We start from the raw sequence: 115343 nt of genomic DNA, 5'->3' as shown, positions 1-115343 counted from the left end.
AAGAGCGCTCGGTGCGCTCGACGCCGAGATAGCGCCCGATCGTGTCCTTCAGGTCGTTGACGGTGATGGCGGTGCGGAAACGGCGCAGGCTGGGCATCGGGCCGGCATCGCGCGGCACGAAGATCGACGCCTGGATGCGTTCCAGCGGCACCGACGCGCGCGACAGCGAGCCAAGCACGAAAAACACCGCATTGATCGACAGGCTCCACAACACGCCGTGGTTCAGCGGTTCGGCGACGGTGCCGAACAGGGCCTGCGGCCGCAGCGCCTCGAAGCCGAACAGCCCGTGCACGATGATTCCGGTATCGGCCGCGGCAAGCGACGGCAGGAGCAGTGTGTAGCCCCAGACGAGGATGCCGGCGACCATGCCGAGTGCCGCACCCCGGCCGTTGGCGCCGCGCCAGATCAGCCCGCCGATCAGGGCGGGGGCGAACTGGGCGATGGCCGCGAACGACATCAAGCCGATCGACGACAGGCGCGCGCTGTTGGTGCTCTCGCGGTAGTAGAGGAAGGCGATGAACAACAGGATGAAGATCGCCCCGCGCCGCACATTGAGGATCAGCGTCGACCAATCCTCGGTCTCGGAGGTCGAGGTCTTGAGCAGGCGGCGCACGAACAGCGGAATGACGAGATCGTTGGAGATCATGATCGACAGCGCCACGCTTTCGACGATCACCATCGCCGTCGCCGCCGACAGGCCGCCGATGAAAGCCGCCATCGCCAGCACATCATGGCCGCTGAACAGGGGCAGCGACAGCACATAGAGATCGCTGCTGGTTCCGGTGCCGACCAGCGACAGGCCGGCGAAGGCGATCGGCAGCACGAACAGGTTGATCGCCACGAGGTAGAGCGGGAACACCCATGTCGCGGTGCGCAGTTCGGCCTCGCCGCGGTTTTCGACGATGGTGACGTAGAACTGCCGCGGCAGCATGATGATGGCAAAGCCGCTGAGGCACGTCAGCACCAGCCAGGTGGCGAGCGAGGTGTTGTAGCTCATCGCCTGCCGGACCTGCGCGTTCTCGGCGAGCTTGTCGAACATGTCGCCCGGGCCGCCGAAGATCAGGAAGGTGACCATCAGGCCGATCGCCAGGAAGGCGGCGAGCTTGACGACGGTTTCGACCGCCACCGCCAGCACCAGCCCGTCCTGGTGTTCGGTGGCGTCGGCGTGACGGGTTCCAAACAGCACCGCGAACAGCGCCAACAGCATGGCGACGACCAGCGAGATGTCGCTGACGAAGGGATCGAACGAAGGCGGCGATCCCGTATAGTGCTCGACCATCAGGCTGACCGAACCGGATATCGCCTTCAACTGCAGCGCGATATAGGGCACCGCGCCGATGGTGGCGATCAGCGTGGCGATCGCCGCGACGGTGAAACTCTTGCCGTAGCGTGCGCCGAGGAAATCCGCGATCGAGGTGATCTTCTCGGTCTTGGCCAGCCGCACGATACGGTTGAGCAGCGGGAAGCCGAAGACGAAGACGAGCACCGGGCCCGTATAGATGCCGAGGAATTCGAGGCCGCGTTCGGAAGAGAGACCGACCGAGCCGAAGAAAGTCCAGGATGTGCAGTAGATCGCGAGGCTGAGCGCATAGATGAAAGGCCGCCCCCGGCTCGGCTCGGAGATGGCCGAGCGGCGGTCGCCGAGGCTGGCGATGGCAAACAGCAGCGTCACATAGGCGACCGCGATGATGACGATGAACAAGCCCTGCACGCTTGGACTTTCCTCCTCTGCCGTCTTTCTATCCGGCTTGCCCGGACGCAACCACAGCTTGGCGTCCGAGTCCATTGCAGAGCTGTGCAGGACGGCTATCAGGGCGGCGCGTCGGTGTCGTTATGGTGAAGATCGCCGCTGAGCGCCGTGGAAAATACGGCCAATGACGACCTCCTCCAAACCCTTGCGATAGAGGATGATGTGCTTGCCGTGGACGAACTGATGGGTCCTGCCTTCATAGAGCCGGCCCATACTCGGATAGTCGCCGAGCAACTCAAACACCGCGTCGAGTTCGCGCAGTTACTTTTCGGCCTGAGTGTGGCCGAAGTTTTCGAAGGTGTGTCGGTAAATGTCTTTCAGATCGCGTTCGGCGCGATGCGTTATCCTATGGCGCATGCGGGAGTTCGGCACGCGCTTCCCGAATAATGTCGTCGATCGACTTTTCGCTGACCGGGCTCTCAAAACCTTCGTTGATCGCCGCCTGAATCGCTTTCCGCTTCTCGTCGGGCGAAAGCGCGTCAAACCAAGCGCGCTGCTCCTTTGTTGGAGCCGCCCACGGATAAACATCAATGCTGATGGTTTCGAGCATGTTCATGAGAACATTATAGGCGAAAACGCCTATAATTTCCAGAAATTCAATGCTGGCTTTGCCGTGCCGTCAATGCGGGAAACCTTGCAAAGAGCGATTGATCGCTCGCGTCAACAACCAGGGGCCCATGCCGTGCTCGGCGGCAATCTGGTCCAGCGTGGTCGTTTTGCAGTGATTCGGCGGCATCTGTGTCGATTTGCATCGCGGGGATATGAAATTTCACGCCCTTGTACGCAACGCGTCAAATTCGGCAGAGCTGCCGCCCAAAGTGCCGTAAGGTAAGGAGAAAGCGGTTGTTTTCTCCCTTTTACCCATGTTGCGTCAGGAGGTTTTTGTTATGTTGCCTCAGGTCGATGCCGCAAGGACGGAAACGGCAGCTCGGCCAGTCACGACAAGGAGGGTCGAATGCTGAAAGAATTCGAGGAATTTATTTCCAAGGGCAATGTGATGGACCTTGCGGTCGGCGTCATCATCGGCGCGGCCTTCGGCAAGATCGTCGATTCCCTTGTTAACGATATCATCATGCCGATCGTCGGCGCGATTTTCGGCGGCTTGGACTTCAACAATTATTTCCTTGGCCTCTCCTCGGCCGTCAACGCCACCTCGCTGGCCGACGCCAAGAAGCAAGGCGCGGTCTTTGCCTACGGCAGCTTCATCACTGTCGCGTTGAACTTCCTCATCCTCGCTTTCATCATTTTCCTGATGGTCAAGGCGGTGAACAACATGCGCAAGCGGCTTGAGCGCGAGAAGCCCGCTGCACCGGCCGCTCCGCCGCCAGCCGACGTCGCGCTGCTCACCGAAATTCGCGATCTGCTCGCCAGGCGCTGACCACGGGCAGCATTTGCTGGACCAAAACCCCGGTCGTTGGCGGCCGGGGTTTTCTGTTTTCGCATCTGGTAAGGACCGCTGACGAAAACCGCAGACCAAAAACGGATCCGCCCATGACCCTGATCGACAGCTTGCGCACCGAGGCCCGTGCGGCACCCGAAAGTGGCATTGTCGCCGTCGTCAATTACGGCCGCCTGCGCGAAGGCATGATTCCGCTCTGGGCCGGCGAAGGCGACCTGCCGACGCCAGCCTTCATCACCGATGCCGCGTCGAAGGCGCTGGCCGGCGGCGAGACATTCTACACCTGGCAAAGGGGCATCCCCGATCTCAGGCAGGCACTCTCCCGTTACTATGCCAGGCATTTCGGCAAGAATTTCCCGGAGGAAGAATTCATCGTCACCGGCTCCGGCATGCATGCCATCCAGCTGGCGCTCGACGCGCTCGCCGGCGCCGGCGACGAGGTGGTCTACCTGTCGCCGGCCTGGCCGAATTTCGATGCCGCAGCAGGGATAGCGGGAGCCGTTCCAGTCGCGGTCACGCTCGATCATTCCGGCAATGGCTGGTCCTGCGACGTCGAGAAGATCGCCGCTTCGATCACGCCGCGCACAAAGGCGCTGTTCATCAACACGCCGTCGAATCCGACCGGCTGGACCGCCGATCACGAGACCTTGCAGGCGATCCTCGCTCTGGCGCGCGCGAAAAACCTCTGGATCATCGCCGACGAGATCTATTCACTGTTCCACTATGGCCACGGCCGCGCGCCGTCCTTCCTCGACATAGCGTCGGCGGAAGACCGTATCCTGTACGTCAACTCCTTTTCCAAGAACTGGGCGATGACCGGCTGGCGCGTCGGCTGGATCAAGACGCATCCGAGCTTGCAGCAGGTGTTCGAGAACCTGATCCAGTATTCGAGCTCCGGCGTCGCCCAGTTCATGCAGCGCGGTGCGGTCGCCGCCCTTGACGAGGGCGACGCCTTCGTCGCCGAACAGGTGGAGCGGGCGCGCAAGGCGCGCGACCTTGTCTGCGGCATCCTCGGCGCCACCGGCCGCGCTGGGTTTACGGTGCCGCAGGGCGCGTTCTATCTGTTTTTCACCGTCGAGGGCATCACCGATTCACGAACCGCTGCCTTCGACATCGTTGACAAGGCCAATGTCGGCCTGGCGCCAGGCACCGCTTTCGGCCCCGGCGGCGAGGCGTTTTTGCGGCTGTGCTTCCACCGCCGTCTCGACCAGATCGAGGAAGCGGCACACCGGCTGGCGAAGTGGATGAAGAATGCCTGAGCCGCTGACGAAGCCCGAATTGAAATCGCTCCGGCGAGCCAGATGGCCGCCGGAGTAGAGTTCCAAACGGCATCAGCCGCCTGACTTGGGCACCAGCAATGGAATGATGCGGTCGCTCTTGGCCACCGAAGGCCGACCTGCCGAACCATAGGGGATGCCGAGCGCATCCCAGGTCTCGACCAGCGCATCCTGCAATTCGGCGATCAGCGCATCGGAATGGAACGGCGTCGGCGTGATGCGCAGCCGCTCGGTCCCGCGCGGCACGGTCGGGTAGTTGATCGGCTGGATGTAGATGCCGTGCACGCCGAGCAGGCGGTCGCTGGCCATCTTGCAGGCCTCGGGATCGCCGACCAGCAGCGGCACGATGTGCGTCGGCGAATCCATCACCGGCAGGCCGGCGGCCGACAGGATGTGCTTGGTTCGGCTCGCCTGCTGCTGCTGGGCGTCACGCTCGGCCTGCGAGCGCTTGAGATGGCGGATCGACGCGGTCGCGGCGGCAGCGATCGCCGGCGGCAGTGCCGTGGTGAAGATGAAGCCCGGCGCATAGGAGCGCACGGCGTCGATCACAGCGCTGGTGCCGGTGATGTAGCCGCCCAGCGTGCCGAATGCCTTGGCCAGCGTGCCTTCGATGATGTCGATGCGGTCGGCCAGGCCTTCGCGCTCGGTGATGCCGCCGCCGCGCGGCCCGTACATACCAACGGCATGGACCTCGTCGATATAGGTCATGGCGTTGTAGCGCTCGGCGAGTTCGACGATCTCTTTGATCGGCGCGATGTCGCCATCCATCGAATAGACGCTTTCGAAGACGATGAGCTTGGCGCGTTCGCGCCCCGCCGCCTGCAAAAGGCTTTCCAGATGCGCCACGTCATTGTGGCGGAAGATCTTCTTTTCGGCGCCGGAACGCCGCACGCCTTCGATCATCGAGGCGTGGTTCAATTCGTCCGAGATGATCAGGCAGTTGGGCAAAAGCTTCGCGATGGTCGAGATCGAGGCCTCGTTGGAGACGAAACCGGAGGTGAAGACCAGTGCCGCTTCCTTGTCGTGCAGATCGGCAAGCTCCACCTCAAGCTCTACCAGCGGGTTCGAGGTGCCGGAAATGTTGCGGGTGCCGCCGGCGCCCGAACCCATCTTGCCAGCGGTATTCTGGAACGCGGCGATGACGTCGGGATGCTGGCCCATGCCGAGATAGTCGTTGGAGCACCAGACGGTGATTTCCTCGGCACGGCCATTGGAACGCCAGATGGCGCGCGGGAACTTGCCCGCGATCCGCTCGAGGTCGGCGAAAACGCGGTAGCGACGCTCGGCATGGAGCTGGTCGATCGCTTCCTCGAAAAACCGCTGATAGTTCATGTCGCCTTCCCAATTTTTGCGCGGGATCATAATCATTGGCCTGTTGGTCGTCCACCTGGCCTTTTTGGTCAAAATGCCACGCCCCGGACCTGTTCCTAACGACCGCGGATCGTGGCCTATTCCCTTGATGTGGATGAACTTTGTTTCAGGACAATGCCACTGGCCGGCAATGCCGGTTACCAGGGGTTCCAATGGCCATGCGGCGGGCTTTCCAGTAGAGCGGGGTTGAGACAGTTTCCGATAAATCTTGGATAAGCGAGGACGCGGATGACAGTTTTGGTGACAGGCGGCGCCGGTTACATCGGCAGCCATATGGTCTGGGAGCTGCTGGATGCCGGCGAAAGCGTGGTCGTTCTCGACCGTCTTTCCACCGGTTTCGAATGGGCGGTGGCGCCGGAGGCCAAGCTGGTCGTCGGCGATGTCGCCGACAAGGAATTGGTCGGCGCGGTCATCAGGGAGAACAAGGTCGACGCGATCATTCATTTCGCCGGCTCGATCGTGGTTCCGGAATCGGTCGCCGACCCGCTCAGCTATTATGAGAACAACACCTCGAAGACGCGCACGCTGATCGAAACCGCGGTGCGCGAAGGCGTGCCCAACTTCATCTTTTCCTCGACCGCCGCCGTCTATGGCGGCGCCGGGCTGGAGCCGGTGCGCGAGGACGCCCGCCTGGCGCCGGAATCGCCCTATGGCCTGTCCAAGCTGATGAGTGAGTGGATGCTGCGCGACGCGTCGATCGCGCATGGCCTGCGCTATACCGCGCTGCGCTACTTCAACGTCGCCGGCGCCGACCCGAAGGGCCGCACCGGCCAGTCGACGCCGGGCGCAACCCATCTGATCAAGGTCGCCTGCGAGACGGCACTCGGCAAGCGGCCGTTCATGCAGGTGTTCGGCACCGATTATCCGACGCCGGACGGCACCTGCATGCGCGACTACATCCATGTCAGCGACCTGGCGGCGGCGCATCGCCTGGCCTTGCAGCGGCTGCGCGCCGGGGGACAGAGCCTCGTCGCCAATTGCGGCTACAGCCATGGCTATTCGGTGCTGGAGGTCATCGACAGCGTGCGCCGCGCCTTTGGCCATGATTTCGAGGTGAAGATGGGTGATCGCCGCCCTGGCGACGCCGCGGCGGTTGTCGCCAATTCGGATCTCGCCCGCGCCGAGCTCGGCTGGACCCCGCAACGCGACGATCTCGACCAGATCGTCGCCGATGCGCTCGCCTGGGAGCGCATCCTGACCGGCAAGAACTCCGCGCGCGGCTGAGCCGGGTTCTCCCAAGGGCTCGCAAGCCGGGCAGTGAAGCGCTATTGAAGGCGTTCGCGGCAAGGCGCGGAGGCGCCGCGCCGCGAGGAGCTTTTTGGGGGATGGCATGAAAATAACGGTGCTCGGGGCCGGTGTCGTCGGTACGGCGGCCGCCTATTATCTGGCCAGCGACGGCCATGAGGTGACGGTGATCGAGCGCCATCCGGCGGCGGCACAAGGCACCAGCCAGTCCAATGCCGGCCTGGTGTCACCGGGTGACGCCACCGCCTGGGCCTCGCCGGCGGCTTTGAAGACCTTCCTGCGCGGGCTCTACAACCATGATCTCGGCATCAAGGTCAGGTTGCGCCTCGATCCCTATTTCCTCGCCTGGAGCCTGCGTTTCCTGCGCCAGTGCACGGTGGCGCGCCTGCGCGCCAACACCGACATCAAGCTCAGGCTCGCGCTCTATTCGCGCGACTGCATCAATGCGCTTTCGGAAGCGACCGGCATCCATTACGACGAGCGCAAGAAGGGCATTCTCTATTTCTTCCGCTCGCAAAAGAGCCTCGACACCGGCACCGACAATTACCGTTATCTTGCCAAGCACGGCCTGCCGATCGAAATCGTCGGCCGCGACCGGCTGGTCGAGCTGGAACCGGGCCTTGCCGGCGTCAAGGACAAGATTGCCGGCGGCGTCTATTCGCCAACCGACCAGACCGGAGATTCCAAGCAGTTTGTCGACAGGCTGGCCGCCTATGCGGCCGAGAAGCTCGGCGTCGAATTCCTGTTCGGCACGACAGTCGAAGGCCTCGACATCGAGGGCGACCGGGTGCGCGCGGTGATGACTTCGGCCGGCCCGGTCGCCGGCGATGCGGTTGTCATCTCGATGGGGCCGGAAAGCGGCCTGCTCGGGCGCCGTTACGGCATCGACCTGCCTGTCTATCCGGTAAAAGGCTATACCGCGACGATTCCCCTGGAGGACGAAAGCAAGGGACCGACCATGGGCGGCGCCGACGAGGACCGGCTGATCGGCTATTCAAGGCTGGGCAACCGCTTGCGGATGTCCTCGACGGCCGAATTCACCGGCTTCGACCGCACTTTCAAGCCCGCCGATTTCAAGACGATCATCAGCACCGGCAAGGATCTTTTCCCGGGTGCCTTCGACGAGAAGAGGGCTGTGTTCTGGGCGGGTCTGCGCCCGATGATGCCCAACTCGGTGCCGGTCATCGGCCAGGCGCGCTACAAGAATCTCTATCTCGACACCGGCCACGGCCATGTCGGCTGGACCATGGCCTGCGGTTCGGGAAAATTCCTCGCCGACCTCGTTTCGGGCCGCAAGCCGGAGATCGACCCGCAGGGGCTGGTTTACGGGGGCTAGGATGTCGGGACCGCAAGTCGCCATCGACCTTGGCCGCATCGAGCGCAACGCGCGCACCATCGTCGAGCGCTGCGCGCTCTCGGGCATAAAAGTGTTCGGCGTCACCAAGGGCAGTTGCGGCATGCCGCAAGTGGCACGCGCCATGCTGCGCGGCGGCGTCGCCGGCATCGCCGAATCGCGTTTCGAGAACATCCGCCGGCTGCGCGACAGCGGCATCAACGCACCGATCATGCTGCTGCGCAGCCCGCCGATGGCGCGGGTCGAGGAGGTGGTGCGCACCGTCGACATCAGCCTGCAATCGGAACTCGCCACCATCCGCGAAATTTCGCGCATCGCCGAGCGCATGGGCCGCGTCCACGACATCATGCTGATGATCGATCTCGGCGATCTCCGCGAAGGCATCTGGCCGAACGACCTGATCCCCACGGTTGAGCAGATCCTGCAGTTCAAGGGCGTGCGCATCGCCGGCATCGGCACCAATCTCGGCTGCTTCGGCGCCATCATGCCGACGCCGGAAAATCTTGGGCAGCTCGTCGCCCATGCCTACAAGACCGAGCGCCTGTCCGGCAAAAGCCTCGACGTGATTTCCGGCGGCGCCTCGTCGTCGCTGCCGCTGCTGCTCGAAGGCAGGCTGCCGGCCGGCATCAACAATCTGCGCGTCGGCGAGGCGATCCTGCAAGGTGGCGTCGAGACCTTCCGCGATGTGCCATGGGCCGAGCTTGAGCCCGATGCCTGCCGGCTGACCAGCGACATCATCGAGGTCAAGCTCAAGCCGTCACGGCCGATCGGCCAATCGGGCTACGACGCCTTCGGCAACCAGCCGGTCTTCCCCGACGAGGGCGACAGGCTGCGCGCCATCGCCAATATCGGCCGCGAGGACGTGCTGGTCGAGGGGCTGACGCCGATCGCCAGGGGGATCCGGGTGCTGGGCGCCTCCAGCGACCATCTGCTTTTGGATGTCGCCGATGCCGACCCGCCGCTGGCCGTCGGCGACCGCGTCGCCTTCCGCATGAGCTATGGCGCCATGCTTTTGGCAATGACCTCGGAATATGTCGAGAAGGCCCCGATGCACGACGTCGAGGATTTTTCCGGCCGCAAGATGGTGCAGATCACGGCCGAACCTGGAGCCGCCGGCATCCTGGCCCGGGAAGGCACCGGCGCGCGGCTGGAGGCGATGAATTTCGACGTCGTCGAATTGGCCGATATCGAGCGGCCGCCATCGGGACTGGTCCGGCTGACCGCCGGCGCCGATCGTCGCGTCGCGCACAAGGCGCTGACCGCGACGGCGCGAGCCACGCATTCCTTCGGCCTGATCTGGATCGATTCCATCGCCGCCCTGATGCCCGAGGACGAGGACGGCATCGACCTGCCGGAAGGTTCGGTCCTGGCGCGCACCCTCGGCCTCGACCACAAGGCGGGCGCGCTGCAGCCGCAGCTGTCGCCGGAGAATGTCGTCATCGTCGGCTTGCGCCACGCCGATCCGGCCGAGGCGCGGGTGCTGAAGGATTCGCGCGTCTCCGCCTTCACCATGACCGACATCGACGCCATGGGCATGCGCGACCTGATGCATGAAGCGATCCGTATCGCCACATCAGGCACGCAAGGCTTTCATGTCAGCTATTCGCCGACCGCGACCGAATTCGCCGGCTGGGCTGCGGGCTCCGGTGGGCTGACCGTGCGCGAAACACATCAGGCGATGGAGGCGATCGCGCTCTCCGGCGGCTTGCTGTCGATGGATGTTTCGGGCCTGACGGCGGATCTGGAGCCGCGGATCGGCACCGACGCGGTCAACTTCGTCATGTCTGCCTTCGGCAAACGGATTCTCTGATCAGCCCTGCACTTCCACTGCCGCCCGCCATGCGCTGACGTAGTCGACCCAGGCTGGGTCTATAGGCCGTTCTATTCTTTCGCCCTTGCCGTGCGTCGCCGGCCGATCGCATGCCAGCAGCGCCGCGCCGATGCTGGTGCCGGTGGCGGCCTCGGACGCAACCACGGCGCGCGCCGTGGCTGCCGCCAGCATGCCGACAAAGAGCCGGTTGCGGGCAAAGGGGCCTTCGACCGTGGTCGGGCCGTCGGCACCGATCAAGTCGAGGCAGGTCGCCGTCATCAGGGCCAGATAGAATGAGATGGCGGCAAAGCGCTGGCCTTTGTTGATGCCGTCGGCGTCGAGCCATGCCGCGGCATGGTGCGGGAACGGCCCCGAGCCTTGCTGGGTCGACGGCAGCAGCAGCGTCTTTCGCGCCAGCACAGCGCCGACATCATCCTCGGTCCACGGCTCCGGCTGATCCTTTGTCAGCACCGAAAACTCGCGGCCGCCCATGAAGCGCGCCGAGGGAACGGGATCGCCGAGCGCGTTGACATTGACCAGCGTGTCGCGCGCGGCATCCAGCGCAATCTGTTTGCCGCCGACCGCCATCGATACCACCCAGGTGCCGGTCGAGACGACGGAGAAAGGCGGTTTGTCGGAGAGAAGATGCGGCAGCAGCGAGGCGTTGGAATCATGCAGGCCGCAGAACACCGGCGTGTGCGGATCCAGTCCGGTTCGCACAGCAACGGTGGGCAGGATCGGGCCGAGGCGATCGCTGGCCGGCCGCACCGGCGCCATCAGGCTTCGCCACTCCAGCCTGTCGACCAGGGATGAAAAATCCGCTGTCCACGGGTTCCACAGGTCGGTGTGGCAGCCGAGCGAGGTGACCTCGTTGGCGGCGATGCCGGTCAGGCGCAAGGCCCAGTATTGCGGGTACATCAGCAGCGCCGCGGCCCTGGCGAATTCCGCCGGGAAGCTCTTCTGCTGCCAGAAGAATTGAGCACCGAGATTGAGGCCGAGCGGCAGGCGCGGCGTGCCGGTCTCGGCAAAAGGCGGGCGGATCGCGTCGTAATCCTCGGCCATCCCGTCGGGGCCGTCGAACTCATAGTCGAGCACCGGCAGCACCAGTTCACCCGCCGCGTCGACCAGCACGCCCGTCGCGCCATGGGTGGTGATCGAAATGGCGTCGATGCGCTGTTCGCGGTTGAGGCCGGCAAGGCTTTCGAGGATGAATGCCCACAGTGCCTCGACATCGTGATGTGGGTAAGGCGCCTGCCGCACCGGCGCATTCGCCATGCGGCGCAGCGCCACCTCGCTCAACGTCGCGAGGTCGACCAGCGCCACCTTGGCGTTGGTCTTGCCGATGTCGATGACGGCGATGTGGCGCATCGCACTCATGCCATGTGGAACATTGTTTCCAGCTTCACGGCCACCGGCTCGTTGTCCGGCCTGGTTTCCATGATGTCGGCCATGTGGGCCCACCAGCGCTGCATCACCGACTGCCCGGGCAATTCGTCCATGCGGTGGTCGTCTTGCCGCCACAGCACACCGAACAGGATATTGGTCTCCTCGTCGAGATGGATGGAATAATCGGAGACGCCGGCCTGCTTCAGCAGCGCGACCAGCGACGGCCAGATCTCGTCATGGCGCTTCTTGTACTCTGCCTTCATGCCGGGCTTCAGCTTCATCTTGAACGCGTATTTCTCGGCCATCAACGCCCTCCGCGCAGCCGCCGCCAGACGATCGGCAAGGCGATGACGATGATCAGCAGCAGGCCGATGAAGATCGACATGACGATGCCCGGCACATTGAGCAGGCCGAGCCCGAAGGTCACCAGCCCCATGATGAAGGCGGCGAGCACGACGCCCAGAATGCTGCCGGCGCCACCGAGGATGCTGACGCCGCCGAGCACCACCATGGTGATGACTTCGAGTTCATAACCCTGCGCGATCGAGGGCCGCGTCGAACCGAGGCGCGAGGTGATCAGCACCGAGGCGATGCCCGACATCAGCCCGGTCAGGCAAAACAGGATGAACTTGGTGCGGCCGACGCGCACGCCGGAAAATTGCGCAGCGACCGGATTGTTGCCGATGGCGAAGACGCGTCGGCCGAAACTCGTGCGGTGCAAGAGGAACCAGTAGACGACAGCCGCGATCAGGAACAGCACCAGCTCGAACGACACCACCCACCAGACATAGCCCTGGCCGAAGAAGGCGAAGCTTGAGGGATAGCCTTTGTAGGCCTGGTCGCCGAGGATGATGAAGGCGATGCCGCGAAACAGGCTCATCGTGCCGATGGTGACGACGATCGAGGGCAGGCCGAGCCTTGTCACCAGCAGACCGTTGAAGGCGCCGCAGCCGAGCCCGACAACGATGCCGATTGCCACCAGCACTGGCGTGCCGGCGCCGGCCTGCACCGCCATGCCCATCATGGTCGACGCCAGCGCAATGATGGCGGCCACCGACAGATCGATCTCGCCCGAGATGATCAGCAGCGCCATGGCGAAGGCGATCAGGCCCTTCTCGGTGAAATTGAAGGTCAGATCGGACAGCGAGTACGGATCGAGGAAATAGGGCGAGGCGAAGCTGTTGATGGCGAAGATGGCGACGGCCACCACGACCAGCAGCGCTTCCCAGGAAAAGATCGCCGAACGCAGCGGCTTGTCGAGCCGGTCGGGAATGTGGCGCGGGGCAGGGATGTCGGTCACGCCTCCACCTTTCTGAGGATGATGCGGCCTTGCTGGCGCTCGCCGCGCGCATTGAGCACGACGGCCAGAATGATTGCGCTGCCCGAAATCGCCATCTGCCAGAAGGGTGAGATGTTGATGACCGGCAGCGCGTTGGAGATGATGCCGAGGAACAGCGCCCCTAATACCGCGCCGCCGACCGAGCCGATGCCGCCGGCGATCGAGATGCCGCCGATGACGCAGGCGGCGATGATGTTGAGCTCATAGCCATTGGCGACCTCGACCGAGGCGATCACGTAGCGCGAGATCCAGAGATAGCCTGACAGGCCGCCAATCATGCCGGAGATGCAGAAGACGATGAATTTCGTCCGGCCGACATCGATGCCGGCATAGACCGACGCCATCGGGTTGACGCCGATCGCGTAGATCGAGCGGCCGAGCGCGGTGCGTGTCATCACAACGAAGAACAGCGCAATGACCAGGATGGCGATCCACGACAGCACCGGAATGCCGAGGAAGGCCGCGCGCTGGAAGCCGATGAACTCCGGGCTCATCTTGTCGGCATTGACCCAGGCACCGCCGGACAGGACGAAGGTGGCGCCGCGATAGATGGTCAGCGTGCCCAAAGTCACCACGATCGAGGGGATGTTCAGCCGCCAGACCAAAAGGCCGTTGATGGCGCCGAGCACCAGGCCGACCAGTAGTGCGATGACGATCAGCAGCGGGATCGGGATTGCCGGATGCGCGGCGTTCAGCATCGCCACCACCATGCCGGTGAAGCAGAGGTTGGACGCCATCGACAGGTCGATCGACCGGGTCAGGATGACCACCATCTGGCCAAGCGCCAGGATCATCAGGATCGAGGTGTCGTTGAACACCTGGCGCAGATTGGCCGGATCGGCGAAGGCCGGAAAACGCGTCGAGATCAGCCCGATCAAGACGATGATGGCAGCAGCCAGCCAGATTTCGCGGTATTTGAGGAAAGCCTTCATGCCGCGATCCCTGCTGCCGTCCGAACCAGCGTCTCGGCGTCCAGCTCCTTGTTGTCGTAGACCGCCGCGACAAGCCCCTCGCGCATGACCACGACACGGTCGGACATGCCGAGGATTTCGGGCAGCTCGGACGACACCATGATCACCGACAGGCCTTGCGCCACCAACTCGGCCATGAAGCCGTGCACGGCGGCCTTCGAGCCGATGTCGATGCCCTTAGTCGGCTCGTCCAGGATGATCACCTTGGGCGACGTCGCCAGCCATTTGGCGATGACGATCTTCTGCTGGTTGCCGCCCGACAGTGTGCCGACATCCTGGCTGAGCGAGGAGGCCCTGAGGTCGAGTCGCTCGGTGTAGGAGCGGGCCAGATCGAACTCCTCCGACAGCCGCAGCAGGCCGGACTTCGACGTGCGCTTGAGCGAAGGCAGCGAGACGTTCTGGAAGATCGGCAGGCCGATCACCACGCCTTGCTTGCCGCGTTCTTCCGGTACGTAGACGATGCCGGCATCGATCGAATCCGCAGCCGATTTCGGCGCGATCGTCTTGCCTTCCAGCGTGATCGTGCCGGCTGAGGTGCGGGTGATGCCCGATATCGCCTGCATCACCTCGCTGCGGCCGGCGCCGACAAGGCCGTAAAAGCCGAGGATCTCGCCCTTGTGCAGTTCGAAGCCGATATCGTTGAATTCGGTCGGATGCGACAGGCCGGAAACGGAGAGCACCGGTGCGCCGATCTCGGCCTTGCGCTGCGGGAAGATGTGATCGACCGCGCGGCCGACCATCAGGCGCACGATCTGGCTCTGGCCGGCATCCTTGATCAGGCCTTCGCCGACCATCTCGCCATCGCGGAACACCGTGTAGCGGTCGGCGATACGGTAGATCTCGTCGAACTTGTGGCTGATGAACAGGATCGCCTTGCCATCGCTCTTGAGGAATTCGATCAGCAAAAAGAGCTCCTCGATCTCCTTCATGGAAAGCGCCGCGGTCGGCTCGTCCATGATGACGATCTGCGCGTCGATCGACATGGCACGCGCAACCGCGACCAGATGCTTGTTGGCGATGCCGAGGTCCTTCAGCCGCGCGTCGGCGTCGATATGGCCGGCATGCATGGTGTCCAGCACTTCGCGCGCATTCTTGCGCATCGTGTGCCAGTCGATGGTGCCGAAACGCGTGCGTGGCGCGTGGCCGAGAAAGATGTTTTCGGCCACGCTCAGATCGTCGAACAGCACGGTTTCCTGGTGGATGGCGGTGACGCCATGGCCGAAGGCGGCATGCGCGCTGGGCAGGGTGACGGCCTGGCCGTCTATGCTGATCGTGCCCCCGTCGGGCTGGTAGATGCCGGTCATGATCTTGACCAGCGTCGACTTGCCGGCGCCGTTCTCGCCGATCAGCGCTGTCACCTGGCCCGGATAGAGCGACAGGCTGACATTGTGCAACGCGCGCACGCCGGGAAAGCTCTTGGAGATGCCGGACAGCGTCAAGCGTGGAGCCGGGGCCGGAGGCCGCTCCTTCACCGCGCCGTGTTGGGCTGTCGTGTCCATAGTCGTATCAAGCCCTGAAACAAGGTTCGTTTAAAGCCGCGGCGGGACGTGAGCCCCGCCGCGTCAGCTCTAGAGAACTCCAGATCAATAGATCTTGGAGAATTTTTCGATGTTCGACTTGTCGAACTGGAAGGGCGGAGCCATTGCAGCCGAGTTGGTGTCGTCGAGCGTGACCTTGCCGACGCGGCCGATCGACAGCGTGGCGCCGGGCTTGGCCTCTTCCTTCTTCACCGCCAGATCATGGGCGAGGTAGACGGCCGAGTAGCCGAGGTCGATCGGGTTCCACAGGGCAACCGCCTGGCTGGAACCGTTGTCGATGAACTTCTTGAACTCGGACGGCAGTGCGAGACCGGTGACATTGACCTTGCCGATCAGGTTCTCGTCGGTGACGACCTGGGCGGCGGCAACGACGCCGACGGTGGTCGGCGCGATGATCGCCTTCAGGTTCGGATAGGACTTCAACAGGCCCTTGGCTTCGTCGGTGCTCTTGGCCGAATCGTCATCGCCGTAGACGGTGGCGACGAGTTTGATCTTGGGGAACTTCTCCGGCAGGATCTTCTTGGCCGCGTCGATCCAGGCGTTCTGGTTGGTCGCGGTCGAGGAGGCCGACAGGATGGCGACCTCGCCGCCTTCCGGCAGGTGGTCGGCGGCGAGCTTGATGATGGTCTCGCCGATCAGGCCGGTGTCGGACGGGTTGAGGTGAAGCTGGCGACCTTCCTTGGCGACGCCCGAATCCCACGAGATGACGGTGATGCCGCGTTCCATGGCCTTCTTCAGCACCGGCACCAGAGCGTCGGCGTCATTGGCCGAAATGGCGATGGCGTTGACCTTCTGCGCGATCAGCGAATTGACCACTTCGATCTGCGCTTCGGCGGTCGCCTTGGTCGGGCCGGTGTAGATGATGTCGACATCGCCGAGTTCCTTGGCCGCCTCTTCGGCGCCCTTGTTGGCGGCATCGAAGAAGCCGTTGCCGAGCGACTTCACCACCAGCGCGATCTTGACGTTTTCGGCGTAGGCGGCATTCACGAACATGGCGGCTGAGAATGCAGCCGTCACCATCAATTTCTTCAAGAAGCTCATCGAATTTCCTCCCTTGAGCGTTGCATTCCATCGCCGCTGCGAGCGCGAGTTGGCCTCAGGCCTGCAGTGAAGATTCTTCCTTGTTGGTTGCGGATGTGCGGGCGACGATCAGCGTCACGCCGGCGGTCTCCAGCATCTTGGCTTCACGATCCTCGATGCCGTCATCGGTGATGACGGTGGCGATGCGCGACAGGCCGCACAGGATGAGGCTGGAGCGTTTGCGGAATTTCGAGGAATCGACCAGCACCACCAACTCGTCGGCCTGGTCGATCAGCTTCTGCTCCGCCTGGATCAAGAGCGGATCGCCCTCCATCAGGCCGAGCGGCCCCAGACCCTGCGCACCCATGAACATGCGGCGCGCATAGAAATTGCGCGTCACGTCGTTGTCGAAGGGCGACAGGATGATGTTCTGCTCGCGATAAATGGTGCCGCCCGACAGCATCACCGTATTCTTGGAGTGCTTGAGCAAATGCTCGGCGATGGGGAACGAATTGGTGAAGATCGGCATGCGGCGGCCGGTCAGGAAATGCACCATCTGGAAGGTGGTGGTGCCGCCATTGATGATGATCGGTTCGCCGTCGTTGCACAGCTCGACTGCTTCACGCGCAATCGCCCGCTTCTGCGAGGCGTTGATGGTTTCGTTGACGGAAAAGGGCCGGCCGGCCAGCCCGATGAACTGCGGCGGCGAGATTGCCTCGGCGCCGCCGCGCACGCGGCGCAGGCGCTTCTGGACGTGGAGAGCCGCGATATCGCGCCGGATCGTCGCCTCGGAGGACTCCGTCAGGTCGACCATCTCCTGCACCGTCACCACAGGCTTTTCCTGGACGGCGGACAGAATGATCCTGTGGCGCTCTTTTTCGTGCATGGTTCCTCCCTGCCCGGGCATCTAGGCACCCAAAACGCGCAGTGTCAATCATTTCCGATCATATAATTTCATTGTGCAGTGCAATATGATCGATATTGATCGTTTGTGATTGACAAGCCGACCGCTTCCGTGGAAATTCGGGGCCAAATGGCCGCGCCTTTTGCGTGCCTTCGGGAGGATTTCTTATGCTCGACAAGCGCACCGGCGCGCGCCTCGCCAATCTGTGGGACGAGGCCAAGGCTCACGCCATGAGCGGGCCGGAACTTCTGGTCTACCGTTCGAACACACTTGGTTCCGACAAGCGGGTCACCAACTATGGCGGCGGCAACACGTCGTCGAAGATCTGGCAGAAAGACCCGCTCACCGGCGAGGATGTCGAAGTGCTGTGGGTCAAGGGATCGGGCGGCGACAGCGCCTCGATCAAGCTGGACGGCTTTGCCACGCTCTACATGGACAAGCTGCGCGCGCTCAAAGGCCTCTATCGCGGCGTCGAGCACGAAGACGAGATGGTCGGCTTCCTGCCGCACTGCACCTTCAACCTCAATCCGCGTGCGGCTTCGATCGACACGCCGCTGCATGCCTACGTGCCGAAGCCCTTTGTCGACCACATGCATCCCGATGCCATCATCGCCATTGCCGCGGCGAAGGATTCGAAGGCGCTGACGAAAGAAATCTTCGGCGAGGCCATCGGCTGGCTGCCGTGGAAGCGCCCTGGCTTCGAACTTGGCCTGTGGCTGGAGAAATTCTGCCTCGAACACCCAGCCGCCAAGGGCGTCATCCTGGAAAGCCACGGCCTGTTCACCTGGGGCGACACCCCCAGGGAATGCTACGAGATGACGATCTCGGTGATCAACCAGGCGATCGAATGGTTCGAGCGCCGCTCCGAGGGTGTCGCTATCTTCGGCGGTGAAGCGGTCAAGTCGCTCGACGCCACTGAGCGCCGTGCCATCGCGGCCAAACTGATGCCGAGGATTCGCGGCCTGATCTCGGAAAGGAGCCACAAAGCAGGCCATTTCGACGATTCCACTGCTGTGCTCGAATTCGTCAACTCCAGGGATCTGCGCCCGCTGGCGGCACTCGGCACCTCATGCCCCGACCATTTCCTGCGCACCAAGATCCGCCCGCTGGTCATCGAATTCGATCCGGCAAAGCCCGATGTCGATGCCGTCATCGCGCGTCTTGCCGACGACATCGCCGAATATCGCGTTGGCTACCAGGCCTATTACGACAGCTGCAAGCATCCGGACTCGCCCGCCATCCGCGATCCCAATGCCGTCGTCTACCTGATGCCCGGCGTCGGCATGTTCACCTTCGCCGGCGACAAGGCGACGGCGCGCATCTCGGGCGAATTCTATGTCAACGCCATCAACGTCATGCGCGGCGCCTCCACCGTGTCGTCTTATGTCGGCCTGCCTGCACAGGAAGCCTTCGACATCGAGTACTGGCTGCTCGAAGACCTGAAGCTGCAGCGTATGCCGAAGCCGAAGTCGCTTGCCGGCCAGATCGCCCTGGTCACGGGTGGCGCCGGCGGCATCGGCCGCGCCACGGCCAACCGCCTGCTGCGCGAAGGCGCCTGCGTGGTGCTGGCCGACATCGACGAGACAGCACTGGCCAGCGCCAATGACGAACTGGCGAAAGTCTACGGCAGGGACTTCGTGCGGCCGGTGCTGATCAATGTCACCTCGGAGGAGCAGGTCATTTCGGGCTTTGCCGAGACAGCGGTCGAGTTCGGCGGCATCGACATTCTGGTATCGAATGCAGGGCTGGCCTCCTCGGCGCCGATCGAGGAGACGACGCTGGCGCTGTGGAACAAGAACATGGACATCCTGTCGACCGGTTATTTCCTGGTCTCGCGGGAAGCGTTCCGGCTGTTCCGCGCGCAGAAGATTGGCGGCAACGTCGTCTTCGTCGCCTCCAAGAACGGCCTTGCCGCATCGCCGAACGCCGCCGCCTATTGCACCGCCAAGGCTGCCGAGATCCATCTCGCCCGCTGCCTGGCGCTGGAGGGCGCGGAGGCGCAGATCAGGGTCAATGTCGTCAACCCGGACGCGGTGCTGCGCGGCTCGAAGATCTGGACCGGCGAGTGGAAGGAACAGCGCGCCGCCGCCTACAAGATGTCGACCGACGATCTGGAGGAGCACTATCGCTCGCGTTCGATGCTGAAGCGCTCGGTCTTCCCGGAAGACATCGCAGAGGCGATCTATTTCCTGGCGTCCGACATGTCGGCCAAGTCGACCGGCAACATCATCAATGTCGACGCGGGCAACGCCCAGTCGTTCACGCGCTGAGCGGAGGGGACGATGGAACACATCATCTCCGCCGACCTCGTCGACAAGGACAACGCCGCGCGCAAGGCAAACCTCGAGCGCGACTACGCCTCGCTCGGCGAGCGGCTCGACCGTCGCGGCATCGCCATCGACGCTATCAGAGACAAGGTCGAGAAATTCGCGGTGGCGATCCCGTCCTGGGGCGTCGGCACCGGCGGCACGCGCTTTGCCCGCTTTCCCGGTGCCGGCGAGCCACGCGATATTTTCGACAAGATCGAGGATTGCGCCGTCATCCAGCAATTGACGCAGGCGACGCCGACCGTTTCCCTGCACATTCCGTGGGACAAGGCCGATCCGAACCGGCTGAAGCAAGCGGCCTCGCGCTTTGGCCTCGGCTTCGACGCCATGAACTCCAACACCTTTTCCGACGCCAAGGACCAGAAGCTCTCCTACAAATTCGGCTCGCTGTCGCATGCCGACGCCGGCACGCGCCGGCAAGCGGTCGAGCACAATCTCGAATGCATCGAGATCGGCAAGACGCTCGGCTCCAAGGCGCTGACGGTGTGGATCGGCGACGGTTCGAACTTTCCCGGCCAGGTCAATTTCGCCAAGGCATTCGAGCGCTATCTCGACGCCATGAAAGAGGTCTACGCCGGACTGCCCGCCGACTGGAAGCTGTTCAGCGAGCACAAGATGTACGAGCCGGCCTTCTATTCCACCGTCGTGCAGGACTGGGGCACCAACTACATGATCGCGCAGGAGCTGGGCGACAAGGCGTTCTGTCTCGTCGACCTCGGCCACCATGCCCCAAACGTCAACATCGAGATGATCGTGTCGCGGCTGATCCAGTTCAAAAAACTCGGCGGCTTCCACTTCAACGATTCGAAATATGGCGACGACGATCTCGATGCCGGTTCGATCGATCCTTACCGGCTGTTTCTCGTCTTCAACGAACTGGTCGACGCCGAACTTTCCGGCGCCGAGGGGTTCGACCCGGCCCACATGCTCGACCAGAGCCACAACGTCACCGACCCGATCGAAAGCCTGATGCTATCGGCGGTCGAGGTGCAGCGCGCCTATGCGCAGGCGCTGCTGGTCGACCGCAAGGCGTTGGAAGATTTTCAGGATAGCAATGACGCGCTGATGGCGACGCAGACGCTGAAAGCGGCCTACCGCACCGATGTCGAGCCGATCCTCGCCATGGCGCGGCTGAAGACCGGCGGCGCCATCGACCCGGTCGCCGCCTATCGAGCGGCGGGTTACCGCGCCAAGGTTGCAGCGGAACGCCCTGCAGTCGCTGGCGGTTCGGGCGGCATTGTCTGAGGCCGAGCCGGCCCCCTCATCCGGCCGCTTTGCGGCCACCGCCCTCCGGGCGTTCGTTGTTCGAAAAGCCAAGCAGTTGGCTTTTCGCCCGCTGCGCGGACCACGCCTCACCCCCGCAGGGAGAAGAGACTGGCGTCAGCGCTGACACCTCCTCTCCCCTCGGGGAGAGGTCGGATTGCCCCGAATTGCCCTTCGCAATTCGGTTGGCAATCCGGGTGAGGGGGCTCTTTCTCGTGCTCCCTTAATTGTTAGTGGACTCGATCCGTCCAACACGGTCTTCTAGGCATCCCCCCGCCCGGAGAACCGCCATGCCTCTCAACCGTCGGACACTGATCGCCGCCAGTCTTTCCATCACCTTTGTCCTGGCGCCGTTGACGAGTGTCTTCGCCGCCTCGCCGGCGCCGGCCAAGGGCGAGCACGGCATGGTGGTGACGGCCCAGCATCTGGCGTCCGAAGTCGGCGTCGAGGTGTTGAAGAAGGGCGGCAATGCTGTCGACGCGGCGGTTGCCGTCGGCTATGCGCTCGCCGTCGTCTACCCCAATGCCGGCAATATCGGCGGCGGCGGCTTCATGACCATCCGCTTCAAGGACGGCAAATCGACCTTTCTCGATTTCCGCGAGCGGGCGCCGCTGGCGGCGACAAAAACCATGTATCTCGACAAGGACGGCAACCCGGTGAAGGGCGCCAGCCTCGACGGCTATCTCGCCGTCGGCGTACCGGGCTCTGTGGCTGGCTTCGAGATGGCCCGTGAAAAATACGGCAAATTGTCCCGCCAGGATCTGATGGCGCCGGCAATCGGCTACGCCAAGGACGGGTTCATCCTCAATCAGGGCGACGCTGCCTCGTTTGCCGGCAGTGCCGACAGGCTGGCGAAGGACCCCGCGGCCGCCGCCATATTCCTGAAATCCGACGGCAAGCCCTATGGCATCGGCGAGCGGCTGGTCCAGCCCGACCTCGCCGCCTCGCTCGCCGCCATTTCCGAAAAGGGTACGGATGCCTTCTATAAAGGCGCCATCGCTGACGCCATCATCAAGGCGAGCGGCGCCAAGGGCGGCATTCTCGCCAAGCCGGATTTCGAGCAATATGCGGTGCGTGAGCTCAAGCCCGTGACCTGTACCTATCGTGGCTACGAGATCACCTCTTCGCCGCCGCCCAGCTCCGGCGGCGTCATCATCTGTGAAATCCTCAACGTGCTGGAGGGCTATCCGCTGTCCTATCTCGGCGCCGGTTCGGCCGAGACCGTGCATGTCATGGTCGAGGCCATGCGCCATGCCTATGTCGACCGCAATTCGGCACTTGGCGATCCCGATTTCGTTGACAATCCAGTCTCGAAGCTGCTCGACAAAGGCTACGCCAAGGACATCCGCGGCAAGATCGACCCGTTCCGCGCCGGCGTGTCGCAGGATCTGATGCCGAAGGGCTTTGGCGAGAGCAAGGAGACGACGCATTATTCGATCATCGACGATGCAGGCAATGCGGTCGCGGTCACCTACACGTTGAACGGTTCCTTTGGAGCCGGCGTCGTCGCCGACGGCACCGGCATCCTGCTCAACAACGAAATGGACGATTTCACCCAGAAACCCGGCGTGCCCAACCTCTATGGCCTGGTCCAGGGCGAGGCCAACGCCATCCAGCCGAAGAAGACGCCGCTGTCGTCGATGAGCCCGACCGTGGTCGCCAAGGACGGCAAGCCGTTCATGGTCATCGGCAGCCCCGGTGGTTCGCGCATCATCACCATCACGCTGGAAGCGATCGTCAATGTCATCGACCACGGCATGAACATCCAGGAGGCGATCGACGCGCCGCGCATCCACCATCAATGGCTGCCCGACAAGGTGTATGTCGAGCCGTTCGGCCTGTCGCCGGACACAGAAAAGCTGCTGGCCGGCATGGGATATCACCTCGATCTCGCCGACCAGACCTGGGGTCAGGCCGCCGGCATCCTGGTCGGCGGCAAGAGCCTGGCGGAAATCGAGAAAGGCGGCGGCGCGCGCTACAACGGCGCCATCGACAGCCGCGCGGCCTCTGGCGAGGCGCTCGGATACTGACAGCTCGGAGGAAAAGCTTGGAGCAGCGTGGCGATTCGGGTTGATCGCCCGCTGCTCAAGTGGATCGGCTCACACCGACTTGACCGTCACAAGACCAGCGTGAGGGTGGACGCAACCAGCATCAAGGCGGCAATGCCGACGAACAGCGCATAGATGCGCGGCCGGTCGAGCAGCAGCGCATTTCCGGAGATCCAGGCGGATGTGGCGCCGCCAAGCGCGAAGAGGAAGCCGTTGCGGTGCCCGAAGACCATCGATGCGGCCATCAGGCCGCCGATGATCAGCGCACCGAACACGATGATCACGGCAACGGCATATCTCTCGAAATCATTGCCGCTTCCCATGCTCGGGCCGATTGCGTTCAAGGTTGGCAGGTCGTCCGGATCGAAAGGGTTCGTCGACCCGTATTCGTCTTGACCGGCAGGCTCTCGCATCATTCGTTCTCCGTATAGCGGCAACAAATCATCAAGCCTTGCCGAGTGCAACCCGATCACGCTGCCTTGATGCGTTCGACCGGTCCTTGACGTCTTCAGGTGGCGGCTTGCTGCCGGCTTTTGGTTCTTGGCCGTCTTTGGTCTCTCAGGCAATCCAGGAAACGGCTGCCCAAAGGCGACCGTAGCTCCCTCTATCATGGAATGCATTCGTGGAGGAAAAATGATGCGGGGCGCGGATTGGGCTTCGCAAACCGTGATTCGGACGGTGACGTCGCACAGGGTTGTTGTACGGGCGAATCGCCTTGCGGCCAGTGGGCGTCTGCGCTTGGCATGCGGTTGCGTGAAAGTTGACTGGGCAGGCATCTTAAATGTTGACTAGTAAACTCATGTTTCATAGTCACCGGGCAGTGGTCACTGGAGACCAACCCCCGAAAAGCAGGGCCGGCCGCATTGCAGAGAGACCAAGAGCCCCAGTCGAGAGCCGCGCCCGATCATTTGCGCAGCCGAATGACCCGGCGCCAGGCGCTCGGGCTTTTTACGCTGCCGTTCGCCGGCATGGGGTCCTCCACGGCTGAAGCCCGTCCGTTGCGCATCGTCTGCCTGGATGACGGGTTGACCGAGACCTTGCTCATGCTCGGTGTCAGCCCGGTCGCCATTGCCGATCGGGAGGTCTGGGAGAAATGGGTGGTCGAGCCGCGGCTGCCGCCCGACATTGCCGATCTCGGCACGTTGCTCGAGCCCAATCTCGAATTCCTGCAGCAGCTCAGGCCCGACATCATCCTGTCCATGCCGTATCTCGACGGCATCAAGCCGCTGCTCGAACGCGTGGCTCCAGTGACGACGATCGGGCTCTATACCGAGGCCGGGCAACCCTATCGGCGCGCGCTCGAGGCGACGCGCCAGCTCGCCGGGCTTGTCGGCAAGGAAAGCGAAGGCGAGGCGCTGATCGCGGCGACAGACGCGTATCTTTTGGAGGTTCGCCAGCAACTGGCGCCGCTTTCGGCACGGCCGATCTATGTCGTCAGCTTCCTGGACCTCCGCAATGTGCGCGTCTACGGCGCAAAGAGCCTGTTTCAGGAGGTGTTCGACCGCATCGGGCTCAGCAACGCGTGGACGGCCGAGACCAACTATTGGGGGTTTTCGACCGTCGGCATCGACGGGCTGGCGACATCCAGCGATGCGCGCCTCGCCTATCTCGAACCCTTGCCTGAGGGCGCCGGCGGCACGCTGACCGAAAGTCCGGTCTGGAATGCCATGCCCTTCGTGCGCAACCGCTCGATCATGCGCCTTCCTGCCGTCCTGATGTTTGGCGCGCTTCCATCCGCGAGCCGTTTTGCTCGGGTCCTGGCATCGGCGATGACCGCGGAGGCCGCCCATGGCTGAGGATGCTGCCATTGCCCAAAGGGGGAAGCCTGCGTCGGCCGGCCGGGCCCCCGTGTGGAGCTTTTCCAGCAATCAGCCGGTAGGCGCGATCCTCCTTTGCGCGGTGCTGCTCGCGGCTGCGGCAGCGGCAACCGTCTCGAACCTCACCGTGCAACTGCCATCGGCGCTCTGGCTCCAATCGCTCGCCGCTCCCGACATCGCTGACATGCGGCAGGTGCTCGTCCACTATGCCTTCCTGCCCCGTCTTGCGATCAGCCTTTTGTGCGGTGCGGCGCTCGGGCTTGCCGGAACTGTCCTGCAGCGGGTTCTGCGCAACCCGCTCGCCTCGCCTGAAACCGTTGGCGTCTCGGCCGGCGCCTATCTGGCGCTGGCACTGGCGACGCTTCTGTCACCGTCCCTGCTTGCCTTCGGCCGCGAATGGGTGGCGCTGGCCGGCGCATTTATGGCCCTTGCCGCCGTCATCGCTCTGTCCTGGCACAAGGGCCTGTCGCCGCTTTCGGTGGTGCTGGCGGGGCTTGTGGTCAGCCTCTATGCCGGCGCCATCGGTGCCGCTCTCATCGTGCTGCGGCACGAATGGCTGGCCAGCCTGTTCATCTGGGGCGCCGGTTCGCTCGGCCAGCAGGATTGGTCGACGACGCTGTGGCTTTTGCCCCGCATCGGCACTGCTGCGCTTGCGATCTTCTTCATGGTGCGGCCCCTGACCCTGCTTGGCCTCGACGATGAAGGCGCGCGCAGCCTTGGCGTGCCGCTCGGCGCCTATCGCTTCGCCGGACTGGCGGCCGCCGTCGCGCTGATCGCGTTTGTCGTTGCCGCTGTCGGCGTCATCGGCTTCGTCGGCCTGGCCGCGGCGACGCTCGCGCGCATCGGCGGTGGCCGGCGGCTTGGCCAACAACTGGTGATGGCGCCGCTGATCGGCGGCGCGTTGCTGTGGGCCGCCGATCAAGGCGTGCAGATCGCCACCGGGCCGCAAGGCGACCTGCTGCCGACCGGAGCGATCACAGCACTTCTCGGTGCGCCGCTGCTGCTCTGGCTGCTGCCGCGCCTTGCGCTTGGCTCGGAAGCCCCGACCTTGATGGCCGTGCGCCTGCCGCGCGCAAGCCGGCCCGGCCTTGTTCTCATGGCACTCGGCCTGGCTCTGCTTCTGCTGCTCGGGCTGGCCCTGCTCCATGAACCGGGTCCGCATGGCTGGACCTTCGCCTTCGGCGACGAGCTGCAGCCTTTGCTGTCGTGGCGGTGGCCTCGCGTGCTTGCCGCGCTGAGTGCCGGGGCGATGCTGGCGCTTGCCGGGCTGATGATGCAGCGGCTGACCGGCAATCCGATGGCCAGCCCCGAAGTGCTGGGCATCAGTGCCGGTGCCGCCCTTGGCATGATGGTGGCGCTGTTTGCGCTCGTCGATGCCGGGCGCCCGGTTCAGACGGCGGCGGCAACGATCGGGGCCTTCGCCGCTTTGCTGGTGACGCTGGCGATCGGCCGTCGTGCCGCCTATGCGCCGGAGCGGCTGCTGCTTGCCGGCGTTGCCCTGACGGCCTTGTTCGACGCGCTGATCCTGGTGCTCACCGCGACCGGCGATCCTCGCGCCATGCTGCTGCTCAACTGGCTGACCGGTTCGACCTATGGCGTCGATGTCGGTGACGCCCTGCTGACCGGTGGTATCGCGGTCTGCCTCTTCGCGCTCGCGCCTTTCTTCATGCGCTGGCTCGACATCCTGCCGCTCGGCTCCGCCGCCGTTCAGGGCCTTGGCATCAACCTGAAGAGGGCGAGGCTTCTCGTGCTGCTGGCCGTCGCGGCACTCACCGCGGCTTCGACGCTGATCGTCGGTCCGCTGACCTTCATCGGCCTTATGGCGCCGCATCTTGCTCGTCGCCTTGGCCTTTCCCGTGCGCTGCCGCAGGCCATTGGCGCGGTGCTCGCCGGCGCGCTGATCATGGTCGCCGCCGACTGGGTGGGCCGGATCGCCATCTTCCCGCGCCAGATCCCGGCCGGTCTCGTCGCCACGTTGATCGGCGGCCCGGTGCTGATGTGGCTGCTGCGCCGCCGCTGACCGTTTTGCCTGGAGATATCCATGTCCAAGATATCCATGTCCAACGCGACGCCAGCCCTGATCGCCAACACGGCGGTCCACGATCTTGTTCCGGCGCAGGGCGGCGCGCCCTGGCGGATATTCCTGCATGTGCCGTCCGGGCCGGTGCCCGAGGCCGGCTGGCCGGTCCTCTACATGACCGACGGCAACGCCGTCATCGGCACGGCGGTCGACGCCATGCGCGCGCAGGCCTTCTATCCCACGGGCACCAATGTCGGCTGGGGCGTCATCGTCGCCATCGGCTATCCCGTCGACGGCGCCTATGATCCGCTGCGCCGCTCATGGGATCTCGGCCCGCCGCCAGGCAAGACCTACCCGCCCTTCCACGAAGGCACGTCCGAAGTCCGGACCGGTGGGGCAGGGAAATTCCTTGCTTTCATCGAGGATGAGCTGAAGCCGTGGGTCGCCAGCCGGGTCACGGTCGATGCCAGCCGCCAGGCGCTTTACGGCCATTCTTTCGGTGGCCTGTTTGCGCTCTACGCCCTGTTCACGCGGCCTTCTTCCTTTCAGACCTGGATCGCGGCGAGCCCCGCCATCTATTGGGAAGAGCGTGCCATCGACCGCTTTCTCGAAGCCTTCGAGGCCGCCATTCCCGATGGTTTGGCGGCGACCATGATCCTGTCGGCCGGCGAGTACGAGACCGAGAAGCTGGCGCCGTTCCAGATTGGCGCCGAGGACGAGGAAAAGCGCCTGAAGCAGAAAAAGGTGACACGCACCGACGCATTCGCGCGGGCAATGGCGCAGCGTCTTGACGCTCTCCCGGGCGTGCGCGCCAGTTTCGAACTGCATGCCGGCGAGAACCACATGTCGATCCTGCCGGTCACCGTCAATCGCGCGGTGCAGGCGGCGTTTGCGGTGAGGAGGGACACCGCCCTTTGCTGAACGCCGCAGCAAGACGGTCGGCGCTGTCATTCCTGTGAAGGGGAGGCGCTCAATCGGCGGTAGGAGACGCCGCCGAAGTTTGCCGTCACAAAATCCGTGACGGACATCTTGCGCTTGCCTCCGTCGCTGCAGGCGTAAACCGGCCAACCGGCATCGCTGCATTCGCTGGCAGCGCAGATGCGCGCCAGGCAGTTGCCGATAGTCAGCCGGAAGCCGCCCTTGCCGGCAAAGCCTTGCAACAGGCTGCCGTCCGCCGAGCGCCATGTCCGCGCACGGAATTCCGCCCGCAAAAGCAGTGGTTCGAGAGGGACCGCAAGGTTGTTTTCGCCGGCACGCCCTGCGAACTGCAGACGGAAGCGCGCCATTGCGGTCGCGTATGCAGTCACAAGATCGGCTTGGCGAAAATAGGCGGTTGCCAGGCTTGGGCGGTCAAGCAGATGAGACGTCCACTCGCCTGCCCCTACCGGCCTCACCAAGGCAACAAAGGCAAGAAAGGCGAAGCAAGCTCGTGACATTTCCAGCAGCCATATCTGTCTCGGCGTGCCGGTTTGCCCCCCGGTTGCCCTCCCATAACATCTCGCCAATCGGCGCCCGGCGCAAGCCGCTTGCTAAGGCAGTTCAGAAGGCCGCCGAGCAAGGGATCCTGGAGCCGAAGACGGTGACCCGCATCGACGAACCTGTGCGGGCGATCGCGAGAGGGTGGCGGTGTTTGCGGCAAGGGATCTTGACCAGCCCAGGGTTTCCTAGCCGATGCGAGCCGGCGGCAGCTCGAACAAAGTGGCGCCGTTCTCCCGGCCGCGCTCGACATAGCCGATGACGCCGAACCATCTTGCGACATCCGGCCCCTGGAGCCAACTGCGCGAATGGATGGCGAGGTTGCCGGCGAGCGCCTGGATATGCCTGATATGCCGCTTGCAGAAACGGACGGTCGTGGCCCGGAAGAAGTCCTCCCGTGCGGCGAACAGCGTGTCGGCGGCGTCGCTGTTCTCATGCCAGGCGATGATCGCCACGGCCTTGTCACCCTCGACAAGCGCGTGCGCGCGGCCCTCCTTCAAATTCATCATAAGGTTGTCGTAGGCGATCTTGCTGTCCTTGCCGGCAGCGACGTATTCGTCCGACATCCGCTTGGACAGACCGCGAAAGACATCCTCCAGATCCCCAAGCGTTGCTGCGCGTGCTCTCATTTCACCTCCTGCAGCCCCAACGGGCAGTTTGCCCTAGGGTTGAGGGGTGGCCAAGCAAATTAAATCGGCCGGCGGGCTAACGTGCGCAAAGTGATTCCACTTGGCGATGCAGGCGGCGACGCGACGGGGGTGCCCAGAACGGACCACGGGAAAATGGTGCCCAGAGGCGGAATCCAAGCAGAGAAAATAGCACTTGGTTTCTCAATTGCATAGTTATGAAGCAGCAGCAGCGCTGACCAACAAAAATACCAACAAAATATTTCTGTGGATTGGTTCGGTTCCCGAACATTGCCTTTCGGTCCGACGCCGCCGCACCCTAGATGCAGTCGAGCATCGCAGCGACTTATCACCTATCCATCGACAATCAAGTCACATGTATTTGCCATGCGATGTTTGCAACTTGGACAGAGTGTCCCCTGCGGACAAAATTCCTGAACGACTGCTTCGCCCTCATCGCAGCCATTAAAGTGAGTTTTGGTCACCTGGACGCGGACACTTAGACCAAATTCGGCAATGGAGGGCTCTTACCTGGGATGTCGAAGTGCCTAACGCCTCACTCGAGCCGTACTTTCCCTGACGGTCAACCTGATCGCCAACTCGCATTGCGATGGTGATGTGATCGGCAGCAATTCGGCCCATGTCGCGTGCCGCACTGGACTCTGTTGCTGGGCCACAGACCCGATCGACACTCGGAGTATGACCGTTTTCTGTTCGACTACCATCAAATCACGGGCGAACTGCCAACCGCATGCTCGAACTGTTTGAACGCCACGGTCGCGTGACCAATCGTTTCTCGGTGCTAAGCACGGACGATCATAATCAGATACACGCGGCGTTTTCGCCCGAGGACCTGATGGGGTCGAATTCATCCTGCGGGGCAAGGACGGGCCGATCGCAAAGGCTTTCACCGGGCGCGCACGCGCGCGGAGGAGGGCGTCCGGCAAAGATGCCGCAATCGCCGTGCCGGAGGGCTGTCCCACGACTATCGCCTGTGTTTCTGGCTCTCTGGCAAATATGCGGCAGGGACGTTTACAACTGGTGACGCCGGTAACGAACGCTGGCCTCTCGGGTACCGAATAATGTCTCAACGTGTCTTCAGCACGCCCGACGAGTTCCGGGAGGGTCTCGATGGCATCGTCGACGAATATGCTCGAAAACCCGCCTCCCAACCGGCCAATTCGCTTCCGCGGAGACCTGCAACACGAGGCGGGGGACCACTGCTTCCATCTCCGCTCACGGAACATTCAGCATCGAGTGCTCGACGGGGTGGTTCCGATTTCCATTGTCATCTAATCGCGAGCGGGAACTGTACAGCCTCGGAGCTGATTATGGGGGTCACGGATGCAGCGAGCGTCCTTGCCATCGCCGACCTGCTCGATCAGCTATACGCGGCTGGGGTGATCGAAGAGGATCTCGACGACATTTCGCTTGGCAGAACGGGATGACGGGCGCGGGCCGCAGGCCGCGAGCTTTTTTGTCGCAACGCCACTGCCCTGCGTTCCACTCCGATAAAGCGGGCTATCGCGGCCGGTCCTCGACGAAATCGTGGTGCTCGCCGACGGCTTCGCCAATGACAATGGCGCCAAGCTTACCGGACCCCTCTATGCCGTGGGTTGGCATTGAAGTCATTGGCAAGCCAAGCCGGCGTGGCGTTTCCCCTCGCAGATCATCTGGTCGCACCGTCCGTTGCGCTGTCACGTCATGGTTATCGTGCGCGATGCCGTCCGGCGACAGGGGCAGACTATCTGCCAGGCCTTGCCGCGGGCTTCCAATTGTAGATCGTCGCTTCGGAGATCCCATGCTTGCGAGCCGGTCCAGCATGTCCGATCTATCCACATTACGAATGTAACCCGTTTCGACGTTGACCCTTCAGAACTTTGGATCTTCATTGCAGGACACGCTCCAATCGGCGCATTCGATGTTGAACGAAGGTCCATTTGCCGCTGGCAAAACTTACATCATCTAACTCGGGCTCAGTCAAAGTGGAAACAGCGTTCGGCTAAGCCGGAAACCGTCACATTTGATTCAACAATTCTTCGGTCAAAGGAGCAGCCATGGCTACCGTGAAAGTCGATATCGATAACTTCCAGTCGGAAGTTCTGGAATCCGCAGCACCCGTCGTCGTCGATTTCTGGGCCGAATGGTGCGATCCCTGCAAGATGATTGCTCCGAGCCTCGAGGAAATCTCCGTCGAGATGGAAGGCAAGATCAAGATCGCCAAGCTTAACATCGATGAAAACCCGGAACTCGCCGCCCAATTGGGCGTGCGCTCCATTCCGACGCTTGCGATCTTCAAAGGCGGCGAAGTGGCCGATTTCTCGGTCGGCGCCAAACCGAAGACAGCTCTTTTGAACTGGATTTCGAACGCTGCCTGATCGAGGTCGCTCAAATGAAGAAACCGTAGATCCGCCCCGTGGGTTCATAGTGATTTATTGGCATTTGTACAGGGCTCAGCCCTTTGTGCTTCCGCTTTATGCCGGAACGAACGAGTGGCGAGGAAGCTTTTCACTGGGGCGTTGTCGAGGCAGTTGCCGTTGCGTGAATGCCGCAGCTTTCACGCATGCCGTTGCAGGTTCGCGTGACCGCACTCAACCAATGACGCCCTGTTGTTGACAGGCTTAGGCGATGCGTCTTGCTGGATCGGAGAGGGAATATGGGCAGTACCGGAGAGTTGGTCGGACAAGCAGGGCGTCCTGATAGCGAAGAAGGCCCGCACCGCGTCTCCGACGCAATGTCGGACCAGCAGAAGACGCGCGAAGAGACGCTTGCCAGCGCCGGCGCGGTGGTTGCCCGCGACGGCAATCTCGACGGATTTTCGGATTCAGAGTTGGCCAATTTGGTGAACGGCTTCAGCAGATGGCCGGACCAGCAGGAGACGCGCGAAGCGACGCTTGCCATCGCAGGCGCGGTGGTTGCCCGCGACGGCAATCTCGACGGATTCTCTGATCCAGAGTTGGCCAATCTGGTGAACGGCTTCAGCAGATGGCCGGACCAGCAGGAGACGCGCGAAGCGACGCTTGCCATCGCCGGCGCGGTGGTTGCCCGCGACGGCAATCTCGACGGATTCTCTGATTCAGAATTGGCCAATCTGGTGAACGGTTTCGGCAAGTGGCCGGAAGAAGAAAAAGCACGCAAGGCGATCGTTGCCATCGCCAGCGAGCTCGGTTCCAAGGGCCGTCGCTTCAGTGCTTTCGGCACGCCCGCACTAGTCAGGATCGCCAATGGCCTGTCGCGGGGTATCGAGGCGGGAGAGACCGCCGGCGAGGTCGCCGAACCGGCCTTGCTGAAGGACCGGCTGCATCAGCTGGCGCACTACCTGCAATATGCCGAGGATCGGCTCCAGCAGGCCGATGTCCATGCCGTCGCGGGTATATTCAAGGCGTTGGGCAAGGCGCAGTTGTTGGATGATCTGGGTATGCTGGCACAGCCGGGGCTGGACAGGCTCGAGGTGTTACGTGCCGCTCCCGGGTTTAAGCTCGACAACAACCTCGAGACGATGGGCAATCTTTGCAGCTCCCTGCTGCCACTAGCTCGCAGCCCGAAGCCGGCGTTGCGCTGGCACCGCAAGTCGACGCTGAACCTGCTCAACGCCATCCAGCCGGTGGTGGAACACAAGATAGATGCCTATCTCGCAGCAGGCCAGGCCGAGCGTACCAGCGGCGCCAATGCAAGCCGCCGCCCGGCGCTTTCGATCCATCAGGTGCTCAAGACCCGGGCGGTGCTGGAGACGCTCTACCGGCGGCCCTATGTCGACGGCGACGAGCTCGCCTTGCGGGCCAGGCAGGAAGAGCTGCATGGCAAGACTAGGCAGATACTGAAGAGCGCCCGCACCCTCATCGACGCCGACCTTTCCTACAAGAGCTGGAACGTGATCGCCTCTATCGAGGCGAAGGAACCGCTCGAAGCGCTCGACACCTTCATGGCGCAGAACGCATCGATGATCCAGGCCCAGCATGCAGCCGCCAGCTTCGATGTTCATCGGGTGCTTCAGGCCATGGACCAAGAGCCGAGACCGCCGCAAGGCGATGCCGGACTAATGCGGCTGCCGGTGGTCGACATGCAAGGCCAGCCGCTGGCCAGCGAAGCCGAGTTGCGCTATTCCATTTTCCATCGCTTGACCTCGGGCGCGGTGAACGTGGTGGCGGTGCAGCTAAAGGGAACTCCGACTGGCGCCATGTTGACACGCACGGTGGCCGTGGAGGGCGTGCCCTACCGCATGGACCTGTTCGGCGGCAGCAAACTGAAGCCGCCGCAAAGGAGCCTTAACCAGCTTGCCTCTGACCTGCCCTTCACGGCCGCAGAGGCCCCAAGCGGCAAGCTTTTGGCGATCCCCTATGCCGAGACGGCTCCGGGTACGGCCTTTGAGCAGCTGTCGCGGGCCTGGGCGCCGTTCAAGGAAGCCTATTACTATACCCAGCGCCGCGGATTTGCCGCGCCGCCGGGCATCCCCGACGTTGGCCCGCATGATTATGCGCTGGAAGGGTGCTTCAAGCTGTCCCTTCTGCCCGACCGCCCCGCAGGCGCGGTGCATCCCTTCCGGTTCGAGGGGCGAGACGGCGAGATCGCCTTGCGGCCGCATGACGGCTGCGGCTTCATCAGGGCGTCGCTGGCCGAGCGCATGCCGTCCGTTGCCCGGGCTCGCCACGACGCTCCCGAGCGGATGCCTGCCTTTGCCGATAAAAGGCAATCGGCGGTACCGCCCACGGCGCTGCAACATTATCCGCGCAGCGTCGAGGTGGCACAGGAGACCCGCGAGAAGGCTCTGGCGTGGCTCGAAACCCATCAAAGCCTCACCACCGAGGAGCTGTTTCGGACGGTCACGGGCGGGCATATCGAGGGTTCGAACGCTATCGCCGTGCCGTCCAGTGACGAATGCCTGTATGTGCCGACGGGCAAGAGCAAGACCTTGACCCGTGACGCTGGCGTACTTGTCGGACGCTCCCCCTATGACAAGCCCAACCTGCGCCCGTTCGCCGCCGACCGGGTCAGGTCGGCGCGCGATGGCGACCGCACCGCGGCGTTCCTGGATCGGTGCGTGGCCTTCCAATACAGCTTCAACGTCGCGCACAGATCGGGGGCTAGGCTTGCCGCCGACGATCCGACCTTCTTTGCCAAAGGCGTCTTGATCGTTGTGCCCGACGAAATGTGGCCGGCGGACTTCGCCGACCGCGGGATGGTGATGTCTGCCGAGGACGTAAAGTGCCATTCGCGCTGGCTGGAGGAAAAGGACCGGGTTAAGACCGACACCGCGCTCGAGTGCGTCGGCATCCTGCAGGCGACGGAGGTGTTCGCGCCCGGCTCTTTGGTTGCGGTTCCGACCGTCCAACAAAAAATGCTCGACGGCGATTTTGATGGCGATGCCGTCATCATCATCGGCGACCAGCCTCGCCTTTACGAGCATGTGCGCCAGTTCGACGCGCAGCTGCAGGCGCGCGGCATCGCCTCGATGAAGCCGCCGAAGTCGCACACGCCGGCCATTGAGAAAGGCGGCTACCAGTTCAGCCGGTCCAAGCAGATCCTGTCGGCCACCGGGCTGGTGCTGGAGACCTACAGCTGCCTGCAGCGCAACGTGCTGGCGCAGCCGCTGGAGGCGCAACGCTGGTTTGCTGAGCGTGCCATCTTCGGCACCTACGAGGGCATTCATCAAGAGCTCAAGGCCGACATCCGTGCATTGTTGCAGGAAGATCGGCCGAATGGCCAGACCCTCCATGAGCTGATCGCCAGGGCGGGGGAAGACAGCAAGACCGCCCGGCATCCGGTGGCCTGCGAACTGGCCGCGTTGCTAGTGGCCGAGCTCCAGGACTGGAACCTGCAGCTCAATAGCGAGCCGGCTCATGAGCAGTCGGACGTCAAGCAGAAGTTTGCGCGATCCGTGGCCTCAACCGGCGCGAAGCCTGCCGTCAGCGCCGAGGCCGCCGCGCTCTTCCCGAAACTCAGCGAATCCTATCCGGCAACCGCTGATGCCAGGAAACGCGTCGACTTCCTGCTCAACCGCTATCAGGCGCGCATTGATCCGCGGCCCGACGGCTACAACCCGGTCGATCTGCATGAAAGCGCGATCAATCTGTTGAGCGTCGGCATCAAGGTCGGCACGGACGCCTACAAGTCCGAAACCGGTGCGCGAGTGTTCATGCAAAAAACCACCGAATTGCAGCGGCTCATAGAGCAGAGGCCGGGCTTCAAGTCGGCGCCCTATGTCAAGTCGCAGGCGGCAAAGCTCCAACAGGGCCGGTTCGACGTCGATGGCAGCCTGGCGGATCTGAAGGACAACCCCACGCTGGCGGCGTCGGTCATGGAGGCCTCGATCAGACTCGCCGTCGAAAACCGAATACTGCCCAGCGCCTTAGCAATTCCGGCCTACGACGACCCCGCCAGCAGGATAGCGCCGAACAGCGAACAGGCCCTGGAGCGCGCCAGGCTCGAAGCCGCCCTCGCCCAAGCGCAAGAAAGCGCGATTACCGAAACTGTGCATGCGGTTGCCGAGCTTTTGCGGCAGGACGGCATCGAGGTGCAGGTGCCGCATCTTGATCAACGGTCGCGTGGGCAGATCGGGACAGCCAACGAGTTGACCGGCCAGGGCGTGAGCGCGGCGCCGGATGCCCAACTGGTCACCAGTGCAGTGCGCCATGTCTTTGAGATCCCGGACGAGGCTTTTACGCGCGCCTTCAGGAAGGCGGCACTGGCCTTCGAGGAGCGTGACTGCAGCGAGGTCGAGACCACCAACTGGTTCATCAGGATGGACACGCAGGGGTTACGCGGCGTTCACACGGCGTTCAGAACCGCACAGAACTATCGCTTCGAGGTCGAGTTCCATACGCCGGCCAGTTACCGGGCCGAGCTCGCGCAGCGCGCGCAGAGCGAATGCGAGCTGGTCCCCATTCCCCGTGGTGCCTGGGACATATTACACTGGGGCTCGTCAGGAGAAAGCAGGTCGAGGGCGGCAGGGACCTCCAGGTCGCCCACCGTCGCAAGACAACAGAGTGCGGTCATTCTCTCGCCGCATGCCGGCAAGATCGTCGCGGCCCTCGGTACGAGGCCGGTCGTGCTCGTCGGCATGCCGGCGAGCGGCAAGTCGAGCATCGGCCCCCGCCTTGCCAGGGAGCTGGGGGTGGAGTTTGTCGACATCGATAAACTTATCATCAAAGGGCACGGCGATATTAAGGATATATTCGAGCGCCGTGGCGAGCCCTACTTCAGGGAGCTGGAGACTAGAGAGCTCGCCGAGCAGTTGAAGAAAGGCCCCATGGTCATCGCAACCGGCGGCGGCGGCTTTGTCAAGCAGCCCAATCGAGACCTGATCCGCGAGAAGGCGGTGTCAATCTGGCTCAACACCGACCTGGATGAGATCGGCAGGCGCCTCCACCTGCAGCAGCGCTCCACGGGCGACACCGGCCGGCCGCTGCTGCAAGGCCCCGACATCAAGCAGCAGCTCGAAAACATGTTAGAAAAGCGCGGGCCAGACTACCAACAGGCCGATATCAAGGTGGTCCCGACCTTTAGAAAAGACAAGAAGAACGCCGGCATTTGCGTGGAGGCGCTCCACGATTTTCTGTGCAGCAGGGAGAGAGAAGCCGCCCTGACGCCCGCTGCCGAGATGTCACATGTCTCCGGTGCTTCCGGCACAGTCGTGGAAACCATCCAGGCGCCGGCGGCACCAATGAGTCAAGGTGAACTGCCGCCTCTCGACACCCTCACCGCCGACCCGCAGCCTTTGCTGGCCGGCAATAACGCACGAGCGGATTTAGCATCTTCCATGAGAAGCAGAGAACGCTCAAGTCGATGACAACAAGCTTTAGGCGACAACGATCAGGTCCTTTCGCAGGTTTGGTGCAGGGGGCGGGTTCGCGCCGAATGCTAACAAAAGTGGGAATCGCATGCATAAAGTCGTCAGAAGCCTCTGGCCGAGTCGATCTGGTCCTAGATGACACAGGAGATTCGTTGACCGCCCAATGGCCCGCCCTTCACAGCAGTGATGCGGCAGCAGGGCTTCGTTCGCGGTCTGGCAAGGTCTCGAGATGACAGGCTGCTTGTGCTTGGGATCGAGGTCATGGCCGAGGGCGTGGAGACAGAGGCAGACCGACAAATTCTGCACAGCTTGGCTGCAGAACCGCTCAGGGCTTCCTGTCCCTATGCCCCAATCACTTGAATTTGCAGTAAAAGAGTACGCGAAAGAGTTGTGACCGGTACCAGCTGTTGCTGACTGCATCAAGAAGAGCGTCAAAGGACGAGATGGGTGCTGGAAATGGACATGAGGTAATAGGCGGTATCAAGCGGCCAGTACGACGATGTAGCTGTGGTTCCGCGAAGTTGTGCAAAAAAAGGGCGGCATCGCTGCCGCCCTTTCCGTATTGCGCAGGTAGCGTGGATTAGAAATCCATGCCGCCCATGCCGCCCATGCCGCCCATGCCGCCGCCGCCCATGCCGCCAGGCATGCCGCCGCCAGCCGACTCCTTCTTGGGAGCCTCCGCGATCATGGCTTCGGTGGTGACCAGCAGGCCGGCGACCGAGGCCGCGTCCTGAAGAGCCGTACGGACAACCTTGACCGGATCGACGATACCCATGGCGATCATGTCGCCATATTCGCCCGTCTGGGCGTTGTAGCCGAAGGTCGCGCCCTTGTTCTCAAGGATCTTGCCGGCAACGATCGAGGCTTCCGCACCGGCGTTGGCCGCGATCTGGCGGGCCGGAGCCTGCAGCGCGCGACGAACGATGTTGATGCCGGCGGCCTGGTCGGAGTTGACGCCGACAGCGTTGATGCTCAGCGAAGCGCGCAGCAGCGCGACGCCACCACCAGCAACGATGCCTTCTTCGACGGCCGCGCGGGTCGCGTTGAGGGCGTCATCGACGCGGTCCTTCTTTTCCTTGACTTCGACTTCCGTCGCACCGCCGACGCGGATCACCGCAACGCCGCCGGCGAGCTTCGCCAGACGTTCCTGCAGCTTCTCCTTGTCGTAGTCCGAAGTGGTCTCTTCGATCTGCTGCTTGATCTGGGCAACGCGGCCCTGGATCTCGGCCTTCTTGCCGGCGCCGTCGACGATGGTGGTGTTCTCCTTGGAGATCGACACCTTCTTGGCGCGGCCGAGCATGTTGAGGCCGACGTTCTCGAGCTTGATGCCGAGGTCTTCCGAGATGACCTGGCCACCGGTGAGGATGGCGATGTCTTCCAGCATGGCCTTGCGGCGATCACCAAAGCCCGGCGCCTTGACGGCAGCGATCTTCAGGCCGCCACGCAGCTTGTTGACGACCAGCGTGGCCAGGGCCTCGCCTTCGACGTCTTCCGAGATGATGAGCAGCGGCTTGGAGGTCTGCACGACGGCTTCGAGAACCGGCAGCATGGCCTGCAGGTTGGAGAGCTTCTTCTCGTGGAGCAGGATGTAGACGTCCTCGAGCTCGGCAACCATCTTGTCGGCGTTGGTGACGAAGTAGGGCGAGAGATAGCCGCGGTCGAACTGCATGCCTTCGACGACTTCGAGTTCGGTCTCGGCGGTCTTGGCTTCTTCAACCGTGATGACGCCTTCGTTGCCGACCTTCTGCATCGCTTCCGCGATCATCTTGCCGACCGACTCGTCGCCATTACCGGCGATCGTGCCGACCTGAGCAACTTCCTCGGAGGTCTTGATCTTCTTGGCGTTCTTGATCAGCGTCGCGACGACTTCGGTCACAGCCAGATCGATGCCGCGCTTCAGGTCCATCGGGTTCATGCCGGCGGCAACGGCCTTGTGGCCTTCCTGGACGATCGACTGCGCCAGAACCGTCGCGGTCGTGGTGCCGTCGCCGGCGATGTCGTTGGTCTTCGAAGCGACTTCGCGGACCATCTGCGCGCCCATGTTCTCGAACTTGTCTTCAAGCTCGATTTCCTTGGCGACGGTGACGCCGTCCTTGGTGATGCGCGGGGCGCCGAACGACTTGTCGATGACGACGTTGCGGCCCTTCGGGCCGAGCGTGACCTTCACCGCGTCGGCGAGGATGTTGACGCCGCGCAGCATGCGTTCGCGGGCATCACGGGAGAATTTGACGAGCTTCACAGCCATTTTTTTGCTCCTGGGCAATTCGGCCTAAATTCAGATTGGATGTGATGAAAGGCGACGGCGGTCAGCCGATGATGCCCATCACGTCGGATTCCTTCATGATCAGAAGGTCTTCGCCATTGAGCTTGACTTCGGTGCCCGACCACTTGCCGAACAGGATGCGGTCGCCAGCCTTGACGTCCAGCGGGACCAGCTTGCCGGTTTCGTCACGAGCACCGGAGCCGACAGCGATGATCTCGCCTTCCTGCGGCTTTTCCTTTGCCGTATCCGGGATGATGATCCCGCCCGCGGTCTTGGATTCGGATTCGACCCGCCGAACGACCACGCGGTCATGAAGCGGGCGGAACTTCGACTTTGCCATTTTTTCTTCCTCGGTGAGAGCGGTGAGAAACACCGTCCGGCCACGCCGGACAAACTGCAAAGCCCGGCTTTGCCGGACCGTTGTTAGCACTCACCGCGAGCGAGTGCTAACAACGGGAGGATTAAGGGGTAAGCCGGAGATAGTCAAGACGAAAGGGCAGGCGCATGAGCAAAATCTTGATCCAAAGCTCTCAGGCAAGGCGACCACTTTGAACACTCCTGCTGACTTCGTCATTTGGCATTCTCGGCAGCGCGTTTCGACAATTTATGTTCGCCTACCATTCCCAGCGGCTTTGGAGTGCTAAGAGCCTGTGAATTTCTTTGAAGATCCGTTGCAACGCCTGCGCGCTGCGGGGAGTGCTGATCAGGCAGCGAGACTTGCGAACTTCTTGTGCCAGGAGGCATTCGGATTGAAGGCCGTATCTCGCTTGTGGTTTGCTCAAACCCAGGACGCAGGGGTTGCTGCCGCTTACTTACATTTTGTCGGCCAGCCCGCTACGGCTGTCGCCGCATCACCGCACCTGCACACGGGTGCGCCTCGCGAGGAAGTTCATTCGGGAACAAACCCACTCGGAGTGCTGGTAGTCGGCAAGTGGTTTTGTTGCTGCCAAGCTCATCAGGTGCGCTCAATCCGCCGCGGCACCCCCCGTCTCACAATGGACTATGGCGCGTTTGATCCACACCAGAGCCGCCCCGGTAGGATCGGCTCCGTCGGTCAGACCAGACGGTGGCTGACTTTTCTAAACTCCAACCAATCAGGGGCGCCTCTAAACTCCAACCAATCAGGGGCGCCAGGAACAGGTCTGGGAGTGGGTCGCGAGTGACATCCGTACGCGAGGCAGCGCGCCTCCTCCAAGGGTGAAGATGCTCGCAGCCGAACTTGATCTGCCACATGCCGGCTTTGAAGTTCGTCGAAGCGAGAATAACCGTTGCTGGCGAAGTGACCCTGCATTACACCTGTGTAGCTTGGCATAGGTTGGGGACAGATTGTCTAAATAGTCCTGCGGGGCCGAGGGCCGACTTCCTCGAACCCGTCCGAGTAGAAATCGACGTGCGTTTCCATTTTGGTTGCGCGGGTGCTCCAACCTCAAGTCGCTTCCAACCACGAGCGCGGCTTTCCCGCACAGCGACCTCGAGCAGACAAGGGGCAATCATTGGAGCGCATCTCGGGTCGAACATACAGCTCCGAAATCTGGCCGGACTTGCCTCCTGCATAGATCGCCGTGCACTCATTCAGTACGACTATGCCGGCCGGCTCGCCACATTCATTTCGTTGGCAAGCACTGTCGCCGCGCTTTGTTTGACGAAGTCGGGCGTGGGCGCTTTCCCGCCAGAGAGTTCATCGAGTAGCGCGTGAATGAAACGGGCGCCCGTTTCTGCGTCCAATAAGTTGGCCCGTCCAGTAGATACGGAAGGCATGGTTTCTCCCCCTCCTAGGGGGCGGCGTCCCGATTCGTGCTGCCAATCGCAAGGTGCGCTGGCAAAAAATGGAACTGCGAATCCGGCTATGATGGAGGGCTGCTCTCCTGTATGCAAGCCATTCTTGGGATTTGCAAAAACCGTCGCCCGCTCGTCCAAGCCAGGGATCTCTACACCATCTGACCGCGCGCGAAGCAAGATTCTGCTTAGCTGCTAGCGAGGACCGAGCTTGCGGACCCCACAGACCCCATGGTCAGCGTCGGGCGATTTCCCCAATCAGCCGAACATATTCGCCTTCTGGTTGCCCATAGATACCAGCTGCTTGGGCAACGAGGCCTTGGCGGTCTCGAATGACGATTTCACCTCGTCGCGAACGGATGAGGCCACGGCCCTCGAGCACTTGGAGCCCAACGGTGACCCCCGGCCGCCTTACGCCGAGCATAACAGACAAAAACTCGTGAGTGATCGTAATGCGTTTGTCGTGCATCCGGTCGTCACACATCAACAGCCATCGCGCCAGACGCTCTTCAAGGCTCGCTCGTGCGTTCATTAGGGCCGTATACGTAGCCTGAATGTGGAGATAGTGGACATAGCGCAAAAGGAAGGGATGCAACGTAGGGCTGTCCACTAGAGCCGCCTTGAATGGCTGAACTCCGATTCGCACTGCATTGCCTGCCAATTGCACGTAACAATCGTGCGCGGCATAGTCGGCACCCATCACCAGCGCGGGACCAGTCATTCCCTCTAAGCCAATGAGGCCAACTTCGGCATCCTTGCCGTCCGGAGTCATCGCGACAACAGAGCCGATGCCTTCCTCAAGGAAGTAAACGGCCTCTATCCTTGAACCGGCAGTCTCCAACGGCATTCTCAGATCAAGGGCACGTCGCTCAAAATGCGGCTCCAAACGCGCGAGGTCATCCGCGCTAAGCCGTCGCAGCAATTCATTTTTGTAGGAAGCATTCACTGGATTGGTCATGGCTCAATCCCACTTGGGGCAAGAGCATTCCAATCTCCTTGCCGTCCGCGCCCGTAAAAACGTGCAGACGATCTCGTGACAATACGCCCCTTGGTACGACAATGACAGCGGAATGCGAATCGATGCACGGCGAGCCCCCGCCGCGTGATTACAAAAGACGCGAAAAGTATGTCAGAGTGGGAAACGTACCAAACTCAGCTTTGTACGAAACCGACATTCTGAGGTCCCAGCTCTTTCCCGTTACCTGTCGTCCTAGCGCGCCGATTCCCTTGAGCTTCGTGAGAATCGCACGAACTCCTGATTTAGAGCCGGCGCGCTTTCAAATCGTAACTGTTCACTGAGAACGACACCTCGCGCTCGGGGATGCCGCTAGATGTAACCGCTCCCCAATGCCGCAGCGCGTCCGGTCGGCCGCGGTGGGGGGCGGAGGATTTTTGTTGTCCTTCGCCGATCGCTCGGATCTACGATTGCTCGGAAAGTTGCGTCGGCGGGACGTCAGCAACACTCAGCGTGTCCGATCGAAATGCCCTAGTGGCGGCTGTCGGATTTATTCTGTACGGGGACACGTTTGAGGATCGACTGATGTCAGCCCGGGGCCGTCTGGTCCAATGTCGCGCGGATAGCGCCGATTCCCAACTCGTCGATGATCATGTTGTGGTGACTGGCCGTCACCACATCCTGCAGGATGGGCGGCCGTTCGGACTTGCCTTTGTTCGAGCTCAGGTTCCGCTGATGACGGAGCATGAGGTACTTTGGCGAATTCTCCCGGCCAATCTACATTCGCGCTGCCGCGAGACTGTTGTGCAGGCTCGGCCTCAATGTGCCGCACCGCACTTCCGTGGTTATCGGGCGTCCGCGACGCATGGGCACGGTCCGAGATCACGAGTGCTGTAGGCACTGGCTAGCATGCCGCGCCCGGCTGTGAACGAGGCGACATGACATTGCCGTGTATACGCAGGTGCGCGCGCCGGGGTCGCTTGCTTTTAGCGAACTTGCATGGCTGTATGGTTTATGAAAATGGCCGGGGGGCTATATGACCATATACCTGTTTCTCAATAGTGTCGCTGCATTCGGCTTGGTTATCCCACTCTATTTTATTCAGCGCGAACCGACCATTCTCGAGACTTTACGGCCAGGCAGGGGGTCGCCTGGGACCGAAAATTAGCTGCGGTGATTCAGGCGGATTTCGGTTGAGGAAAACAGTGCGGCCTGTCGTCGCCGGGTGGAGGGGAGCGTGGCGATGGGCTTAAGCAGATTTGAGAGACCAGTCGTCGTTCAGGTCAACCGTAACAGCTCTGAACGCATCGTGCTTGAGGTGAATGACGCGGCAACTATTTTGATGCGGGATCTTCGTTCTCAGACCAAGAAGCGGAATGCAGCGATGGATGCCTGTCTGCACGTGTTGCGTGGTGAGGCTCATCCGCCAACTGCAAGGCGGGCATTCGTTGCGGCCGCGCTCGAGGCGAAGATTCTACGCGGCGATTAGACCAGCGCGAAGGTCGGCCGGATATCCATTCAGGTTCAATCCTCCTCCCGATCGAAGCATAGAATGGGAAGTCCCTCTGCGTGATCATGGCGCGACCAAGCAGGGTGGCGCGGAGCATGCCTCCGGTGATCTAGGTTTAACAGCTTCCAACGCCCGCAGACTTGGCTCAGCTATTGAACAGAAATGCCGCCTGGAACTCCCGAAGGGCGCCTCGAGCGGTGCAGAGGGTTCATTTGAGGATCACCTGGACGCATGGTGGACACCCTCGCGCCCGACACCGCCTGCTTCATACCACCAACGGAGTTGCTTTGAAGCATTCGCTCGGTGTTGATCCCAACTTCCCTTGTTCCAAAGCTTCCGCCACAGGACAGATACGGTTCTTGGGCGGCAACCCCGTAAATCGTGCAATTTGGCGTGACGCACGACCTGCTCCCCATCCTCGAAGCGAATGACGGGAGCTGAGCGGCCTTGAATTTCTCTTCCTGAGCCACTGTCATGTCACTGGCTATCTGTGGAAGAAAGTACCGTCCCTGCTTAAGCGGCGAACGATAGACGGGCAAGGCGGGTCGCGAACTGATCCAGGGCAGGGTGATCCACCGCCACCCCAGATAAGTAGACGGCCAGACTGCTGCTAGGAAGTCGAACGCTGGACACGCGTGGCCACCGACGGAGCGTCACGCGCCTTCGTGCGCCTTCTTCGGATGGATCCTGATGTCAGCCTGCTGGCGCGGGCCCCGGACGGTCTGATCGCCGTCTTCAACCTCGAAAACGGAGAGCAGTCGTGGCAATCCCTCCTTACACAGCCCCTTCGCGCAATGCCTATGATATCGTGATCATTGGTGGCGCGGTAGTCGGCTCGCCGATGGCGTATTGGCTGAGCCAGGATTTTTCTGAGTACAGTCACAACCAAAGAGGCTCGTGACGGTACTTTTTTGCCCTTTAAGGCACTGGAAAAAGGGATTTCCTGCTGCCGAGCCTTGAAATTGTACTGACGGTACTTTTTCAGGAGACCATTGGGCTGCTGACGGACGCCGCCCTTAAAGCGCTGAAAGCAAAAGAAAAGGGCGCACGTCGTCGGTAGCGGCTGACGCCGGCAGCGCGGCGACGAAGAGTTTCATCTGCGAGACCGCGTTGATCGGATCGGCGTCGGAGAATTGCGTCCCGTCGGTCGAAAAGCTGATGTCCTTGAAGTGCCAGTAGCGATGCATGTTCTTGTCGGCATAGCCGATGTTCTGCCCCGTTGGCGTGTCGTCGTCCTTGGTGTAGCCGTGGGCAGGGTCTTTGATGTCATCAGCCCAAACCGCCGCATGAACGAAAGCATACTGCGCCTTCTTGTCGTCCGGCACGCCGGCGACCCAGCTCTGATAGTCGGGGTTCAGTTTGATCGGGGCACCGGCCTTGGCCTTCGCCTGTGCGCTCAGCTTTGATTAGGCCACGGCGGCGATCTGCATGGGGCCGCCGTCCCACCAGGCCAAGGCGGGAGCCGATGATAGGATCAATGAAAGAACGGAACCAAAGACGAGCGCGCCACGCATGTATTCCTCCCCAGAGCCAACATCGCTGAGACGACACGGCAATGACGACAATGGTGCCTTCACGGAAGGCCGAAACCTCTTCTGGATTCGACAGCAAGAGACAAATAGCGCATGATCCTTCTTGGGTTGGGGAATTCATTCATGCATGTGCACGAATTTTCGTGCGTGTTGTCCGTGGTACTTATCTCGGGCTGCGCAGCCGACTATTTGAACAATTACGATTTCGGTGACGCTCGCCGCTGGCGATGCGTACCACGCCAACATGCTTTTGCAGACGGTCGATCCATTCAATCCCAACAGCAACAACACCCATATCGAGGGCGACGGCGTACGCGCCGCAGCAATCGTCAACAGGTATCGAGGCGTGGCCGCAACTGCCGCAGCTGTGCCATCTGGCGGTGCTGATTTGGACTGCGCAGGCGGCAAGGGAAACAATCCGGTCGCACCCCATGGGGTGAAAATCACCAACGGTGATCCTAACGGACTAGATCGCGATCGCGACGGCATCGGGTGCGAGTGAAAGCGGCCAGGACGGTGGAACGATCTCGCTACGACAATCGGTCCGACAAGTGGCTGAAACGCACCGGAGCCAAGCAATATCGCCCGCGCCGGTGGGCTGGCATGCCTTTGCGAGTGATCTACGTGACGGTAGCCGCGGCTTCGGCTTTGGTGGCGCAGTTCTTCATGCAACACAGCGGCTCATTGCCCGAGGTCACCTACTGAATCTGACCAAGCCGGCTCCAGCGCCGATTGCCGGTGTCGCCTCCATCATCGATGGCGACACGATCGAGATCCATGGGCAGCGTGTCCGCTTCAATGGCATCGACGCGCCCGAGAGCCGGCAATACTGCGACGACGCCAAGGGATTCGAATATCCATGCGGGCGCCGTTCCGCCGAAGCGCTGGACGGCTTCCTAGCAGCCTCGAGGCCGGTCAAGTGTACGTTCGGGACTTGGTCGCTACGGCCGGTTTGTTGGTGACTGCAGGCGCGCCGACGGTCGAGCGTCGCCGCCTGGATGCTCGAGCACGGCCAAGCGCTCGATTGGCCAAAATACAGCGATGGCGCCTATGCAAAACAACAGACCAAAGCGAAGGCGTCGAAGACCGGTCTTTGGGTCGGAACGCTTCTGCCGCCATGGGACTGGCGGGCGCAGCATGGCGACGATGCGCAAGCGCCGCCGGCACCGCTTTTGCGATTGGCAACGGCAACTCCGGCTGCAATATCAAAGGCAACATATCAGCAAACGGCGGCGCATCTATCACGTGCCTGGACAGAAGTACTACAACGTCACCAAAATCACCGAAGCCAAAGGCGAAAGATGGTTCTGTTCAGAAGCGGAGGCCATGACAGCGGGCTGGCGGCGATCGAAGCGCTGATCGGTTTGCGGAAGCATATTCCGTTCGTTTGACTGATTTGGTTGGCGTCTCGACGGAACGGCGGAAACGTCTATGTTGCAGACCTATTTGTGGACTGCACTCGCTGACGCATATGATTGCCGCTTGTTTGATGGGCGGCACCGCTGTCTATGCAAGTTCGCCCTCGCGACCGAATACACTCAATCCGTAAAGCCTTGGTGCATCACCTGTTGATAATTGCTCCAAAAACGAGTCGCTGGAGTGCCTACCGCAAAAAAATGTTACGATGGGACAAATCACGAACAAGGAGATGAAAATGTCTGAATTTGCAGCGGGTGATGTTGTTCAACTGAAATCCGGGGGTCCTCAAATGACTGTTGAGCAAGTAGGCAAGACGAGCATGACGGACGAGGACGGCGTGTGGTGCGTGTGGTTTGAAAAAATCGGAAACAAGCAAGTCGTTCAAAGAGAAACTTTTCCGCCCGTGGCGCTGAAAAAATACGAACGCCCCGCCACCGGATCGATTGCGGTGCACAGAGCCTAACCATGATCCGCGCAGCGTTTATCGGAATCAACAAACATCTTGATCCGCTTGCGCGGGAACTGAGCGGCGCTGTGGGTGATGCTTCGACTATGTGCGCGGTGCTGTCGGATTCTATTGACCGGTTTCAGCCAACGCTTATCACTGACCACGACGCGACTTATGCGAGGGTTTCGGCCATCTTTGACGATGTGCTCGACGGTGCATCAGAAGATGACGTCGTCATCCTGTTTTTTGCCGGCCACGGCACGCAAGACCACCGATTAGTTTTAACGGATACGCGCTCTGACGACGTTCCGGGAACGACAATAGACATGACGGAGATTGCCGCGAAGTTTCGGACTTCGCGAGCGCGCGCTGTCCTGCTTTTGCTAGATTGCTGCTTTAGCGGTGGCGCGCCGGCACGCGTTCTGGATGTCGGATACATTCCGCGCGCAGCGGGGATGCCGCTCGCCGAAGTTGGTGGACAGGGCCGTATTCTTTTCGCTGCATGCAATCCAAACGAGGAGGCCCTCGAAGACCCCCAAACACGCCACGGTCTTTTTACGAAGGCGATTTTGGATTGCATACTGGAGAGTGATGGGCCGGTGAGCGTGGTTGCGATGGTGGACCGCGTTGTGCAAATGGTCCGCGCCAACGCAGCCCGATTCGGTTACGAACAGACTCCGGTGATGTTCGGTCATGTCGAAGGAGAGCTAACCCTGCCGAAAGGTATGCGCGGTAAATGCTACCGCGCGCTCTATCCCGAAAGGGGCACGGTCACTGTTTCAGGTCCAATTGGGGAGCTTTCGGCCTACGGAATTCCTCAGAATGCGCTGAACGCTTGGAGCGATCGTTTCCCCGCCGGTCTGAATTCATTGCAGATCGCCACTGTGAATAGCCATGGCGTGCTCGATGGAAAATCTCTTCTCGTCGTAGCGCCGACAAGTGCCGGCAAAACGTTTGTCGGCGAGATGGCAGCACTGAAAGCAATCGGCGAGGGAAAGAAGGCGGTTTTCCTCCTCCCTTACAAAGCGCTGGTCAATGAAAAATTCGAAGATTTCTCTGCGCTCTATGGCGACCTTTTGAATCTGCGCATCGCCCGATGCAGCGGCGATTGGCAAGATCAGGTTGGCGACGTTCTAAGGGGCAAGTACGACATAGCCTTCTTCACTTATGAGAAGTTTTTGGCTCTGTCAGTTTCCTCTCCGCACATCCTTCACCAAATCGGTCTGGTGGTGATTGACGAAGGACAGTTTATCACAGAGCCGGGTCGTGGGATGGTTGTGGAGCTAATCCTCACCAATCTTTTGAGCGCACGCGAGCGGGGGATTGCACCTCAGTTGGTGACCCTGAGTGCGGTAATCGGCGACACAAACAACTTTGAGCGCTGGCTTGATTGTGAACTTCTCCTTACGACCGAGCGTCCGGTTCCCTTGACAGAAGGTGTCATTGATCGGAGCGGCGTGTGGAAGTTGCAGCGTCCTAATGGTGAGGTGGAGGTCGCGCAGTTGTTCGCACGCTGCGAGATACGGCAGCGCCGGGATAAGCCATCTTCCCAAGACGTTCTCGTACCGCTGGTTCGGCATCTCGCCGGTCAGGGCGAAAAGGTCATCGTCTTTCGTAACGCGAGAGGACCATCCGCCGGTTGCGCGGAATATCTCGCGGCCGAGTTGGGTTTGCCGCCAGCACAAACAATCGCGGACATGCTGCCGGGAATGGATCGTTCGGATATGTCCGAACGCCTTCGCCGCGCGCTCAACGGCGGCGTTGCCTTTCACAACGGTGATCTTAATCGCGAAGAACGCATGATCGTGGAGAGAGGCTTTCGCGACCCAAACGGTGGGATTCAGGTTTTGGTGGCGACAAGCACCGTAGCTGCCGGCGTAAACACGCCGGCTTCGACCGTCATCGTGGCGGAAACGGAATTTCGCGGAGTGGAGCCGCAGCCTTACACTGTCGCTCAGTATAAGAACATGGCGGGCCGTGCAGGTCGCCTGGGCTACGAGACAGAAGGCAAAGCCATAGTTCTCGCCGACACCGGCATGGAGCGAGAGAATCTCTTCCGGCGCTACGTTCAGGGACGTCCCGAACGCATCCAGTCTTCCTTCGACGAAAGAAGCCCGGGCACGTGGGTCGTTAGACTTCTGGCGCAGGTAAAGGATATTCCAAGCAATGCAGTTGTCGATCTGGTGGCAAACACCTATGGAGGATTTCTTGCCTCGCTGAGAGATCCCGCCTGGCGCGGCAGCATGTCAACCCGGCTCCTCAATTTGATGACGAGGATGCAGCACGATGGGTTGATTGATGAGCGCGATGGAAGGCTGAGGCTAACGCCTCTAGGGCGCGCCTGCGGCGAGTCACCCCTCAGCTTGGAATCCAGTATGCAGGCTGTTGAGCTGCTACGCCAATTGCCGCCGGATTCGATAGGACTAGAGACGGTTCTCGTTTTATTGGAAGCGCTGCCCGAACGCGATGAAGACTACACGCCTCAAACAAGACGCGGTGAGCCGCAACGGCAGCAACAAGTTTCGCAACGCTTTGGCCAACATGTGGCGCGTGCCCTATGGCATCGTGCGGAAAGCGATGTGAAATATTACGGTCGCTGCAAACGTGCGCTCATCGTTTCGGACTGGATCGAAGGCGTTACAATCACGGATATTGAGACTGGCTACACCACCAATCCGTTTTCGCCCATTCGTCATGGCGACATAAGGGGTTTTGCTGACGGTACCCGCTTCCTGTTGGACTCGGTGCTCCGAATAGCTGCGATCGTTCTTGGTCGAGCTGATGATCCCGATGAGGTGAGTACTTTGCTTAAACGCCTTGACCTTGGAATACCCGGCGCAGCCTTCTCCTTGACTGAATTACCTATCGTCTTAGCGCGCGGCGAAATCCTCGAGTTGTGGAAAAACGGATATGGAAGTCGAGAGCAAGTCGAACATGCAACCGAAGCCGAACTCGTATCCTTGTTGAACGCGAGAGGGAATATGTTGTACGCCGCATTGCACGAGGAACTTGCTATCACTGGGTCCTGAACAGCCTTCGTATGGCTGCGGTCGATAGGAAGGCAGGGGTTGCGATGGCTTTTTCACGCCCGCTCCAACCTCATTTGGCCAACAGATCGCGATGCGGCAACATGGCATGTAATGATCATCACAAGACCGATGACCGTGCCCAGATTTTGCCCTGAGGAAGAGAACGCGACCACTCCCCTCAGATAGAAATGACCAAGCCCTGCTCGCCTTGGGCAGGAAACACGCAGTGGTAATTGAAGCGGCGCATTGTCTCGGGGTCGTTCCAGATCGTGGTGTTCTCTTGCGCATAATTGAAATAGAGAACCTTTTGACGCACCGGGTCATTCACAAGGATTCTTGCGATAGTTTCGGGATCGGGGTGGTTGTGGCGCGAGCCATCCGTCGAAAAGGCGAATGCCGTGCAATCGAGAATCCTAAGAATCTCTGGCGAGGTATTGGCCTTGCTGCCGTGATGGGAGACTTTGAAGCAAGCGAGGGGATAGGGTTCGGCCTCGCTCGCTCCGAGCTCCCGCAAAGCGCGCTCCATGATGCCCGGATGGGCATCGGCGCCCAAAAGGACGCGGCGACCGCCGAACTCGGCAATGAAGGCGATGCTGCTGCGATTAGGCGCGGCGGTGTCTTCCTTGAAGCGTTTGGAGGCGAGTTGCTCGACGTCCAGCCCGGACAAGGGCTCGCGGCCTGAGCCAGGTTCGCCCATTCCGTGGTCAGGGTCGAATGGGCGGAGTCCATTGGCTTCAAGTTCGTCCATCCAACGCGGGATCAGCGCGGCAAGATCTGCATCGTTGGGCGAGAGTAGGCGAATCGCGAGCCCGGCGAAGCTAATTTCGCCACTTGCCTCCGGGCTCCCACGTGAGGCTATGCGGCTGGCGAAGCGGGAGTTCCATTTCCAATTGAACTTATCGATGCCGGACGAAAGCTTTTCGCCCTGCTCGGCGTTGAGTGGCTCGGTTTCGAGACCCGCTGTAATGCGGTCACGCGCTTCGACAAGCTGATGGTAGGCATTGAACCACACCTCTTTGGGATTGAACGGCGCCGCCGCCTCGCGCACCAAAGGCATGGCTCCTTCGATGTGATCGGCATCGATGTGGCTGATTACGAAGAGTTCGCAGTTGCTCATCTCCTTTAGCGCAGGCCGGGCAGTGCCGTAGTCCTTTGTGCGGCCGAGATCGACCAGGGCGTGATACGAATGGTCCTCATCGCCCCAGGCGAGGACAAGCGCATCGCCCTCAGACGCCGGATTCATGGTGAGTGTGAACATTGAGCTACCTCATGGAGTAAGCTTGACCACTGTGAAGGCCTGTTGCGGATCGACGCGAGCCGCGACCCGCCGGACCAGCCCTCGCTCCTCTGAAGACTCCTCCTGCGACCCAGGAACCGATTCAAGACCGCGGGCCAGCCAGTCGCAGGTGAGCGAGAAAAATGGCACGCCGCGGCTGAACCCTTGTTCGAGCAATTCGGAGATACGATCGAAGTCGGGCGACCTCTCGGTCATCAGGCGACGCGCCAGGATAATAGGCCCGTCGGGGATTTGCGGAAACCGGTTGGTGATGTTCTCGAGCCATTGCCGTGGCACAAGCTCCGATGCTCCGGCTCCCACTGCGATTAGAGCACCCGCCACGGCCGCAAGCGGGTTGGTCATCTTGCTGCGGACGGCCTCGCGGACCTCTCCTTGCATGACCTTGAGAACCTCGGAGCCACGCTCGAAGTCGCGCGAAGCGAGGAACGCCAGCAGGCCGGACCATCGGTATGACTCGACGATGCCCGACGTCGCGGCTCGCCCTTCTGCTGGAGCGGCGGCGACGATTAGGTGAGCGGACCATTCGTTTGGGTCGCTCGGCCGGCCCAACTGCGGCAGAAAGGCCGCTTCGATGCGGGTACCGAATCCAAGGACGGCCCAGAGCGGCCCGCTGCGCTGCGTGTAGGCGTCCTCGAAGACCAGAGGATTGTGCTCGGGCACATCAAAGCGAAGAAAGTCCCGATCGCCCGCTGCCTCCCGCAAGGCGGGTGTTCGCGGGCCTGCCGCACCTAGGCGGGCTGCGTCGCGCGGCTTGGCCATTACCCCGACGAGTTCGGAGAACGAGGGGGCCGGCATTGAACGGGCGACACTGGTGACCGTCGGTCCCCTAGGGTTGAGAGGCTGCTGTGGAAATCGAGGTGCGCTGACCGCGTCTGGCCCCTGGGATATTGAGGTGCTGGCAAGAAGCGCGCCGGCTAAGGTCGCATACCCCAGCCATTCATGCAGGGAAGGGCCGCTGACAATCAGGCTATGGACACTCGCGCCTTGCTCGGCTTGGAGTTCCCTGCTGACGCTCGTCCCGTCGGGAAGCGTAATGACGGCGCTGTAGGCACCCGGCTCGACGTCAAGGCGCAGCTTTTCGCGAGTGCCGCCGACTACTGGTTTCAGTGGACCGGGGTTGTTGCCGTCGCGCCGCGACAATGCGACGACGAAGCCGGCCCCTACCTCCGCTGCGGCAGTAAACTCAAAAACCAATTCGGCGCCGGGGCCGCGACGCGGGACTGGCGAGGCGGTTTCGACGGTCGGTACCGCTCCGATTTCGACGAATGCCACGGGAGCGCGAGGGGTAAGTATCTCTGACCCAAGAGCCTTGCCGTCCCGATCAATTGAAATCGTCACTGTCTTCAGTTCTTCGAGGTCAAACTCCGCGAAGAAGGGCGCGGCCTCGCCCGCAGTTTTCGTAGACACGACCTCCCGATGGTCTGAGATGACGGTGCGACAGCGTGGCCATCGGGCTCGATCGGAAAGACTGACATAGGTTTTCACCCGATCAAGGCCGCCAGGATAGGTGATCGCAAAGCTTCCAGCGGCTCGGCCCGCCGGCGTCTGCAACGACCCGTCTGGTCGAGCAAAGAGCCTTAGAAACTGAGTGAGCCGGTCAACGAGAATGCCGGGTCGAACCGGCCAGCGTGCCCCCGACACGTCGGCCGCGGCACCGTTGAGCGCTCGGAGCAAACTGTCGGTGAAGACAGTTGTCTTATCGCGCCGACCGTCGGCCTCCTCATAGAGGCTAGTTGAGCAGAGCGCCCATTGGTGGCGCGTTCCACCGTGGTCGTCCCGCGCTCGTGAAAGCGAGATCAGCTTGGTGCCGAACTCCTCTTCGGCAGGCAGCCCCAACGAGGTCTTCAAACGGCAGCAATCGAACAATAACAGCTGCGACGTCGGCACAGCGTTCTCGAGCGCTGTAATGAACTGCTCGATCTCGGTCATTCCGGCGGTCTGCTCAAGCGGGTCTGTGTCGTAGTCTTCAAGTAAGAAGGCTGTCCTCCGACCGAAGCTCTCGCCGTGGCTTGAAAGGAACAGCACCATCACGTTGTCCTTGTGCGTATTGGCCCGCTTGACCCAGTCCTTCACTGCAGCCTTCACCTCGGCAAACGTCGCTCGTGGCACGGTTACGCTTGCATATTGGGCGCCAGCCTGCCCAGGGGGCGTTTCAGAGAGGGCCAGTGCAAGGCTCCCGAGCGGCCGCTCCGGGTTGGTGAATCCGGCCTTCTGATCGAGAAACCAGTCGGCGATAGCGCGTGCCGAGATCGGCGGTGAAGTAACCGGCTTCAGCTTCTTGCTCTGAAACGCGCCGACGCCAATGATCATCACATGGGTCGCGGGCCGTCGGTCGAAAGCGGTATCCACAAAGACGAGACCCTTGTCGCGTTCAGCGTTGTCGTCGCTACTCATCAGTCCCCCAGTTCCATTTTGGTCCGGACGCGCCGGCACGAACTATCAGTCTCAGGCGGCTGGCGTTTGCCCCTTCACCAACACAACCTGATCAAGGTCTATCCCCGATCGTGACAACGACTCGAGCAAGGAGGCGTCGTCCAGCAGCAAGGCGTCCTTGAGGCCAAGTCTGGCCTGCTGCAAAGCCATCCCCGCCGGCTGTCCCTCAGCGATCGCTGCATAAAAACGCACTGCGAATACCCTGGCGCCAATATCCCCGACTTCACCACGCATTCCGATAATAACAGGGACCGTTTCGAGCAGCGCTTCGGCGCCGACGAGACTGTCGCACGCATTGAGGACAACGAGAATCGGTGGCGTTGTCGTTGCCGCCAGCAGATCGGCAATCCACTGCAGCGGTATCGGTCGTGCTTGAGTACTGTGGACAAGCCCGTCGTCAAATAGCAAGGCGCCCTCGGCGGCATGACCCGAAAAATGGATAACATGCGGACGTCGTTCGTTTGTCCCATCGATCAGATCGGCGAACGTCGCTGCCGGAAGATGCTCGAGATCGATGAGATCGCGATGCAGCGCACTCTTGAGTGCCTTGAGAACGTCCCGCACCTCACGGTCGGTCTGGAGCCAGCGGCCCTCCTCGACGACTGACCCGTCGTCGCGCTGGTAGATGCGTTCGGTCGCTTCGGGATTGGCTGTGACGTAGAGGACTCGGAGCCGTTCGGGTTTGGGCTCGGGGATACGCGCGAGATGCGGGGCCGACTGCAGGAGCCCGTGAACCTGACGCGCGTGAGTGAGTTCCTCACGTCGGCGCTTCTTGTCGGCGCGCTCGCGTTCCTTGCGCAGGTCTTCTTCCGCGCTAGCGATCGCTGCCTGCTTCCTCGCTTGGTCCTTGGCGTTGCGACCGATTTTCTCGGCGACCGCGGCAGCCTTCTTACCGGTTTCGGTGGCCTTGTGGTCGAGTGACACAGCCGAGCGGAGATAGGAATTGATCGACGACGCATTGCGGGACCGCGCCGCCGACTGACGCTTCGAACCGGCATCTTTCCGCGCCAAAGCAACTGTTGCCTCGTGCCCGGCGAGTTCCTTCCGAAGCCGCCCTTCCGATTGCTTAAGCCGAGCGAGTTCGCTGCGCAGGCTATCGATGCGCGACATTGTCTACTCCGAAATCAGAATGGGTGCGGTCGAGCCAAGAGCAAGGGCTGGCCGGGGGCAATCAAACCGTGGCGCCTGAAACATCGGACCTAGGCCTCCTCGCTTCCCTGGCTCGCGTTTCTGAGGACAAAGTTCAAGTAATTCCGCTCAGAAGGCGGCAGAGTTGGCTGGTTCATGCAATTCTCCATCACTGCTCTTGAACTGGAAGCTAAACCGTATGAACTTGCCTACCAATTGTCGACCCACGAGGCGACGTATGGTCGATCAAGGCGACGGGGTATTCTGCTGAAAGTTCGTGGCGACCGAACAGCGTTCGAGCGGGCCGCGGCATTGGCGCTAGGAAGCGCAGCTCCGCCGAGAAGATCCCAGCGATCCCATCGGCAGGTGGTGGCGGCAGCGGATCGCAAGAGACGTCGGCTCGAATCGGTTCAGGCGAACACAGCTCGCTTTAAGGTTAAGCTCGCGCCTCACGACGGGTACATTGCTCGGCATGCGCTGCATTGGGGATTAGCGTGGCTAAGACGGAAATCGACGCGAACGGAAGTGGGCTAAAAAGCCTTATTGGCTCGCTCAAGGCCAGGGCGAAGCGTACCGCTGGACACTACCGTAAGGAAGACACGGGTATCACGCCCGAAGAATGGCCCAGGGACGCGGAGGTCGAGCTGATTGAAAGCCTTGTGCGGGAGAAGGCCAGACGGGTGACCGGAGGGGATTCCAGCCAGCAGTGGAAGGGGTGCCGTGAGTTCGCGCAGGCGATCAGAGATTCGCGCAACCCAACTGTCTCGCGTGAACATTTCGGGACGGAGGAAGCGCAGCGTCGCTACGAACGCGCAGAAGCCGATTTCTTCGATGGTATCGCGCTCTGGGCCGACAGTACAATGGACTATGTGACCTATCTGAGCGCACTAGCTGTCGAGACGGCTACGAAGCTCCGGATACTCTTTCTAGCGGCCAATCCCTCGGACAGAACTCGGTTGCGGCTCGACAGGGAATTGCGGGACATTCGAGAAGAGCTGGCAACGGCAGGATACCGCGAGCGGTTTGACCTCCAAGCACGCGGAGCAGTCCGTGCCAAGGACATGGTGCGGGCACTGCTTGAGCTCGAACCGGCCTATGTGCACTTCTCCGGCCACGGTACTGCTGATGGTGCAATCTGTGTGGAAGCATCCGATGGCACGAGCCACGAAATCGACCCCGACGCGTTGGCCGCGCTGTTCGCGGCGGCGGGCGAGAAAGTCCGGTGTGTCCTGCTCAACGCTTGCTTTTCTGAAAACCAGGCTCTTGCGATTGCCCGGCATGTCCCCTTCGTCATCGGCATGCGCACGACAATCAGTGACGAGGCGGCGATCGCGTTCGCCACCGGTTTCTACCGAGCACTTGGTGCCGGAAAGGGCGTCCCGGTCGCATTCGAATTGGGGATTGTCGAATTGAAACTGTTTGGCATCGCGGAGCACGAAACGCCTGTTATCGTGCAGTGTCCTTAGCCGGGTGTTCGCTTCTACAAGCCGCTTGAGCTCCCACTTGCGCAACACGATTTGAATGACCTCCGACCGCCCACTTTCATCTCTGCAGCAATGCTGATGAGCGCATCCTCAGTTGCGAGGCGCTTTCTAGCTCTTCAGCAAAGGATTTGCGCGTCACTGTCGGGTTTGGAGCCGTTCTCTGCGCAGTTTTGCTCTCTCCAACTCAGCGGCGATGAAGGGTGTAGCGTGTCTATCGCGCGCCTAGTGTTCTCACGCATCTCGAGGACGGTCGCGGCGCAGCGACAGTCAATGGCGGCTTTCAGTCAACCGCAGCGGCGGGCTTTTGGCCCAACCGAACTGTTGCCAGCGCAAAGCAATACGCGAAAGTCGCATCCTGTCAGGATTGCGGAAACCAAGAGGAAGCGCAAGCTTCGGGATATCGAACCTCGTTCATCCGTCCAACGTTGCTAAAGTGGCTTACGTCGGCCTTCGGCGCATCGGGAGGCGTCGGATGCTCACCCCTGAGGTATGGCGGGCAACGAACCTGACCGGTCAGTTCTTCCATTGAACGTTATTGATGCATCCGCGGCGGGTTTCAGACACTGGACCTGTCGCCATTTTCCTACGAGCGATTTCGTGCAACGAACCGTTCCTCGATGAGGCTGTGATCTAGACCATTCAGGCCGCCGGATACTCTTGCGATGACGCCAACTACGACGTTGAAATGATCGGTCGCATGTCACCCCGGCGGCTCAGGAAGGAGACGGCACGCTAGCCTGTGTGCCCACGTGACCTTATGTGGTGATCGACGCCAGCCAAGGAACAGCTCCATGGATGTGCGACCCGATGATTGTCGCAGCCGCGCTCAACGCCGGCGATGCAGGAACCTTGGCTGCGGCTCGGTCAGCCCTCGAATTGACTTGTCTTGGTCAAAAGCAACCCATCGCACCAAACGTGGTCTACGCAGCCCCACTCACAGGCGGCAGCAGCATCCGGAAAAAAACCACGTCCATTGAGATTTGCACTCGTGTTGCAGAGCAGCGAAATGCCCGTGAGTTTCTCGTACTCTATGAGAAGTTCTGCAAATTGGGTGTTCGGAAGCTCTTGAAACCGTCTGAAGTCGCGCAGTTCCGTCGAGATGGACGACCGCCGGGATTATTTCTTTCCACTCTGAACGGGTTCGGTGGTCGAACAGCATGTAAGGATCCGGCGTGCCGGGGTCAAACATGTCAGGTGCACGATCCTCCAAGCATATTGGCGCTACCGGCCGGAAGTGCTCTCGCACTTTGATCTTGTTGAGATGGTCCTTCATTTCCGGCGAAGTCGCAGCCGCCAGAATGCTTCTGCCTCCCAAGGCACGCGGACCAAGCTCTGCGCGGCCTGCAAGGAACACCACAGGCTTGTTGTCGGCGAGCAAACGGGCAAGATCTTTCAGACTGAAAGCAGCAGATTGCCAACCGGGGGGAATCTTGCCACGGCCCACATTCGGCCCGCTGTAGACTGACCAGTCTGACATCGAGAATTACGGCTTGGGGGGTACTGCCGCGCGATGTCGGCAATGCCCCCCCCCGTGTCCGCCGTTAGCACACGAAACCCGTAACCCGTCAGATATTCCGCGAGCATGGCGGACAGCCGCCTGTCTTCATCGACGATGAGGACCTGGTCCGCCATGCTCGTTTGTCCGCTCCGTTCGAACCTGTGCTCGTACAGAGCTTATCCGCGATCTTCGAGATCCCCGAAATCGTCGAGCAACTGCTCAAGCTGCTCGGCCGTCAACACCTCGGTGGCATCCAGCAGATCGGTCGTCAGCGCGCGCAAAGCCTCGCCGGCCCACTCGACAATCTCGGCGCGCACCTCCTCCACTGCGTCGGGATCGAGGGTTGACGCGCTGAGCAGCTCGGCGAGATCATTGTGCGCCTGGATTAAGCCCTGCTTGATGAGGCGAATATGGTTATGGACCTGGTCGGTGATCGCCGCCAACTCTTCTTCCTGCTCGGGCGTGATGTCAAGATCAACGAGCTTGGACCCTAAGTCATGCGCGCAGTAGCCCGTCCCATGGCGGAGGCCGGTCTGCATGTGCATGTCGGGTCCGCCGTGGCCGCCGCCGACGTCGAAGCGCTGCACGCCTCCGTAACCCTGGCTGAGCGCGCCAGAGACGCCGACGCTGGCAAGCGTGACGACCGCAATGCCGCCGATTGCGATGCGCTTGCCCCAGTTCTTCGACTTCGGAGTGCGGGAGAAATGTTGACGAAGTTTCTGCCACGCAGAGGGTTCAGTTTGGGGCATGAACATATTCCTTTGAATGTTGGTCGAGTGGAATGCCTGGATCAGTAGAACCGGCATTTGCAGCAGATAGGTTTGTGCCAGTTAGAAGGCAAGAGAATATAAGTATATTTCTAAATATATCCGACTATTTTTGCGCGAAACGATGCAATCGGGCATGTCGCCTACAGTTGAAGAGGCATAAGAGCCTATTGATAAGATAGTCTGACTTATTGTTCAACTTCTGGATTGATGTGATAGCGTCAGGAGCCGCGGCGACTCCACGTACCCCTTATGACTGCTGGGCCTGAGGGTGGCCCGTCATCCGATAAGCAACGGCCGAGGGTTAAGCCAGCTGGCCGGCGCAGTGCCTCATGCACAAGAGGCGGGCCATATGTGGATATTCACAAGGAGCGGATTTCGATCGCGGTGGCAGCGAGCTGACGCGGCGGATCGCTGGAATATTTCGGCGAGATTCCCAATGACACTGATGCCATCAAAAAGCTCTGCAACCGTCTGGGCATTCCGGCAAGCCGCTAGCGTTTGGCTAGGAGACCGGCGCGTGCGGTTATGGCCGTTATCGCCAACTCACAAGCCTGAGTCATCGCTGCGACGTGGTGGCGTCATCGCTGATTCCGAGGCGGCCGGCGATCGGGTGAAGATAAACCGTCGGGATGCCACCATGCTCGCCCGCCGCAATCGGGCCGGAGAGTTGACCCCCGTCTGGGTGCCCATAACGATCACGAAGCCATTCGCGACCTGATCGCCTGTGTAGCCCCGTCGTGCGACAGATATTGACGCGAGCGCATGAACGTCTTCGCGATTTCTGCTGCGTCACGGGCATAAGCAAGAGCGTGGGGCGGCCTGGCGAATGGCTTGCTGCCGATTGCTTTTGACATTGGCCTTCGAACATCCCGCTCAGCAGGTCGGATTCAGGACTACGTCGATGCCGTCATGATGCGGAACGGCGCCTGCAGCAGGTCCAGTAACAGATACTCAGCCGATCCCGGAATGAACCGGCGCTCGGTGGGTGATGCCTGCAGGCAATACGCGGTATCGCGTCAGCCAATGCCGTGGTGCTGGTTGCGGAAGTCGGCGACTTCACCCGCTTCTTCAATCCACGCCGGCTCATGGCCTACTTCGGCCTGGTCCCGGCGAGCAATCGAGTGGCGAGACCGTCTGGCGCGGGCCGCATCGCAACGGCCGGCAACACCCATGCCCGGCGCGCGCTGGTCGAGGGCGCCTGAGCTTACAGGATCAGACCGCATCGGCCGGCGCAAGGTCGACCCGATCGAAGCGCTGCCACACGTCGTTCGCGATCGGGTCGTTCCAGACGCGCCGGCGCGTCCAGGCAAAAATGCGGCCCGTCAGGGCGTCAAGTCCGCCTCTTGCACCTGATATCCGCAGTCCAAGTGCCTCGATCGCCGATCGAGTGGCGGGCCAATTTCTACGCCAAAGGCCGTTGTCAGCAATCATGACGGTGGAAGGAATCTAGCGCTTGGTGCCCGCGTCTGGTGTCGACGATGATTTTGATCGCGCACTCGATCTTCTTTAGGACTAATTTGCGCATGTACATGAAGCCAGTTCCCGCTGCGGCGAAGGTCGTGGCGCATGCTGCGCGAATGCCTCGCCGGCATGGCATCGTTCGTCCCGGCCGAAGACGAGCCCACGTCGACCCCGGAGCGGATCGCCGAGGAAATCGTGCGGCGCGTGTTTGCGGAAATGTCAGCGCTGCCCAGAATTGCCTTGGCTATCGGACGTGCAATAATGACGAGTGGAGCGTAGAGGATTACCCGCAATCGCGCGCCCCATGAACACCTCGGCTGGCCACTTGGATCAGATTCTCCACAATGGAAGGGCGGAAGGTGACGGGGGCAGGCACTGCAGGCAGCGAACGACGTGATGCTAAGTACGCGGACATTTGTTCACTAATATACCATGGGAAGTGAATAGAGGCGGCGCTCTGGCAAAGTGAGGCTGCGACACGCACTGACTTCATAGGAGACGCAGCGGCTTTGCTTTCGCACTGGAGCGCTGCGGTGAGCGAGCCTGTCGAGAATGGCGGCGGCCCCTGATATTTAGCTCGGCGATGATGCCATCTGGCAACAGGCGGTGATCAGGGTGGTTTGCGTCGATAGCGTTTCTCGACGATTTCGAACAGATGGAAGTGCTGCTCCTCAATGAGGGAGTGCGTTCCGAAGTCGTCGAGGATGAGGAGCCGCACGCGCGTGAGCTTGTAGATGAGGCGGCGGCAGCGGCCATCAATGCGGGCGAACGCAAATCCCTCGGAGAGCCGTAAAACGCGCAGGTAGAGCACGGAATGATCGAGCCGTGCCGCCTGACGGTCGAAGGCGCAGGCCAGCCATGACTTTCGATCCCGGTCTGGCCGGCGACGACCAGGTTCTGGTGCGCCTTAAGCGAAACTTAACGAAACAAGAACGATACCGATGGCATGGCGAAGCTCGCTGAGGCCAGCTTCAAAGCGGCCGCTTTGGCTCACCGTTTGATGTGGCGGCGAGGTTCAAATGTCCCCGTGGGGCAAAAATGTCACTTGCGCGCACGAGGATCAGCCCCATCTAACCGGCTCCCCCGGGTTGTAAGGGCAGATCGGGCGGGCGAGGGACACCAGGAGTGGGGCTGCAGCCCAAGCTTCTTTGAATAGCAGAAACCATTCTCCCAGGAGAAGGCATGTATAGGCAGCACGAAGATACACCAGGATGGGATCGGTCCAAGGCCAATCGACTCTATAAAGCATTGAAGAAACTTATCGTCGATTTTAAGGTGCCCCCCGATACGCGACTCGACCCACGTCTAATCAGCGTTACCCTGAAAACGAGCGTTACCCCGTTACGCGAGGCATTGATTCAGATCGAAACCGAAAAGTACATCGTCGGATCTCCTCGCAATGGCTACTACACAAGAAAGCTGGATACAAAGCAATTATCAGATGAGTATGGTGTTGCCAACGCAATACTTCAGGGTGTTTTCAGGGAAGGCCCAGATGAGCATTCCAAGCCGTGGTCGACGCTTCCTACGATCCCCAGCTCTAACGACTGTATTTTGTTTGGGGAGTTCCTCGAGGTATTTTATGAGAAGATCGCAGAGGGTGGAAACAATGGAAAAATGCTGGATCTCGTTCATGAGTTCAACATCCGAACGAGATATGTACGTCTTTTGGATTTGCAACGGCCGGAGCGTCTATCATGTATTATAACTGATATGAGACAGCTTGTAGAGCTTCTTGACAAGCAAGACAAAAATGGGGCGATCGCAAATATTGGTCGGCAATTCAGTGCGACAATTGAAACCGTCCCCGAGCTTGTGCTGGAGGGTAATCTTCGTGCCGGGGATACGAAAGAGAGCTGGTTGAAGACATTGCAGTCGAATTTCGACGAGAGCTGACCGGCGGTTTCCACTGAGATGTGGCTCTGGCTCACTTTTGCTGCTGTTGCTGCCGGCGCTTTTGCGGATTCCCCGGAGGATTAACTAATGCAACATCGACTTGCCCGCGCGAGCCTCGCGCCTGACGGATTGGCGCGGTGATTGATGTGAAGGTTATAGCGAACACCGCTCAAAAGCTTCGATCGCGCCAATTTTCGGGAATTTTTCCAGACGGGGGCCAGCCGGAGCGTTCAAAGTAGATATGTGCGTCGGCCCGCTGGCCCGCTCCTCGTCGTACGGACGAGCACACGCTGGTGCTGCTGCGGGGGCTTGCACCGCATACCCGACGCCGTCATCGCCGGCATTCTCAACAAACAAGGCCGCCGAACGGCGTACGGCACCGCTTCGGCGCGCCACGCCGAGGCTCGCCGGCGCACGCCCCCTCGTCTGGCGACAGACGTCACGGTCTCGCCCGAAAGGAAACTCTCCTCAGCGCTTCGGACAGGACCTTGGCCCAATCGACCGCGTGGTCCCCGGCCATGGGGTTCGCTACCTGCCCGGCATCGTGGATGCGCGCCCCAGGCCTTCATGGCTATTACCCATCCGGTTATGCCTGGGGAGCAGGGAGGATTTGCTCCACAGGTCAATAGCTAGGGCGATCGTCTCAGAAGCGACGCACATCCGGAAATGGTAGCACCTCCGCCTGTTGGCGGGGCTGTTTGAATTCTTCGAAGGCGACCGCCTCAATTATAGCGTCCAAGGCTTCACGCCCCGTCTGGCTCATCGGGTCATCACCACCAAGATAGTGGTACGCCCGATCTAAATGCACCCGGGCCGCGGAAAAATCGCTCTTCATTTAACCTCTCAGTAGCCGCCGCGTCAGCCCTCTACGAGGTCAGTGTCGCGCAACGGTGAACATACATAGGACAATTTGATTTAAACTTGACACAATCAGGAGGAGTAGCATGCTCGGACGATGACATTTTGCCAGAACTGTGCCGCAGTGAGAGCTGGCCTCGCAAGCCGCTGAGCAAGGATGTGGTCCCGAGGGACGGGAGGTGCTGCGCTCCCTCGGCACACACGGTGAGCTCGCTGGGTAGGGGTCGAGAGCTGTAATCCGTCGGTGGTCAGCACACCACTCGAAAGCGGGGCTTACGATTGGGGCACCTGATCCTAAACGGGCCGGGACTTCGGCGACCTGGTACTTCGCGGCAGCGGAAACCGGCTTGATTGGCCGTGGGGGCTGGGCGGAACAGATTTCGAGGAGCTCTGCGATAGCGTAGACAATGCGAAGGCTCGAGAACGTTTTAAAAAGCTCCCACACCGGGCCAGCGTAGCGTCTAACCCGTGTACTTCTGTGTGGTCGCCGTGCCGAGCCGCTCTGACGATCCCCAGGCAGGGCTCCGGCAAGATGCCACCGAGGACGCTGTACCATGCATCGGCGCCCGCGATCAGGGCCGCCGTGACGTTCCAGTCGCCGCTGTAGCCGATTGAGAATTCTTTCGGCAATATTTCTTTCTGGTACGCAAGTTGGCCTTCGATAGCATCGCCCCGGTCCGCTGAGTTTTTCATAGCGAGGATCTCAGGCAGCTGTCCCAGACGCGGATGAGTGCTGGCGTGAAGCGAAAATGCGTGTTTGCAGGATCGTCGTAGATCACGATCGGAAGGCCACTTTCGCGCGCCACTGTCGTAAAAATGCTCGAAAACCTCGTCCTCAGTGAGCGGACTGTAGGACAAAGCGGCGAAAATCCCGCGGCTGCGCCGAGGGCCTTCGCATCACTTGCATATTTTACCGCTTCATCGGTGCGCAAAGCGCCCACGTTCGCCTGCTTGAGATCGGTGATCAAATCGGCGCCCTGTGCAGCAAAGGTGGATTCCATCGGCCTGCTCGGCAGCACCGGCACTTACATGTATCTGTCACGCGAGGAACGCCGTCGGGCTTTTCCGAGGCGCTGGACGAAACGGGTGGACGAGTCCCGCTCGCGGTTTACGCCAAGCGATAGTGACGGCAGCGACGGCGTCTTCAAGTCCTACCCACAGGCGCATGAGGTCGTCGCCGACTGCTTCAGGCAAATGCGCGTCCTTGCAGATTAACTTGCGCGAGCGGGTCAGGCTTGCCGGATGATAAATGAGACGGTCAGCATCGCCAAGGCTGACTGCCCTGGTGATCAACGTGAGACCGTCCATCATACGGCGCGCGCCCTCGAACCCCGTTTGGAGAGCCAACATGCCTGAGCCGTTCGACATCTGTCTGCGCGCGATCTCATGGTCGGGATGAGAGCGGAGAAACGGATAGCTAACCCAAGCCACAGCCCGGTGCGTCGAGCGCCTGGGCGACCGCGAGCCCAGAGGCACTGTGACGCTCCATACGCAGCGTGAGTGTCTTCAGCCCGCGCAAGATCAGGAACGCGGACATGGGCGAGAGCGCTGCCCGGGTCGGATAGCGCAGGCCAGTTTCGCGCAACAGGTGCAATGTCTTCGCATCGCCGAGTATGACACCGCCCCGCGCATCGCCATGTCCGTTGATGTACTTGGTCAGCGAATGGATCACGATGTCAGCTCCGAGTTCCAGCGGACGCTGGAGGGCGGGCGAGGCGAAGGTGCTGTCGACCGCGACCTTCACGCCGCGAGAGTGGGCGTGTTTGGCAATGGCAGCGATGTCGAGGATACGGCTCAACGGGTTGATCGGCGTCTCGAAGAAAACGAGCCGAGTCCTTTTCGGTGATGGCCCCCTTGAGATTACTGGGATTTGACAGGTCGAGGGCAACGACCTTAGTCAAAATGCGGCAGGCCCTGTTCGACCATGGCGAGTGCATTGGCATAAACGGTGTTGTGGACGATGAGTTCGTCACCTTGCGAAAGCAGCGAAAGGATCAGCGTGCCGAAGGCCGCCATCCCCGAGGCGAGTACCAGCCCAGCATCGGCTCCTTCGAGATTGGCGAGCCGCTTTTCGAGGACCCCAGTCGTCGGGTTGTATTCGCGTGCGTAGAAGTCTTCCGCCAAGGGCTGCGGCGGCTTCGTTTGCTGCCACGCCTTCAAATCTAGGTCGATGTAAGAAACACAGGCGTCTGAACGGAATTGGAAAAGCCGGCCGGATCGTAGCCGTGATGGATGACCCGGGTGGCAAATGCGAGGTCGACCTCGTTCCGGAATGGCATTGATATTGCCTCGTTTTCAAGCGGATCTTCGGCGCTGGCCATCGGCTTTAGCCCTCTTGATTTCGGGGACAATGCCGTCACACTAACTCAGATGGAACGTTCAGTTGGCGATGAAAGAAATGGTCCAGCCTTCTCCTGCCGCTTCGACAGCTCGCCCTCAAGGTCTGGGCGCGCGCCAGATCTGCGAAGCTCTTCGCGAGCAGATCCTGGGCGGCATCTATGAAACGGGCAGCCAACTGCCGTCGTCCCGGGGCCTCGCAAATGAACTCGGTGTGTCGCGAACCACGGTGACGGTGGCATATGACCAGCTGGTCGCCGAGGGTTTCATTGAGGTCATCCAAGGCGCAAGACCTCGCGTTGCAGCTTCGCTAGTCGGGAGTAAAGCGACCAGCGCGGTGCCGAAACGGACTGGCCCGATTCACCTTTCCAGTTACGGCGAGCGACTGCGCGCCAGTCCGCCACGGTCCGACTACCTCCCCAACCGTCTCAAGGTCGATTTCCGCTACGGCGACCTCGCACCATCTGATTTCCCTGCACTGACGTGGAAGCGCGCGATGAACGCGGCGATGTCACAAAGTACCGGAAGGCTGGCCTATCACGATCCACGCGGCTCGCATCGCTTGCGCCAGGCGTTGCAGGGATATTTGTGGCGCGCCCGAACGCTTAGCTGCCGGGTCGAGCAGATCCTCGTCGTGAGTGGATCACAACAGTGCCTGGACCTTTGCGCGCGTCTGCTGCTGGATCCTGCTGACAGCTTCGTGATCGAGGATCCCTGCTATAGAATGGCGCGCCTGGTCTTTGCCAGCACAGGAGCCACTCCAGTGGCCGTCGCCGTCGATAGCGAGGGCATGAAGACGGAGCTGCTGCAGGAAATTCCGGCGCGGCTGGCCTATGTCACCCCGTCGCACCAGTTCCCGCTCGGCGGCGTCTTGTCGATTTCGCGGCGCTATCAGCTTCTCGAATGGGCTCGGCGCAACGACGCCTATATCATCGAGGACGATTACGATGGCGAGTACCGGTACGACATTCGTCCGGTGCCCCCGTTGCACAAGCTGGAAGACCGCAGTTCCGTGATCTATGTTGGGACGATCTCCAAGACACTGTCGCCGATGCTGCGCATCGGCTACCTGGTGGTTCCGGCCGAGTTGCAAGATGTCTTTGCGACGGCCAAGCAGCTTCTCGACAGGCATTCTCCGGTTGCCGAACAGGAGGCCCTGGCCTCACTTATCGAGAGCGGTGGTTATGAAAGCCATGTGCGACGCGTCCGCCGTCTCAACGGCGAGCGTCGAGAGGCGCTGCTTGCCGTCCTTCAACGCGCGTTCGCAGACAGTATTGTCATCGAGGGTGCTGATGCAGGGCTGCATGTCGTCGTCTGGTTCAAGGATCTTTCTCGCTCGCTGGAGGACATCCTGGTTGAAGAGGCGCGGCGGGTCGGGGTGGGCATCCATCCGATTTCATCACTATACATTCGAGATGAAGGCCGTGCTGACCGGATTGGACTGGTGATGGGCTATTCCGCCCTGACCATTCGGCAGATCGAGAATGGCGTTCGGCTCCTTACTGGCGCTGTTCAACGGGTAAAAAGCCTTGCGAGCACTCGGCAACATCCTCAATAACCGGCCTGACGGTGCACAGGCCTGGCTCGTGACCCCAGAGTCACGCCGGCAGCGATCGCAGACTGGATCAGCAAGACTTGCCATGACTGGCCCTGTCGCCCAGTCAGGGTCCAGGGCAGTACTCTGACCCTGCGACCTGGCGAAGAGAGTTCTCGACGAGACTCCTACATCCAGTGGAAGCAAGGCGCCGTGCGGCCGGCTTAAAGGAGAAAGCGTTGATGGATTTTCCGCTGATCGACGAGGAAATGGCAGAGATCGCACCTGACTTTCGCGCTATCAGCATTCTTGTTGATGCACAGGACAGTGCGCGAGGCGTCATGGCTCGAGACGTGTTGGGAGAGGCTTGCGATTTCGTCCGAGCGGGAGGACCCGCCTGGGGAGAAGCGCACTTAGCCAATTGGGCGGAGGCATACGTCCGATTCGGAGCAAAACCAAACCGGACGCCGTGCTCGGCGCACGCATTGAAAAAACGGGTGGAGAGGGACGGCCGCATCCCATCGATAAATCCTGTCGTTGACCTCTACAATGCAGTGAGCCTGCGTTTCGCAATACCCGTCGGCGGCGAAAATTTCGATGCATACGTCGGTAAACCACGGCTGACAATTGCGGAAGGAACGGAGTGCTTCCACACTGTTTTGAATGGCGAAGCGGTCGTCGAACAGCCTTCCAAGGGGGAGGTCATCTGGCGCGACGATCTGGCAGTTACATGTCGCCGCTGGAACTGGCGGCAGGGCACGCGCACCCGGTTGGAGACGGTGGGCGGCCGCATGTGGTTTATTTTGGAAAGCTTAGCAGCGATGCCGGAGGGAGCGCTCGAGGACGCAGCTAAGATGCTCGTGAGCGGTCTGAGAGAGCTTGCACCAGGGTGTAAGGTTTACGAACAGGAAATCACCACCGCAAAAGCCTCGGTCGCCAGTTCCGCCAGGCGGGTCGGTTGAGGAACGTGCCATCCCTGTCATCGCGGCTGAGCTGGCCTGCATGCGCGGCCTGATAGGCAGGCCGGCAGCACGGAAGCCTATCAGAGATGTCGATCGAGAGGCGTATGCTCACCCGTCGGGGGAGCTCTCCGCCTCCTTCGAAGGCTAACTTCCCGAGCAGATCGGTACGCAGCCATATCTGCGGGTCGCGAGCTTGCCGCCGACACCGCCAGCGGCTCGGCGGCACATGCTGTGTCCTAATTAATTTTGCCAACCCGGGAGGACGGCGCCAGCTCGGCGTCACACAGGTCCTGCTGGGCTACGCAAGCTGGACACACGGCCCTCTACGACTGTTGGGCCACTAAGATAGTTGGCCCGATGATCTGGGCTCGCCAGGTCACTTCACCAACTGGACGACTTCATTTGTAATTAACTGGCTGTTTCCTGAGGGTCAGATTGCCGGTATCCCGACCTGCAGCGCACACACGGAGTTCCCCCGATGTACACCCCTCCCGCCTTCCGCGATGATGATATGGATTTCCTGCGGGCGAGCGTCCGCGCATCTCCTCTGGCGAACTTCGTCACCGCGACGGCCGAGGGACTCTTCGCCTCGCCGCTGCCCCTCTTGCTTGATGAAAGCGAGGGCGAGCACGGCGTGATCTACGGCCATCTCGCCAAGGCCAATCCACAGTGCCGTGTTCCCCCGCTGGGCGACGGTCTGGCCATCTTCATGGGGCCGGAAGCTTACGTGACCCCGGCGTGGTATGCGACCAAACAGGAAACCGGGAAGGTTGTGCCTACCTGGAATTACGTCACCGTCCACGCCTATGGCCCGGTCGAGTTCTTCGAGGACACCGGGAGGCTGCTGGAGGCCGTGAATCGCCTGACCGACCACCAAGAGGGTGAGCGCGTCTCGCCCTGGGCGGTGTCGGATGCGCCGTCGGATTTCGTGCAGGCCCAACTCCGCGGAATTGTGGGTCTGCGCATGTCGATCACGAGGATCGAGGGCAAGCGCAAGATGAGCCAGAATCGGAACGCGGCCGACCGTGCCGGAGTGGCTGCGGGCCTCGCAGCGAGCGAGCGGGCATCTGACCGTGAGGTCGCCTCCTTCATCCCTTAGCAACATAAACTTCGTTGGTATCGACCACCATGACAAATTTGACGCAACTCGCCCCACGCCTTGCCGCGGCTTTTGTGCTGGCGATAACGCCTGGTGCTCGGCGACTCTATGTTGTCGCCCGCAGTCTCGCCGGCGGTCGCCCCGATTGCGTTCAATACGCTCGCCGACGCGTTGGCCTTGTGCCCAGAGCCATTAAAGGCCGCACAGCAGCGCGTCCTGGATTGAATCAGAGCCTGAGGGAGAGGTCGGGGAGGCCCTATGATTGCACTGGCCGTCCACCTCGCTACGGCGGAGCAGCCGGCCACATCAGTTTGGCTCCGGAGCGGTTCAGCATCCTTGCGGCCTGGTACTCACTCTGCAGAAGCGGCTGGGTAGGCTGGATCCATCTTCGGTCATTTCGCTTAGCAGATGAATGTCTCAAGAGGCGCGGTGGTACCCGTTGCGTGAAAGTCGGCTCACAATGATAGACAATCCTATGAATAGAGAGCGGGTGACTTCGACCGGCTCGCCTCCCTATGCCGAACATTTCGGCCTTGAAAATCGAGAAACGGCCAGTGAGCCGCGAATGGCGGCCGCCTTGATGAAAGAACGCCACTCCGTGCGCCTGGCGCCGCTTCGGTTTGCGCTCGACCATATGGCGACACCTGGGCTTGACGTCATGACGTTCCTCGCACTCGCCCGCGATCTCGGTCTGACCGACGTGCAAGTCCGGACTAATCCTTGCAGCAAGGCTGTTGTGCGCGGCAAGCCGTCGGCGGATATCCGGGCTGCCGCTGCCGAAGCGGGAGTCACGATTATCTCAGTCAACGCCTTGCAGCGATTCGACGAGTGGACTCCCGCCCGCAAAGCCGAGGCCAGCAAGCTCGCCGATTATGCGGCCGCCTGCGGCGCCCAGGCGCTCATGCTGGTGCCGGTGAACGACGGTTCGCGGTCCGCCAATGCCGAGCGCCAAGGCAATCTCCGCGTCGCCTTAAAGGCGCTAAAGCCAATACTTCAGTCGCGGGGTCTCGTTGGGTATATCGAGCCGCTTGGGTTCCAGACCTCCTCACTTCGGTCGAAAAAAGAAGCGGCTAGCGCCATTGCCTCGGTTGATGGCCAGTCCGCCTTCCGGCTTGTCCACGATACATTCCACCACACGCTTGCCAGCGAGACGTCCTTCTTCTGCGACTTGACCGGTCTCGTGCACATTTCGAGCATAAACGATCCAACCTTCTGGATTCGCCCGGATCGCATCCTGGGCGGCTCGGACAATTGCAGCCAAATCCGGACGCTACTCGATGGCGGCTATTCGGGCCCCTTCTCCTTTGAGCTTGTGGAGGAGGTCCATGCGTTAAATGACTTTGCAGGCGCATTTGCCGCCAGCATCGATCTCATCCGACGCGGGCTTCTCAGGCGAGTTCCGGTTTGAGGCGCGGAGGCAATTGAGCGGAGAAGTCATTGGAGATCGCTCCTGTGCCCTGATCATGCAGGTGCTTTGCGGGTCGCCATTGTTTCAAGACTGGCCATGGACCGCCTTGGGCGGCCCTGCCAAGTAGATGGGTCGGCAAGGCGAAACCTTGGATCTGGTGCTGAGGGGGCGGGCTATCGAAACTTTTGTGTTAGACCATGTCTGATTGAGGGGCGAACATTAGCGTAGCCCGATCTAAGTCAAGCGAGCTTGCGCCCAGCCGATTTGGGGTTTCTTCAGCACTGCCTCGCAACGTCCGGGGTTCAGCTCAAAGACATCGATCGTGTGTCGTTCCACGCTGCCGAAGCGAATGTAACCCCCGCTCGATAAAGGCCTCGAGCCCGACGCTTCAATCCCTTTCACGCCAACCCCCCCCTACGCCGCTCGCTCACTGCCGCGCTGTTGAGCGCGCGCTCGCGAGCGGCTTCTCCCGTCGAGTTACACCGTCCCGGCACGTGACCCGCAGAACTGACAGACAGATTGGATCGGCTCTTGAGCAGTTCCTTTCAGTTCGTACCCCTGCCGTCGATGCACAATCAAAGACACGATAGATAGTTTTTGCATGCTGCGGACTCCGCCACCTGGTCGATATCGAGAGATGGCATAGTGCCTACTTGCTTCTAGGTACTCGCAGGAATCGTTATGGTCCGCGGTGTACGTCACCAACAGGTCTTGCTCGGGCGGTCGGATGCATATAGCTCGACTGCAGAAGAATCGGCCGGACCTTCACCCGTCGCCTGCCGCGACTTCCAGCGCAATTCGTTTTCAACAAGGAACTACCTATGAGGCGGCAGCCCCCGGCATTCACGGTCGAGATAAGACAGAAGCGCAGTTCTCAAAAGCGAAGTGGTTCCATCTGGAGCGGTGTCGATCTTACCGCAGCAACGGCCGAGACAAGAAGAGAACTCGAGGAGATGGATCTGCCAAATCATCGACTTGTTGACTCAAGCGTCGTAGCGCTTGATGCTGAACACAGGCACAAACCGCGAGCGGAGCATCTCATGGCAAATTCCCTGGACGCTGAACCAGTAACAACTACAACCCAACCGGCAGCCAAAGTGGAGATGCCTGAAAAGAAGAAGGCCAAACGGTCGCCGAAGGCGAAGGCTGAGCCTAGGCCAGCTGCTCGGAAGAATGCCAGCGCGGCGTCTAAGGCGGAGGAAGCACCAGCAGCGACGACCGGACGTAAGACCTACTCTGAAAAGGAGCGCGCCGAGATGCTCGCCCTCATACAAAAGTCTATCAGTGGCGGCGCCACCCACAAGAGCGCCGTAAAGCAGGCCGGCATCTCGGAACAGACCTACTATCAATGGAAGAAAGCTACGCCGCCGGCGCCGGTTGGTGACGATCTGAAGGACCTCGTCGCGCTTGAGGAAGAAAACAAGCGACTGAAGAGCCTGCTCGCGGAACGCCTGCGCAAGGAGAACGCGGAACTGAAGAGGAAGCTCGGGCTTTAGTAATCCTGAATCGCGGATCGGAGCGCCAGAATTCTTGTCCGACGCCCGCTATCCGAGAGGTCGTAGTTTACGCGTCTGCGCTTCCCAAGGACCTGAACGCAAGTCGAAGAGCATTTGCGTCAGGCACTGCCCACCGTATTGCGGGGCAAACAAGCAAAAGGCCGCCCGTTGTTCCGGGCGGCCTTTGCCATTCAAATCATGCAGCGTGCCTATTCGGCGGCTTTCGGGAAGGCGATCGCTGGTTCCGGACCGGCATCCGCTTTTTGCGCATCCGACGAGATCTCACCCTTGCCGCGCCGGTACAGCCGGCTGAACAAGCCGCGCCGTGCGCCCGGCTTGATCTTGGCGCGGGTGAACACCATCAGCATCGAGGGTGTCACCACCAGCGTCAGCACCGTCGCGAAGGACAGGCCGAAGACGATCGCCGAGGACAGCGAAATCCACCATTGCGTCGACGGCGCGTTGATCGTCGTCTCGTGGTGGAAGATTTCCAGCCCAAGGCCAAAGGCGATCGGCAGCACGCCGAGAATGGCCGATACCGCCGTCAGCACCACCGGGCGCGCGCGCTCGCGGCAGGTCTGCAGCACGGCCTCCATCTTGTCCCAGCCCTCTTCGCGCAGCCGGTCATAGGTGTCGATCAGCACGATGTTGTTGTTCACCACCACGCCGGCCAGAGCGATGACGCCGATGCCCGACATGACGATGCCGAACGTCTCGCCTGTTATCAGCAGTCCGAGGAACACGCCGATCGTCGCCATGACCACGCAGGACAGCACCAGCCAGACGCTGGTGAATTTGTTGAACTGCATCAGCAGCACCAGGAAGATCAGGAAGATCGCCGCCCCGAAGGCCTTGCCAAGGAAGGCGCTGGCCTCGGCGCTGTCTTCGTTCGAGCCGGCCAGCTTCCAACGTATGCCGCTGCCGAGATCCATCCCGGAGACGGCCTTGGTGACCTCCGCCTGCACGGCCGCGACCTGGGCGCCTGCGGCAACGTTTGCCTGGACGACCACCGTGCGCGCGCCGTCGATACGGTTGAGGATACCGACCGTCGGCTCCGGCTTGCGCACGACGAAATTCGAGATCGGCACCGAGCCTTGCGAGGTCTGCACCCTGAGCTCGTCGAGCGTCGACAGCGTGCGCCGGTCTTCCGGCAGACGCAGCCTGATGTCGACGGCGTCGTCGGCGCCGGCAGGCCGGTATTCCGAAAGCTTCAGCCCGTTGGTCACCAGTTGCACCACTGTGCCGACAGCGGTTGGGCTGATGCCATATTGCGCTGCCTTGGCACGGTCGACCTCGAGCGCCCAGTCGACGCCGGGCGGCGGGAGGCCGTCGGAAATGTCGATGACGCCAGGCACCTTGCCGATGCGTGCCGCAACCGCGCGCGCTTTGTCGTCGAGCCCCTTGGGGTCGACGGCCGAAAGCCTGATCTGGATCGGCTTGCCCGTCTGCGGGCCGGCTTCCGGAACGCGAACCTCGACGTCGACGCCTGGAATGCCGGCCATGACGCCACGCAAATCGTTCAGGATATCGTTGGCCGATTTGCGCTCGCGCCAGTCGATGAATTCATACTGGATGACGCCGACGACGTCCTCGGACACATCCTGGCCGCCGCCCTGCGTCTTGCCGACACGGGTATAGACAGACTTCACGCCCGGCCAGCCGAGCAGCCGGTTTTCCGCCGTCTTGGTGGCCGCGTCCATTTCGGCAAGCGAAAGATTGCCGCGGGCGTGGACATAGAGCAGGCCGTAGTCAGGCTCGACATTCGGGAAGAATTCGACGCCGGCGCCGAATTTCGAATAGGCGTAGCCCACGCCAAACAACAGCGCCACGGTGAGGACAAGCACGGTGATGGGATAATGCACCGCCTGCTTGACCACGGCCATGTACCAGCCGTCGCGATTGTCGTCGGGGTGATGGGCGGGCGCCTTGGCGAATATGGCGCCCAGCGTCGGTGCGAAGACCAGCGCATAGAGCATCGAGGCCGAGAGCGTCACGATCAGCGTGATCGGCATATATTTCATGAAGTCGCCGATGATGCCCGGCCAGAACAACAGCGGTGAGAAGGCGGCAATGCGCGTCATCGTCGCCGCGATGACCGGGCCAGCCATGCGCTTGGCGGCAAGCGCGAACGCTTGCTCCTTCGGCATGCCCTCGCTCATGCGTCGCTCGGCGAACTCGGTGACGATGATGGCATCGTCGACCAGCATGCCGACAGCCAGGATGAGGCTGAACAGCACGATCATGTTGATCGTGTAGCCCATCATCGCCAGCAACAGGATGCCGATCAGGAAGGATGAGGGGATGGCCAATCCGATCAGCAGCGAGGCACGACCCGACAGCGCGTAGAGGATGACGATGAACACCAGGATGACGGCGATCATGACGTGGTTCTGCAGATCGCCGAGCAACTGGTTGACGAAGACCGACTTGTCCTGCGTGTAGGTGACGTTCATGCCTTGCGGCATCGTCTTGACGTAGGCGTCGGACACCTCCCTGACCTTGGCGAGCGTGTCGATCAGATTGGCGCCGATGCGCTTCTTGACTTCGATGGCGATGGCCGGCTTGCCATTGAGGCGCGTGATCGTCGTGGCATCGGCGAAGGTCGAGCGGATCGTCGCGATGTCCTTGGCCTGCACCACGGCATTGGGGCCGGCGACCACGGGCAAGGCCGCCACGTCCTCGGGCGTCTCGATCAGTGACGGCACCTTGACGGCGTATTTGCCTTCCGAGCCTTCGATATTGCCGGCGGCGACCAGACTGTTGGAGGCACCGACAGCGCCGATCAGCTGATCGAGTTGCAACCCGTAGGACGACAGTTTCATCGGATCGATGACGACTTCGACAAGATCGTCGCGCGAACCCTGCAACGAGCCCTCCAGGACGCCTGGCACTTCCTCGATACGGTCGCGCAGTTCGCGCGCGGCGGCGGTCAGCACGCGTTCGGGCAATTCGCCCGACAGGGTGACGACGAGGACGGGGAATTCGGAGATGTTGACTTCGGTAACGACCGGCTCTTCGGCCGCCTGCGGCAGGTCGGCCTTGCCGTCCTGGACCTTGGAGCGCGTGTCCTGCAAGGCCGTCGCCAGATTTGTCTGCGGCTGGAACTCGACCAGCACATAGCCGCCGCCCTGGAAGGCGGCCGAGCGCATTTCCTTGAGGCCTTTCAGGCTCTTCAGCTTGCTTTCCATCGGCCGCAGCAGAAGGCGCTCCGAATCCTCCGGCGAAATGCCCTGATAGATCAGGCTGATATACATCATCGGAATCGGAACGTCGGGCTCGGCTTCCTTCGGCGTCGACTGATAGGCGACCCAGCCGGCGAGCAGAAGGAAGACGAGGACCGAAATGGTCAGGCGGGCATTGTTGATTGCGAGTCTGACGATATCCATGGCTAACGCCTGTTCTTGAATTTCACGAGCTGCGTCGCAGCCAAGTGTCCCCGCCCGGGGTCTGTCCGCCGTACCCCATGCTACTGCGTGCCGGCGGTCGCTTCGCCCAGCAGTTTCTGGATGGTTGCCTGGTCGGCTTCGACCGGCTTGACCTCATCGCCTTCCTTCACCAGTTCCTGGCCGGCAACGATGATGCGCGCATCGGCAGGGATGCCGCCAAGCACCAAGCCGGTCGGCGTGTCGTCGACGAGGTCGATGGGGAAGAACGCAACCTTGTTGTCCTTGCCGACGGCACGGATGCCGAGGTCGCCCTTGTCGCCGAGCGTCACCACCGAGCGCGGCAGCAGCACCGCATCGGTCGGCAGCGCGCTGAGTGCGATTTCCGCCGTCATGCCGGCCGGCACGGAGCCGTCGGCATTGGGGACGGCAACCTCGACGCGGAAGGTGCGGGTCGCCGAAGAGGCGTCGCGGCTGATGTAGCGCACGGTGCCTTCGACGGTCTGGCCGCTGACCAGCCGTATGGTGGCCTTGTCCCCGAGTTTCAGGTAGCCGAGATCGCGCTCGCTGACTTCGCCGCGGGCAATCACCGGATCGAGCTTGAGGATGGTTGCCACCTCGCCGCCCTGCATGATGGAACTGCCAAGTTCCACCGGCACCCGGTCGATAACGCCGTCGAAGGGCGCCTTCACCTCGTTGCGGTCAAGTTCGGCCTGTGCCGTTTCCAGTTGCGACTGCGCCGAGGTCAGGTTCGAGCGCGCGGTGTCGAGCTGCAGCTTCGGCAGATTGCCGGTCTTCATCAGCCGCAAGGCTGCGTCCAACTCGGCCTGGCGCTGCACCACCAACTGCTTTGCATTGTCGACCATCGAGATCTTTTCTTCCGCCGCAAGCATCAGCACCAGATCCCCCGTCTTGACGTGATCGCCTTGCTTGACAGGCAGCTTGTCGATGACACCGGCGACGCGCGTCGCCAGCACCGCCCGCTTGTCGGCTTCGGTCAGCCCGGAAATGCGGATGGCGCGTGCATAGGTCTTGCGTGGCGGCGTCACCACCGCAACGGTGCGCAGCGGTGCCTTCGGCTCGGCTTCAGCCGTCTTCGGCTTGGCCGCGTCCGGCGCCTTGGCCTGTTCGGCTTCGGCTGCCTTGGCTTTGTTGGCGGCTACGCTGCCGACCGACGAAAACTCGCCTGTCGCCATCCACGCCGCGAAACCAATGAGCACAACAATGGCTGCAAGCTTGTGAAACCTGATGTTGGGCATCGTCATTTTTCCACCGCGGGTTCACCTCTGTATGAGGCAAGCGGTCCTCGTTGATGCCGGAGAAGCCAACCCAGGGAAGCGACCACGATCAGATGGCACAGAAGCTAGGCTGCGACCGTGAACCGAGAACGGCGCCAGTCAGAGAGTCCCCGCTTCAAAGAACCGGGCGTAAGGTCCATCCGCGAAGTGGAGCTGCAACTCATCAAAATTCTGCACGGTCTGGTCTAGCGCTCGCGTTTCCTGGCGCTGAAGGTTGGCTGGATCAGATAGCTCGATGGTCGGCGCGCCCAGGAAATCCCAAACCTTTCCTAAGCAAGCAGCGGGCTCGTGAAGGAGGCTCTCGTATTCCACTACGAGCAGCTGGCTCGACGTGAAGGAGTGCTCAATGCGCGCGTGGAAATCGTCCGCGGCTTTGAAGTAAGCCTCACAGTCAGCGATTGACAATCGGACGCGCGGTGGCCGAGCGGCGTCCGAACTGAATTTCAGCCATTGCCCGCTTTGTCTTGCCTGTGCAAAGGACCGTAGCGATTCTAATATATTTCGAGTTACGAGAATGACTTTGAGGGCTGGCCAACGAGTCAGTTCGGCAAAAAAAGCTGGGCGTTCGCGAAATTGGGGTTCATTGATCTTGCAGCCGACATGCGTCACTTTCTTGTAGTCTGGCGTGGGATAGCGCAAGTAGGCTTGTTCGAGGAGCTCACGATCGGTGCGTAGCAGGCGATCCTTCCCGGGCCAATTGGCATCATACTCATTGAGCAGCTCACCGTTGCTTAGTACCGTCGGATGCTCGTTTAGCAATTCCTCGAGATAGTGTGTGCCAGTCCTTGGCATCGCAAGGATCACAAAAGGCTGAGGCGTAGGCGTGGGGTGAGTCATTGCTATGTGTTTCCAGCTAGTAGCGGTCGCGAGGGTTTAGGGCAGACCAGGGCACAACAAGCTCGGCTGCTATGTCTTGAACTGGACTCAATCCTCTCGTGCCGGTCGCAGCAGCATCAACGCATCAGACGTCGACGAAACAGCGCAGCAGAGAGGAAAAACGGCAATACGGCGTACATACAAAGTGCGCCGATATGCAGCCCGACGTTGTCTGCCAAATGGCCGAGCATTACCGGACGGATCAGGTCGATAGAGTTCGCCAGCGGGGAGAAGGCCGCGACGCGCTGAAAGGCGCCTGGCAGTTGGCCGACTGGAAAGACCGCACCAGACAGGAACAGCATGGGTGTGATGACGAGCGTCTGATAGAATATAAAATAGTGGTAGCTGGGCGCGAGCGCGATGACGACCATTGCGAGGCTGGCAAAGGCAAAGCCGGTGAGAGCGACCACCGGCAGCACATAGGGCACGGACGTCCACGCCGCATAGCCCAGCGTAGCAGCAACAATGGTAATTGCCGTGCCTGCGAGAAAGGCCTTGGTGGCTGCCCACGCCAATTCACCGAGAACGATGTCGCCCAGCGTGAGTTGTGTATGCAGGATTGCTTCCCAGGTGCCCAGGTCGCGCATGCGACTGAAAACCGCGTATATTGTTTCGAAGGTCGATGCGGTCATCGCGCCTGTCGCGACCATCCCGGCTGCCAAGAAGGCAATATACGAGGCGCCTTCAACCTGACCCACCATTAGGCCAAGACCAGTACCGAGCCCGAAAAGGTAAATTAAAGGATCGGCGAGAGTACCGAGAAGAGACGCAAATGCGACCTTCTTCCACGCCAGATAGTTGCGGCGCCACACCGCAATCCAGTTCCACGCGTTGGCGGGCAGTGCCGCCGCAAGATCTTCACGCATCATTCACTTCTCCATCTCGCGTCCGGTTAGCCGCAAGAAGACGTCCTCCAGACTTGGTGGGCGCTCCAGAATCCGCAGACCTGCGCGCCCGCGAAGCTGGCCACGCACCTGCTCTGGATCGGGCGCATAGCAAAAGAGTGTCTCGCCGCTTACCTCAATGCGCTGAACGTACGGCTTGATTAGCGAAGTCAGCTCCTGCGGATTGCCGCCAAAGATCTCGATCACATTGCATCCAATATGTTCGTCTATCAACGCATGAGGGCTGCCCTCGGCAATCTTGCGTCCCCGCTCCAGTACACACAGCCGATCGCATAGCCGCTCAGCCTCTTCCATGAAGTGGGTGGTCAAAATGATTGTCTTTCCGCTCGCCAGCAGAAAACGGAGCCGCTCCCAGATCAGGTGGCGGGCGTGCGGGTCGAGGCCGGTAGTTGGCTCGTCCATTATAAGAAGTTGTGGGTCGTTGATCAGCGCGCGTGCCAACGTTAGACGCCGCTTCATGCCGCCTGACAGCTGGCCGACACGTGAGTCCGCCTTGCTCTCAAGGCGGGCAAACTCGAGGAGAGATGGAACGACCTCTTGAATCTTCCGTGTGCTCATGCCGAAGTATCGCCCGAACACCACCAGGTTCTCGCGGACCGTGAATTCCAGGTCCAGGTTGTCGAACTGCGGAACGACACCTATGCCCTTGCGGGCCAAGCGACTTCGAGCCGGCACCGGCACCCCGAGCACCGTGATCTTACCGGAGTCAGGCCGGGTCATGCCGAGGAGCATGCGGGCAATGGTGCTCTTGCCTGCACCGTTCGGCCCCAGCAGGCCGAAGCACTCTCCCGTCCCCACAGTGAAGGACAACCCTTTCACAACGAGTTTGCTGCCAAATGACTTGGTTACCTGGTCAAGGTCGATTGCTACATTGGACATACGTCTATCTCAGGCTGAAAACAGGCCAATCGGCCGGCCGGCAGCTTACTTTCGAGGTTCTGGTCCAGAGCAGCTGGTACCTGTGCTGGTCCTTGAGGAATGAGAGAAAGCGATTGTAGCAGCCGCGCAAAAAAGGGTCGAAGGCTACAGTCGCTTTCGGCTGGTTCTCGGTCTGATCGTTGATGTATGCCTAAGCTCACGACGTATTCTCTACCCAAGTGCTCAGTCGGAGCTGTGAAGAACGCCAGGCTCAACCAGCTGTGCAGAATCGCGCGAACGATCAGTACGATTCGAGCCGGCAATTCCCGGACTGCCTGTACCATTTGCCCTGGTGATCGGGTTTGCGACGATGATCGGCTTCTTGCTCCCATGGGGCTGGATGGCATTTTTGCGCGACAGCCAATCACTGTTGCTCAAGGTGCACAACGCATAAGCTTTCAAGGGAAGTAGGAGAAAGATGTTGATGAACGTGTGCAGAGAAAAGCCGAAGAACCGGACTTGGCGTGCACGCAAAGCTATCACGGTGCATCGAATGATCGTCATGCCGGCAATGATGATTGCCGTTGGCCAAGGCACCGTATTTGCCAATGCGAGCTCTGCGAGCCCGGCGAGTACAGCGACCGCGAGCAACAATGGACCGAGATTCTGTCCAATCACGTCCAACGTGAGGTAGCGATCGAGGCCCGGCAACAGGCGCAGTGCCAGCAGCGTGTCGCGGAAAGTGCTTCGTGCCCAGCGTAGTTGTTGGCGCAGATAGGGTCCCATCTTGTCCGGAACGACTGTCGCCGCGATGGCGTCCGGAACGTACTCGGTCCGAAAGCCTGCTTTCAGCATCAGGATGGTAAGATGGCGGTCCTCGCCGAAGTCGCTAGGTTTGCCCCTAAACAGCTGAGTTTCGTATTGATCCAGCAGCGACATCAGACAAGAGCGGCGGTACATTGCACAGGGGCCGCAACAGCACATGACCGCACCAAAGCGGGCCTGCGCTGCCCGTTCCTCGTTGCAAGCGAGCCAGTACTCCATGTCAATTAACCGGGTCAACCAAGTGTCGCTCCGGTTGGATGCCGTCAGCTGGCCCATGGCGGCGCCGATCGCTGGATCCCGCATCCTTGCGGTAAGTTTCGCGATCACGTCGGGCTCGAGAGTCGTGTCAGAGTCGACGCTGAGCACGAAATCTCCAGACGAACCACGGATCGCGGCGATCTGTGCTTTACGTTTGCCGACGTTGTGGGGGAGCTGAATAAAGGTGAATCTGGGGTCGTCTACGTAGGCGTGATGCACCGGCATGAGGGCGTTGCGATTTCCAGAACCGTCATCAACCACATAGACGTGCAGCTTTCCGGCGTATTCCTGGTTTGCAACCGAAGCCAGACAGGCCGAAAGTGTGCGCGGCTCCTCGTTGTAGCAGGGGATAATGACATCCACGCTCGGCCAAAGGTCGAAGGCGAGCAAGTCGTCCGAGCTTGAGGCAACGTGTCCCGGCTGCGCATAAACCGCTTGCATGCCTTTATAAACGGTCGAGAGCAGCGCGTAACACGAAACGGCGACGGTACTGGCTGTGGTAAGCGGGTCCATAGGATCTCGTTTGTTCAATGATGTTGAGGAAGGGGTCGGACTGTGAATCCGCGGTCGTGCAGCGCTGGGATCAGGCGGGACAGCGCCATAACGGTCTGGTCGCGTGGATTCCTTCGAGAGCAGTCACACCCGTCGTGAAGGAGCACAATCGCGCCCGGGCGGACCCCGGCGAGAACTGCATCGACAATCAAGTCCGCGCCGGGGCGAGACCAGTCTCGCGGATCGACTGACCAATGCAGGGGTGCCAATCCAGTGCTCGCCGAGACTTTGAGAGCTTCTTCGGTCCAGCTCCCATAGGGCGCACGAAAGTACCGCAGCGCAGCTTGGGGGCACGCCATCCTGATGGCGCTGTTCGCCTCAACTATTTCACGTTCAACTTCGCCGGGTTCGCATCTGGACAGGTCGCGATGAGTCATCGTGTGATTGGCCACTTCATGCCCATCCGCAATAATTCGCCGGACAAGCTCCGGCCGGTCTACAGCCGCGTCACCGATCAGGAAGAATGTCGCCGGTGTCCGGTGTTGCGCCAGCACGTCGAGGACCTCCGGTGTCCAAACGGGATCGGGACCGTCGTCAAACGTGAGATAGACGCTGCGCTCTTGGGTGCCGTCTGCGCAGTGACTGGACATTTCACATATGCGGTCCAGATGTTTCATAGCTCCGGACCGTTCCGCTCGATGAAGGTGCCGGACGGCCACTCGTCAATCGACCGCCCAATCGGCGAGACAAAGAGGAGATCGTCCTCCAAGCGCGTGGGCGGCAGGTCGGGATGCATGTCTGCCAGGGTCGAGCGGATGCGAACGTCCGGCACAATCTTCCCAAGCCCCACCTTGCAGAGCCTCTGGATGTGATTTCGCATTTCGTGCCGAACCTGGCCGAAAGCGAATGGAACGCCCATCTGCTGCAGCGCCGGATACAGACTGCGCAGGGACAAGCTGATGCCGAGGCCCTCAAGATCCCTACGCACCCCGTACAATCCGAGTTCGGCCACCAGCACGTCGATTTCGCCAACTTTGATGAACCGGCGCAGTAGACCGAGATGTGCCGCTACACCGTGCGTGTCCCTACCAATTGCGCGGAACTCTGGCCTCGCGCCGAACCAACTGCGGCCGCCTTCGAATCGCATTGCGGAGAAGGTGCCAGTCCCTCCATAGGTTTTGTGCAAGAAGTCTGACAGCTCGACATGCTCATGCAGTTGCAACTCGTTTTCCCAACACAACCTCCACTGCACTTCAGAGCGCATGGAAAGACCTCTGTCCGTTCCTGTTTTCCTGAGGTAAGCGCCTAATGACGGGGAGCTTGTCGCGTCGAGCCGGCGCGATATGGCTTTCGCAGGTCACCGGTGAACTTTAGCCGCACTGGACATGCGATCCGGTCGACACCGGAAGGCGTACGCCAGAAATGCTGTCCGGCACCCACGCAAGCATCAAGTTCCTTTAGGGCTTGCTTACATCTCTTGTGAGGTCCCTATGCGACGTTCAGCAAAACTGGTAAAATCGTTTGTTTCGATGAAAGGTATCCACTCTATGGATAGCCGCACGCATGCGTTTCAAGGGGCTTGATCTCAACCTTCTCGTTGTGCTGGACGCATTGCTGGCCGAGCGCACTCTCTCGGCGGCGGCACGCCGCATAAACCTAAGCCAGCCGGCCATGAGTGCGGCTGTCGCCCGGCTGCGCGACTTTTTCGGTGATGAACTGTTCAGTATGAACGGTCGAGAGCGCATCCTGACCGCACGAGCGATTGCACTTGCCCCCGCAGTCCGCGACGCTCTCCTGCGTATCCAGTCCTCGATTATTTCTTCGGATCCGTTTGACCCGGCTCGATCCGATCGACGCTTTAGGATCATTATTTCCGATTTCGCCACGCTCGTTTTTTTTGAAAAAGTCGTGGAGCGTGTCGCTCGTGAAGCCCCCGCCGTCACGTTCGAATTGCTGCCACTCGATGACTACCCAGACGAGCTCCTCCGGCGCGGCGACATCGACTTTGTAATTCTTCCGAATATGTTCATGTCGGGCGCGTTTCCAAGCGTGGCGCTTTTCGATGAGAAGCTGGTATGCGTGGGCTGTGCCGCCAACAAGCAGCTGCCACGGCAGCTTACATTTGAGAGATACCTGTCGATGAGGCACGTCTGCGTCAGGTTCGGACGTTGGCGCAAGCCCTCTATCGAGGAACTGTTCTTGCTCGAGCACGGCCTAAAAAGACGTGTCGAAGTCGAGGTGCAGGGCTTCAGCATGGTGCCGCCAATGGTGTCCGGCACAGCTCGTATTTCGTCCGTGCCCTTCCGGCTGGTTAAGCACTTCGAAAGAACGTTCCCCCTTAAGGTCGTCGAACTTCCACTGCCGCTTCCCGTTTTCACCGAAGCCGTCCAATGGCTGGCCAACCACAACGGTGATCCAGCCAGCATCTGGATGCGGGAGATAATGGTGCAGGAAGCATCCCGACTTGCTACTCCTGCGAATCCACGCGAGGCCCCCAGCGCTCCTGGATTTGTGTCGGCCGTTACCGCCCACACTCATGTTGCCTGAGGCGACAGATCGTCAGCTGATCGGCAGGTGTTGCGCTTGCAGACTGTGAGACGCCCGGAGCGAGGAGCGGAGCTCGAAGTGCATGTCTCTGGTCGGTACCTCATCCGGTTCGCATCTTGGCTGGCCTTGGTCTGAGGCCCATCGTGGGTTATGCCAGGGTTGCGGTCGATGCTCGCTTCGAAGCTCTGGTTGGAGTTGTCCTGCCATACGCTTGGGTGCAGAAGAAGTTCTCGATCAGATGACGCTTCCAGATCGAGAGGCGGCGGCAAGGCGCGCCTCGGATCGTGCTGGATTGCGATCCTGGCGCCGCGCTCGTTCAGATCGGCAATGATGGTGTTGATGTTGAACCCCGTGTCGGCGATCGGATCGCCGAAGGCGACGCCCTCGATGCGCGGGCGAAACCCCGTATCGAAGCGGCCTCCTGACGGGGGACGAAGCACACAAGTGCCGAGCGGATCGGTGAGCGCAAGGATCTTGGTCGCCATGACGACCCTGGAAAGGCCTGCGCCTGGCTTTGAGACCCCTGTTGCGCTTCCGCGGCACGCGTATCAAACTCATCGCACGGCCATGGGTGCAGCCGTGGCCGGGCTGCGGGATGAACCGTTTACGACAAGCGCCGCGGACGTTTGATCCGCATGCAGCAGCACATGCCCTGCAAACCCCGGCGGTGAGACCTGTCGCGCGATGCCTACGACAAGGTAGGCTCCGGTTACCCGTGCTCAGATCATGGCCATGCCGCCATTGACGTGGACGGTCTGGCCGCTGACGTAGGCTGCTTCATCGGAGGCGAGGTAGGCAACCGCGGACGCGACTTCAGCGCTGGTGCCCATCCGCCGGGTCGGGATCGCCGCCATAATCGCCTCTTTCTGCTTGTCGTTGAGCTTGTCGGTCATGGCCGATTCGATGAAGCCCGGGGCGACGCAGTTGACGGTGATGTTGCGGGTGGCGATCTCCTGCGCCAGAGACTTGGAGAAACCGATCATGCCGGCCTTGGAAGCTGAGTAGTTGGTCTGGCCCGAATTACCGGTGATACCCGAAACTGAAGTGATGTTGATGATGCGGCCGTGGCGGCGGCGCATCATCGGGTGGGTCAGTTCCCGGGTCAGCCGGAAAACGGCGGTCAGGTTGACCTCGAGCACTGAGTCCCAATCGGCGTCCGACATGCGCACGAACAGGCCGTCCTTGGTGATGCCGGCATTGTTGACCAGGATGTCAACCCCTTCGAGATCGGCCTCCGTCTTCTGGCCAAGCGCCTTGACCTCGTCGCGGTTCGACAGGTTGGCCGGAAACAGCTTGACCCGGTCGCCCAGTTCGTTGGCCAGCGTCTCCAGCTTTTCGATGCGCGTACCATGCAGGCCGACAATGGCGCCCTGCGCATGCAGTATCCTGGCTATCGCCTCGCCGATGCCTCCCGATGCCCCGGTGACGAGCGCCTTGCGGCCCTTCAATTCGAACATATCTTGTCCTCTTCTCTTCAGGCCGGCGAATTCGGTTTCGCCTGCCGGAAGTCTCGGCTCGATGGATGGCTTCCTGGGCGCTCCCGATCCGCGGCGACGTAATATTTTATCCAGCCAAACGGCCTTGGTGAGTTCACGCACCAATTGGGTTGCGGCGGCATCGGCCGCACGACCAGACGCGGCTCGACCGATCTGACCACCTGGAGCTGACTGGTGGACACTGGGAGAGCGTTCAGACTGTCTAGCAAGGCTCGCGGAAGGACTTTGCGGCGACATGGACGCTCACTATACGTGCTTGAACGCTAGAACTGCGTTCGTGCCCCCCATGGCAAACGCGTTGCTCATGGCCACACGCACCTTACGCTCGCGCGGCACGTTGGGCGTGACATCGAGATCGCAATCGGGGTCTGGCTCGCGATAGTTGGCGGTCGGAGGTACCACGCCCTCCTGAATCGCCATCACACAGGCGATCATTTCAATCGCGCTGGCTGCACCTAGGCAGTGACCGTGGGTGGATTTGGTGGAAGAGACGGACATCGAATGAGCATGCTCACCGAAGACTCGCTTGATCGCCGCCGTTTCGATTTGATCGTTGGCCTTGGTGCCGGTGCCGTGCGCGTTCAGGTACTCGACGTCCTCTGGATTCAGTTTCGCATCGGCAAGGCAGGCGCGCATCGCGCCTTCCGGCCCGTGAACTGCCGGCGCGGCGATGTGGGAGGCATCGGCAGACAGACCGATGCCCGCGACCTCGGCAAGAATCTTTGCACCCCGGGCGGTAGCATGCTCATAGCTTTCCAGTACGGCCATGCCCGCACCTTCGCCCAGCACCACTCCCTTCCGGTCCGCGGAGAAGGGCCGGCAAGTGTCCGGAGCGAGCACGCGCATGGCTTCCCATGCCTTCATCATCATGTACACGAACGCCGCGTCGCTGCCTCCCGCAAGCATCACGTCGGCCCGGCCATACTTGATCTGGTCTACGGCCGAGGCAATCGCATGATTGCCCGATGCACAGGCGGTGGTGACGGCGAAGACCGGCCCGCGAAGGCCGAGGCTCATGCTGACCTGGCACGCAGCCGCGCTCGGCATCGCCTTTACTCCCGAGAACAGTTCAACGCGGGACGCTCCCCCCAAAAGGACGTCGCGGTAGCCTTTCTCGGTCGCATCGAAGCCGCCGAAGCCGGCACCCACTATTGCGCCAAAGCGATGGGCATTGCCTTCATCGCAGGAGAGTCCGGACTGTCGCATGGCTTCGCGTGCTGCAAGCACGGCAAGCAGGCTGAAACGTCCCATGGAGAGCAGCTGCCGAGGCTCAATGTCGTGCTCAGGCAGCGTCTTGATCTCGGCGCCGATCGCGCCCTCCAGTCCGTGAAGCTGTGCATTGACAATGGGACCGATGGCCGATCGGCCCTCGCGCATGCCTTTCCAGATGGACCCGACATCGGTGCCCAGCCCGCACAGCCCGCCCAGTCCAGTGATGACGACCCGGCGATCCATTCAAGCCGCCTTGTTGAGCAAGCCGCGGATGGCTTCCACCATGTCCCCGACAGTTTGGAGATCAGACCACGCATCGGCCGAGTTCATCTCGATCTTGATGCCGTACGCCTGCTCGAGATCCCAGAGCACGTCCGCCAACCCCAGTGAATCGATCCCGAGCGCAGTCACTTCGTTCGCAGTGGTTATTTCGCCGACGGATGCTGCAGTCGTTCCCTCGGCGTTCTCCGATTCGATGCGCTTCCTGATTATCTCAATGACTTCCGTTATAAGTTGATCAGACATTTGTCTCTTTCCATTTCAGCTTGTTTTTACGTGGCGCGACATAACTCCTTGAGCCGCGCGCATCGGGGAACCAGCCATCAAACTTCTGCAACTGAAGAAGCTTAACGCCCATGGAGCCGGATAAGTCCGGCTGGCCTGCGGCGCAGGCCGCGATGGCGAAGAATCTTGCTGGGAGGCCGTAGCCACTCGGGACGGATATGCAGCCCCGAAGCTTCACAGCTCCGGACCGTTGCGGTCGATCAGCGTGCCGGAGGGCCATTCGTCCATGGAGCGTCCAATTGGCGATACCAACACGAGTACGTCATCCAGGCGCGTGGACGGCAGGTCGTGATGCACATTTGCGCGGCTCGAACGGACCCGGACGCCTGGCACAATGGTGGCTATGCCCTCTCTGCAGTACCTCTCAACATGGTTACGCATGGCGTGCCGAACCGTGCCGAAAGCGAAGGGAACCCCCATCTGCTGCAGGACGGGATATACGGCGCGCATAGAAAAGCTGATTCCGAGCTTCTCAAGATCCTGACGAACGCCATACAGGCCCAACTCAGCCACAAGAACATCGACGTCGCCAACCTTGATGAAGCGGCGCAGTATTCCGATGTGTGCCGCTACGCCCTCAGGGTCGCTGGCAATAAGGCGGAGTTCGGGTCTTGCGCCGGCCCAACTGCGGCCACCTTCGAATGGCTTTGCGCCGAAGACCCCGTTTCGTCCATAGATCTTTCGGAAGAAATCGGAGAGCTCGACATGGTCGGCCACTTGCAAGCTATTTTCCCAGCATAACCTCCACTGCACGGCAGAGCGCATGGAAGAATTTCTCCTTTCGGGTTGTCCTTAAGACGCTCATCACGGCATAGAGGCAGCGGTGATCGGTGCGTCAGGTGTTTGTCCATGCGAGATTTCAGCACAATGATAAAATCCTTTGTTTCGATGGAAGGTATCCACTCTATGGATAGCCGCAGAAATGCGTTTCAGGGGGCTTGATCTCAATCTTCTCGTCGTGCTGGACGCATTGCTGGCCGAGCGCAATCTCTCGGCGGCGGCACGCCGGATCAATCTCAGTCAGCCGGCGATGAGTGCGGCCGTCGCCCGACTGCGCGATTTTTTCGGCGATGAACTGTTCAGCATGAACGGCCGCGAACGTATTCTGACGTCACGTGCGGCAGCACTTGGCCCCGCAGTTCGCGACGCTCTGCTGCACATCCAGCGTACGATTATTTCTTCCGATCCGTTTGACCCGGCTCGATCCGATCGTCGCTTCAGGATCACTATTTCCGATTTCGCCACGCTCGTTTTTTTTGAGAAAGTCGTGGAGCGTGTTGCCCGGGAAGCCCCCGCCGTCAGTTTCGAATTGCTGCCTGTCAACGATAGCCCCGATGAGCTCCTCGGGCGCGGCGACGTCGATTTTGTAGTTCTTCCAGATTTGTTCACGTCGAGCGCGCATTCGAGCGTGGCCTTGTTCGACGAGAGGCTCGTATGCGTCGGCTGTCCCACGAACAGGCAGCTGAGACGGCAACTTACATTCGAGAGATACCTGTCGATGAGGCACGTCTCGGTCAGGTTCGGACGTTCGCTGATGCCGTCCGTCGAGGAATGGTTCTTACTCGAGCATGGTCTTAAAAGACGTGTCGAGGTGGCCGTGCAGGGCTTCAGCATGATCCCACCCATGGTGTCCGGCACGGCTCGTATTGCGACCATGCCCTTCCGGCTGGTTAAGCACTTCGAAAAAACCTTCCCCCTTCAGATTGTGGAACTTCCGCTGCCGCTTCCTGCTTTCACCGAAGCGGTCCAATGGCCAGCACTCCATAATACCGATCCGGCAAGCGTCTGGATGCGCGAGGTAATGATGCAGGAGGCAGCTCGCATGGCTGTTCCGCTGTGACAACACGCGAGGCTTTACACGTCCATTTCGCTTTCTACCTCTTCGACCAACTGCTTTCGCGTCGACAGCACGCGCTGGATGAAATCAATACTGGCGGCAAGCGCGCCAGCGAGCTCGTCAATCGTGCACACTTCCTCTACCAGTTCGAACGAGAAGGGTCCCGCATAGCCATGGTCAAGCAGCGCCTGGATCTGACTGGCATTGTCAGAACCTCCAAGAAGGCGATCCGGGCAAATCCAGAACATCGGGTCGTTCACGCCTGAAATGTGCGCCAGTCCGGTAAGCTCGCCAAACAAGGAGGCCTCGCCGGCGAGCGTGTGGTGGAACGTATCGTGCATCAGGCGAAACACGGTCTGGCCGTCAACCGCGGCAATCGCCTCGACCGCTTCCTTCTTTGATCGGAGCGAGCAGGTTCGAAAGCCCAGCGGCTCAATCAGGCCGACAAGGCCGCGCGATTGGAGGACCGGCTTGAGCGCGTTTAGAGCGAGGCGGAGACAGTCATGGCGCTCGCCAGCGCTGGCGCGCGAGCCGTGGTTGACTGGCACCAGCACGACCGTCTTGGCCCCGCACGCCGCAGCGTAGTCGGCCAGCTTGCTCGCCTCCGCCCGGCGGATGGCAGTCCAGTCGTCGAAGCGCTGCAAAGCGTTCATCGAAATTATCGTGACGCCGGCTTCGGTAGCGGCCGAGCGGACCTCAGCAGCCGGAATGGCGCGTGCAACAGGATTGCTGAAACGATGGTCACGGATTTGAACATCGGTCAGGCCCTGATCACGCGCAATTGCGAAAATTGCACTGACGTCGACAGAAGGCGCCGCCATGTCTTCCAGCGCAAAGCGGGGAGATACCTGGCGCATGGGCTTGGCTTTTCCTTCAAAAAGTGCGGCGCCAGTCTTGTCTGGCTTCTCCGCGCGCCCCACCGCAGGCGGATGCACAAAGCTGATTGGAGCAGGCTAGTCAATCGAGCGATTCTTGCATTTATGATAGAAAATTGGCACGCACTGATAGAATCACATCATTCAGATATTCTCCGGCACATAGATATCGAACGGCAGAAATGTCTGGCCCGATGTCTCCGCCGTGCCGTTCTTGAGGGCGCGGTCCATCAGCAGCATCAGCTCCTGGCAAAGTCGGCGCAGTGGCGTGGCGAGCGCCATCGTGACGATGTCATCCGCGAGAGCCGCCCGTGACTCCGGCGTGATTTCATTCACGATCACGACGAGATCCTGACCGTTGCACTCGTCCCGGAGCGCGGAGATGGCACCCTCCATGCCACCGCCGGCCACGTAGAACCCGACGAGCTCAGGTTCCCGCTGCATAAGATGCAGTAGCGCCTCGTAAGTGATCTGTCGTTTCTCAAAGTTCAAGAGCGTATCGAGCACCTCGAATGCTGGCTCGTTCTCACGGAAATAGGAGCGGAAGCCGCTTTCCCGCAGCTCATGACTCTGGAAACGGTGGCTGCCGACAAACACCGCCACTTTGCCAGGCCGTTTAGCGGCTTTGGAGAACATCCAAGCTGCCGTGCGCCCGACCCTGTGGTTGTTGAGACCTACGTAGCCCTCGCGCGCGCCAGCGGCGAAGTCAGAAAGCAGCGAGAAAACCGGGATGCCTTTTGCCTTGAGCTCCTCGACTGCCGCCGTGATCTTAGGGTGGTCTGGCGCCACCATGCCGATCGCGTGACAGCGCCTACCAAGATTCCTGAGGCTAGCCGCCAGCTCCCCGGGCGAATGCGAAGGCGCGAATTCGATAACCGGAGTGCCATGGAAGGTCTCGGCCGAAGTAACCGCTGCTTCGACCTCGCGCGCGAAATCTTGGTAGAAATGCTGGGCCGGCTTTCTCAGGATGAAGCCTAGCCGGTACTGCGGCAGGTCCCGTTGCAAGCGCTGTTTGATGAGACCCGCCGCATGATAGCCGATCGCGTGGGCGGCTTCATTGACCAGCCGCGCGGTCCGCTCCCGCACCGGAAGACGATCGTTCAGGACGCGATCGACCGTTGCTACGCTCACTCCGGCTTCGCGGGCGAGATCGGCAATTGTGGGGCGCTTGGCCGTCGCGCCAATTCTGATCGGCTGTCCCTGTGTCATCGGCCCGGTCCCGGCGACGGTTCCGGGCGGCAACGTGAAGATTTCGACATGCTCCACGATCGGCAACCTATCCAATGAACAGCGCTCAAGGAGCAACCGAGCATTCGTCGCTCTCGGTTTCGTTTGCGTAAGGCATCCATGTTTCTTGATTCACCGCATTGGCGCTTCTGATCTTGTGTCTCGCGACGCGCTGTTTAGAGCCGCGAGCCGATTGTTTCGTGCTGATGACAGCGCGGCGACTTGATTGGTCGCGCTGCAGCAATCTTGCTGGGGCGGGGTGGCCGGTTTAGTCTCTCGGCAAGCTCCCGCAGAAGGCGGCTTTCATGCGCGCTTCGTCCAATTCGCCTTCCCAGCGGGCGACGACGAGCGCAGCCACCGCGTTACCCACTACATTCGTCAGCGCTCGGCATTCGGACATGAAGCGGTCCACACCAAGGATCAGAGCCATCCCAGCAACGGGAACAGTTGGTATTACGGAAAGCGTGGCGGCCAACGTGACGAAGCCAGCCCCCGTAATACCTGCGGCACCCTTCGAGGAAAGCATCGCGACGACCAACAGGAGAATCTGATCGGCAACCGACAAATGCGTGTTCGTTGCCTGGGCGATGAAGAGGGCGGCAAGCGTCATATAGATATTGGTACCGTCCAGATTGAAGGAATATCCCGTCGGGATGACGAGACCCACGACGGAACGCTTGGCGCCTGCCTTCTCCATTTTCTCCATGAGCGAGGGCAGCGCAGCCTCCGAGGAGGACGTTGCCAGGACCAGCAGCAGCTCTTCCTTGATGTATCGCACGAGAGAAAAGATTGAGAAACCGTTGTATCGGCACACCGCGCCAAGAATCCCGAACACGAAGACGAATGCGGTGAAATAGAACGTCGCGACCAGCATGGCGAGGTTGGCCACTGAACCGATGCCATATTTGCCGATTGTGAAGGCCATGGCGCCGAAAGCGCCGACGGGCGCGGCCTGCATCAGGATGCCGACCAGCTTGAACACCGGCGCGAGTAGCGCTTGAAGCAAGGAAAGCACAGGCTTGCCGGTGTCTCCGGCCATCGCCAGAGCGCTGCCGAACAGAATCGAGAAGAACAGGACCTGCAGGATGTTGCCTTCGGCGAAGGCACCAACGATAGTTGACGGGATGATGTTCATGAGGAAGCCGGTCACCGACTGATCGTGGACCTTGGCCACATAGCCCTGCACGGCCTGGCCATCGAGCGAGGCCGGATCGATATCGAGGCCAGAGCCGGGTTGAACGACATTGGCGACAATGAGACCGACGATCAATGCGAGGCTCGAGAAGGTGAGGAAATAGATCATCGCCTTGCCGGCGACCCGGCCGACCTTCTTGAGATCGTTCATGCCCGCAATGCCGGTCGTTACGGTTAGAAAGATCACAGGTGCGATAATCATCTTCACGAGCTTGATGAAAGCATCGCCCAGCGGCTTCAGAGCCTCTCCGGTGCCCGGATACAAATAGCCGACTGCGACACCGAGGGCGATGGCGGTAAGCACCTGCACGTACAGTTGGGCGTAGAAGGCCTTGCGGGCTGGGGGACCGGCGCTTCGAATCGGTGGAGCCAACAGCTTTTCTCTCCCTGACCGGATCGGGGTGGGCCTCCTCCCTTCCCGCGCTTCTCCATCGCGGCGCTCCGGTCGAGCGCTGCTGTCGTTTCGGCTGCAAGCGTCGTGCCAAGTGGAAATCCCGCGCCCAATCGTGCATGTTCAGACGCTCGGTCACCCGGTGTCCCCGAGGTTTGTGCGGGTTTCCGCACTGGCTGCCTGATCCTGGGCGAAATCCCGCACTTAGGCTCGGCATTGTGCCGCGTCGAAGCAATACGGTCCGGTAGAAGAAAGAGGATTGACAGGGCGCCGTGCAGTAATTGCTTTGCCTGGCAGAGCGGCCGCCGGTTGTGTCTCTGGCGCCCCGATGTCCCCGCTTCCTTGTCGTATTTGCGACCGACCGCCACCGGAGTGGAGGATCACCTACACGAGCGTGCTCTGGCCGCGCTCCCGCCGAAGCAGAGCGTCTCGAAGGGGCCGTCGACAGACCGATTGATCCCGCGGGTCCTGGCGCAACCGTGTGATTGAGGAGATGCTTTGCAGCACGAACACTGAAGCCCGCACGACGACAACTTCGCGCCATGGCACGCGCCAGCCTGCTCTCGTGGGAATGGCATCAAATAGCGAGGAATGAACGATTGTCGCGGTCACTCAGCGAGCCGGAACCAGGAGGACGTCGGCAGCGATTGCCGGCGATAGAAGCGCGCAAATGCGTCGGCTCGCTCAGCGCGCCAGGCACCCTCGAGACGCCGGGGCAAACATCTTTGCCGTTCCCATCGATCTCCTAGAATCTGAATGATGGATTCTATCATAGCCTCTCTCATCCTTTCAGAAATGCAAGGAAGTTCGGTTGATTGGCCACATCGTTCCGAGCAGCTGTTGACTGCCCATCTCGTTCCGAGCAGCAGTGGTGGCCACCGGAAGAGCCTGTAGAGCGCCCCGATTCACTAAGGATAGTCCAGCTATGCATCGAGCATCGCCTCCCGCATTTTTCGTGCCTGCCTTTCATCGGACCCTGACCGAAGCCAAAAACCGAGACCTACTTTTCGTCTTATGCCTCCTGCGGAACTCCGGCGTGCTGCCGCCAACCCCGCGTCACGATTGTTTCTATCGACGTCCCAAGCACTCGTGGCTCCGACGCGCGAGCAAGTGCGCCAATCTGCGGCGGCCTACGGGGCGAAGAAACTCATGCCGGTCCCGGCCAACGGTGGCTGGGGCGCCGATGCCATTTGACCAGGGCCTCTACGCCCGGCGACGTCGCAGGCCCACATGGCGCGGCGTTGCTGTCGCGGCCCGGAATGGAGGATGACATGCTAAATCATGACAACAATCGCCAATCTGAAGAAAGTGCTGAGCAGACGCCGTCATGCTGCCCATCGCTTCACGACGCCAAAATGGAATCCGCTACTCTGCCGTCACGTGAGAGCGAGCTTGCCGGCGTAGTGGAAATATTTACTACAGCACTTGCCGCCCCCTCCGCGCTCGATGTCACGTTGACAAAGGTCGTAGATATTCTGCGATCGTTTCTGCCGATGCGGCACGGCATCATCTCTCTCTTAAACAGTCATGGCGAACTGGAAATCTTCGGCGCCGGCTCGAGCGAGAGCCGCCGTGTGCCGCGGAACGCGATCGACCACATTATGAGGGCGGGCACGCCCCTGGTCACCGAGAACATCGCCTTTCATTCGGCTTTCACCGCCGCCGACACGGACGTGCTCGGGGTCTCCAACAACGCAGCAGTGTCCTTCATCGGCGTTCCCATTCGCGTCGATGCGGATGTCGTGGGCACACTGACCATCGACCACGTACTGGGCGAAGACCCAAGAGCTTGGCTCGATCACAACCTCTATCTGCTCAACCAAATCGCTAATTTGGTAGGTCAGACAGTCAAGTTTCGTCGCTCCCTAGGGGGCGGTCGCCAGCAACCCATGGCCCAGCACGACTTGCAGCCAAAGCAGAACCAACCGGCGCGGCAGCGTAACAAGATTCACATCGAGGGGATGATTGGCGACAGTTTGCCGTTTCGCGATCTGATTGAGAATATCCAGGTCGTAGCCAAGCTCAAGATTGCGGTTCTGTTGCGAGGCGAGTCGGGTACCGGGAAGGAGAAGGTCGCCAAGGCCCTCCATGATTTGTCGCCGCGCGCCAAACGCCCCTTCATCAAGGTCAATTGCGCTGCGCTATCCGAGACAGTCCTGGAATCCGAATTGTTCGGTCACGAGAAGGGCGCATTCACAAGCGCGTTCAACTCGCGCAAGGGGCGCTTTGAGCTCGCCGACAAAGGGACGCTGTTCCTGGACGAGATCGGCGAGATCTCGCCATCGTTCCAGGCAAAGCTCTTGCGTGTGCTGCAGGAGCAGGAGTTCGAGCGCGTCGGCGGCAACCAGACCGTCAAAGTCGATGTTCGGATCATCGCTGCCACGAACAAGAACCTGGAAGAGGCAGTTGCCAGAAATGAGTTCCGGGAGGACCTCTATTACCGCATCAATGTGTTTACGGTGCGGGTGCCGGCGCTGCGCGAAAGGCGCAGTGATATTCCGCTCCTCGCAGCCGAGTTTCTCAAAAATTTCAATGATGAGAACGGCGTTACGATGACCCTCGATCCCGGTGCGGTTGAAGTGCTGATGAACTGTGATTTTCCCGGCAACATTCGCGAGCTCCAGAACTGCGTGTATCGGACAGCCGTTCTGGCGATGGGGGCATCGATAGGGAGAGGCGACTTTGCATGCTGCCAAGGCCAATGCTTCGCAGCGGCGCTGCATAAGGTCAGATCCGTCAGCCTGGCGCTGCAATCGCGTCCGATGTTGCCGGCGCCAGGGGGTGCGGCCATAACGCCGGCTGCTGCCGGTACGTCTCCCTCCGTCGCAGTCCCGCCTGAGACTACAGGGGAGCCGCCACTCAGCAGGATAGCTCACTTGAACGGTACGAGAACGACCGGTGCTGAAGCTGTCATCGCGGCCATGGAAAGATGTGGCTGGGTCCAGGCAAAGGCGGCACGCCTGCTTGGACTGACGCCGCGCCAGATTGGCTACACGCTGAGGAAATACGGCATTGAGATCAAACGTCTGTGAAGAATCAACCGAACCAGATGAAGCCTTGGTGCTTTGGCGCCTTGAGACGAGCGATGTGGGGTCCCCGCGTCGCCATTTCGATTCGATCGACCCAGGCAAGAACATGGGGCCATGACGCTTTGCTACCTAGCAATGAGATTGGCGGGCAGGAGGCCAATTTCAAGCTGTTTCGACCTGGTTGGCCCCAACGACAGGTGGCCGTTATGTAAAGCAAAATAGAACGAGGAACCGGTGACCGGTGCTACCACCCGATATGAGCTCTGTGCGCTCGCTATCCTTTTTGGTGTAGAACACGTCCATGCTAAAGACTCCTGTAAATTGCGGGCCCGCCTTTAAATTGCGGGCCCGCCTTTTCGCAGGAGCCCACGATGTCTTTTGAAAGGAAAATCTGGAAGGGCGTGCCGACCAAGATCGAAGAGAACCCTTGGCAGGCCGCACACCTTATTGACGAGGACTTGTACGATGGATCGGTGATCGCAGAGCAATGGATCGTTGCAGCGGCCGACTGGCGGTTTGGGCCTGAACAGGTTCGGTGCGTCGGAGCCGGGTCCCAGGCGCCCGGTAGCGGGAGCATCCCGGCGAAGTAGTTCATCTCGACATCAAGAGCTGGGCCGGCCTTGGCCTCGTCGGACATCGCATCACCGGCGGCAAACGGGCGTAGTCAATCGCCTCCTCGGCATCGGCGGGATTCGTCCATGTCTGGATCGACAATGCTCCGTGTGTGTCCGCTTTCGTCCAGGTCATGTCCGACAAGCGCAAGGTGTCCGCGGTCCTCAGAAGCCGCTGGTGTGGTTTGCCCGCTCTTGCTGATTCACGCCTGATGTTGGTCATTCATCTGACGACGTTGCTTGCGCCGGCAAGGGAAAGGTCTCGTCAATGCCAAACACAGGGTACGCACGAAGGGTGACCCTCACAGCTGCGATGTCCGACGAGTCACGCGAACTCCTGATCCAGGCGAAGACCCGACCACTGTCTACAGAGTGATTGAAGCAACGCCTCGGGGCCTTAACTGAAAGATTCCTCCAGCTGGCGGCGCAAGAACAATAGCGCCACGACTGAGACCGGTACGCCGGCGAACTGGATGGCCGACGTCGCCAGCAGCGCGATCGCTACTAGCGGCGCCGGCGCTGGGCCGCCGAACCCGTTGATGATCAAGCGGATCAGGGCTGCCTCGCGCGGCTTGTGCCGCGTTGGTTTGTACCCCATCAGACTCCCTTCATCCTATTGTCACGGCCGGCAGCTGCGACGATAACTAGCCCGAAATCTTGAACCTCCTGCCGACCCACGACAGCCACTTGGCCCGCCTGGGGTGGCGCGGGGAAGGGCAGGGCGCTCCGTGCATCAGGGACACGACCGGGAGCCCGGAGTGCGAATCGAACTTGCAGGCGATCTCTACAGCCTGCTGTGAGGTCCCGCCGGATTCGAGAATGGCCTCCGCGTAATGGGAGCCGCTGCCGACAACAAAATAGGGGCTTTCGAGCATGCCGGTCAGTGTCCAGGCGCCAGACGCCACTTGAGCGCGCCCGTCGGGATGAACGACCAGCAGACCGACGTTGGAGCCTTTTACACCCTCTGGCGTGTTGTGAACGTCAGCGCCAGCGGCGTACCAGTCCAGAATGGCCTCACCGGCGCCAACCTGGGGAGTCGTTGCGCCAATCAGGCGTCCATCCGGAAGACGGCGGATTTTGAGCTTGGAGCCGATTGACCCCAGGCCGGCGCCGTAGGCACGGCTGTCGGCGGCCATTACGCCGTGTTTGTAGGCGATCGTCGTCACAGCCACGTCCCCTCGTCAACCTTGCTCATGGCCGCGTCGGCCGAGCGTACGATCTCGACAGTGTCGACGCCGGCAGCGACCGTTTTCGCGGTTAGTTCCTGGGGCTGGAGCCCTCGATTCTTGACGACTGCCCTGGCCTCGGTCACGCATTGGTTGGCGATCTTGTGGATCTCCCGGTCCAATTGTGCGGTATCCATCTTTACTCCTGCTAACGGTTTCGAATTCCTTGCTATTTCGGTAACGGTCACGCAATCCTCGTGCCAAGGAGAGCGCCGACAACAGCAAAATGCCGGGCGTGCAGGTCACTTGTCGATTGCGCAGTCGTCGCCGGCTGGCGCGTGTGCAGGTTCACGTGGTTTTCGTCTCTGGGGTGCTATCTGAGTTGGCCCTTGCTGGCGGAGGCCAGAGCGCCGTGGCCACGTTGCGCGAGGGGATGTGCCGTGCCCCGAAGGTCTCGTATTCGTAGCGCTGAGGTATCATCGAGCTCACAGCGGTTTCCGGTGAGATAGGCGTCGGGATCGGCCAGAAAAGCGAGCGCCTGCTTGCGCGAGATCGTCAGCTCGCGCCCAGCATTTAGATGGAGACGCCGGCGAGACGGAGCGATCGCATCTGCGGCACTCGAGAGGAAAAAGGCGAGCGGATAGCGCAATTGGTGCTCCTGCCATGGTCGGGAACGCCCCGCCCTTAACGAAAGGCCGGTAGTCGGACCGCATTCGCCGATGCTGCACAACACGTGCCGTCTGCTGGATTGACGCGATCTTGCGAAGGAGTGCTCGAACTATGCCCGAAAATGAGTTCTCACGCTGACGCCCGCAGACTTGCCGGCCTCATCCCGGTGAGACGTAGCCTGCCGTCGCCGAACTTGGAAAAGGCGGGCTGGCCTCGATATTGGCTGACGGCTGTGTCGAGTGTCCAGCAGGCAGAACCTAGAAACTGGCGATGAACACGGCGAAGACGGCCAGCTTCGGCAATGATGGTTGAGCGACGCGGCTACTGGAACGCGACTGGGGCGAACGTAGACTGGTCGCGGGTTCGTCGATTACGCTCCCACAAACAGCGGGGAGGTGCCTTGCACCAGACGGCTGGGCGCCGGGTCCGCGGGATCAATGGCTGCCGAACCGACTCTAGGCCGAATGGCCTCCAGCGGTCTCGTGCTCAATCGCGTCCCACTCGCTGCCCCACTTTTCCGGTATCCGAGTACGATAGCGGTCTATGATCGCCATCCGACACGGAGTGTCGGATTGTCGGGTCCGCGACAAACCTCTTCGTTCAGGCACTTTCTTGTCTAGGGCTTAGGCTAACCGCTGGAAACGAATGTCGGGTCGATGGGTGAGTTGATACGATTTTTGCGAGCCTTGGTGTGGAGCAGGAAGAGGTGGGATCTTGGAAGCGTGGACCGTCGATGCCACACGCTCGGCGCGCGGCAGCCGGTTTGCCTCGACCAGAGCCACACGCTGTTGCGGGACAGTATGCTACCGAGGAAAAACCTGAAGTGACCGCAGATCAAACATCATCCGCTGGACAGTTGCCCACCCGTCGGGGCTTATGGCCCTGCGTCAGGTCTACAGCGTTTCTTCAACGCTTGGAGGCAGATGGTTGCCGCCGTTTTCTGGATCGGTCTCGTTCGCACGGCTTCTTGTCCAGGGCTTGCTGGAGGCGAGGCAGCGTTCGTCTGATTGGAAACGGATTAGGGTTATCCCGCTCATCATACGGCCGTCACGCGGTTGGCTTCCTTGAGTGCGAGTGGTTTTCTCTGCCCGCTTCATCCGCGGCGTTCGCCGACGCGCCTAAAGCGGATACTGCCGGCGATGCTTGCATCAGGTACGAGAGGCGGCTTTTACGGTCGCATCAGCTTCCTCTTTGGGAATGTCGTCGAAGGATGAGTAGTTCAGATCGTACAGTTTGGAATAGAGCCCGCCCATAGCCATCAGTTTGTCGTGGTTGCCGGTCTCGATAACCTGGCCGTTCTGAAGTACGATGATCCGATCGGCATAGCGGATTGTGGCGAGCCGGTGAGCGATGACGAGGCCAGTGCGGCCTTCCAGGAGTTTTCTCAGAGCCTTCTGGATCAACATTTCCGTGTAGCTGTCTATGTTGGCGGTGGCCTCGTCAAGAACCAGGATCTTGGCGTCGGCAACAAGAGCGCGGGCGAAACTGACAAGCTGACGCTGGCCGAGAGAAAGGTTGCCGCCGCGTTCGCCGAGCTGGGTTTCATACCCGTTGGGAAGGCTCGTGATGAAGTCGTGGGCTCCGACCACCTTAGCGGCCTCGATCACCCTGTCGCGCGTGGCCTCGGTCTTGTGATAGCGGATGTTCTCGAAGACTGTCCCGGTGAACAGGAACGGTTCCTGCAGTACCATGGCGATCTGGAGGCCGAGGGATTCCTGGGTGAGGTCGCGCACATCGCGTCCGCCGACCAGCACCTGGCCTTGCTGAACATCATAGAAGCGGTGGACGAGGGCCATTGCGCTCGATTTACCAGAGCCGGTCGGCCCGACCAAGGCGACGGTCTCGCCGGGATTGACCTCGAAAGATACGTTGCTCAGCACCGGATGGTTGGGATCGTAGCCGAACGTAACGTTCCTGAACTCAACCGAGCAGTCCATTTCCGCCGAAAGTACCCGCGCGTCGCGTTTGTCCTGCACCTCGATCTGGACGTCCAGCACCTCGGTCAGGCGCTTGCCGGAGGCCATCGCTCTCTGCATGACCGAATATTGCAGGGTAAGTGAACGAATTGGGTCAAAGAAGCGTTGGATATAGAATATGTAGGCAACCAACGCTCCTACTTCGATGGGACCATTCATGGAGCCGCCGACCACAATTACGACAGCCATGGCGAGGCCTGTGAGGCCATCCACGATCGGCACCATTATCTGTGTATACCTGGCAGCGATCAGGTGGGTTGTGAGGTCAGCATGTGCCTTGTCGTCATACAATGCGAAGTTTACCTGCTGGCGGTCCATGGACTGAACGGTGCGCACGCCGTGAATGGCTTCGGCCAACGCGCCGTTAACAACTGAATTGGTGTCTTGTGCAGCAGTGAAGGCGTCGCGAGCACGCGGCAGCCAGACGATGCGGATAACCAACAGGACCGGCAAGACAGAGAGCGTCAGAAGGCCGAGCCTGAAGTTGACGCACAGCATAACGACAATGATGCCGAAGAGAAGCGTTATGTCGCCTACAGAGTAGATTGAGCTTTCGAGGAATTCCTGGATAGAGTTGACGTCGCCTTGGAGGCGGGACATCAGGCGTCCGATCTCGGTCTTGTCCATGAAGGAGAGCGATACCATCTGCAGATGCGCAAACATGGCGCGGCGGATGTCGAAGAGGACGTTTCCGGCCATTTTCCCGATCACGGCTTCCTGTGCGTAAGCGGCGCCGAAATTAACCAGAATGGCGAGCGCAAACGCGCCGGCGGCCTCAAGCAGTGCGGAGCGATCAACGCCTGCCGGGGTTATGGCCTCGTTGATCGCGTAGCGGATGATCAGCGGGATGAGAAGCTGCGTGCCAGTGAAAATCAGTAATGCGGCGACGGAGACGGCTGCCGTGGCCTGGTAGGGACGAACGAAGGCCCAGATGCGCCGAACGATCTTTTGGTCAAAGGCCCGGCCGAACATCTCCTCCTCGGCGCGATGGGAACCGACGACCGCGCGCGGGGGACGTCTGCCGCCGTCATTGGGTTCGATTTCGATTTCGCTGGCGTGCTCCTGGGCCATCAGGGCGCGCCCCTATACTTCGTCACAATGTCATCTCCCGGGCGCAACTGCAGATCATGAAGGGCCTTGTAGCGTCCTTGCTTGGCCAAAAGCTCTTGATGGGTACCACGTTCCACGATCTTGCCGTTGTCGACAAACAGGATCCGGTCGGCGTGCTTGAGCGAACTTAGCCGGTGGGCGATGATGATCGTCACCCTATCCTTGGCGAAACGCCGTATCGCCACGCGAATGCGCTGTTCGGTGGCGGCGTCGATCGCGGCCGTTGAGTCGTCGAAAATGACGACTGATGGACGCAACATCATGGTGCGAGCTATGGTGAGGCGCTGCCGCTGACCCCCTGACAGAGAAGTGCCCCGTTCGCCGACGACCGTCTTGTAACCTGCGGGGAGGCCCAGGATGTAGTTGTGCAACTGGGCGGATTCGCTAGCGCGCTCGATCCGCTGTTCCTTTGCCCAAGGGTCGCCATAAGCGATGTTGTTCTCGATCGTGGTAGTGAACAGGAATGCATCCTGCTGTACGACAGCGACCGCCTTGCGAAGCGTGGCGAGGGTGACCCCACGGATGTCCTGCCCGTCAAGCATGATGGCGCCCCCAGTGACGTCGTAAAAGCGGGGGATCAGGTGAGCGATTGTCGATTTGCCCGAACCCGGCGGACCCACGATCGCGATCGTCTCGCCCCTACGGGCACAAAAAGTGACATTCTCAAGAACGGCCCGGTTTCCGGTGCCGGGATATGCAAACGAGACATTGTCGAAGCGCAGAGTGCCTTCACCGATCTCAAGTGGTCGGGCGGTGGGAACATCCCTGATCGTATTGTCCTGATCGAGCAGACCGAAGAGGCGCGAACCGCAAGTATAAGCGCGGGCGAAGCCGTTGACCATCAGGCCAATCTGCCGGACGGGCATTTGCAGGATCGTCATGAAGGCCAGGAACATGGTGAGCGTCCCAACGCTGATCTGGCCGACGATGACCTTGTTGCAACCGATCCAGAGGACCAACCCCATGGCGAGAAAGAAGGCCAGGGTCATCGCCGACGTATTTGGCACGTACACGTCAACCTGCTGGTGAGCGACTTCGAGCGCGTTTTTCGACGCGCGGTCGAACTTTGCCATCTCGTAGGCCTGTGCCGAAAAGGCCCGGACAACGCGGATACCCGCCAGATTTTCCTCCATCACACGGCCGAGGACGGAAAGCCGCTCCTGCAGGTTGAGCCAGATGGCGCGTAGCTTGACCTGCGTGATCGACGATCGCCAGGCTACGAAAGGCACGAAGCTCAGCGCGATGAAACCGAGCAGCGTGTCGGTTGAGATCATCCTGTAGCCGCCGATCCCGATCAGCATGGTGAGCAGAAGCAAGCGAACCAGGGCGGTGGAAAAATACATCCGCACACCATCGAGATCGAGGATGCCGAGGGTGATCAGGTCGCCTGAATGCACCCGGTCGTGAAAGGAAAAGCTGAGGCGCTGGACCTTGTCGTAAAAAGCCAGCCGCAGTTCGTACGCGACGTGATGTCCGACGGCCTCGGCAAAATAGTTTTGCGCCATCGTGAAAAGGCCGCGTAGCGTACTCGCGGCGAGCAGCAGGAGAGCCGGAACCCACAGCGCTTGTTCTGCAGCCGCCCCCGTGGCACCGCCCCCGAGGACTACCTTGGTCTGGTCGATAGCGTCGCCGAGAAGCTGGGGAATGAGCACCTGCAGGATTACGGCTGCGATAGTCGACCCGATCGCAAGCGCGGCTTGGCCCGGATGCCTCAGATTCATGCGCGTGATGCGCAGCAGCGTGCTCAAGCCCCGGCCCCACCCGGCCGCTTTCACATGCGCGGACGATTTGAGAGAGGTCGTGCCAACAGCATCACTGCTCACGGTGTGTCCCTAACTTAACTTAGCGCCTTCAAAAACAAGCCATCGACTCACACCAACGAAGTCCTCAAGTTGACCAGGGCATTGGCTCAAGTCGTTGACCCGGCGAGTTGCGCCACGGCATCGCTGTCTGGCATGTCAATCACCGTGATCCCGCTTGCCCCAAGGAAACGCGCTTCGTTTCTGGTCAGCGTTTTCCCGTCCATTATCGCGTAACGTGGGCCTTCTGAGCGCTTCATGATCTGCCTGGCGTAAGTGCGCAGCATCTGATCGTTGAAGCGGCAGCCGAGGAATAAAAAGCCCCGGTCGGTGCGCCGTTCCTTGACCACGTCAGGGATAGGGGTCTGGATGTCGATCTCGGTCAGGGCTTCGACATAGTCGGAATCGGCTATGAGGAAATTTGCGGCCGGCCTGATACTGCCATGAGGCGCGTAGAGAACCGTCCTTGTCGCTGCTCCGGGCTCGAGCTCCGTCCCGAACAAGTCGTAGGTTCTGGTCCAAATGTCGCGAGTTTCGTTCGCCCGGGTGACGCCTTGTATCTCGGCGACGTCGGTTCGGCCGGCCTCAGCCAGCGCCGCCCTCATGGCGCCTTCGTACCAGCTGTCGACGATGAGGGAGAGCGGGAGCTTTGCGAGCCAGTTGTGGAGGAGCGTCGGCGCCGTCGGCCCCGCGAATATATCTGCCATCCAGGCTTGAAGTGTGCGGCGATGCCGGCGCTGCTCGATGAATTGCGCGACCGACCACATGTTGGTGCGGATCTTCGAGGGAGCTGTGGCCCGGGTGTTGAGTGCGGCGGCGACGGCCTCCGGGGTGCACGGTACAGGCGGCTCCGCTGAGCTTAGCCGCAGCAGACCCGGACCGAGATACGGGATCACGTGATCGGAAATGAGCGCTTGTCTGGCCAGCTCAAGCAGCTTTCGGGCAAAACTGTCGCGGACGACGAAGAGGTGGCCCGAGGTCGGGATCGTGTTCATGCTCGTTTCCTCTCCACGCCTCCTGATTGAGGCGAAACGTCAGTCGTCGTCCGAAAGCTTTCTTGCCTCGACGGTGATCGGCAGACGCGTATTCGGGGGAAGATCGGGTAGGAGAAGGCGCCAGCCGTTCCTGAGCGTTACGACCCCACCCCACAAATCTTGGTTCTCGAACTTGATAATCGCCTCTTCGAGATCTTTTTTGGGGACGTACGCGGACAATCCGGCATCGGTCCTGCGGATCATAACTTTCATCAGGCCGTCCCTTGCTTCGCGTTTTCTTCGGCCCTACCGGCAAGGTCGGCCCTGTCGAGGCTCATCAATTCGCGCGCTCGCATGCCAACGACCGTGCCACGGTCGATCCATTCGACGGCATAGATGAAGAACTGCTGTAGAAAGGTGCCGATGTCGCGCACATAACCCTCTTCACCCTTGCGCACGAGATTTTCGCCGATCTCCCTGCCAGGATAGGTGCCGTCATTCTTTATGTGACGAGTGGCGCGGACCCGCTCTCCCGGCCTGAATTGGGGAGGCCTGCGGATTTCGACCTCCTGTTCGCGTGCGAGCCGCATGGCGGTTCCTTGTTTGTTTGAGGCCAGAGTTGTTGATGGGGCGCGCAGGCTTTCCCGGAAGCAGCCCTATGCCGGGTCAGGCGGGAACGCAGGTCTTCGGCACCGGGCATACCGAGGCACATTGTTGCGTGTCGAATTCTCCCTGGCATTCTGTGCACTTCTGCGGCTCGACCACGTAGCTCTCGCCTTTGAACTTGATCGCACCGGACGGGCATTCGAATTCGCAGGCGCCGCATTGCGTGCATTGGGATGCGATGATCTTGAAAGCCATTTTGACTCCTGTTCGAGTGGAATGAGACGGCTCAGGCGTTCGCCGCGAGTGCCGGGACGCCGGACTCGGCGGCGTAAATCGCGCCGATTGCCGTTTCGATATAGTCATGGCCATAAGCGTCGGTTGCTCGGATACCGGCGTCCGCCAACTTATCCTTGGGGCAGTTTCCAATCTTGGCGCAAAGCACGATGTCTACGCCTTCCAGCGCGGCGATGACGCACTCGAGAGTGTCGTTCTCGCCCCACCCGCCGAGGCAATACTGCTCAACCTTGCGGTGCCCGACAAAGTTGATACCTATCGGCGAGGCTTCATACACCTGGAATTCCTTGGCATGGCCGAAGTGTTCGTTGACGCGGCCGCCGCCCCTAGTCGCCACCGCGACGACCAGGGACTTGCCGGAGCCGGCTGCCTTGACCATTCCAATCGCTTCGCTCCTGGCCGCCAGGTGATCACGGCGCTCGTCCGCGACCAGCTCCCGATAGGCTTCGCGCTTGCCGGCATCATAGGTGAGCTCGCCAGGAATCTGGTCGATCGTGAATTCCTGGCCACGATCCTCGCCGAGCAGGCCGACGGCATCTGCCCGGCACTGCCGGCAGTGGCGCATCAGCTTGGCGCCGCCTTGAAGAAGATCCTGAAGAGCCGTCATCTCCATTGCATTTGGGCCGCGCTGCCCGGTCAGTCCGTAGTACGTGCCGTGAGCCGGGTCTGAAATCAGGGGCATGACGTTGTGCAGGAACGCGCCGCGCTGCTTGACCTGCTTGTTCACCTCAACCAGGTGCTGGTCGTTCACCCCGGGGATCATCACTGAATTGATTTTGGTGAGGATGCCGCGCGCGCTCAGCATCTCCAAGCTCAGCATCTGTCGCTCGTGCAGGATCCTGGCGGCTTCGATGCCGACGTAGCGGCGGTGGTCGTAAAAGATCCAGGGATAGATCTTTGCTCCGACTTCCGGATCGACCATGTTGATGGTGATCGTCACGTGATCGACATTCATGTCGGCAAGCTCGGCGACATGGTCCGGCAGCGCGAGCCCATTGGTAGAGATGCAAAGCTTGATGTCGGGGATTTCCCTGACGACGCGTTCGAACGTCGCCTTTGTCTTCTCCCAGTCGTAGCAGGCATCGCCCGGTCCGGCGATGCCCAGCACGGAAAGCTGCGGCACTTCGTTGGCGACCGCGATAACCTTGCGTACCGCCTGGTCGGGCGTCAGCTTTTCCGAGACAACCCCAGGCCGGCTTTCGTTGGAGCAGTCATATTTGCGATTGCAATAGTTGCATTGGACATTGCACGCAGGCGCGACAGCGACGTGCATGCGCGCGAAATAGTGATGCGCCTCTTCAGAAAAGCACGGATGATCCTTGATCTTGTCCCAGACAGCCGGATCCAGATCGTCCGGTCTTGTCGACGACCCGCAGGAGGTAGATACGCAGCCACCCGAATTCGCGCTCGCCAGCAACTGGTCGGAGAGCTTCGTCTCGGTCAGGCTCTCAACCGAAATTGCCGGTGCGGACATCGAACGGCTCCGTTGCGGGTTAACGTCGCAGTTCAAAGCGCAAGCGCAATGCCAACTCAAAAGGCGGCACTATGATCGGCAATTGGCTTTCGCGTCGGATATCATGAGGCTGCTCCGACATAAATTTGTCGGACCTCGGACAGCGGCAGCCGCATAAGGTGAGGAAGGCGACTACGGCCGGACATCATTGAGAGACAGAAATCGCGTGTCGATCCCTTCACCCGTGAGCGCCTCGGCACAACGTTCTCGACCGGTCTCCGGCGAAGATGTCGATCTCGGCGACTGTGAACTCATCGGCGGTGAAGGTGTCGCCGCATACTGTGTCGGCATGGTTCCAGCTGGGAGATGCGTGCCTCCCCTTTACTCTCGTCCAGACGCCCGCCTGGGCTCCTCATGATCGCGATCAAAAGCGTGATCATCGTCAGAGACCCGAGCAGCTTGGCCTTGGCACGGACAGTTCCCGCGCACCTGGCGCAGGGGTATGGTCTTGTTCTCGACATCGTGAGAACGCTGGAATTTCTTCATCTCGATGTCATGTCGGCGCAAAGCGTATCTGACCTGCCGCGTTCGTTAACCCGGTCCGGCGGTATGTGAGCCCTGGAAACACTCAGGAGTTGTGGTCCAATGCTCCTCCCAAGTAGCATTCATTCAATTCTGGAAGCACACTGTTCACCCGCCCCCTTTGCGAGGATGGCGCCAGAAGCGGTTGGCGCTTGTGGTAACTTCAGGAGTACACACGTGCCCTATGCAAACGCGGATCATCCGAACTTGAAGAGGACACCGAAGCCACCGCGCGGATAGTTCCATTCGATCTCGCCGCTGGCCTCGCACAAGATGCGGCAGGTGCCGCACTCCATGCAGCCATCAGCGGTGATTTCAACCTGACCTTTGTCGTTCGACTCATAGCATTTCGCTGGACAGACGTGGGTCAGCGCGACCAGATTCGCGCTTGGTTGCTCGTGCGGTCGCACCTTTATATGCGGACGGCCGGAGTCCACCAGATAGCGGTTCTGGTAAAGCTTGTCCTCTACACGCAAGTTCGTCACTGGGTTTGTCATGTGGTCAGTGCCTCACCGCCACGCCAATGCCAGGCGGATAGCGTCCCTGACCAGACCCAACCGCGATCGCGCCTTGATGAAGGCTGCGGTAGTAGCCCTTTCCTTCTCGATCTTTGGCGTGCCGTCGACCCGCATGAAGTTCTGCGCGGCTTTCGACATTAGCCGCGGGTAGGTCGTGAAGAAATTAGCGGCGTTATTATGGAGTAAGGCTGGCATGTCTTTGTATTTCCGCAGGTCCTTCACCACGAAGGATTCGTCCAGCATCGTCTTGTAAAGGGCGAGGTTCCGTTTGGTCATAGGATCGTTGCGTCTCTTGACTTGGATGATAGCTTCAGCCGCAATGCGACCGGAGGTCATGGCGAGGTTCGAACCCTCGCGGTGAATGGCGTTGTTCAATTGCGCAGCATCGCCAACAACGACCCAACCGTCGCCAAAGAGCTGCGGAATTGCCTTGTAGCCACCTTCAGGAATGAGATGCGCCGCGTATTCCTTCACCTCCGAGCCGGCGATCAGCGGCCGGATCGAAGGATGGTTTTTTAGCGCCTCCAGGAGGGCGTAAGGGCTCTCCATCTTCGCGGTGAAATCCGAGACGAGGCAGCCGATGCCCAGTGAGATCGATTCCTTGTTGGTGTAGAGGAACCCGAGCCCGGCCATGTCGTGGGATATCGTGCCGACTGCCTCGATCACGCAGCCTTCACTCCCTTTGACGCCGAACCGCTGCTCAATGACCTCTTCGGGCAAGAAATGCATTTCCTTGACGGCCAGCGCCACGGCTTCGGGCGTCAGCATCTTGCGCAGGCCGCCTCGCGTGCCAAGCAGCCCGCAGACACCTTCTGCAAGAACAACGACGTCCGCGTAGATCGCTCCGCCAGCCCGATCTGTCCGCACCCCGATCACCTTGCCCTTGTTGTCACGCACGAGTTCCGTCACGGTCGTCTCGCACAGAAGCGTCGCGCCGGCCTGGCGCACCCTGCGCGAAAACCACTTGTCGAACTGGGCACGGATGATGGTATAGCGATTGGGGCTCACCTCGTTGAAGTCCTCCGACCGATAGTGAATCCCGGTGTGGGAGGTCTCGTCCATGACCCATAGCCGCTGTTCGACCAGATGCCGCTCCAGAGGTGCATCATCGCGGAAATCCGGGATGATCTTCTCCAGCATGTTCGCGTACATGATGGCGCCCTGAACATTCTTGGAGCCCGGATATTCACCTCGCTCCAACTGGAGTACCTTCAAGCCGTCGCTTGCCATCGTGTAAGCAGCTGCGTTCCCGGACATGCCGGCTCCGATGACAATCGCGTCGAATTCTTCGTTGATCATCTCGATCTCCCTTAGCTCGCAAGCTTGTCGCGGCTGTGCGGTGACAGCCGCCGGGTGAAGGCCTCGGTGAGCGCGGGGAGGAAGCGGACCGCATCGGTGACGATCCCGAGGTGAGCGAAATCGAAAATCGGAGCGTTCGGGTCGGTGTTGATGGCCACGATGAGATCGGCTGCCTCAACCCCAACGCGGTGCTGGATCGCGCCAGAAATACCAGCCGCTATGTAAAGCTTCGGCCGGATTGTCTTGCCAGTCTGGCCGATCTGCCGATCCGCCGGCATCCAGCCCTTTTGGACCAGCGGCCGCGAACAGCCAAATTCGGCGCCAATCGCTCGCGCGAGACTCTTCACAAGCTGCAGGTTCTCCGCCCCGCCGAGGCCGAGCCCTCCCGCAACCACCACATCGGCATAGGCGAGATTGGCTGTGCCTGACTGGCTATCCGGCAGGAAGCCGAGGATTTTGGTGACGATCTCATCCTCGGCCAGTGAAAGCTTGTGCGCGATGACGCGCCCGATCGCTCTGTCCGCCCGCTGCGGCATGGGCATGACCCTCGGTCGCACCGTCGCCATCTGCGGCCTGTAGTTCAGCGTGTATATCGTGCATAGCAACGAACCCCCGAAAGTCGGACGGGTCGCGGCAAGCGAACCGTCGGCATCCACATCGAGTTCGGTGCAGTCGGCCGTGAGCCCTGTTAGCAAGGTCGTCGCGACGGACCCGGCGAGATCCCTGCCGAGCGTGGTCGCTCCGAGAAGCAGAATCTCGGGTTTGTAAGTATCAACCAGATCGGTCATCGCCTTGGTGAAAGGCTCATTCCGATAGTCGGCGAGCAGCGGCGACTCGACGAAGTAGACAAGGTCGGCGCCATAGGCGAAGGCTTCGGCGACCGCGTTCTGGGTGGCTTCTTCCGGCGGTCCGAGCACAACGCCACAGAGCTGGACGCCAAGTTTGTCTGCCAGCTTGCGGCCCTCACCAAGCAATTCGAAGGACACGGAGTGGACCTGGCCGCGTTCAAGCTCGATGAAAACCCAAACGTGCCGATAGGCCCTGAAACGCTCGGGCAGTTCCTTCGTCATCCCGGCACGGCCGGCGGGCGGGCGGGGAGTGTCTGGGTTCGCGCTCGACATATGGTCTGCTCCTTGCCGTCAGGCGCCGTCGAAGGCGAGTTCCGGTTCCAGTGCCGGCTGGCGGGTGAAAATTGCAACAATCAGTTCGTCGGCGAGGTCGCGCAGCGTCTTCTCGGCCGTGTCAATTTGCGCTGCCTTTTCCGACCGCGCCGTAGGGGCGAAAACGCGTCTGACGACCGTCGGCGAGCCACGCAAGCCGCACTTGGTGAGGTCCTCAATGCCCGCCTCGGCCGCACTCCATTTCACAACCTGCCTCCGCGCAGCGCTCAATGCGTCTTCGATCGAGCCCCGACGCATCTCGTTGGTGCCTTCCAGCATGGTGATGAGGCAAGGCAGCTTGCTCTTCAGCGTCTGCGTCCCGCCCTCGCAACGACGCTCCACCGTGATCTCGCGCGCAGCAAGATCGATGGTAGCGATTCTCGCGACATAGGTGAGTTGGCTGAGATCGAGACGCTTGGCGATGCCGGGCCCGACTTGCGCGGTGTCGCCGTCGATCGTCTGCTTGCCCGTGAAGACCACGTCCGGCGTGCCGAAGGTTTCGCCGATCTTCGCGATTGCCTGGGAGAGAGCAAGTGATGTCGCCAGTGTGTCGGAACCGGCAAAATAGCGGTCGGTCAAAAGCACCGCGCGATCGGCGCCGTAGCCAAGCGCTTTGCGCAGGGAGTCCTCTGCCATGGGCGGACCCATGGTGAGCACGGTGACCTCGCCGCCATAAGCGTCGCGTAGCCTGAGAGCTTCTTCGAGGGCGAATAGGTCATAGGGGTTGATGATGGTCGGCACACCCTGGCGCATGATGGTGTTCGTCACCGGATGGACCCGTATCTGTGCCGAGTCCGGCACCTGCTTAATGCTGACGACGATGTGCATTGGCGTTTCTCTACGCTGTTATCCGGCGGGCTGGCGGTGCGAGTTCTTGGCTGCATCATTCGTGCCAAGTGCTTTGCGGCCCTGTTCCCCTTCGGGCTGCTCACTACGGATGGCGCCGTTGCGATCCCGAACTTGTCGACTTCTTGACATTGTCGCGTCGCGTCTATGTCGCGATCATTCCCTGCCGAACGGCTTCAGGACGGGATCGAAAGGAACGAAGGCGCGGCGTGTCGTGCAAGCTTTATCCGGATCGTGATCTTTGAGCACCTTGAAGACCCGGTGCGTGAGCGGCGAGGAAACCGCGAAGTCCCCGTAAGCCCGTTCCAGCAGGGCGCGCACGCGCGCGGCGATCACCTGGTCGGGCAGACCGGAGAAATCTTCCTCAGCAAGATATTGTCCCACACGCTTCATGATATGGAGCCGTGAAACGTCGAGCACCTTCGGATCATAGGAGACGCCAAGGACAGAGAAGAACTCCTCCGCGGCCGACACTCCTTTCAGTCGCGTAACGATATCGGTGACATCGATGGGACGGCCGTCAGCGGAACAGGTCATTACATTCTCCCTTGTCGGAAAACTGTTGGGTCAAATACGAAAAACTCTGATCTACAGCCGCGAAAATCCGCAGTTTGATGCACGAGGTGGGCTGAGCCAGCGAGGCAATCGGTTGGTCGCAAGGCTGGGCACCCCGGTGCCCGGGCGTGGCGAACAGGCGCCATGCGCAGCGCCGAGCAGTGCGAGATGGGCTCGATTATTGCCGCATTGGCTCTCGATCTGCCCGGGCTCCGACCTGAATGGGACCGAGGTCTTGTTGCTGGCATCTATGAGGAGATCGGCCAGACGCGGCCGGATCATGCGCCTTGATCTCCGGAGGGTTTTGGAGGTCACAGCCCCGACGATCGGCTTGGTGGCGGCTGTCGGTCGGCGTGACGCCTGCGCGACCTTGGCTGCCAGGGCAGGCAATGCGGTCAGGTCGATGCCAGCATCTGCGTGCTGGAGGACAGCTAACGCGGCGGCCACCTCTTCCAGCGCGGCATTGCCCGCGCGCTCGCTGAGTCCAAGGACGGTGGCCGAGGCATGGCGCGCGCCGGCGCGGATCGCCGCCAGCTGGGCGACAAGCTCGAAGGTCGAAAAGGGGTCGAGAACGCCGGCTGTGCCAGCCAGCCTCACGCGCCTTGCGCCGGCGCGCGCCGCCATCATGATAACGCGCCCGAGATGATCCCGGTCGGCCCGTGAAGCATCCTCGCAGCCAACGGCGACGGAGGAGCCGCTGGCGGCTGCGCGCCCGACCATATGCTCGATAAGCTGGAGCGCTCCCGCCTGATCGAGGCCGAGCTTGGTGGCAAGTTGGATGTTCGATGCAGGAAACGACAGATTGACGGCCCGGACCGCGCCCTCGATCGCTGCTTCGAGATCCGGTGAGGTCATCCGGCACCAGGCCGTGAGCCGCACCGAGAGGCTCCGCGCGACCACGGCGCGAATTGCGTCGATCTCGTCGGCGCCCATTGCCGGCGTGCCGATCTTGATCTCAGCGACGCCGGCTGCTGCAAGCGACTCAGCGATCTCAAGTTTTTCCGCCACGGTGAAGGCAACGCCGGGTGCCTGCTCGCCCTCGCGCAGAGTCGTCTCCTTGAGAAAGACCTGACTTCTCATGAATGGTCGCCCGAGCTTCCGGCGCTGAGACAGGGACCGCATTGAAGGTCTTCGGCACTCCGCCCTTCCGGCGCAGAACTGAGGGACTCGCGCAGCTTCTCCACGATGGCAGGCAAGACCTCGAGCACCCGGTCCACGTCGTCTTGGTCGTTGTCACGCGAGAACGAGAAACGGACCGCCCCATGTGGGATGTTCATCGCCCTCAGCACATGGCTCGGCTGTGCACAGCCAGAGGTGCAGGCGGAGCCTGAGGAACAGGCGATACCCACGCGGTTGAGGAGATGCAGGATTCCATCACCTTCGATACGTTCGAAGGCGATGTTTGCGGTGTTCGGCAAGCGCTCGAAGGGATCGCCGTTGACGAAGGTGTTTGGTACACGCTGAAGAATCCCGTTCTCCAGCCGGTCGCGTAGCCACTTTATCCGTGTGGTCTCATCATCCATGAATTTCAGGGCGAGTTCGGCTGCCATGCCGAGCCCAACTATGCCGGGCGTGTTTTCGGTTCCCGCACGCCGGTCTCTCTCTTGGTGACCGCCTTTGATCAGCGAGTGGAAGCGCACACCGCGCTTGAGGAAAAGTGCGCCGACGCCTTTCGGTCCATGCAATTTATGGCTGGAGAGCGATAGCATGTCGATAGCGGTCGATTTCAGGTCCATGGGGAGCTTGCCGACCGCCTGCACGGCATCGGTGTGGAAAAGGGCGCCGACTTCCTTCGCCAATTCGGCGAGCTTTGCGACGGGGAAGATCGTACCAGTTTCGTTGTTGGCCCACATGATCGAGACGATTGCCACGTTTGAGCTGAGGGCTGCCCGGTAAGCGTCAATGTCGAGCCGGCCATGGTGATCCACCGGGATCCTGTGCACCTTGACCCGGCGCGTCTGCTCAAGATGTGCGCAGAGCGCCAGCACTGCGGGATGTTCAACGGCGGACGTCACGATCTCTGTCCGGTCAGGCATCACCTCGAGCGCCGAAAGAATGGCCGCGTTGTCGCTTTCCGTCCCACCCGAGGTGAAGGTGATCTCGTCATCAAACGCCGCGCCGATCAGCGCCTGCAGCTGCCGCCGCGCGTTTCTCAACGCGGCGCCGGCAAGGGTGCCAAGACCGTGCGCCGACGAAGGGTTGCCGAATTGATCCGTAAGGAAGGGCAACATCGCTTGAACGACCTCGGGATCGACCCGTGTCGTTGCGTTGTTGTCGAGATAGAGAACTGTCATGGGTGTGGTCTCCAATCGAGCGGAATGACGTTAAGCGCAAGGATTCATCGCGCTTGCACCCGCCGTTGATAGCCGAGACGATCCAGAGCCGGTGCAGCACCCACAAATTGATTTAGACAGGCGCCGCCGTCGCGATCGACGAGCTCACCTCCCGGGCCCTCTCTCCTGCTTCGACGATCAGCTGAAGGACTTGCCGCATGAGCACTTCGCTCGCGCGTTTGGGTTATCGAAGACAAAGCCGGAGGATTCGAGCCCCGTGACGAAGTCGACGGTCATGCCGGCGACATGCGGTTGGGAGCCGGCGTCTAAGAACACCTTGATCCCATCTGTCTCGAGGATCGCGTCGCCCTCGCGCGGGACGCTCTCCAAGCCGATTGAGTATTTGAAGCCGGAGCAGCCGCCGGGCTGAACCATGATGCGAAAGCCTTCCGCGGGGTCAGTAGCGGCGGAAAGAGCGGTCTTGACCGCGGCAACGGCCTTGTCGGTGAGCGTAATCATGGCTCGCTTATCCTCGTGCGTGACGATTTTGCGGATCACCATGCATGGTCCGTGCCAATGGGAAAAGCGGCGCTGGAACAGTGCGACATCGCTAACACTGCCGCGATTCCGGTTCGGAATTGCTGCGAAGGCGTCCGGCAATCGACACGTATTGTCGGATTTGTCGCGTCCGCCACAGGGGCTGGGCCCGAGTTCCCGCTGAGCTGGCACGTAAGCCAGTTTCCGAGATGCTTCGGCAAATTGGCACGAGTTTTGAGGCTCCCTTTTGGCGAGGACTAACGCTCCTGACCGACAGTATGGGCAAGCAGAGGTAAGACATGCACCAGCGCGAGAAACCTTCGCCAGAGAGAATCCGGCGGGCACGCGAAGACAGCCCCAAAATCCGCGACCGCGATCTCGCTGGCCAATTGGGCATCTCGGAAGCGGAGCTCTCCGCGGCACATTGCGGTTTTGGCACGGTGCGCATCGAGCCACGCGTCAATGTTGTTCTAACCGCTCTCAAGGCGGTCGGCGAGGTAATGGCGCTGACCAGCAATGATAGTGCCGTGCATGAGAAGATAGGCATCTACGACAAGGTGCTCACCGGCAGCCATCACGCCATGGTGCTCGGCAATGACATTGATCTGCGCATCTTCCCGAAGGTGTGGGCGCATGGCTTTGCCGTCGAGACACGCGAAGGCGGGGAGATCCGCCGCAGCCTGCAATTTTTCGACGCCGCAGGCGAGGCAGTGCACAAGGTGCATCTGAGGCCGTCCTCAAACCTCTATGCCTATCAAAGACTGACAGACGAACTCCAATCCTCGAACCAGGAGCCGATTGTATCGGTTAAGACGAGGTCAGCCGAAAACGAGGCAAACATTCCGGACCAAGCCGCTACCATCGACGACCTGCGGGAGCACTGGAGCCAGCTGACCGACGTACACCAGTTCTTCGGCATGCTGAAGACGCTGAACCTCAGGCGCCGCCGGGCGGTCCGCATGGTCGGCCAGGACTACGCCTGGCTGCTTGACAATGCTGCCATTGGCGGCATGTTCCATCGTGTCGCCGAGGACGAGATGCCGATCATGTGCTTTGTCGGCAATCCTGGCTGCATCCAGATCCATTCCGGCCCGATCAAGTTGGTCAGGCAGATCGGGCCTTGCATCAACGTTCTCGACGCCACTTTCCACCTGCATCTCAGGACCCAGCACATCCGCGAGGTTTGGGCCGTGCGCAAGCCGACCAGGGACGGCCACGTCACGTCACTCGAAGCCTATGGCGCCGACGGCAATATGATCATCCAGTTTTTCGGGACGCGCAGGGAAGGCGAACCCGAGCGCGACGACTGGCGGTTACTGACCGAGAACCTGCCGCGCTTTCCCAATTCAACCGCCGCTTGAGGTAGGACCGACGCATATTGATTTCCGTTTTCGCTCGGCGTCCGCGCCGCTACTCTGGATTCTGCTGACCACCTCTGCGCCTGCCGAGGCCAACGAGAGCACAGCTGTCTTTTGCGACCCGTCGCGGATCGCCTTGACCGTAGTCTCCAGCCCCAGGGCGCTACACCCGTGGCGAGCCAGCCATCGATGGTTCCGTTGCGATGTCCCAGAACCGGAAGCTGCCCCTGGTCTAATGCGTCAGCTGTACGTCGATCGAACGTCCAACATCCCGGCCCTGTACGGCGCCGGGTGGCATCAAGTGGTCGAGGTGAAATCGATCGGTCCCTTCGTCCAGTTTCCAGAGGGATGGGTCCACAAAGGCGTGCTCGAATGATCCATAAGGTCGGCAAGGCCCGTCGGCGTCCAATGCCAAGTCCGCAAGGGTAGCGTGCGAGATGGATGCAAAGCTGAACGCCGCCCGAAGCAGACCGTATCATCAAAGAACGCCAGCGCATCCTGTTCGTGCTATCGGAGCAGGGCGGTTAGATTCTCGGCCCGGGGCGGCGACGCAGCAGTCGAAGGCCTGGTTGCCGGTACGACGAGTGCGGTCGAGGATTTCTCCGGCGGGCAGCAGCTGTCCGACGAGGCGATCGTCACCGCCAGGCGAGGTGATCCTGACGCAGAAGAATGTCGGGGCGGAATCTTCAGAGCTAATTTGCGGCCTCGCGATAGCCTCGGCGGACGTAGGCCTTCTTTTCGCCGTTGGCGGCGTCGGCGGCCCCAAGCTCCAGCTCCGCCGCTCGGCGGCAAACCAGCAAGGGATCGGGGCCGGAGCCTTCTTCACGAGCGCGCAGGCTCATCATGGTCAGTGATCGTTCCTGCGAACCAATCGCTGTCAGCAAATCCACCTTGCCTGCGAACCGTCGATTACCACCGCAAAGCCGCTCGCTCCCTACAGCGCTTGTGGAGAGCGCGCTCGCGAGCG

At 60.9% G+C, this 115343-nt stretch carries 91 protein-coding genes and 3 pseudogenes (1 of these 94 running past the window's edge); 33 read left to right on the top strand and 61 right to left on the bottom strand.

Annotated elements, in window-relative coordinates:
- A protein-coding gene (locus A9K65_RS31965) for a PAS domain-containing hybrid sensor histidine kinase/response regulator (RefSeq protein ID WP_024503138.1) crosses the window boundary here: on the bottom strand, positions 1-1711 show its 5' end (the start). It extends 1775 nt beyond the left edge of the window; the window shows 1711 of its 3486 coding nt (coding positions 1-1711); its start codon is at positions 1709-1711; the stop codon falls past the left edge of the window.
- Positions 1712-1858: 147 nt separating this feature from the next.
- Between A9K65_RS31965 and A9K65_RS36280 the strand changes: the two genes are divergently transcribed.
- Positions 1859-2137 carry a hypothetical protein gene (locus A9K65_RS36280; RefSeq protein WP_245321949.1) on the top strand — a complete coding sequence of 93 codons (279 nt, stop codon included), beginning with the start codon at positions 1859-1861 and terminating at the stop codon, positions 2135-2137.
- Here A9K65_RS36280 and A9K65_RS31955 read toward each other — a convergent pair.
- A complete protein-coding gene (locus A9K65_RS31955) occupies positions 2097-2306 on the bottom strand; it encodes a hypothetical protein (protein ID WP_024503137.1) in 210 nt (69 codons plus the stop codon). The two genes, A9K65_RS36280 and A9K65_RS31955, sit on opposite strands and share 41 nt — an antisense overlap.
- 399 nt (positions 2307-2705) lie before the next feature.
- On the opposite strand from A9K65_RS31955, the gene mscL reads away from it, so the two are divergent.
- Positions 2706-3128 (top strand): large conductance mechanosensitive channel protein MscL, encoded by a 423-nt coding sequence (mscL, locus tag A9K65_RS31950; protein WP_064995688.1) that lies wholly within the window; start codon positions 2706-2708, stop codon positions 3126-3128.
- A gap of 113 nt (positions 3129-3241) precedes the next feature.
- The gene (locus A9K65_RS31945; protein ID WP_013533609.1) at positions 3242-4408 is read left to right on the top strand and encodes a pyridoxal phosphate-dependent aminotransferase; all 1167 of its coding nucleotides are present in this window, start codon (positions 3242-3244) and stop codon (positions 4406-4408) included.
- A 72-nt stretch (positions 4409-4480) separates the two neighbouring features.
- Here A9K65_RS31945 and hemA read toward each other — a convergent pair whose 3' ends face one another.
- A complete protein-coding gene (gene hemA / locus A9K65_RS31940; RefSeq protein ID WP_013533608.1) occupies positions 4481-5758 on the bottom strand; it encodes a 5-aminolevulinate synthase in 1278 nt (425 codons plus the stop codon).
- Between the two features lie 267 nt (positions 5759-6025).
- Here hemA and galE point away from each other — a divergent pair, with 267 nt between their 5' ends.
- The 3 genes from galE to A9K65_RS31925 all read left to right on the top strand — a co-directional run bounded on the left by galE (position 6026) and on the right by A9K65_RS31925 (position 10206).
- On the top strand, positions 6026-7021 hold the full coding sequence (gene galE / locus A9K65_RS31935) for a UDP-glucose 4-epimerase GalE (RefSeq protein WP_064995687.1): 996 nt from the start codon (positions 6026-6028) through the stop codon (positions 7019-7021).
- Between the two features lie 106 nt (positions 7022-7127).
- Positions 7128-8378, top strand: coding sequence for a D-amino acid dehydrogenase (locus tag A9K65_RS31930; RefSeq protein WP_064995686.1), 1251 nt, complete (start codon positions 7128-7130; stop codon positions 8376-8378).
- 1 nt (position 8379) lies between these two features.
- Entirely contained in the window at positions 8380-10206 is a 1827-nt protein-coding gene (locus A9K65_RS31925) for an alanine racemase (protein ID WP_064995685.1), read from the top strand.
- Here A9K65_RS31925 and A9K65_RS31920 read toward each other — a convergent pair whose 3' ends face one another.
- The 7 genes from A9K65_RS31920 to A9K65_RS31890 form a co-directional block, all read right to left on the bottom strand.
- Positions 10207-11583, bottom strand: a complete 1377-nt coding sequence (locus tag A9K65_RS31920; protein WP_064995684.1) for an FGGY-family carbohydrate kinase — start codon at positions 11581-11583, stop codon at positions 10207-10209.
- Positions 11580-11897 carry an L-rhamnose mutarotase gene (gene rhaM / locus A9K65_RS31915; RefSeq protein ID WP_013533603.1) on the bottom strand — a complete coding sequence of 106 codons (318 nt, stop codon included), beginning with the start codon at positions 11895-11897 and terminating at the stop codon, positions 11580-11582. Before rhaM ends, A9K65_RS31920 begins: the two co-directional genes overlap by 4 nt.
- Positions 11897-12892: an ABC transporter permease gene (locus A9K65_RS31910; protein WP_024503129.1), complete on the bottom strand. Its 996-nt coding sequence runs from the start codon at positions 12890-12892 to the stop codon at positions 11897-11899. Before A9K65_RS31910 ends, rhaM begins: the two co-directional genes overlap by 1 nt.
- Positions 12889-13863: an ABC transporter permease gene (locus tag A9K65_RS31905; protein WP_064995683.1), complete on the bottom strand. Its 975-nt coding sequence runs from the start codon at positions 13861-13863 to the stop codon at positions 12889-12891. Before A9K65_RS31905 ends, A9K65_RS31910 begins: the two co-directional genes overlap by 4 nt.
- Positions 13860-15401 (bottom strand): sugar ABC transporter ATP-binding protein, encoded by a 1542-nt coding sequence (locus A9K65_RS31900; protein WP_064995682.1) that lies wholly within the window; start codon positions 15399-15401, stop codon positions 13860-13862. Before A9K65_RS31900 ends, A9K65_RS31905 begins: the two co-directional genes overlap by 4 nt.
- Before the next feature lie 84 nt (positions 15402-15485).
- Positions 15486-16481: a rhamnose ABC transporter substrate-binding protein gene (gene rhaS / locus A9K65_RS31895; protein ID WP_013533599.1), complete on the bottom strand. Its 996-nt coding sequence runs from the start codon at positions 16479-16481 to the stop codon at positions 15486-15488.
- A 55-nt stretch (positions 16482-16536) separates the two neighbouring features.
- Positions 16537-17346: a DeoR/GlpR family DNA-binding transcription regulator gene (locus A9K65_RS31890; RefSeq protein WP_013533598.1), complete on the bottom strand. Its 810-nt coding sequence runs from the start codon at positions 17344-17346 to the stop codon at positions 16537-16539.
- Positions 17347-17531: 185 nt separating this feature from the next.
- Here A9K65_RS31890 and A9K65_RS31885 point away from each other — a divergent pair, with 185 nt between their 5' ends.
- From A9K65_RS31885 to ggt, 3 genes are all read left to right on the top strand, one after another.
- Positions 17532-19634, top strand: coding sequence for a bifunctional rhamnulose-1-phosphate aldolase/short-chain dehydrogenase (locus A9K65_RS31885; RefSeq protein ID WP_024503127.1), 2103 nt, complete (start codon positions 17532-17534; stop codon positions 19632-19634).
- 12 nt (positions 19635-19646) lie between these two features.
- Entirely contained in the window at positions 19647-20936 is a 1290-nt protein-coding gene (rhaI, locus tag A9K65_RS31880; protein WP_063170035.1) for an L-rhamnose catabolism isomerase, read from the top strand.
- A gap of 308 nt (positions 20937-21244) precedes the next feature.
- Complete coding sequence (ggt, locus tag A9K65_RS31875; RefSeq protein ID WP_064995681.1) at positions 21245-22984, top strand: gamma-glutamyltransferase; 1740 nt, start codon at positions 21245-21247, stop codon at positions 22982-22984.
- Positions 22985-23070: 86 nt separating this feature from the next.
- On the opposite strand, the gene A9K65_RS31870 is transcribed toward ggt, so the two are convergent.
- A complete protein-coding gene (locus A9K65_RS31870; RefSeq protein WP_032808338.1) occupies positions 23071-23418 on the bottom strand; it encodes a hypothetical protein in 348 nt (115 codons plus the stop codon).
- 504 nt (positions 23419-23922) lie between these two features.
- Here A9K65_RS31870 and A9K65_RS31865 point away from each other — a divergent pair.
- The 3 genes from A9K65_RS31865 to A9K65_RS31855 are packed head-to-tail and all read left to right on the top strand — an operon-like array spanning position 23923 to position 27760.
- Positions 23923-24798, top strand: a complete 876-nt coding sequence (locus A9K65_RS31865) for an ABC transporter substrate-binding protein (protein ID WP_064995680.1) — start codon at positions 23923-23925, stop codon at positions 24796-24798.
- Positions 24791-26839 (top strand): Fe(3+)-hydroxamate ABC transporter permease FhuB, encoded by a 2049-nt coding sequence (gene fhuB, locus A9K65_RS31860; protein WP_084016306.1) that lies wholly within the window; start codon positions 24791-24793, stop codon positions 26837-26839. The genes A9K65_RS31865 and fhuB overlap by 8 nt, the downstream gene beginning before the upstream one ends.
- Positions 26840-26860: 21 nt before the next feature.
- The gene (locus A9K65_RS31855) at positions 26861-27760 is read left to right on the top strand and encodes an alpha/beta hydrolase-fold protein (RefSeq protein ID WP_063170037.1); all 900 of its coding nucleotides are present in this window, start codon (positions 26861-26863) and stop codon (positions 27758-27760) included.
- Between the two features lie 26 nt (positions 27761-27786).
- On the opposite strand, the gene A9K65_RS31850 is transcribed toward A9K65_RS31855, so the two are convergent.
- Both A9K65_RS31850 and A9K65_RS31845 read right to left on the bottom strand, forming a co-directional pair.
- Complete coding sequence (locus A9K65_RS31850; RefSeq protein WP_084016304.1) at positions 27787-28125, bottom strand: hypothetical protein; 339 nt, start codon at positions 28123-28125, stop codon at positions 27787-27789.
- Positions 28126-28503: 378 nt separating this feature from the next.
- The gene (locus tag A9K65_RS31845) at positions 28504-28944 is read right to left on the bottom strand and encodes a hypothetical protein (RefSeq protein WP_013533589.1); all 441 of its coding nucleotides are present in this window, start codon (positions 28942-28944) and stop codon (positions 28504-28506) included.
- Positions 28945-30998: 2054 nt separating this feature from the next.
- On the opposite strand from A9K65_RS31845, the gene trxA reads away from it, so the two are divergent.
- A complete protein-coding gene (gene trxA / locus A9K65_RS31835; protein WP_064995677.1) occupies positions 30999-31319 on the top strand; it encodes a thioredoxin in 321 nt (106 codons plus the stop codon).
- A gap of 278 nt (positions 31320-31597) precedes the next feature.
- Positions 31598-36727 (top strand): shikimate kinase, encoded by a 5130-nt coding sequence (locus A9K65_RS31830; RefSeq protein ID WP_064995676.1) that lies wholly within the window; start codon positions 31598-31600, stop codon positions 36725-36727.
- A gap of 583 nt (positions 36728-37310) precedes the next feature.
- On the opposite strand, the gene groL is transcribed toward A9K65_RS31830, so the two are convergent.
- From groL to A9K65_RS31810, 3 genes are all read right to left on the bottom strand, one after another.
- A complete protein-coding gene (gene groL, locus A9K65_RS31825; RefSeq protein WP_086081374.1) occupies positions 37311-38975 on the bottom strand; it encodes a chaperonin GroEL in 1665 nt (554 codons plus the stop codon).
- 61 nt (positions 38976-39036) lie between these two features.
- Positions 39037-39333 (bottom strand): co-chaperone GroES, encoded by a 297-nt coding sequence (gene groES / locus A9K65_RS31820; RefSeq protein ID WP_064994876.1) that lies wholly within the window; start codon positions 39331-39333, stop codon positions 39037-39039.
- 1671 nt (positions 39334-41004) lie between these two features.
- On the bottom strand, positions 41005-41727 hold the full coding sequence (locus A9K65_RS31810; protein WP_064994871.1) for a Crp/Fnr family transcriptional regulator: 723 nt from the start codon (positions 41725-41727) through the stop codon (positions 41005-41007).
- 1240 nt (positions 41728-42967) lie between these two features.
- Here A9K65_RS31810 and A9K65_RS31805 point away from each other — a divergent pair.
- The gene (locus A9K65_RS31805) at positions 42968-43213 is read left to right on the top strand and encodes a DUF982 domain-containing protein (protein ID WP_041163934.1); all 246 of its coding nucleotides are present in this window, start codon (positions 42968-42970) and stop codon (positions 43211-43213) included.
- Positions 43214-44250: 1037 nt separating this feature from the next.
- On the opposite strand, the gene A9K65_RS31800 is transcribed toward A9K65_RS31805, so the two are convergent.
- Entirely contained in the window at positions 44251-44559 is a 309-nt protein-coding gene (locus A9K65_RS31800) for a hypothetical protein (protein WP_064994870.1), read from the bottom strand.
- Between the two features lie 415 nt (positions 44560-44974).
- Here A9K65_RS31800 and A9K65_RS31795 point away from each other — a divergent pair, with 415 nt between their 5' ends.
- The 4 genes from A9K65_RS31795 to A9K65_RS31780 all read left to right on the top strand — a co-directional run bounded on the left by A9K65_RS31795 (position 44975) and on the right by A9K65_RS31780 (position 49662).
- A complete protein-coding gene (locus A9K65_RS31795; RefSeq protein ID WP_224655969.1) occupies positions 44975-45268 on the top strand; it encodes a calcium-binding protein in 294 nt (97 codons plus the stop codon).
- 635 nt (positions 45269-45903) lie between these two features.
- Positions 45904-46125, top strand: a complete 222-nt coding sequence (locus A9K65_RS36275; RefSeq protein WP_318013086.1) for a hypothetical protein — start codon at positions 45904-45906, stop codon at positions 46123-46125.
- Between the two features lie 295 nt (positions 46126-46420).
- A complete protein-coding gene (locus A9K65_RS31785; protein ID WP_084016088.1) occupies positions 46421-46648 on the top strand; it encodes a DUF2158 domain-containing protein in 228 nt (75 codons plus the stop codon).
- 2 nt (positions 46649-46650) lie between these two features.
- Positions 46651-49662: a DEAD/DEAH box helicase gene (locus A9K65_RS31780; RefSeq protein WP_064994868.1), complete on the top strand. Its 3012-nt coding sequence runs from the start codon at positions 46651-46653 to the stop codon at positions 49660-49662.
- Between the two features lie 178 nt (positions 49663-49840).
- On the opposite strand, the gene A9K65_RS31775 is transcribed toward A9K65_RS31780, so the two are convergent.
- The 3 genes from A9K65_RS31775 to A9K65_RS31765 are packed head-to-tail and all read right to left on the bottom strand — an operon-like array spanning position 49841 to position 54502.
- On the bottom strand, positions 49841-50920 hold the full coding sequence (locus tag A9K65_RS31775) for a hypothetical protein (RefSeq protein ID WP_064994867.1): 1080 nt from the start codon (positions 50918-50920) through the stop codon (positions 49841-49843).
- Positions 50921-50929: 9 nt separating this feature from the next.
- Positions 50930-53353, bottom strand: coding sequence for a caspase family protein (locus tag A9K65_RS31770; RefSeq protein WP_064994866.1), 2424 nt, complete (start codon positions 53351-53353; stop codon positions 50930-50932).
- Positions 53354-53404: 51 nt separating this feature from the next.
- A complete protein-coding gene (locus A9K65_RS31765; RefSeq protein WP_064994865.1) occupies positions 53405-54502 on the bottom strand; it encodes a CHAT domain-containing protein in 1098 nt (365 codons plus the stop codon).
- A gap of 512 nt (positions 54503-55014) precedes the next feature.
- On the opposite strand from A9K65_RS31765, the gene A9K65_RS31760 reads away from it, so the two are divergent.
- Positions 55015-55986, top strand: a complete 972-nt coding sequence (locus A9K65_RS31760) for a CHAT domain-containing protein (RefSeq protein WP_064994875.1) — start codon at positions 55015-55017, stop codon at positions 55984-55986.
- An 882-nt stretch (positions 55987-56868) separates the two neighbouring features.
- Here the strand turns inward: A9K65_RS31760 and A9K65_RS31755 are convergent.
- Positions 56869-57475 (bottom strand): annotated as a pseudogene (locus A9K65_RS31755) (carbamoyltransferase C-terminal domain-containing protein); the annotation flags it as partial.
- A gap of 203 nt (positions 57476-57678) precedes the next feature.
- Complete coding sequence (locus A9K65_RS31750) at positions 57679-58251, bottom strand: periplasmic heavy metal sensor (RefSeq protein WP_064994874.1); 573 nt, start codon at positions 58249-58251, stop codon at positions 57679-57681.
- A gap of 1013 nt (positions 58252-59264) precedes the next feature.
- On the opposite strand from A9K65_RS31750, the gene A9K65_RS31745 reads away from it, so the two are divergent.
- Entirely contained in the window at positions 59265-59474 is a 210-nt protein-coding gene (locus A9K65_RS31745) for a transposase (protein ID WP_084016086.1), read from the top strand.
- A gap of 869 nt (positions 59475-60343) precedes the next feature.
- On the opposite strand, the gene A9K65_RS31735 is transcribed toward A9K65_RS31745, so the two are convergent.
- Positions 60344-60589 carry an ATP-binding protein gene (locus A9K65_RS31735; RefSeq protein ID WP_280952669.1) on the bottom strand — a complete coding sequence of 82 codons (246 nt, stop codon included), beginning with the start codon at positions 60587-60589 and terminating at the stop codon, positions 60344-60346.
- A 326-nt stretch (positions 60590-60915) separates the two neighbouring features.
- Here A9K65_RS31735 and A9K65_RS31725 point away from each other — a divergent pair, with 326 nt between their 5' ends.
- Complete coding sequence (locus tag A9K65_RS31725; protein ID WP_064994861.1) at positions 60916-61629, top strand: GntR family transcriptional regulator; 714 nt, start codon at positions 60916-60918, stop codon at positions 61627-61629.
- A gap of 643 nt (positions 61630-62272) precedes the next feature.
- On the opposite strand, the gene A9K65_RS31720 is transcribed toward A9K65_RS31725, so the two are convergent.
- From A9K65_RS31720 to A9K65_RS31710, 3 genes and pseudogenes are all read right to left on the bottom strand, one after another.
- Positions 62273-62464, bottom strand: a complete 192-nt coding sequence (locus A9K65_RS31720; protein WP_013533545.1) for a hypothetical protein — start codon at positions 62462-62464, stop codon at positions 62273-62275.
- Between the two features lie 712 nt (positions 62465-63176).
- Positions 63177-63488, bottom strand: coding sequence for a dihydrodipicolinate synthase family protein (locus A9K65_RS35470; protein ID WP_140688030.1), 312 nt, complete (start codon positions 63486-63488; stop codon positions 63177-63179).
- A 37-nt stretch (positions 63489-63525) separates the two neighbouring features.
- Positions 63526-64766, bottom strand: a pseudogene (locus tag A9K65_RS31710) (aminotransferase class I/II-fold pyridoxal phosphate-dependent enzyme).
- 110 nt (positions 64767-64876) lie between these two features.
- Here A9K65_RS31710 and A9K65_RS31705 point away from each other — a divergent pair.
- From A9K65_RS31705 to A9K65_RS31680, 5 genes are all read left to right on the top strand, one after another.
- Positions 64877-66382: a PLP-dependent aminotransferase family protein gene (locus A9K65_RS31705; RefSeq protein WP_064994856.1), complete on the top strand. Its 1506-nt coding sequence runs from the start codon at positions 64877-64879 to the stop codon at positions 66380-66382.
- Between the two features lie 215 nt (positions 66383-66597).
- A complete protein-coding gene (locus A9K65_RS31700; RefSeq protein ID WP_176479568.1) occupies positions 66598-67320 on the top strand; it encodes a B3/4 domain-containing protein in 723 nt (240 codons plus the stop codon).
- Between the two features lie 478 nt (positions 67321-67798).
- Positions 67799-68419 carry an FMN-binding negative transcriptional regulator gene (locus A9K65_RS31695; RefSeq protein WP_064994855.1) on the top strand — a complete coding sequence of 207 codons (621 nt, stop codon included), beginning with the start codon at positions 67799-67801 and terminating at the stop codon, positions 68417-68419.
- A 565-nt stretch (positions 68420-68984) separates the two neighbouring features.
- Positions 68985-69827, top strand: coding sequence for a TIM barrel protein (locus A9K65_RS31690; RefSeq protein ID WP_064994854.1), 843 nt, complete (start codon positions 68985-68987; stop codon positions 69825-69827).
- A gap of 821 nt (positions 69828-70648) precedes the next feature.
- Positions 70649-71323: a transposase gene (locus A9K65_RS31680; protein ID WP_224655970.1), complete on the top strand. Its 675-nt coding sequence runs from the start codon at positions 70649-70651 to the stop codon at positions 71321-71323.
- 209 nt (positions 71324-71532) lie between these two features.
- Here the strand turns inward: A9K65_RS31680 and A9K65_RS31675 are convergent, their stop codons facing one another.
- The 8 genes from A9K65_RS31675 to A9K65_RS31640 all read right to left on the bottom strand — a co-directional run bounded on the left by A9K65_RS31675 (position 71533) and on the right by A9K65_RS31640 (position 81482).
- Positions 71533-74709, bottom strand: coding sequence for an efflux RND transporter permease subunit (locus A9K65_RS31675; protein WP_086081373.1), 3177 nt, complete (start codon positions 74707-74709; stop codon positions 71533-71535).
- 80 nt (positions 74710-74789) lie between these two features.
- Positions 74790-75965, bottom strand: a complete 1176-nt coding sequence (locus A9K65_RS31670; RefSeq protein ID WP_086081372.1) for an efflux RND transporter periplasmic adaptor subunit — start codon at positions 75963-75965, stop codon at positions 74790-74792.
- A gap of 138 nt (positions 75966-76103) precedes the next feature.
- Positions 76104-76841, bottom strand: coding sequence for a sulfotransferase (locus A9K65_RS31665; RefSeq protein WP_064993564.1), 738 nt, complete (start codon positions 76839-76841; stop codon positions 76104-76106).
- Positions 76842-76957: 116 nt separating this feature from the next.
- Positions 76958-77746 (bottom strand): ABC transporter permease, encoded by a 789-nt coding sequence (locus A9K65_RS31660; RefSeq protein WP_064993578.1) that lies wholly within the window; start codon positions 77744-77746, stop codon positions 76958-76960.
- Positions 77747-77749: 3 nt separating this feature from the next.
- The gene (gene nodI / locus A9K65_RS31655) at positions 77750-78664 is read right to left on the bottom strand and encodes a nodulation factor ABC transporter ATP-binding protein NodI (protein ID WP_064993563.1); all 915 of its coding nucleotides are present in this window, start codon (positions 78662-78664) and stop codon (positions 77750-77752) included.
- A 222-nt stretch (positions 78665-78886) separates the two neighbouring features.
- Positions 78887-80239, bottom strand: coding sequence for a chitooligosaccharide synthase NodC (nodC, locus tag A9K65_RS31650; RefSeq protein WP_064993562.1), 1353 nt, complete (start codon positions 80237-80239; stop codon positions 78887-78889).
- A gap of 14 nt (positions 80240-80253) precedes the next feature.
- Positions 80254-80895 (bottom strand): chitooligosaccharide deacetylase NodB, encoded by a 642-nt coding sequence (gene nodB, locus A9K65_RS31645; protein WP_064993561.1) that lies wholly within the window; start codon positions 80893-80895, stop codon positions 80254-80256.
- Positions 80892-81482, bottom strand: coding sequence for a NodA family N-acyltransferase (locus A9K65_RS31640; RefSeq protein ID WP_064993560.1), 591 nt, complete (start codon positions 81480-81482; stop codon positions 80892-80894). Before A9K65_RS31640 ends, nodB begins: the two co-directional genes overlap by 4 nt.
- A 299-nt stretch (positions 81483-81781) precedes the next feature.
- Between A9K65_RS31640 and A9K65_RS31635 the strand changes: the two genes are divergently transcribed.
- Positions 81782-82765, top strand: a complete 984-nt coding sequence (locus A9K65_RS31635) for a LysR family transcriptional regulator (protein WP_064993559.1) — start codon at positions 81782-81784, stop codon at positions 82763-82765.
- Here A9K65_RS31635 and A9K65_RS35790 read toward each other — a convergent pair.
- The 5 genes from A9K65_RS35790 to A9K65_RS31610 all read right to left on the bottom strand — a co-directional run bounded on the left by A9K65_RS35790 (position 82753) and on the right by A9K65_RS31610 (position 86802).
- Positions 82753-83250: a hypothetical protein gene (locus A9K65_RS35790; RefSeq protein WP_064993558.1), complete on the bottom strand. Its 498-nt coding sequence runs from the start codon at positions 83248-83250 to the stop codon at positions 82753-82755. The two genes, A9K65_RS31635 and A9K65_RS35790, sit on opposite strands and share 13 nt — an antisense overlap.
- A gap of 234 nt (positions 83251-83484) precedes the next feature.
- Positions 83485-84222, bottom strand: a complete 738-nt coding sequence (gene fabG / locus A9K65_RS31625; protein ID WP_064993557.1) for a 3-oxoacyl-[acyl-carrier-protein] reductase — start codon at positions 84220-84222, stop codon at positions 83485-83487.
- Positions 84223-84507: 285 nt separating this feature from the next.
- Entirely contained in the window at positions 84508-85716 is a 1209-nt protein-coding gene (locus A9K65_RS31620) for a beta-ketoacyl-[acyl-carrier-protein] synthase family protein (RefSeq protein ID WP_064993556.1), read from the bottom strand.
- On the bottom strand, positions 85717-85998 hold the full coding sequence (locus A9K65_RS31615; protein WP_064993555.1) for an acyl carrier protein: 282 nt from the start codon (positions 85996-85998) through the stop codon (positions 85717-85719). It lies immediately after the preceding gene.
- A 213-nt stretch (positions 85999-86211) separates the two neighbouring features.
- Positions 86212-86802 carry a NodA family N-acyltransferase gene (locus A9K65_RS31610; protein WP_064993554.1) on the bottom strand — a complete coding sequence of 197 codons (591 nt, stop codon included), beginning with the start codon at positions 86800-86802 and terminating at the stop codon, positions 86212-86214.
- Positions 86803-86959: 157 nt separating this feature from the next.
- On the opposite strand from A9K65_RS31610, the gene A9K65_RS31605 reads away from it, so the two are divergent.
- Positions 86960-87877: a LysR family transcriptional regulator gene (locus A9K65_RS31605; RefSeq protein WP_064993553.1), complete on the top strand. Its 918-nt coding sequence runs from the start codon at positions 86960-86962 to the stop codon at positions 87875-87877.
- A gap of 14 nt (positions 87878-87891) precedes the next feature.
- Here the strand turns inward: A9K65_RS31605 and A9K65_RS31600 are convergent, their stop codons facing one another.
- The 3 genes and pseudogenes from A9K65_RS31600 to A9K65_RS31590 all read right to left on the bottom strand — a co-directional run bounded on the left by A9K65_RS31600 (position 87892) and on the right by A9K65_RS31590 (position 91546).
- On the bottom strand, positions 87892-88731 hold the full coding sequence (locus tag A9K65_RS31600) for a TIM barrel protein (protein ID WP_064993577.1): 840 nt from the start codon (positions 88729-88731) through the stop codon (positions 87892-87894).
- A 162-nt stretch (positions 88732-88893) separates the two neighbouring features.
- Positions 88894-89958: a LacI family DNA-binding transcriptional regulator gene (locus A9K65_RS31595; RefSeq protein WP_064993576.1), complete on the bottom strand. Its 1065-nt coding sequence runs from the start codon at positions 89956-89958 to the stop codon at positions 88894-88896.
- Between the two features lie 194 nt (positions 89959-90152).
- Positions 90153-91546, bottom strand: a pseudogene (locus tag A9K65_RS31590) (dicarboxylate/amino acid:cation symporter).
- Positions 91547-92832: 1286 nt separating this feature from the next.
- Between A9K65_RS31590 and nifA the strand changes: the two are divergent.
- Together nifA and A9K65_RS31580 are read left to right on the top strand one after the other, a co-directional pair.
- On the top strand, positions 92833-94593 hold the full coding sequence (nifA, locus tag A9K65_RS31585) for a nif-specific transcriptional activator NifA (RefSeq protein WP_064993575.1): 1761 nt from the start codon (positions 92833-92835) through the stop codon (positions 94591-94593).
- A 368-nt stretch (positions 94594-94961) separates the two neighbouring features.
- The gene (locus tag A9K65_RS31580; RefSeq protein ID WP_064993551.1) at positions 94962-95180 is read left to right on the top strand and encodes a hypothetical protein; all 219 of its coding nucleotides are present in this window, start codon (positions 94962-94964) and stop codon (positions 95178-95180) included.
- 418 nt (positions 95181-95598) lie between these two features.
- Here A9K65_RS31580 and A9K65_RS35785 read toward each other — a convergent pair whose 3' ends face one another.
- The 10 genes from A9K65_RS35785 to nifB form a co-directional block, all read right to left on the bottom strand.
- Complete coding sequence (locus tag A9K65_RS35785; protein WP_176479567.1) at positions 95599-95799, bottom strand: hypothetical protein; 201 nt, start codon at positions 95797-95799, stop codon at positions 95599-95601.
- Positions 95800-95845: 46 nt separating this feature from the next.
- Positions 95846-96367 (bottom strand): hypothetical protein, encoded by a 522-nt coding sequence (locus tag A9K65_RS31565; RefSeq protein ID WP_064993549.1) that lies wholly within the window; start codon positions 96365-96367, stop codon positions 95846-95848.
- A complete protein-coding gene (locus A9K65_RS31560) occupies positions 96364-96564 on the bottom strand; it encodes a hypothetical protein (protein ID WP_064993548.1) in 201 nt (66 codons plus the stop codon). The genes A9K65_RS31565 and A9K65_RS31560 overlap by 4 nt, the downstream gene beginning before the upstream one ends.
- Before the next feature lie 1620 nt (positions 96565-98184).
- Complete coding sequence (locus A9K65_RS31550; RefSeq protein WP_064993547.1) at positions 98185-100083, bottom strand: ABC transporter ATP-binding protein; 1899 nt, start codon at positions 100081-100083, stop codon at positions 98185-98187.
- Entirely contained in the window at positions 100083-101945 is a 1863-nt protein-coding gene (locus A9K65_RS31545) for an ABC transporter ATP-binding protein (RefSeq protein ID WP_064993546.1), read from the bottom strand. Before A9K65_RS31545 ends, A9K65_RS31550 begins: the two co-directional genes overlap by 1 nt.
- A gap of 86 nt (positions 101946-102031) precedes the next feature.
- On the bottom strand, positions 102032-102916 hold the full coding sequence (locus A9K65_RS31540; RefSeq protein WP_064993545.1) for an SIR2 family protein: 885 nt from the start codon (positions 102914-102916) through the stop codon (positions 102032-102034).
- A gap of 39 nt (positions 102917-102955) precedes the next feature.
- Positions 102956-103168 carry a putative nitrogen fixation protein NifT gene (nifT, locus tag A9K65_RS31535; RefSeq protein WP_064993544.1) on the bottom strand — a complete coding sequence of 71 codons (213 nt, stop codon included), beginning with the start codon at positions 103166-103168 and terminating at the stop codon, positions 102956-102958.
- Positions 103168-103485, bottom strand: a complete 318-nt coding sequence (locus A9K65_RS31530) for a nitrogen fixation protein NifZ (protein ID WP_064993543.1) — start codon at positions 103483-103485, stop codon at positions 103168-103170. Before A9K65_RS31530 ends, nifT begins: the two co-directional genes overlap by 1 nt.
- A gap of 76 nt (positions 103486-103561) precedes the next feature.
- Positions 103562-103756 (bottom strand): 4Fe-4S dicluster domain-containing protein, encoded by a 195-nt coding sequence (locus A9K65_RS31525; protein WP_013533512.1) that lies wholly within the window; start codon positions 103754-103756, stop codon positions 103562-103564.
- A gap of 31 nt (positions 103757-103787) precedes the next feature.
- Positions 103788-105269 (bottom strand): nitrogenase cofactor biosynthesis protein NifB, encoded by a 1482-nt coding sequence (nifB, locus tag A9K65_RS31520; protein ID WP_064993542.1) that lies wholly within the window; start codon positions 105267-105269, stop codon positions 103788-103790.
- Between the two features lie 393 nt (positions 105270-105662).
- Between nifB and A9K65_RS31515 the strand changes: the two genes are divergently transcribed.
- Positions 105663-105863 (top strand): hypothetical protein, encoded by a 201-nt coding sequence (locus A9K65_RS31515; protein WP_064993541.1) that lies wholly within the window; start codon positions 105663-105665, stop codon positions 105861-105863.
- 164 nt (positions 105864-106027) lie between these two features.
- On the opposite strand, the gene A9K65_RS31510 is transcribed toward A9K65_RS31515, so the two are convergent.
- From A9K65_RS31510 to A9K65_RS31475, 8 genes are all read right to left on the bottom strand, one after another.
- Complete coding sequence (locus A9K65_RS31510; protein WP_064993540.1) at positions 106028-106327, bottom strand: ferredoxin family protein; 300 nt, start codon at positions 106325-106327, stop codon at positions 106028-106030.
- Positions 106328-106339: 12 nt separating this feature from the next.
- Entirely contained in the window at positions 106340-107647 is a 1308-nt protein-coding gene (locus A9K65_RS31505) for an FAD-dependent oxidoreductase (protein WP_064993539.1), read from the bottom strand.
- 11 nt (positions 107648-107658) lie between these two features.
- Positions 107659-108768 (bottom strand): electron transfer flavoprotein subunit alpha/FixB family protein, encoded by a 1110-nt coding sequence (locus A9K65_RS31500; protein WP_064993538.1) that lies wholly within the window; start codon positions 108766-108768, stop codon positions 107659-107661.
- Positions 108769-108786: 18 nt separating this feature from the next.
- Positions 108787-109635 (bottom strand): electron transfer flavoprotein subunit beta/FixA family protein, encoded by an 849-nt coding sequence (locus A9K65_RS31495; protein ID WP_013533507.1) that lies wholly within the window; start codon positions 109633-109635, stop codon positions 108787-108789.
- 174 nt (positions 109636-109809) lie between these two features.
- Entirely contained in the window at positions 109810-110190 is a 381-nt protein-coding gene (nifW, locus tag A9K65_RS31490; protein WP_064993537.1) for a nitrogenase stabilizing/protective protein NifW, read from the bottom strand.
- Positions 110191-110241: 51 nt separating this feature from the next.
- Positions 110242-111288, bottom strand: coding sequence for a pyruvate carboxyltransferase (locus A9K65_RS31485; protein WP_224655971.1), 1047 nt, complete (start codon positions 111286-111288; stop codon positions 110242-110244).
- Positions 111285-112502, bottom strand: coding sequence for a cysteine desulfurase NifS (gene nifS / locus A9K65_RS31480; protein ID WP_064993536.1), 1218 nt, complete (start codon positions 112500-112502; stop codon positions 111285-111287). The genes A9K65_RS31485 and nifS overlap by 4 nt, the downstream gene beginning before the upstream one ends.
- 177 nt (positions 112503-112679) lie before the next feature.
- A complete protein-coding gene (locus tag A9K65_RS31475) occupies positions 112680-113000 on the bottom strand; it encodes an iron-sulfur cluster assembly accessory protein (protein ID WP_064993574.1) in 321 nt (106 codons plus the stop codon).
- Between the two features lie 317 nt (positions 113001-113317).
- Here A9K65_RS31475 and A9K65_RS31470 point away from each other — a divergent pair, with 317 nt between their 5' ends.
- Entirely contained in the window at positions 113318-114379 is a 1062-nt protein-coding gene (locus A9K65_RS31470) for a ChuX/HutX family heme-like substrate-binding protein (RefSeq protein ID WP_064993535.1), read from the top strand.
- Between the two features lie 689 nt (positions 114380-115068).
- On the opposite strand, the gene A9K65_RS31460 is transcribed toward A9K65_RS31470, so the two are convergent.
- Positions 115069-115266 (bottom strand): hypothetical protein, encoded by a 198-nt coding sequence (locus A9K65_RS31460; protein WP_064993534.1) that lies wholly within the window; start codon positions 115264-115266, stop codon positions 115069-115071.
- Between the last annotated feature and the right edge of the window lie 77 nt (positions 115267-115343).

Origin of the sequence: Mesorhizobium sp. WSM1497, from assembly GCF_001672455.2 — a bacterium.
GTDB classification, from domain to species: Bacteria; Pseudomonadota; Alphaproteobacteria; order Rhizobiales; family Rhizobiaceae; genus Mesorhizobium; species Mesorhizobium ciceri.
Note: the sequence above shows the minus strand (reverse complement) of the source record. Positions and strands in the feature narration are given on the sequence as shown.

Coding starts and splice junctions, on each gene's coding strand:
- A9K65_RS31600 (WP_064993577.1), bottom strand. CDS start 88,731: ATGCGCCAGGTATCTCCCCGCTTTGCGCTGGAAGACATGGCGGCGCCT.
- A9K65_RS31635 (WP_064993559.1), top strand. CDS start 81,782: ATGCGTTTCAAGGGGCTTGATCTCAACCTTCTCGTTGTGCTGGACGCA.
- fabG (WP_064993557.1), bottom strand. CDS start 84,222: ATGTTCGAATTGAAGGGCCGCAAGGCGCTCGTCACCGGGGCATCGGGA.
- nodC (WP_064993562.1), bottom strand. CDS start 80,239: ATGGACCCGCTTACCACAGCCAGTACCGTCGCCGTTTCGTGTTACGCG.
- A9K65_RS31720 (WP_013533545.1), bottom strand. CDS start 62,464: ATGAAGAGCGATTTTTCCGCGGCCCGGGTGCATTTAGATCGGGCGTAC.
- nifA (WP_064993575.1), top strand. CDS start 92,833: ATGCTAAATCATGACAACAATCGCCAATCTGAAGAAAGTGCTGAGCAG.
- A9K65_RS31925 (WP_064995685.1), top strand. CDS start 8,380: ATGTCGGGACCGCAAGTCGCCATCGACCTTGGCCGCATCGAGCGCAAC.
- A9K65_RS31515 (WP_064993541.1), top strand. CDS start 105,663: ATGATCGCGATCAAAAGCGTGATCATCGTCAGAGACCCGAGCAGCTTG.
- A9K65_RS31615 (WP_064993555.1), bottom strand. CDS start 85,998: ATGTCTGATCAACTTATAACGGAAGTCATTGAGATAATCAGGAAGCGC.
- mscL (WP_064995688.1), top strand. CDS start 2,706: ATGCTGAAAGAATTCGAGGAATTTATTTCCAAGGGCAATGTGATGGAC.
- A9K65_RS31865 (WP_064995680.1), top strand. CDS start 23,923: ATGACCCGGCGCCAGGCGCTCGGGCTTTTTACGCTGCCGTTCGCCGGC.
- A9K65_RS31640 (WP_064993560.1), bottom strand. CDS start 81,482: ATGCGCTCTGAAGTGCAGTGGAGGTTGTGTTGGGAAAACGAGTTGCAA.
- A9K65_RS31830 (WP_064995676.1), top strand. CDS start 31,598: ATGGGCAGTACCGGAGAGTTGGTCGGACAAGCAGGGCGTCCTGATAGC.
- A9K65_RS31930 (WP_064995686.1), top strand. CDS start 7,128: ATGAAAATAACGGTGCTCGGGGCCGGTGTCGTCGGTACGGCGGCCGCC.
- A9K65_RS31540 (WP_064993545.1), bottom strand. CDS start 102,916: ATGAACACGATCCCGACCTCGGGCCACCTCTTCGTCGTCCGCGACAGT.
- A9K65_RS31765 (WP_064994865.1), bottom strand. CDS start 54,502: ATGTCGCGCATCGATAGCCTGCGCAGCGAACTCGCTCGGCTTAAGCAA.
- A9K65_RS31725 (WP_064994861.1), top strand. CDS start 60,916: ATGTATAGGCAGCACGAAGATACACCAGGATGGGATCGGTCCAAGGCC.
- A9K65_RS31530 (WP_064993543.1), bottom strand. CDS start 103,485: ATGCGGCTCGCACGCGAACAGGAGGTCGAAATCCGCAGGCCTCCCCAA.
- A9K65_RS31525 (WP_013533512.1), bottom strand. CDS start 103,756: ATGGCTTTCAAGATCATCGCATCCCAATGCACGCAATGCGGCGCCTGC.
- fhuB (WP_084016306.1), top strand. CDS start 24,791: ATGGCTGAGGATGCTGCCATTGCCCAAAGGGGGAAGCCTGCGTCGGCC.
- hemA (WP_013533608.1), bottom strand. CDS start 5,758: ATGAACTATCAGCGGTTTTTCGAGGAAGCGATCGACCAGCTCCATGCC.
- A9K65_RS31750 (WP_064994874.1), bottom strand. CDS start 58,251: ATGCCCCAAACTGAACCCTCTGCGTGGCAGAAACTTCGTCAACATTTC.
- nifT (WP_064993544.1), bottom strand. CDS start 103,168: ATGAAAGTTATGATCCGCAGGACCGATGCCGGATTGTCCGCGTACGTC.
- groL (WP_086081374.1), bottom strand. CDS start 38,975: ATGGCTGTGAAGCTCGTCAAATTCTCCCGTGATGCCCGCGAACGCATG.
- A9K65_RS31475 (WP_064993574.1), bottom strand. CDS start 113,000: ATGATTACGCTCACCGACAAGGCCGTTGCCGCGGTCAAGACCGCTCTT.
- galE (WP_064995687.1), top strand. CDS start 6,026: ATGACAGTTTTGGTGACAGGCGGCGCCGGTTACATCGGCAGCCATATG.
- A9K65_RS35790 (WP_064993558.1), bottom strand. CDS start 83,250: ATGGCGACCAAGATCCTTGCGCTCACCGATCCGCTCGGCACTTGTGTG.
- A9K65_RS31560 (WP_064993548.1), bottom strand. CDS start 96,564: ATGGATACCGCACAATTGGACCGGGAGATCCACAAGATCGCCAACCAA.
- ggt (WP_064995681.1), top strand. CDS start 21,245: ATGCCTCTCAACCGTCGGACACTGATCGCCGCCAGTCTTTCCATCACC.
- nodB (WP_064993561.1), bottom strand. CDS start 80,895: ATGAAACATCTGGACCGCATATGTGAAATGTCCAGTCACTGCGCAGAC.
- rhaM (WP_013533603.1), bottom strand. CDS start 11,897: ATGGCCGAGAAATACGCGTTCAAGATGAAGCTGAAGCCCGGCATGAAG.
- A9K65_RS31580 (WP_064993551.1), top strand. CDS start 94,962: ATGTCTTTTGAAAGGAAAATCTGGAAGGGCGTGCCGACCAAGATCGAA.
- A9K65_RS31505 (WP_064993539.1), bottom strand. CDS start 107,647: ATGATCAACGAAGAATTCGACGCGATTGTCATCGGAGCCGGCATGTCC.
- A9K65_RS31805 (WP_041163934.1), top strand. CDS start 42,968: ATGGGCTTAAGCAGATTTGAGAGACCAGTCGTCGTTCAGGTCAACCGT.
- A9K65_RS31605 (WP_064993553.1), top strand. CDS start 86,960: ATGCGTTTCAGGGGGCTTGATCTCAATCTTCTCGTCGTGCTGGACGCA.
- A9K65_RS31680 (WP_224655970.1), top strand. CDS start 70,649: ATGAGGCGGCAGCCCCCGGCATTCACGGTCGAGATAAGACAGAAGCGC.
- A9K65_RS31920 (WP_064995684.1), bottom strand. CDS start 11,583: ATGAGTGCGATGCGCCACATCGCCGTCATCGACATCGGCAAGACCAAC.
- A9K65_RS31705 (WP_064994856.1), top strand. CDS start 64,877: ATGAAAGAAATGGTCCAGCCTTCTCCTGCCGCTTCGACAGCTCGCCCT.
- A9K65_RS31510 (WP_064993540.1), bottom strand. CDS start 106,327: ATGACAAACCCAGTGACGAACTTGCGTGTAGAGGACAAGCTTTACCAG.
- rhaS (WP_013533599.1), bottom strand. CDS start 16,481: ATGAGCTTCTTGAAGAAATTGATGGTGACGGCTGCATTCTCAGCCGCC.
- nodI (WP_064993563.1), bottom strand. CDS start 78,664: ATGTCCAATGTAGCAATCGACCTTGACCAGGTAACCAAGTCATTTGGC.
- A9K65_RS31695 (WP_064994855.1), top strand. CDS start 67,799: ATGTACACCCCTCCCGCCTTCCGCGATGATGATATGGATTTCCTGCGG.
- A9K65_RS31485 (WP_224655971.1), bottom strand. CDS start 111,288: ATGAGAAGTCAGGTCTTTCTCAAGGAGACGACTCTGCGCGAGGGCGAG.
- A9K65_RS31620 (WP_064993556.1), bottom strand. CDS start 85,716: ATGGATCGCCGGGTCGTCATCACTGGACTGGGCGGGCTGTGCGGGCTG.
- A9K65_RS31595 (WP_064993576.1), bottom strand. CDS start 89,958: ATGACACAGGGACAGCCGATCAGAATTGGCGCGACGGCCAAGCGCCCC.
- A9K65_RS36275 (WP_318013086.1), top strand. CDS start 45,904: ATGGCGACGATGCGCAAGCGCCGCCGGCACCGCTTTTGCGATTGGCAA.
- A9K65_RS31670 (WP_086081372.1), bottom strand. CDS start 75,965: ATGCCCAACATCAGGTTTCACAAGCTTGCAGCCATTGTTGTGCTCATT.
- A9K65_RS35785 (WP_176479567.1), bottom strand. CDS start 95,799: ATGGGGTACAAACCAACGCGGCACAAGCCGCGCGAGGCAGCCCTGATC.
- A9K65_RS31905 (WP_064995683.1), bottom strand. CDS start 13,863: ATGAAGGCTTTCCTCAAATACCGCGAAATCTGGCTGGCTGCTGCCATC.
- rhaI (WP_063170035.1), top strand. CDS start 19,647: ATGGAACACATCATCTCCGCCGACCTCGTCGACAAGGACAACGCCGCG.
- A9K65_RS35470 (WP_140688030.1), bottom strand. CDS start 63,488: ATGGAATCCACCTTTGCTGCACAGGGCGCCGATTTGATCACCGATCTC.
- A9K65_RS31690 (WP_064994854.1), top strand. CDS start 68,985: ATGGCGGCCGCCTTGATGAAAGAACGCCACTCCGTGCGCCTGGCGCCG.
- A9K65_RS31470 (WP_064993535.1), top strand. CDS start 113,318: ATGCACCAGCGCGAGAAACCTTCGCCAGAGAGAATCCGGCGGGCACGC.
- nifW (WP_064993537.1), bottom strand. CDS start 110,190: ATGACCTGTTCCGCTGACGGCCGTCCCATCGATGTCACCGATATCGTT.
- A9K65_RS31885 (WP_024503127.1), top strand. CDS start 17,532: ATGCTCGACAAGCGCACCGGCGCGCGCCTCGCCAATCTGTGGGACGAG.
- A9K65_RS31945 (WP_013533609.1), top strand. CDS start 3,242: ATGACCCTGATCGACAGCTTGCGCACCGAGGCCCGTGCGGCACCCGAA.
- A9K65_RS31890 (WP_013533598.1), bottom strand. CDS start 17,346: ATGCACGAAAAAGAGCGCCACAGGATCATTCTGTCCGCCGTCCAGGAA.
- A9K65_RS31785 (WP_084016088.1), top strand. CDS start 46,421: ATGTCTGAATTTGCAGCGGGTGATGTTGTTCAACTGAAATCCGGGGGT.
- A9K65_RS31855 (WP_063170037.1), top strand. CDS start 26,861: ATGTCCAAGATATCCATGTCCAACGCGACGCCAGCCCTGATCGCCAAC.
- nifS (WP_064993536.1), bottom strand. CDS start 112,502: ATGACAGTTCTCTATCTCGACAACAACGCAACGACACGGGTCGATCCC.
- A9K65_RS31845 (WP_013533589.1), bottom strand. CDS start 28,944: ATGAGAGCACGCGCAGCAACGCTTGGGGATCTGGAGGATGTCTTTCGC.
- A9K65_RS31550 (WP_064993547.1), bottom strand. CDS start 100,083: ATGGCCCAGGAGCACGCCAGCGAAATCGAAATCGAACCCAATGACGGC.
- A9K65_RS31660 (WP_064993578.1), bottom strand. CDS start 77,746: ATGCGTGAAGATCTTGCGGCGGCACTGCCCGCCAACGCGTGGAACTGG.
- A9K65_RS31870 (WP_032808338.1), bottom strand. CDS start 23,418: ATGATGCGAGAGCCTGCCGGTCAAGACGAATACGGGTCGACGAACCCT.
- A9K65_RS31770 (WP_064994866.1), bottom strand. CDS start 53,353: ATGAGTAGCGACGACAACGCTGAACGCGACAAGGGTCTCGTCTTTGTG.
- A9K65_RS31495 (WP_013533507.1), bottom strand. CDS start 109,635: ATGCACATCGTCGTCAGCATTAAGCAGGTGCCGGACTCGGCACAGATA.
- A9K65_RS31775 (WP_064994867.1), bottom strand. CDS start 50,920: ATGTTCACACTCACCATGAATCCGGCGTCTGAGGGCGATGCGCTTGTC.
- nifB (WP_064993542.1), bottom strand. CDS start 105,269: ATGTCCGCACCGGCAATTTCGGTTGAGAGCCTGACCGAGACGAAGCTC.
- A9K65_RS31665 (WP_064993564.1), bottom strand. CDS start 76,841: ATGACTCACCCCACGCCTACGCCTCAGCCTTTTGTGATCCTTGCGATG.
- trxA (WP_064995677.1), top strand. CDS start 30,999: ATGGCTACCGTGAAAGTCGATATCGATAACTTCCAGTCGGAAGTTCTG.
- A9K65_RS31500 (WP_064993538.1), bottom strand. CDS start 108,768: ATGTCGAGCGCGAACCCAGACACTCCCCGCCCGCCCGCCGGCCGTGCC.
- A9K65_RS31810 (WP_064994871.1), bottom strand. CDS start 41,727: ATGACCAATCCAGTGAATGCTTCCTACAAAAATGAATTGCTGCGACGG.
- groES (WP_064994876.1), bottom strand. CDS start 39,333: ATGGCAAAGTCGAAGTTCCGCCCGCTTCATGACCGCGTGGTCGTTCGG.
- A9K65_RS31900 (WP_064995682.1), bottom strand. CDS start 15,401: ATGGACACGACAGCCCAACACGGCGCGGTGAAGGAGCGGCCTCCGGCC.
- A9K65_RS31610 (WP_064993554.1), bottom strand. CDS start 86,802: ATGCGCTCTGCCGTGCAGTGGAGGTTATGCTGGGAAAATAGCTTGCAA.
- A9K65_RS31850 (WP_084016304.1), bottom strand. CDS start 28,125: ATGGCGCGCTTCCGTCTGCAGTTCGCAGGGCGTGCCGGCGAAAACAAC.
- A9K65_RS31955 (WP_024503137.1), bottom strand. CDS start 2,306: ATGAACATGCTCGAAACCATCAGCATTGATGTTTATCCGTGGGCGGCT.
- A9K65_RS31780 (WP_064994868.1), top strand. CDS start 46,651: ATGATCCGCGCAGCGTTTATCGGAATCAACAAACATCTTGATCCGCTT.
- A9K65_RS31675 (WP_086081373.1), bottom strand. CDS start 74,709: ATGGATATCGTCAGACTCGCAATCAACAATGCCCGCCTGACCATTTCG.